The sequence below is a fragment of the Streptomyces sp. NPDC093097 genome, from assembly GCF_044754325.1.
In the GTDB taxonomy this organism is placed as follows: domain Bacteria; phylum Actinomycetota; class Actinomycetes; order Streptomycetales; family Streptomycetaceae; genus Streptomyces.
The window spans coordinates 225295-340637 of the sequence record NZ_JBIVOW010000002.1 but is presented as its reverse complement, the minus strand read 5'-3'; the positions used below and the strand labels follow the sequence as shown (position 1 = coordinate 340637).

General features: G+C 73.4%; 90 protein-coding genes and 1 riboswitch (1 of these 91 running past the window's edge). Of the genes, 39 read left to right on the top strand and 51 right to left on the bottom strand.

Annotation, left to right across the window (positions count from 1 at the left end):
* Positions 1–80: 80 nt before the first annotated feature.
* The 3 genes from ACIQE0_RS04435 to ACIQE0_RS04425 all read right to left on the bottom strand — a co-directional run bounded on the left by ACIQE0_RS04435 (position 81) and on the right by ACIQE0_RS04425 (position 3300).
* Positions 81–1697, bottom strand: a complete 1617-nt coding sequence (locus ACIQE0_RS04435) for a transporter (RefSeq protein WP_366339800.1) — start codon at positions 1695–1697, stop codon at positions 81–83.
* Complete coding sequence (locus tag ACIQE0_RS04430) at positions 1694–2533, bottom strand: ABC transporter ATP-binding protein (protein ID WP_402329003.1); 840 nt, start codon at positions 2531–2533, stop codon at positions 1694–1696. The genes ACIQE0_RS04435 and ACIQE0_RS04430 overlap by 4 nt, the downstream gene beginning before the upstream one ends.
* 95 nt (positions 2534–2628) lie before the next feature.
* The gene (locus tag ACIQE0_RS04425; protein WP_366339802.1) at positions 2629–3300 is read right to left on the bottom strand and encodes a bifunctional DNA primase/polymerase; all 672 of its coding nucleotides are present in this window, start codon (positions 3298–3300) and stop codon (positions 2629–2631) included.
* 471 nt (positions 3301–3771) lie between these two features.
* On the opposite strand from ACIQE0_RS04425, the gene ACIQE0_RS04420 reads away from it, so the two are divergent.
* Both ACIQE0_RS04420 and ACIQE0_RS04415 read left to right on the top strand, forming a co-directional pair.
* Positions 3772–5166, top strand: coding sequence for a transcriptional regulator (locus ACIQE0_RS04420; protein ID WP_366339804.1), 1395 nt, complete (start codon positions 3772–3774; stop codon positions 5164–5166).
* Between the two features lie 259 nt (positions 5167–5425).
* Positions 5426–7054: a hypothetical protein gene (locus ACIQE0_RS04415; RefSeq protein ID WP_402329001.1), complete on the top strand. Its 1629-nt coding sequence runs from the start codon at positions 5426–5428 to the stop codon at positions 7052–7054.
* Between the two features lie 36 nt (positions 7055–7090).
* Here the strand turns inward: ACIQE0_RS04415 and ACIQE0_RS04410 are convergent, their stop codons facing one another.
* Entirely contained in the window at positions 7091–8476 is a 1386-nt protein-coding gene (locus ACIQE0_RS04410; RefSeq protein ID WP_402328999.1) for an ABC transporter substrate-binding protein, read from the bottom strand.
* A 171-nt stretch (positions 8477–8647) separates the two neighbouring features.
* Here ACIQE0_RS04410 and ACIQE0_RS04405 point away from each other — a divergent pair, with 171 nt between their 5' ends.
* A complete protein-coding gene (locus ACIQE0_RS04405; protein WP_402329246.1) occupies positions 8648–9106 on the top strand; it encodes a hypothetical protein in 459 nt (152 codons plus the stop codon).
* Positions 9107–9164: 58 nt separating this feature from the next.
* Complete coding sequence (gene purU, locus ACIQE0_RS04400; protein WP_366339810.1) at positions 9165–10046, top strand: formyltetrahydrofolate deformylase; 882 nt, start codon at positions 9165–9167, stop codon at positions 10044–10046.
* A 114-nt stretch (positions 10047–10160) separates the two neighbouring features.
* Here the strand turns inward: purU and ACIQE0_RS04395 are convergent, their stop codons facing one another.
* Positions 10161–11513, bottom strand: coding sequence for a zf-HC2 domain-containing protein (locus ACIQE0_RS04395; protein WP_402328997.1), 1353 nt, complete (start codon positions 11511–11513; stop codon positions 10161–10163).
* Positions 11510–12157, bottom strand: coding sequence for a sigma-70 family RNA polymerase sigma factor (locus tag ACIQE0_RS04390; protein WP_366339814.1), 648 nt, complete (start codon positions 12155–12157; stop codon positions 11510–11512). The genes ACIQE0_RS04395 and ACIQE0_RS04390 overlap by 4 nt, the downstream gene beginning before the upstream one ends.
* Positions 12158–12758: 601 nt before the next feature.
* Between ACIQE0_RS04390 and ACIQE0_RS04385 the strand changes: the two genes are divergently transcribed.
* On the top strand, positions 12759–13133 hold the full coding sequence (locus tag ACIQE0_RS04385; protein ID WP_384105001.1) for an STAS domain-containing protein: 375 nt from the start codon (positions 12759–12761) through the stop codon (positions 13131–13133).
* A gap of 206 nt (positions 13134–13339) precedes the next feature.
* Here ACIQE0_RS04385 and ACIQE0_RS04380 read toward each other — a convergent pair whose 3' ends face one another.
* The 5 genes from ACIQE0_RS04380 to ACIQE0_RS04360 all read right to left on the bottom strand — a co-directional run bounded on the left by ACIQE0_RS04380 (position 13340) and on the right by ACIQE0_RS04360 (position 18662).
* Entirely contained in the window at positions 13340–14488 is a 1149-nt protein-coding gene (locus tag ACIQE0_RS04380) for a sensor histidine kinase (RefSeq protein WP_402328995.1), read from the bottom strand.
* Positions 14489–14637: 149 nt separating this feature from the next.
* Entirely contained in the window at positions 14638–15300 is a 663-nt protein-coding gene (locus ACIQE0_RS04375; RefSeq protein ID WP_366339820.1) for a response regulator transcription factor, read from the bottom strand.
* 308 nt (positions 15301–15608) lie between these two features.
* A complete protein-coding gene (locus ACIQE0_RS04370; RefSeq protein ID WP_402328993.1) occupies positions 15609–16181 on the bottom strand; it encodes a hypothetical protein in 573 nt (190 codons plus the stop codon).
* Positions 16182–16354: 173 nt separating this feature from the next.
* Positions 16355–17572 carry a helix-turn-helix domain-containing protein gene (locus ACIQE0_RS04365; protein WP_402328991.1) on the bottom strand — a complete coding sequence of 406 codons (1218 nt, stop codon included), beginning with the start codon at positions 17570–17572 and terminating at the stop codon, positions 16355–16357.
* 61 nt (positions 17573–17633) lie between these two features.
* The gene (locus tag ACIQE0_RS04360; RefSeq protein WP_402328989.1) at positions 17634–18662 is read right to left on the bottom strand and encodes a hypothetical protein; all 1029 of its coding nucleotides are present in this window, start codon (positions 18660–18662) and stop codon (positions 17634–17636) included.
* 382 nt (positions 18663–19044) lie between these two features.
* Between ACIQE0_RS04360 and ACIQE0_RS04355 the strand changes: the two genes are divergently transcribed.
* Both ACIQE0_RS04355 and ACIQE0_RS04350 read left to right on the top strand, forming a co-directional pair.
* A complete protein-coding gene (locus ACIQE0_RS04355; protein WP_402328987.1) occupies positions 19045–20730 on the top strand; it encodes a succinic semialdehyde dehydrogenase in 1686 nt (561 codons plus the stop codon).
* A gap of 187 nt (positions 20731–20917) precedes the next feature.
* Positions 20918–22669, top strand: coding sequence for a GMC oxidoreductase (locus ACIQE0_RS04350; protein WP_402329244.1), 1752 nt, complete (start codon positions 20918–20920; stop codon positions 22667–22669).
* Between the two features lie 245 nt (positions 22670–22914).
* Here ACIQE0_RS04350 and ACIQE0_RS04345 read toward each other — a convergent pair whose 3' ends face one another.
* Positions 22915–23985 (bottom strand): LPXTG cell wall anchor domain-containing protein, encoded by a 1071-nt coding sequence (locus tag ACIQE0_RS04345; RefSeq protein WP_402328985.1) that lies wholly within the window; start codon positions 23983–23985, stop codon positions 22915–22917.
* A gap of 934 nt (positions 23986–24919) precedes the next feature.
* Positions 24920–25243, bottom strand: a complete 324-nt coding sequence (locus ACIQE0_RS04340; RefSeq protein ID WP_402328983.1) for a chorismate mutase — start codon at positions 25241–25243, stop codon at positions 24920–24922.
* Positions 25244–25504: 261 nt separating this feature from the next.
* Between ACIQE0_RS04340 and guaA the strand changes: the two genes are divergently transcribed.
* Entirely contained in the window at positions 25505–27091 is a 1587-nt protein-coding gene (gene guaA, locus ACIQE0_RS04335) for a glutamine-hydrolyzing GMP synthase (RefSeq protein ID WP_366338276.1), read from the top strand.
* Positions 27092–27240: 149 nt separating this feature from the next.
* Positions 27241–28050, top strand: a complete 810-nt coding sequence (locus tag ACIQE0_RS04330; RefSeq protein ID WP_402328981.1) for a class II aldolase/adducin family protein — start codon at positions 27241–27243, stop codon at positions 28048–28050.
* Positions 28051–28186: 136 nt separating this feature from the next.
* Here the strand turns inward: ACIQE0_RS04330 and ACIQE0_RS04325 are convergent, their stop codons facing one another.
* Entirely contained in the window at positions 28187–28945 is a 759-nt protein-coding gene (locus ACIQE0_RS04325) for a hypothetical protein (protein WP_402328979.1), read from the bottom strand.
* 9 nt (positions 28946–28954) lie between these two features.
* Positions 28955–29653 carry a hypothetical protein gene (locus ACIQE0_RS04320; RefSeq protein WP_402328977.1) on the bottom strand — a complete coding sequence of 233 codons (699 nt, stop codon included), beginning with the start codon at positions 29651–29653 and terminating at the stop codon, positions 28955–28957.
* Positions 29654–29934: 281 nt separating this feature from the next.
* On the opposite strand from ACIQE0_RS04320, the gene ACIQE0_RS04315 reads away from it, so the two are divergent.
* Together ACIQE0_RS04315 and ACIQE0_RS04310 are read left to right on the top strand one after the other, a co-directional pair.
* On the top strand, positions 29935–31212 hold the full coding sequence (locus ACIQE0_RS04315) for a hypothetical protein (protein WP_402329242.1): 1278 nt from the start codon (positions 29935–29937) through the stop codon (positions 31210–31212).
* Between the two features lie 255 nt (positions 31213–31467).
* Entirely contained in the window at positions 31468–32001 is a 534-nt protein-coding gene (locus ACIQE0_RS04310) for a DoxX family protein (protein WP_366338269.1), read from the top strand.
* A 99-nt stretch (positions 32002–32100) separates the two neighbouring features.
* Here the strand turns inward: ACIQE0_RS04310 and ACIQE0_RS04305 are convergent, their stop codons facing one another.
* On the bottom strand, positions 32101–32325 hold the full coding sequence (locus tag ACIQE0_RS04305) for a hypothetical protein (RefSeq protein WP_366338267.1): 225 nt from the start codon (positions 32323–32325) through the stop codon (positions 32101–32103).
* On the bottom strand, positions 32322–33737 hold the full coding sequence (locus ACIQE0_RS04300; protein WP_402328974.1) for a PspC domain-containing protein: 1416 nt from the start codon (positions 33735–33737) through the stop codon (positions 32322–32324). Before ACIQE0_RS04300 ends, ACIQE0_RS04305 begins: the two co-directional genes overlap by 4 nt.
* A gap of 381 nt (positions 33738–34118) precedes the next feature.
* Here ACIQE0_RS04300 and ACIQE0_RS04295 point away from each other — a divergent pair, with 381 nt between their 5' ends.
* The 4 genes from ACIQE0_RS04295 (at position 34119) to ACIQE0_RS04280 (ending at position 39417) form a co-directional block, all read left to right on the top strand.
* Entirely contained in the window at positions 34119–35882 is a 1764-nt protein-coding gene (locus ACIQE0_RS04295; RefSeq protein ID WP_402329240.1) for a serine/threonine-protein kinase, read from the top strand.
* A 90-nt stretch (positions 35883–35972) separates the two neighbouring features.
* Positions 35973–37301 carry a PspC domain-containing protein gene (locus tag ACIQE0_RS04290; RefSeq protein WP_366338261.1) on the top strand — a complete coding sequence of 443 codons (1329 nt, stop codon included), beginning with the start codon at positions 35973–35975 and terminating at the stop codon, positions 37299–37301.
* A 68-nt stretch (positions 37302–37369) separates the two neighbouring features.
* The gene (locus ACIQE0_RS04285; RefSeq protein WP_366338259.1) at positions 37370–38080 is read left to right on the top strand and encodes a response regulator transcription factor; all 711 of its coding nucleotides are present in this window, start codon (positions 37370–37372) and stop codon (positions 38078–38080) included.
* Positions 38081–38292: 212 nt separating this feature from the next.
* Entirely contained in the window at positions 38293–39417 is a 1125-nt protein-coding gene (locus tag ACIQE0_RS04280) for an alpha/beta hydrolase-fold protein (RefSeq protein ID WP_366338257.1), read from the top strand.
* 323 nt (positions 39418–39740) lie between these two features.
* Here the strand turns inward: ACIQE0_RS04280 and ACIQE0_RS04275 are convergent, their stop codons facing one another.
* Positions 39741–40364: a C40 family peptidase gene (locus ACIQE0_RS04275; RefSeq protein ID WP_402328971.1), complete on the bottom strand. Its 624-nt coding sequence runs from the start codon at positions 40362–40364 to the stop codon at positions 39741–39743.
* Between the two features lie 262 nt (positions 40365–40626).
* Between ACIQE0_RS04275 and ACIQE0_RS04270 the strand changes: the two genes are divergently transcribed.
* Entirely contained in the window at positions 40627–40980 is a 354-nt protein-coding gene (locus ACIQE0_RS04270; protein WP_366338255.1) for a hypothetical protein, read from the top strand.
* 166 nt (positions 40981–41146) lie between these two features.
* Here ACIQE0_RS04270 and ACIQE0_RS04265 read toward each other — a convergent pair whose 3' ends face one another.
* Positions 41147–42304, bottom strand: a complete 1158-nt coding sequence (locus tag ACIQE0_RS04265; protein ID WP_366338253.1) for an NlpC/P60 family protein — start codon at positions 42302–42304, stop codon at positions 41147–41149.
* 7 nt (positions 42305–42311) lie between these two features.
* Positions 42312–42484: riboswitch (cyclic di-AMP (ydaO/yuaA leader) on the bottom strand.
* Between the two features lie 245 nt (positions 42485–42729).
* On the opposite strand from ACIQE0_RS04265, the gene pcrA reads away from it, so the two are divergent.
* Positions 42730–45258, top strand: coding sequence for a DNA helicase PcrA (gene pcrA / locus ACIQE0_RS04260; protein WP_366338251.1), 2529 nt, complete (start codon positions 42730–42732; stop codon positions 45256–45258).
* 80 nt (positions 45259–45338) lie between these two features.
* On the opposite strand, the gene ACIQE0_RS04255 is transcribed toward pcrA, so the two are convergent.
* Together ACIQE0_RS04255 and ACIQE0_RS04250 are read right to left on the bottom strand one after the other, a co-directional pair.
* On the bottom strand, positions 45339–46991 hold the full coding sequence (locus ACIQE0_RS04255; RefSeq protein ID WP_402328968.1) for a peptidoglycan DD-metalloendopeptidase family protein: 1653 nt from the start codon (positions 46989–46991) through the stop codon (positions 45339–45341).
* A 220-nt stretch (positions 46992–47211) separates the two neighbouring features.
* Entirely contained in the window at positions 47212–48018 is an 807-nt protein-coding gene (locus ACIQE0_RS04250) for an esterase/lipase family protein (RefSeq protein ID WP_402328966.1), read from the bottom strand.
* Positions 48019–48427: 409 nt separating this feature from the next.
* Between ACIQE0_RS04250 and ACIQE0_RS04245 the strand changes: the two genes are divergently transcribed.
* On the top strand, positions 48428–48838 hold the full coding sequence (locus ACIQE0_RS04245) for a cobalamin B12-binding domain-containing protein (protein WP_402329238.1): 411 nt from the start codon (positions 48428–48430) through the stop codon (positions 48836–48838).
* 92 nt (positions 48839–48930) lie between these two features.
* On the opposite strand, the gene ACIQE0_RS04240 is transcribed toward ACIQE0_RS04245, so the two are convergent.
* Both ACIQE0_RS04240 and ACIQE0_RS04235 read right to left on the bottom strand, forming a co-directional pair.
* Positions 48931–50586: a DUF5691 domain-containing protein gene (locus tag ACIQE0_RS04240; RefSeq protein ID WP_402328964.1), complete on the bottom strand. Its 1656-nt coding sequence runs from the start codon at positions 50584–50586 to the stop codon at positions 48931–48933.
* Positions 50587–50767: 181 nt separating this feature from the next.
* Complete coding sequence (locus ACIQE0_RS04235; protein ID WP_402328962.1) at positions 50768–52273, bottom strand: SWIM zinc finger family protein; 1506 nt, start codon at positions 52271–52273, stop codon at positions 50768–50770.
* Between the two features lie 225 nt (positions 52274–52498).
* On the opposite strand from ACIQE0_RS04235, the gene ACIQE0_RS04230 reads away from it, so the two are divergent.
* The 5 genes from ACIQE0_RS04230 (at position 52499) to ACIQE0_RS04210 (ending at position 59087) form a co-directional block, all read left to right on the top strand.
* Entirely contained in the window at positions 52499–53650 is a 1152-nt protein-coding gene (locus ACIQE0_RS04230) for an AAA family ATPase (protein ID WP_402328960.1), read from the top strand.
* Complete coding sequence (locus ACIQE0_RS04225) at positions 53647–56235, top strand: DUF5682 family protein (protein ID WP_402328958.1); 2589 nt, start codon at positions 53647–53649, stop codon at positions 56233–56235. The genes ACIQE0_RS04230 and ACIQE0_RS04225 overlap by 4 nt, the downstream gene beginning before the upstream one ends.
* Complete coding sequence (locus tag ACIQE0_RS04220; RefSeq protein WP_402328956.1) at positions 56232–57422, top strand: VWA domain-containing protein; 1191 nt, start codon at positions 56232–56234, stop codon at positions 57420–57422. The genes ACIQE0_RS04225 and ACIQE0_RS04220 overlap by 4 nt, the downstream gene beginning before the upstream one ends.
* A 70-nt stretch (positions 57423–57492) precedes the next feature.
* Positions 57493–57786: a hypothetical protein gene (locus ACIQE0_RS04215; RefSeq protein WP_402328954.1), complete on the top strand. Its 294-nt coding sequence runs from the start codon at positions 57493–57495 to the stop codon at positions 57784–57786.
* A 554-nt stretch (positions 57787–58340) separates the two neighbouring features.
* Positions 58341–59087 carry a GntR family transcriptional regulator gene (locus ACIQE0_RS04210; RefSeq protein ID WP_402328952.1) on the top strand — a complete coding sequence of 249 codons (747 nt, stop codon included), beginning with the start codon at positions 58341–58343 and terminating at the stop codon, positions 59085–59087.
* 357 nt (positions 59088–59444) lie between these two features.
* Here ACIQE0_RS04210 and ACIQE0_RS04205 read toward each other — a convergent pair whose 3' ends face one another.
* Positions 59445–59684 (bottom strand): hypothetical protein, encoded by a 240-nt coding sequence (locus ACIQE0_RS04205; RefSeq protein WP_402328950.1) that lies wholly within the window; start codon positions 59682–59684, stop codon positions 59445–59447.
* 674 nt (positions 59685–60358) lie between these two features.
* On the opposite strand from ACIQE0_RS04205, the gene ACIQE0_RS04200 reads away from it, so the two are divergent.
* A complete protein-coding gene (locus ACIQE0_RS04200; RefSeq protein WP_402328948.1) occupies positions 60359–61330 on the top strand; it encodes a helix-turn-helix domain-containing protein in 972 nt (323 codons plus the stop codon).
* Entirely contained in the window at positions 61327–61554 is a 228-nt protein-coding gene (locus tag ACIQE0_RS04195) for a DUF397 domain-containing protein (RefSeq protein WP_402328946.1), read from the top strand. The genes ACIQE0_RS04200 and ACIQE0_RS04195 overlap by 4 nt, the downstream gene beginning before the upstream one ends.
* A 121-nt stretch (positions 61555–61675) precedes the next feature.
* On the opposite strand, the gene ACIQE0_RS04190 is transcribed toward ACIQE0_RS04195, so the two are convergent.
* The 20 genes from ACIQE0_RS04190 to ACIQE0_RS04095 all read right to left on the bottom strand — a co-directional run bounded on the left by ACIQE0_RS04190 (position 61676) and on the right by ACIQE0_RS04095 (position 92361).
* The gene (locus ACIQE0_RS04190; protein WP_402328944.1) at positions 61676–62758 is read right to left on the bottom strand and encodes a peptidoglycan-binding protein; all 1083 of its coding nucleotides are present in this window, start codon (positions 62756–62758) and stop codon (positions 61676–61678) included.
* Complete coding sequence (locus tag ACIQE0_RS04185; RefSeq protein ID WP_402328942.1) at positions 62758–64386, bottom strand: DUF6519 domain-containing protein; 1629 nt, start codon at positions 64384–64386, stop codon at positions 62758–62760. Before ACIQE0_RS04185 ends, ACIQE0_RS04190 begins: the two co-directional genes overlap by 1 nt.
* Before the next feature lie 102 nt (positions 64387–64488).
* Positions 64489–66702, bottom strand: coding sequence for a hypothetical protein (locus ACIQE0_RS04180; RefSeq protein ID WP_402328940.1), 2214 nt, complete (start codon positions 66700–66702; stop codon positions 64489–64491).
* Positions 66699–70565, bottom strand: coding sequence for a putative baseplate assembly protein (locus ACIQE0_RS04175; protein ID WP_402328938.1), 3867 nt, complete (start codon positions 70563–70565; stop codon positions 66699–66701). Before ACIQE0_RS04175 ends, ACIQE0_RS04180 begins: the two co-directional genes overlap by 4 nt.
* Complete coding sequence (locus tag ACIQE0_RS04170; RefSeq protein WP_402328936.1) at positions 70562–73756, bottom strand: putative baseplate assembly protein; 3195 nt, start codon at positions 73754–73756, stop codon at positions 70562–70564. The genes ACIQE0_RS04175 and ACIQE0_RS04170 overlap by 4 nt, the downstream gene beginning before the upstream one ends.
* Before the next feature lie 11 nt (positions 73757–73767).
* The gene (locus tag ACIQE0_RS04165; protein ID WP_366340147.1) at positions 73768–74160 is read right to left on the bottom strand and encodes a GPW/gp25 family protein; all 393 of its coding nucleotides are present in this window, start codon (positions 74158–74160) and stop codon (positions 73768–73770) included.
* Positions 74157–74534 (bottom strand): hypothetical protein, encoded by a 378-nt coding sequence (locus ACIQE0_RS04160; protein ID WP_366340145.1) that lies wholly within the window; start codon positions 74532–74534, stop codon positions 74157–74159. The genes ACIQE0_RS04165 and ACIQE0_RS04160 overlap by 4 nt, the downstream gene beginning before the upstream one ends.
* 23 nt (positions 74535–74557) lie before the next feature.
* Positions 74558–75082, bottom strand: coding sequence for a phage baseplate assembly protein V (locus tag ACIQE0_RS04155; protein WP_366340143.1), 525 nt, complete (start codon positions 75080–75082; stop codon positions 74558–74560).
* Positions 75083–75183: 101 nt separating this feature from the next.
* The gene (locus ACIQE0_RS04150) at positions 75184–76275 is read right to left on the bottom strand and encodes a hypothetical protein (protein ID WP_366340151.1); all 1092 of its coding nucleotides are present in this window, start codon (positions 76273–76275) and stop codon (positions 75184–75186) included.
* Positions 76276–76321: 46 nt separating this feature from the next.
* The gene (locus ACIQE0_RS04145; protein ID WP_402328933.1) at positions 76322–76705 is read right to left on the bottom strand and encodes a hypothetical protein; all 384 of its coding nucleotides are present in this window, start codon (positions 76703–76705) and stop codon (positions 76322–76324) included.
* Positions 76706–76709: 4 nt separating this feature from the next.
* On the bottom strand, positions 76710–77381 hold the full coding sequence (locus tag ACIQE0_RS04140; protein WP_366340139.1) for a hypothetical protein: 672 nt from the start codon (positions 77379–77381) through the stop codon (positions 76710–76712).
* Entirely contained in the window at positions 77378–77974 is a 597-nt protein-coding gene (locus tag ACIQE0_RS04135; protein ID WP_402328931.1) for a HEAT repeat domain-containing protein, read from the bottom strand. The genes ACIQE0_RS04140 and ACIQE0_RS04135 overlap by 4 nt, the downstream gene beginning before the upstream one ends.
* Before the next feature lie 23 nt (positions 77975–77997).
* A complete protein-coding gene (locus ACIQE0_RS04130) occupies positions 77998–84795 on the bottom strand; it encodes a DUF4157 domain-containing protein (RefSeq protein WP_402328929.1) in 6798 nt (2265 codons plus the stop codon).
* Entirely contained in the window at positions 84792–85178 is a 387-nt protein-coding gene (locus ACIQE0_RS04125; RefSeq protein WP_402328927.1) for a hypothetical protein, read from the bottom strand. The genes ACIQE0_RS04130 and ACIQE0_RS04125 overlap by 4 nt, the downstream gene beginning before the upstream one ends.
* Complete coding sequence (locus ACIQE0_RS04120) at positions 85169–87250, bottom strand: ATP-binding protein (RefSeq protein ID WP_402328925.1); 2082 nt, start codon at positions 87248–87250, stop codon at positions 85169–85171. Before ACIQE0_RS04120 ends, ACIQE0_RS04125 begins: the two co-directional genes overlap by 10 nt.
* A 33-nt stretch (positions 87251–87283) precedes the next feature.
* Entirely contained in the window at positions 87284–88231 is a 948-nt protein-coding gene (locus ACIQE0_RS04115; RefSeq protein WP_402328923.1) for a DUF4255 domain-containing protein, read from the bottom strand.
* On the bottom strand, positions 88228–89055 hold the full coding sequence (locus ACIQE0_RS04110; protein WP_402328922.1) for a hypothetical protein: 828 nt from the start codon (positions 89053–89055) through the stop codon (positions 88228–88230). Before ACIQE0_RS04110 ends, ACIQE0_RS04115 begins: the two co-directional genes overlap by 4 nt.
* Positions 89048–89806, bottom strand: coding sequence for a hypothetical protein (locus tag ACIQE0_RS04105; protein ID WP_402328921.1), 759 nt, complete (start codon positions 89804–89806; stop codon positions 89048–89050). The genes ACIQE0_RS04110 and ACIQE0_RS04105 overlap by 8 nt, the downstream gene beginning before the upstream one ends.
* Positions 89807–89838: 32 nt before the next feature.
* A complete protein-coding gene (locus ACIQE0_RS04100) occupies positions 89839–90363 on the bottom strand; it encodes a phage tail protein (protein ID WP_030279463.1) in 525 nt (174 codons plus the stop codon).
* Positions 90364–90462: 99 nt separating this feature from the next.
* Positions 90463–92361 (bottom strand): phage tail sheath family protein, encoded by a 1899-nt coding sequence (locus tag ACIQE0_RS04095; protein WP_402328919.1) that lies wholly within the window; start codon positions 92359–92361, stop codon positions 90463–90465.
* Between the two features lie 772 nt (positions 92362–93133).
* On the opposite strand from ACIQE0_RS04095, the gene sucC reads away from it, so the two are divergent.
* Positions 93134–94312, top strand: a complete 1179-nt coding sequence (sucC, locus tag ACIQE0_RS04090) for an ADP-forming succinate--CoA ligase subunit beta (RefSeq protein ID WP_366337179.1) — start codon at positions 93134–93136, stop codon at positions 94310–94312.
* A 21-nt stretch (positions 94313–94333) separates the two neighbouring features.
* Positions 94334–95218, top strand: a complete 885-nt coding sequence (gene sucD, locus ACIQE0_RS04085) for a succinate--CoA ligase subunit alpha (protein WP_402328916.1) — start codon at positions 94334–94336, stop codon at positions 95216–95218.
* Between the two features lie 103 nt (positions 95219–95321).
* On the opposite strand, the gene ACIQE0_RS04080 is transcribed toward sucD, so the two are convergent.
* Entirely contained in the window at positions 95322–96251 is a 930-nt protein-coding gene (locus ACIQE0_RS04080; protein WP_402328914.1) for a hypothetical protein, read from the bottom strand.
* A 98-nt stretch (positions 96252–96349) separates the two neighbouring features.
* Here ACIQE0_RS04080 and ACIQE0_RS04075 point away from each other — a divergent pair, with 98 nt between their 5' ends.
* Positions 96350–97720 carry a DUF6350 family protein gene (locus ACIQE0_RS04075; RefSeq protein WP_402328913.1) on the top strand — a complete coding sequence of 457 codons (1371 nt, stop codon included), beginning with the start codon at positions 96350–96352 and terminating at the stop codon, positions 97718–97720.
* A 162-nt stretch (positions 97721–97882) separates the two neighbouring features.
* On the opposite strand, the gene ACIQE0_RS04070 is transcribed toward ACIQE0_RS04075, so the two are convergent.
* A complete protein-coding gene (locus ACIQE0_RS04070; protein WP_402329236.1) occupies positions 97883–98776 on the bottom strand; it encodes a hypothetical protein in 894 nt (297 codons plus the stop codon).
* 268 nt (positions 98777–99044) lie between these two features.
* On the opposite strand from ACIQE0_RS04070, the gene purN reads away from it, so the two are divergent.
* Positions 99045–99689 (top strand): phosphoribosylglycinamide formyltransferase, encoded by a 645-nt coding sequence (purN, locus tag ACIQE0_RS04065; RefSeq protein ID WP_366337187.1) that lies wholly within the window; start codon positions 99045–99047, stop codon positions 99687–99689.
* Positions 99686–101257 carry a bifunctional phosphoribosylaminoimidazolecarboxamide formyltransferase/IMP cyclohydrolase gene (gene purH / locus ACIQE0_RS04060; RefSeq protein WP_366337189.1) on the top strand — a complete coding sequence of 524 codons (1572 nt, stop codon included), beginning with the start codon at positions 99686–99688 and terminating at the stop codon, positions 101255–101257. Before purN ends, purH begins: the two co-directional genes overlap by 4 nt.
* A 92-nt stretch (positions 101258–101349) precedes the next feature.
* Here purH and ACIQE0_RS04055 read toward each other — a convergent pair whose 3' ends face one another.
* Together ACIQE0_RS04055 and ACIQE0_RS04050 are read right to left on the bottom strand one after the other, a co-directional pair.
* Positions 101350–101925 carry a hypothetical protein gene (locus ACIQE0_RS04055; RefSeq protein WP_402328910.1) on the bottom strand — a complete coding sequence of 192 codons (576 nt, stop codon included), beginning with the start codon at positions 101923–101925 and terminating at the stop codon, positions 101350–101352.
* A 118-nt stretch (positions 101926–102043) separates the two neighbouring features.
* Positions 102044–102829 carry an RDD family protein gene (locus ACIQE0_RS04050; protein WP_402328908.1) on the bottom strand — a complete coding sequence of 262 codons (786 nt, stop codon included), beginning with the start codon at positions 102827–102829 and terminating at the stop codon, positions 102044–102046.
* 246 nt (positions 102830–103075) lie between these two features.
* Between ACIQE0_RS04050 and ACIQE0_RS04045 the strand changes: the two genes are divergently transcribed.
* The 7 genes from ACIQE0_RS04045 to ACIQE0_RS04015 all read left to right on the top strand — a co-directional run bounded on the left by ACIQE0_RS04045 (position 103076) and on the right by ACIQE0_RS04015 (position 110675).
* Positions 103076–103939 (top strand): bifunctional methylenetetrahydrofolate dehydrogenase/methenyltetrahydrofolate cyclohydrolase, encoded by an 864-nt coding sequence (locus ACIQE0_RS04045; protein WP_402328906.1) that lies wholly within the window; start codon positions 103076–103078, stop codon positions 103937–103939.
* Positions 103940–104134: 195 nt separating this feature from the next.
* Complete coding sequence (locus ACIQE0_RS04040) at positions 104135–104563, top strand: DUF3017 domain-containing protein (RefSeq protein ID WP_366337197.1); 429 nt, start codon at positions 104135–104137, stop codon at positions 104561–104563.
* Positions 104564–104690: 127 nt separating this feature from the next.
* Entirely contained in the window at positions 104691–105911 is a 1221-nt protein-coding gene (locus ACIQE0_RS04035; RefSeq protein ID WP_402328904.1) for an NADP-dependent isocitrate dehydrogenase, read from the top strand.
* Between the two features lie 409 nt (positions 105912–106320).
* Complete coding sequence (locus tag ACIQE0_RS04030) at positions 106321–107310, top strand: malate dehydrogenase (RefSeq protein ID WP_402328902.1); 990 nt, start codon at positions 106321–106323, stop codon at positions 107308–107310.
* 241 nt (positions 107311–107551) lie between these two features.
* On the top strand, positions 107552–109372 hold the full coding sequence (locus ACIQE0_RS04025) for a hypothetical protein (protein ID WP_402328900.1): 1821 nt from the start codon (positions 107552–107554) through the stop codon (positions 109370–109372).
* A gap of 1 nt (position 109373) precedes the next feature.
* A complete protein-coding gene (locus ACIQE0_RS04020) occupies positions 109374–109757 on the top strand; it encodes a hypothetical protein (protein ID WP_402328898.1) in 384 nt (127 codons plus the stop codon).
* A 6-nt stretch (positions 109758–109763) separates the two neighbouring features.
* Entirely contained in the window at positions 109764–110675 is a 912-nt protein-coding gene (locus ACIQE0_RS04015) for a hypothetical protein (RefSeq protein ID WP_402328896.1), read from the top strand.
* 40 nt (positions 110676–110715) lie between these two features.
* Here the strand turns inward: ACIQE0_RS04015 and ACIQE0_RS04010 are convergent, their stop codons facing one another.
* The 3 genes from ACIQE0_RS04010 to ACIQE0_RS04000 form a co-directional block, all read right to left on the bottom strand.
* Positions 110716–110925 (bottom strand): DUF5988 family protein, encoded by a 210-nt coding sequence (locus ACIQE0_RS04010; protein ID WP_366337209.1) that lies wholly within the window; start codon positions 110923–110925, stop codon positions 110716–110718.
* A gap of 58 nt (positions 110926–110983) precedes the next feature.
* On the bottom strand, positions 110984–111577 hold the full coding sequence (locus ACIQE0_RS04005) for a Uma2 family endonuclease (protein ID WP_366337211.1): 594 nt from the start codon (positions 111575–111577) through the stop codon (positions 110984–110986).
* Positions 111578–111677: 100 nt separating this feature from the next.
* Positions 111678–112457 carry a hypothetical protein gene (locus ACIQE0_RS04000; RefSeq protein ID WP_402328893.1) on the bottom strand — a complete coding sequence of 260 codons (780 nt, stop codon included), beginning with the start codon at positions 112455–112457 and terminating at the stop codon, positions 111678–111680.
* Between the two features lie 334 nt (positions 112458–112791).
* Between ACIQE0_RS04000 and ACIQE0_RS03995 the strand changes: the two genes are divergently transcribed.
* A complete protein-coding gene (locus tag ACIQE0_RS03995) occupies positions 112792–114267 on the top strand; it encodes an aldehyde dehydrogenase family protein (RefSeq protein WP_402329234.1) in 1476 nt (491 codons plus the stop codon).
* An 80-nt stretch (positions 114268–114347) separates the two neighbouring features.
* On the top strand, positions 114348–115343 hold the 5' portion of the coding sequence (locus ACIQE0_RS03990; protein WP_402328891.1) for a GMC family oxidoreductase. The gene runs 546 nt beyond the window's last position; only the first 996 of its 1542 coding nucleotides appear in the window; it begins with the start codon at positions 114348–114350; its stop codon lies off the right edge, out of view.

The window sequence follows — 115343 nt, the reverse complement described above, 5'->3', positions numbered from 1 at the left end:
ACGGGGCCCAATCAGGCCCATCACAGAAGTACCCGTTATGAGCTTCGGGCACCCGACACCGTGGGAGGCCCGTCGGGACACTACTTGCTGACGGCCGCCAAAATCTCCGGCAGTCGCGCCGCCAACCGGGGCGCCGCCACCCGCAGGCCCAGCGCCGCGATGCCCACGCCGTACGCCGCGCCGACCGGTACCAGCAGCCACAACAGGTGCTCCAGGCCCGCCATATGGAGCCAGAAGGTGAGCCCCACCAGGGGCGAGGTCAGCACCGCGGCCGTCAGGAAGCCGGCGAACAGGCTGATCCAGGCGATACCGGCCTGGCCGGGGGCCACGCTGCGGTTGCCCTCGGACGGGATGGAATAGGGGAAGAGGGAGGAGGCCAACGCTCCGGTGGCGACCAGCGCGCCCAGGAGGCCCAGCGAGAGGCCGTAGACCTGGACGAAGGACGACCAGGGGCCGACGAGGGCGGCGGTGCCGACGACGACCAGCGTGACGAACGGGACGGCGATCAGCGCCAGGCTCAACGCACGGGCCCGCAGCTCCTCGTAGGCGTCCCGGGGCGAGGAGATCGTCGAGGCCACCATCCAGAACGCCGAGGTGTCCTGCCCGAACTGGTTGTACATCTGCATGCCGAGCAGGGCGGACGCCGAGAAGGAGGTGTAGAGGCTGCCGTTGCCCTGGACGGTGGTGACGATCGGTAGCAGCAGGCCGATGCCCAGCGCCATCGCCCAGGCCATCTTCGACTTCGGGTCGCGCCAGGCATAGCGCAGCGTGCGCAGCATGACCGTGCCCGTGCGCCCGCCGGGGAGCAGCCGGGCGAGCCCCCGCTCCTCGCCGCCGGTCCGGCGCGCGCTGTCCTTCTCCACGGCCTGGAGGGTGGAGGAGTCCGGCGCGGTCATCAGGGTCGTCAGGGTCCGCTGCCACCACCACAGGAGCAGCGCCAGGGCCAGCACCGTCAGCCCGAGGCCGACCGCCGCGCGCCCGTAGGAGCCGTGGCCGGCGTCGTCCACGGCGGCCAGCGCGGAGGCCGGCGGCACCCAGCGCAGCACCCCGCCCAGCGGCTCCAGGACGGACAGGCCGTCGGGGCGGCCCAGGCGCTGGGCCGCGACGTTGACGACCTGGGCGCCGAGGGCGACGAACAGGCCGCCCAGCACGGCGAGATCGCGGCCCCGGCGGCTGGTCAGCAGCCGCACCGAGGCGGTGGCGACGGCCCGCGCCAGGGCGACGCACACCAGCACCACCAGGACGACGGCCAGGACGCCGACGAGGGCGGCGCCGGTGCCGTGCGCGACCGCGATGACGGTGCCGGTCACCAGGGCGAGCGTGGTCAACGGGCCGATGCCCACCAGTGACGTCACCAGCAGCGCGCCGACCAGCGGGCGCGGCCGCAGCGGCAGCATCACCAGGCGGGTCGGGTCGAGGGTCTCGTCGCCCGTGGGGAAGAACAGCGGCATCACCGCCCAGCCCAGGGCGAGGAGCCCGGCGAGGATGACGGTGAGGCTCCCGGCGTGCGGATTGCCGCGCAGCGCCACCAGGCCGAGCACCGTCACGGCGGCGAAGAGCAGTCCGGCCAGGGCCGAGAGGACGTAGGCCACGGTGCGCCCGGTCGACTGGCGCAGGCCGTTGCGCAGCAGCGTCAGCTTCAGCCGGACGAAGACCGGGACCAGTGAGGAGGGGGAGGCGGTGGTTTCGGTGCTCATCGGGCGCCGCCGCCCAGCCAGTCGAGGTTCTGCCCGGCGTGGCGGTCGCCCGCGCCGACCAGTTCGAGGAACGCGTCCTGGAGCGAGGGGGCGTCGCCGCGCACCGTGGCCAGCGGGCCCTGTGCGCGGATCCGGCCGGCGGCCATCACCGCGACCCAGTCGCAGAGCGACTCGACCAGCTCCATCACGTGGCTGGAGAAGATGACCGTCGCCCCGGAGGAGGTGTAGCGCTCCAGGACGCCGCGGATGGTCTGCGCCGACACCGGGTCGACGCCCTCGAACGGCTCGTCCAGGAAGAGGATTTCCGGGTTGTGCAGCAGGGCCGCGGCCAGGCCGATCTTCTTGCGCATGCCCGTGGAGTAGTCCACGACGAGCTTGTGCTGCGCGCCGGAGAGGTCGAGCACGTCCAGCAGCTGGCCGGCCCGCTTGTCCACCTCGGCGCCCGGGAGGCCGCGCAACCTGCCTATGTAGGCGAGGAGTTCGCGCCCGGAGAGCCGCTCGAAGAGGCGCAGCCCCTCGGGCAGCACGCCGATCCGGGACTTGACCGCCACCGGGTCCCGCCACACGTCGTGGCCGCCGATCTCGACCAGGCCGGAGTCGGGCCGCAGCAGGCCGGTCACCATGGAGAGCGTGGTGGTCTTGCCGGCGCCGTTGGGGCCGACCAGGCCGATGAAGTGGCCCGCGGGCAGCGTCAGATCGATGCCGTGGACCGCGGTCTGCTCACCGAACCGCTTCCACAGTCCCTCGATGCGGACCGCGGGCGGACCGGCCTCGGTGCCGTCCGGGGTCGCGGCCGACCCGTGCTCGTCTTGCCTCATGTCCGGTTCGCTGGCCATGGCCTGCCCTTCGACGTCCCCGCAGGGGCCGGAACATGACCCCCGTCGGCTCCCCACGATACGGGCAGGCGCTGACAAACCCCCTCGGACCCGGGTCAGCGGGCGCGAAGCGCCACCGCGTCACGTGCGCAGGCGTACGCCAGCGGCTTGATCAACTCCTCCGCGTCCGGCAGCCAGCGGTTGCTCACGGTGGGGCGGCGCGCCCACTGCACCGCGCCGTGCGGCCCCACCCGGGTCGGCGGTGCGGCGATGTACTCGCCCTCGCCGCGGCAGACCAGGTCGAGGGCGGCCGGCGTCCAGCCGAGGTCGCGGATCAGGTCCGGGACCTTCGCGGCGGCGCCGGGGAGGACGAGGAAGAGCATCCGGCGGTCGGGGCTGCGGATCACCGGGCCGAGCGTCACGCCCAGCCGCTCCATACGGGCCAGCGCCAGACAGCCCGTCATCTCGGGGACGTCGAGCGCCTCGAACGTCCGGCCCGTCGGGAGCAGGATCGAGGCCCGCGGCTGCGTGCTCCACATCCGGCGCACGGCGGTGGCGCTGCCGGTGGCCAGGGAGGCCCAGCCGGGTGCGGTCGGATGGGCGCCAGGCGAGGGGCAGTTGGCGGTGTCGCACGAGCAGCGCGAGCGATCACCGTCGTGCTCCAGCCATGCGCCGGGGAACACCTCCCAGTGGCGTTCCTCTGCGTAACGCACCGCGGTATCGGTGAGTTGCTCTCCGCGCTGTGTGGGTATCTGCGGGACTCCTGTGACTGCGATGGTCTCTTCCACGCAGGGGACAACTCCCCGTGTCACCAAGGGTTACGGCCGAATGGGTGACTGGCCCGGCGCACCGTTCCCGCACGTGGGGCGCATGGAAGCACCAGTGGGGGCGCGTGTGCGGATGGGGCCCGCGAAGCGGGTAGCCACGTGCGTGACGGGCGGAGAGGCCGCCCGGCGGACGGCCGCGGAGCACCAGGGGAGCCCTGCACCGCGGCGCCGCGACCGGTGCACGGACACCGCGCACTACCCCTCCTCGTGGATCAGCCCTTCGCAGCGCGGACTTCGGGTGCCGCGCTTCGTACGACGACGCACGGGCCTCGCGCATATCGCACGCATCCCGGGCATCTGCTGCGAAGCACGCCCCCTGGTTCGTATCGCGCATATCCTGGATATCTCGGATATCCGGGATATGTACGGGGAATTGATCGCGGGGACGGCGTTCGCCGGTGAACGCGCAGCAGCAGTACAGGGGGTAACACCATGGCCGCCAGGCCACTCGTCGCGCGCCAGCCCAATGAACGGCTGCAAGCGCTGATCCAGGAAGCCGCGTGTTCCAACGCGGGGTTGGCCCGCCGCGTCAACATGTGCGGCGCGGAACACGGTCTCGACCTGCGCTACGACAAGACCTCCGTGGCCCGTTGGCTGCGCGGCCAGCAGCCGCGCGGCCGCGCGCCCGCCATCATCGCCGAGTCGCTCGGCCGCAAACTGGGCCGCACGGTCACCATCGACGAGATCGGGATGGCCGACGGGAAGAACCTCGCGTCCGGGGTGGGCCTGCAGTTCTCGCCGACCGTCCTCGGGGCCATCGAGCAGGTCTGCGAGCTGTGGCGCAGCGACGTCGGACGGCGGGACTTCCTCAGCGGGTCCACGGTCGCCGCCTCCGCGCTGGTCGAGCCCAGCCGGGACTGGCTGATCACCGGCGCGGACAGCCAGGTGTCCCGCAACGCCGGGGCCAGAGTGGGGATTTCGGATGTCGCCGCCGTACGGGCGATGACCTCGGCGCTCAGCGAACTGGACCACCGCTTCGGCTCCGGGCACGTCCGCCCCGTCGTCGTGCACTACCTCAACAGCGTCGTCTCCGGGCTGCTGGCGGGGTCCTACCGCGAGGCGGTGGGGCGGGAACTCTTCGCCGCCGTCGCGCGACTGACCGAACTGGGCGGCTACATGGCCGTCGACACCGGGCAACCAGGGCTGGCGCAGCGCTACTACATCCAGGCGCTCCGCCTGGCGCAGGCGGCCGGCGACCGCGGCTACGGCGGTTACGTCCTCGCCGCCAGCATGAGCCATCTGGCCGCCTCCCTGGGCAATCCGCGGGAGATCGCCCAGCTCGCGCGGGCCGCCCAGGAGGGCGCGCGGGGGCAGGTCACGCCCCGGGTGGAGGCGATGTTCTTCGCCGCGGAGGCGCGCGGGCACGCCCTGTTGGGCGACGCCCGGGCCTTCCAGGGGGTGGCGGGCCGGGCGGTCTCCGCGATGGAGCGCGCCGAGGCGGTCACCGACGCCGGGGACGACCCGGTGTGGATCAGCCACTTCGACCCGGCCTATCTGGCCGACGAACTGGCCCACTGCCACCGGGACTTGGGGCAGCCGGCCCCGGCGGCGCAGCGCGCCCAGGAGGCGCTCGACGGGCATCCGGTGGGCCGGGCGCGGCGCCGCGCCATCGGGCTGGTGCTGCTGGCCGGCGCCCAGGTGCAGCAGCGGGAGATCGAGCTGGCCTGCCATACGGGGACCCAGGCGATCGAGTTGCTCAGCGGGCTGCGCTCGGACCGCGGCGCGGAATATCTGGAGGACTTCCGGCATCGTCTGGAGCCGTATCAGGACGAACCTGTCGTAAGGGAATTCGCCGCCCGGATGGAGCTGCGCGCCGTCGCGGCGTGAGGAATGCCTCAGACGCGGGCCGTGGAAGCCGGGCGAGGGGGCCCGGAGGAGGGGGGAAGAGCGCACCGGCCGAAGGGCGTTCGGCCGTGTGCTGCCGGGGCGGGCCGGGTTTTCCGGCCCGCCCGCCGTGCGGTCGGCGGTCCCGGCGGCGCTCCCGGCCGGTGCGCGCGGCGGTGACCAGGACGCATGGTCGAACGTCGCTGCGAACCGGTAGCGTGCAGCCGACGGTTCCGTAGGTTGCACGATGGTAGGAGTCCCGGTGACGCAGAGCGGACAGGGCAACGACCCGCAGAATTCTGCGGCCGGCCCGGCCAGGGAGGGCATAGTCATGCCCGGCGGCGGCGACACATGGGCGCCCGACCAGCAGGCCGCACCGCCCGCCGGGCAGCCGTGGGGCCAGCCCTGGGGGCCCGGTCAGCAGCCGGCCGGTCAGCAGCCCGGAGCGGCGCCCATCGAGCCGCAGCCGTACGGCCAGGGCCCGGTGCAGGGCTACCAGGCCGCACCGCAGCAGCCCGTTGCGCCGCAGCAGCCCCACCCGTCGTACGGCCAGGGCTTCCCGGCGCCCCAGATGCCGCCGCAGGCCCCGGCGCCCCAGGCGGGCCCGCCGGCCGCCGCCCCGCAGCCGCCCGCGCCCGGCGACCACGCCACCACCGTCCTCCCGCCCCTCGGCGGCCGGCCGAACCAGCCCGCGCCCGGCGGCTTCCCGCCCCAGCAGCAGGTCGGCCCCACCGGCGAACTGGTCCGCGCGACCCCGCAGACCGGCGCCCCGCTGCCGCCCGCGGCGGGCGACCACGCCACCACGGTCCTGCCCCCCCTCTCCGCCGGTGCCGCCCCGCTGCCGCCCGAGGCGGCCCCCCGGCACCAGGACGCGGCCACCCAGATGCTGCGGCCCATCAAGGCGCACCAGGCGCCGCCGGCGGCCCAGCCGATGCCCGGCGCCGACGAGGCCACCCAGCTGATCCCGCCGGTCCCCGGCGGCGGTGCCCCCGGGGCGCCCACCCCGCCGCCCGGAGCGCCGTTCGGCGCCCAGCCTGGCGCGCCCGGCGACCGGCCGACCCCCTCCGAGTTCGACGGCCTGTTCCGGGACGCCCCGGCCGAGTTCACCGCGCAACTGCCGCGCTTCGACGACGCCGGCCACCCGCCGTACGGCCAACAGGCCGGCCCCGGCGGCCCGTTCGCCCCCGGTGGCGGCCACGACCGGCGCACCGCCCACGAGGACGGCGGCAGCCGGCTCCGCAAGCTGCCGCCCGCCGTGATCGTCGGCGCCATCGTGGTGGCGCTGGCCGGTGTCGGCCTCGGTGTCGGCTGGGCGCTCAGCGGCGGCAGCAGCAGCGACAGCGACAGCAGCGCCGACACCTCCCAGAAGCAGCAGGAGCAGGGCGCCAGCAAGGCCAGTGCGCCCCAGGGCGACCAGCCCAAGCCGGCCGAGGACCCGGCCGCGCAGCAGGCCAAGGCGCTGGACGCACTCCTCGCCGACAGCAACAACAGCCGCGCCGCGGTCGTCGGCGCCGTACAGAACATCAAGGGCTGCAACAACCTCGACGGTGCCGCGGGCGATCTGCGGTCCGCCGCCGGCCAGCGCAACGACCTGGTCAAGCGGCTCCAGCAGCTCACCGTGGACAAGATCCCCAACAACGCCCAGCTGACCGCCGCGCTCACCACCGCCTGGCAGTCCTCGGCCGCCGCCGACAACCACTACGCGGCCTGGGCCGACAAGGTCGGCGGCAAGGGCGGCTGCAAGCATGGCCACGCCAAGGGCGGCAAGGAGGCCGCCGACGGGAACGCGGCCAGCGGCGCGGCCACCAAGGCCAAGCAGGAGGCGGCGGGCCTGTGGAACCCGATCGCGCAGAAGTACGGCCTCCAGGCCCACCAGCCGGAACAGCTGTGAGCCGGGCCCGTCCGACGCTCCGGCGTCGGACGGGCGTCAGCCGTCGTCGGCGGGCCGCCGCTCCAGCGTCCTGCCGACGTCGACGAACCCCTGCTGGGCGGCGACCAGTTCGCCGTTCCGGACGACCTGGTACGTCACGTCCGCGTTGACGATCCGCGGGAGGTCCGCGACGGCCAGCATGTCGTCGCTGCGCCAGCGCAGCTTCGGCGTCAGACCGCCGGTGTCGACGGCCTGCTCACCGCGGTCCAGGGCGGTCTGGAGGGCGTGCGCGGTGATGTCCGAGACGCCCGCTTCGGACAGCTGCCGGATCACCGCGCTCAGCACGGTGTAGGCGATCCAGGTCGTCTGGACGCCCTGGTCGGCCGGGTCGAGCCGGTCGTCGTCGAACGCCTCCTGGGTGATCACCCGGCGCATCGGTCCCCAGCGCGGATCGCCCGGTACCGGGTACCAGCCGGTGACGTCCGCGCCCTCCAACGGGCCGGAGGCGCCGCCGCTGCGGTTGACCATCGACTGGTCGACGCTGCCCAGGACGGACCCGACCTGCACCCTGGGGCGGGACTCCTGGAGGCGCCGGAAGGAGTCGAAGAAGGTGTCGGTGTGGTCGCCGAGCGACGCGGCCACACAGGAGCCGGGGGCGACGCCGCCGGCCTTCGCCGTCCCGTAGACGGCCGGTTCCGCGCCCGCCGCCTTCAGGGCGGCGGCCACCTGGTCCGTGTAGTCGGTGCCGGCCTCGGGCGCCCTGATGTCCACCGCCCGGCTCCCATTCCCCCCGGTACGGGCGCCGGCTCCACCGGAGCGGCCGTCGCCGTGCCCGCTGCTGAGGCCGGCGTTGAGCAGCCCCGGCATCTGGTCGCCCTGGATGGTGTCCGGGCGGACCAGCGCCACCCGCCGGCAGTCGCCCGCCAACTGGCGGCCGTTGCCGGCCAGGAGGGCGGCCTGCCCGCCGTTGACGGGGTAGGACAGCGGGCTGGCGAACTCCTCGGCGGAGGCGCCGTATCCGCCGATGTACGGGATGCCGGCCACTTCGAGCGGCGACATGAACGAGCGCCCCCACTGGCTGTACGAGCCGACGACGGCCACCGCCCCGGCGTCCACCGCGCGCTGGGCGCACTGCGTGGCCTGGGCCGAGTCGTTGCGCTCGTTGCAGGTGAGGACCTTCAAGGGGTGGCCGGCGACGCCGCCGCGGGAGTTGACCCAGCGGGCGTACGCCTGCGCCATGGCCGGCATCCCGGGCATGTTGGTGGTCTTCGTGCCCTCGGGCGCCCAGGTCATGACCGTGACCGGCGCCTTCTCCCCGGAAGCCGCCCCGGGGAGGGAGCCGCAGCCGGCCAGCAGCGACGCGATGACCGCCGTGCACGCCGCCGCGGCCGTCGCGGAGGTGCGGGGAAGGGGGCGGGGGGAGGAGCGTCGCCGTCCGGTCATGGCCCCGCAGCCTTCCGCTCCGGCCGGAACGGGTGAGTGACAGGGGCACAACGGACGGTGACGCGGTGGTGAACACCGGGGGGCCGATCGAGACCAATCGGGAGGAACGTACGATCCCATGCTGTGCAAGGTTCGGAGAAGTCTTCCCGTCGCGGCCGCCGCTCGACCACCATGGGCGGTATGCCGCTCTCCGACATGCCGTGGTGGCGCTGGCGCAGCAACGTGCGCTCCGCGCTGCACATGCTCTCCGACCCCGTCTTTCAGCAGCACACCTGGCTGGCCGGCCTCCCCGGCTACGGAGACGTGACCGACGCCGTCTACCGGCTCGTCGAGGACACCTGGCTCGACAACTGGTCCGCCGAGAAGTACATCGGCACGATCTTCCGCGACGCCCAGGAGGCGCAGCTGGTCGACGCCGCCGTCCTCCGGGTGCTGCGCCTCATGCACCAGGTGGGCGCGGACGCCCCGGTCGCCGCGTACATGGAGCACCCCGGCTGGCCGGAGGCCGTACGGGCCGCCCGCGAGGCGCACGTCCACCTGGCCGCCGCGGACGGCGAGGACCCCGACACCGCCCCGCACTCGCTCGCCGCGCTGGCCGCCATGACCGGCGCGCTCCAGACCCCGGCCTGACCGGTGTCCAGTGCGCCCCGGTCTGACCTGCCCGCCGGGTGTGCGACCCTATGAGGTCATGAGCGAGTCGCAGCCCACCCAGCCCGGTCAGAACGACCAGTACATCCTCACCCTCTCCTGTCCGGACAAAAAGGGCATCGTGCATGCGGTGTCCAGCTATCTGTTCATGACCGGCTGCAACATCGAGGACAGCCAGCAGTTCGGCGACCGGGACACCGGGCTGTTCTTCATGCGCGTCCACTTCACCGCGGAGGCGTCGGTCGACGTCGAGAAGCTGCGGGCCAGCTTCGCGGCGGTGGGCGACTCCTTCGGCATGGACTGGCAGATCCACCGCGCCGACTCGAAGATGCGCGTGGTGCTGATGGTGTCCAAGTTCGGGCACTGCCTGAACGACCTGCTCTTCCGCTCCCGGATCGGCGCCCTGCCGATCGAGATCGCGGCCGTGGTCTCCAACCACACCGAGTTCGCCGAGCTGGTCGGCTCCTACGGCATCCCCTTCCGGCACATCCCGGTCACCAAGGACACCAAGGCCGAGGCCGAGGCCCAGCTGCTGGAACTGGTGGAGAAGGAGCGCGTCGAGCTGGTGGTGCTCGCCCGCTACATGCAGGTCCTCTCCGACGACCTCTGCCGGGCCCTGGCCGGCCGCATCATCAACATCCACCACTCCTTCCTCCCCAGCTTCAAGGGCGCCCGGCCCTACCACCAGGCGCACGCCCGCGGGGTGAAGCTGATCGGCGCCACCGCGCACTACGTGACCGCCGACCTCGACGAGGGCCCGATCATCGAGCAGGAGGTCGAGCGGGTCGGCCACGAGGTCAGGCCGGACCAGCTCGTGGCGCTCGGCCGCGACGTGGAGTGCCAGGCGCTGGCCCGCGCCGTGAAGTGGCACAGCGAGCGCCGGGTGCTGCTCAACGGGACCCGGACGGTGGTCTTCGCCTGACGGCCTGACGGCCTGACGGCCTGACGGCCTGACGCGGGCGGTGCGGCCGGAGCGCCGCCGCCCGCGCACCGGCCGTGGCGTGCGGCACCACGGCCGGCCCGGCGGCCGCCCGCCTCAGAGGCGGGAGAGCGCCGCCGCCGCGAACAGCACCTCGCGGATCGCCTCGCGCTCGCCCTGCTGACCCGCCGCGGTCTCCTCCGGCGAGATGTGCCCGGCGGCCAGCTGGCAGAACTCGTCGCTGTCCAGGGCGATTTGGGCGACGACGCCCTCCGGCGAGCCGGCCGCCCCGGGGGAGTCCAGGGCTATGTACCAGTCCCCGCCGCCGTTGCCCTCGACCTCCAGATGGAGCGAGCGGCCCGGGGCGCCCGCGGCGACCAGCTGCTGCGGCGGTGCGGCCAGCCCGGCCTGCCGCCGCTGGGCGAGCGTGGTCGGCAGCAGCCGCGCCGCGAGGTCGACGAGCAGATGGAGGTGGCCGGCGGCCGGTGGCTTGTACGGGTAGTCCACGGCCTCGGCGATGTCCCCGGCGTGCACCCAGGTCTCGAAGGCGCGGTCCAGGAACGCGTCGCGCAGCGAGAGGTCGAACTTGCCGTAGGGGACGGGGAGTTCGGCGGACCCGCCGCCGGCGAACGAGACCGTTCTGACCAGTGCCCGGCTCTGTTCCCGCCACGGGTCGTGCGGCGCCCGCGGCTCGTGCTGCTCGCCCTGGGCGCGCCAGTACGCCTCGGTGCGCCGGCGCGGTCCCGGCTGCTCCGGGGCGTCGGTGCCCAGCGGGTCGGGCAGCCCGAGGGCCGTCGCGACCATGCCGTCCACCGCCATCAGGTGTCCGATCACCCCGCCGACGGTGCTCCCGCGCTCCACCGGCTCCCGGCCGTCGAACCAGCGCAGCCGCACCGGCGCCCGCCACTCCGCCTCGCCCATGTCGCGCAGCAGCGCGTCCAGCTTGGCGGCCTCCGCGTCGAACGGCGTGGCCCACTGCGGTACGGGGATGCGCGCCGGCCGGCGGCCCAGGCAGCCCTCCAACACCCGCGACCGGAGCAGCGGGTCGAGGTCGAGGCTGTCCGCGGGGTGCAGCAGCGCCACCGCGTCGCGCAGGCGCAGGGCCTCCTGCGCGCAGGCGGCGCAGTCCGTCAGATGCTCCTCGACGGCGGCCGTCTCCTCCGGGGAGCAGGCGGACAGCGCCCAGGCACCCAGCAGCGACTTGAGCACCTTGTGGGACGGGGCGGTCGGGGGTGGGTGGCGCGGGCCGGTCTCGTCGCCGGTCACGGGGTCGTCATCGCTCTCGCACTCCGCAGGGACGTCGTGGGACGGGGCGCGGTCCGGGAAGCGGCCGGGCACCGCATGGGGGACGGGCGGGAGGCCCGGCAGCGGACCGTGGTCCTCCGCGGCGGGGCGCGGCGCCGGTATCCGGGGCCGCTCACCGGGGCCCCCGGGACGCCCGCGGCCGTCCCACTCGTCCGGGCCCCTCACAGCGGCCGCCCGTGGCCCGGGCCGGGCGGTGCGGAGTGCGGCGGGCGCGGGGCGTGCGGCCCCCGGGCGGCGCGGCGCATCGGGACCGCCGGCAGCGCCTGGTGGTTGTGGGCGGTGGACAGCAGTTGGAGGCCCAGGCGGAGCCGGCGCCGGGCCTCGTCCTCGGTGACGCCGAGGTCGGCGGCGGTCTGGCGGTAGTCCCGGCGCTGGAAGTACGCCAGCTCCAGGGCCTCGCGCAGCGGGGTGGGCATGGACGTGACGATGTAGTCGGCGCGGGCGGCGGTGGACGCCTCGTGGATCCTCCGCTCCAGCTCGGCGGGCTCGGGGGCGTCCTCGCCGAGGTCGCGGGCCGAGGCGGACTCGGTCTGGCGCAGCCGCTGGACGGCCTGGTGGCGGGTGATTCCGGCCACCCAGGAGCGCAGCGAACCCTGCTTGGGGTCATAGGAGTCGGGGTGCTCCCAGATGTAGCCGAACACCTCGCGGGTGATGCGGTCGGCGGCGTCCTCGTCGTCCAGGACGCGGTGGGCCAGGCTGTGCACCAGCGAGGCGAAGCGGTCGTAGAGCTCGCCGAGCGCGGCCGCCTCGCCGCGGGCGAGCCGCTGCTGCATCCGCCTGTCCCAGCGCGGTGGTGCGTCGTGTGCCATGGGAACCCCCATCCCTGCCCGTCGCGGCCGGGCTCACACCCCGGCCGGCGCTGTCGCCGGGCCCTCTGCCGTGCTCTCAGCCTCCACGGGGGCCCCGTGCTTCGCCGGGCCCCGCGCCGTCACTCCCGCCCACTCTCGTACCCGTACTCACCCCTCCGCTCACGAATCGCGGGCCGTCACCCGATCCGGCGGTCCGCCGTGCCGGGCGCTTTACCTGCGCCCGCCGCGGCGGTTGCCGTGCTCACGAATGTAGTGGGCGGGTCCGACACCGCATGCGCCTTTGCGGCAAAGCCGCTCGCGGGAGCGTTGCGGATGGTAAGGGCGTGACGGCGTGGGGGCGGATCCGGTGGTGCTTCCCGACCGAAGGGGAACGTTGCCGGCCGTTCGTGCCCGTATCGACCCATGCGTTATGCGGGTGTGACCGGTTGCGGGCGAAAACACGCCGTCCTGTGGGCATAGCCTTAGGAAGGTACAGCCTGCCGCGCCACGGAATCGCAAGCGTTTCAGGGGAGAGAGGCCGGGCAGTCGAGCCGGGAAGGGTGGGTTCCGGATGGCAGCCGGCGCACAACCGGTCCGAAAGCGAGCGAAAGGCTTCGAGCGCGTGTCGTTGAAGGTGGTAGAGGACGAAAAGGGCCCATGGGCGGTGCTCCAGGTCTCCGGCGAGATGGACCTGGTCACGTCGCCGGCGGTGCGGCAGCACGTGCACGACGCGGTGGCCGAAGGCCGGCGCTCGCTCGTGCTCGATCTCTCGGAGGTCCGGTTCTGCGACTCCAGCGGCGTCGGCGTGCTGATCGCCGCCCGCCGCCTGATGCGCTCCTGCCAGGGGCGGCTGCGGCTGATCCTGCCCGCCCAGGGCGCCGTCGACGGCTCCCACGTCAACCGCGTCCTGGCCGCCCTCGGCGTCCGCCGGCTCTTCGCGGTCTACCCGGACCTGTCCACTGCGGTGGACGAGGCGGCGGCGCCGCTGTCGGCCTGAGCCGCCCGGCCGGCTCGATCCGTTCGCCGGCCTGATCCGTTCGCCGGTCCGATCTGATCCACCGGTCCGGTCCGGTCCGCCTGAGCCGCTCGGCCGGTCCGGAACGCTCGGCCGCCGAGGACCCGGCCCGACCACCGCTCCCCGCGCCCGACGGGCCCCGCCCTGCTCCAACGGGCCCCGCCCCGCCCCCGGTTGCCGTCCTCCGGCTACCCCGCCGCCCCGTACGGGAACTCCGCCCGTACGACGAAGCCGCCCTCGGCCGTGGGGCGGGCCTCCAGCGCCCCGCCGAGGCTCTGCGCGCGTTCGCGGAGCCCCACCAGTCCGTGCCCGCCGCCCGGGAGCGCGGGGACCGGAACCGCCGCGTCCGGGGGCCCGTTGAGGATCTCCACCCGCAGCCCTTCCCGCCCGTGCGCCGCCGCCCCCGCGGCGCCCGGCGCCGCCAGCTCCACCGCGTCGACCCGGACCCGCACCCGCGCCCCCGGGGCGTGCTTGCGGATGTTGGTGAGCGCCTCCTGGACGGTGCGGAAGGCGGCCCGCTCGACCGTCCTGGCGCCCTGCGGACGGCTCGCTTCGGCCGCAGCCCCCGGCCCCTCGTACGTCACGTCCAGCGCGCTCCTCTCGATCAGCCGCGGCAGCTCGTCGAGGTCCGGCTGCGGCGCCGGCCCGCCCGCCTCCCGGGCGTCGCCGCCGGCCGCCCGCAGCACGCCGACCATATGCCGCAGCTCCTCCAGCGTGCGGACGGACAGTTCGCGGATCGTCCGGGCCCCGCCCCGCGCCGCCTCGTCCTCCGCGCCGACCTGGAGGGCGCCGGCCTGAAGGCTGATCAGGCTGACCTGGTGGGCCACCACATCGTGCATCTCGCGGGCCAGTCGGGCCCGTTCGGTGGCCTTCACCCGCTCCGCCAGCAGCCGGTCCTCGCGGCGCAGGCTGAGGGTCAGGTCCGCGACCCGGGAGGCGAGTTCGCGGCGGGTGCGGACCAGCAGGCCGAGCGCGATCGGGGCCGCGGAGGTGACGCAGGCGTCGATCAGGACCAGGGTGTTCTCCCGGTACGCGGTCGGCTCGAAGTCGGAGATCGGGTACGGCAGGAAGTGCGCGGCGACCAGCAGCAGCGCGCAGCCGCCCAGCCGGACCCGGCTCGGCCGGAGCGCGGCCAGGGTGTAGAGGGCGATCATCGGCGCGAACCAGATGTAGCCGATGTAGAGCCCCGGCAGGGTCACCAGGAACACCAGCAGCGGCCAGCGGCGCCGCAACAGCAGCGCGGCCGCCGCGACCACCGAGACGCCCAGCTCCAGGACCATCTCCAGGCCGTTGACGAGCAGCGCGTCGGCGATCGCCAGCAGTACCGGGACCAGCACCGGCCCGAACCGTCGCAACCGCCCGCCCGGCGGCCCGCCGACGAGCCGGCGGACGGGCCCGGCCGTCCGCCCCTCCCCGGGTATCGGTCCCTCCCCGGCCGTCCGCCCCTGTCCGGATATCCGACCCTCCCCACGGGCCCGGCCGGATCTCACCACGTACCCCGCGGGACCCCGGCGACCAGACCCGCGCGGTCGGCGACGATCGCCGCCTGCACGCGGTTGACACCGCCCAATTTGGCCAGCAGCGCCCGCACATGGTCCTTGACCGTGCTGGGCGCAAGGCCCATCCGCTCCGCGATCTGGGCATTGCCCAGGCCCCCGCCCAGCAGCGCCAGCACCTGCGACTCACGCGGCGTCAGCCCGCTCACCGCCCGGGTCGCGGCCGCCTGGTCCTCGGCGGTCAGATAGCCGCCGATCACCGCCGGGGTCACCCCGGGGTCCAGCACGCTGCCGCCCGCCGCCAACGTGCGTACCGCCCGCACCAGTTGCTCCGGGTCGGAGTCCTTGAGCAGGAAGCCCGCCGCGCCCTGGCGCAGCGCCGCGGTCAGGTACTCCTGGGCGTCGAAGGTGGTGAGCATCGCCACGGCCGGCGGCTCCGGGGCGGCGCGCAGTCCGCGCAGCACGGTCAGCCCGTCCACGTCCGGCATCCGGATGTCGAGCAGGACGACCTCGGCCGCGCAGCTCAGCACGGTCTCCACGGCCTCGGCGCCGCCGCAGTCCGCGACCATCTCGATGTCCGGGGCGGTCCCCAGGATCATCCGCAGTCCAGACCTGACGAGCCGCTCGTCGTCCACCACAGCGACACGGATCACCGGCCGCCCCTTTCTCCTACACACCCGTCCAAGCCCCGGAGCCGCCCCGCACTGCGCGACCCCGACCCCGCCCCGGGTCCCCCTTCGGAGGGCCCTCACCCCCGCCGACCGGCGGGGGTGATCGCCCGACCTGCGGACGATGACGCGGGGCACGACCCGCGGGCAGAGTGGTTCTCATGCTGCACCACTGAAGAGGCCACAAGCCCGGTACGCGTTGCAGCTCACACCGACGACCGCCGCGACCCCCACACGCGACGGACGTCCTCGGCGCGCGGGGGCGGGCCCGGGGAGGACCTTCCCCAACCCGGTCACGACGAGTCTCCGAGGGCTTGTTGTCCCCCGTCCCCGCCGCCGTCCTCGGACGCAACGGACCCCACCGACCCTGCTGGGCCTCCCGAGCCTACCGACCCCGCCGACCGTTCCGGTCCCGGCGAGCCTTCCGTCTCGTCCGCCGCGTCCACCTCGTCCGGTTCGTGTGCCTCGTGCACCTCATCTGCTTCGTCCGGATCGTGTGACCCGTCCGCGTCCGTGACGTCCTCCATTCCCTCCCTCCCCTCCGTTTCCTCCGAACGCCGGTACTCCGCCAGCCGTTCGCCCCGGCTCTCCGCGATCCGTACGGCGTCCCGAAGGGCGAGGAGCAGCTGTGCCGCCAGGAAGCGCAACTGCCCGGCGTCGGCCTTCGGGTCGTCGACGAGCGGTTCGGCGTGGTCCAGCAGCCCGGCGCTCATGGAGAGTTGCAGCACCTCGATCCGGTCCGCGTAGCGGGAGACCGGGCCGTCCTCGGCGTCGTCGGTGAGCAGATAGCAGGGCTGATCGTCGGAGCCGGCCCAGGGGAGCAGCCGGGCAACGGTACGGGCGGATCGGGCAGAGGGGTGCGGCACGGCAGCCTGCTTTCTCCAGGGGGCCCGGGGCGGTGTGCGGCCCGGGGGCCGTCGTCGTCGACGGGCCTGCCACGCTAGGTGGGCCCGGTCGGCCCGGACAGCGACGCCCTGTGCCACTTCGCGCCCGGGGTGGGACGCGGTGTCCCACCCGTCACCCCTGCGGGCACCAGGCGCTACGCGTCGAGGTCGAGGCGGTCGGCGAGTTCCGTCAGCGGGGAGGTCCGGCGCCTTTCCCGGCCGCGGAGTTCGGACACCAGGCGCAGGCTGGTGGAGTGGTAGCGCATCCATTCCGGGGCGATGCGTTCGGCGGTGAGCAGGGCCGCCACCGCCCCGTCGGGCCGGTCGAGGTCGGCGAAGGCCAGGGCGCGGTCGACATGGAACCGCGCACGCCAGGTGGGCGGCAGCGCCCGCAGTTCCGGCACGGTGCGTGCGGTGCGCAGGGCTTCCGCGCTGTCCTCCATCTCCACCAGGAAGTTGACCTTCGCCACCCCCACGTTGGTGGGGCCGAACGGCGTCGCGTAGTCGAGGCGGTCCGTGCCGAGCCCGGCCGCCGCCGCGCTCGCCAGGGCGAGCAGGTCGCGGACGGCGTCCCGGCGTTCGGCGCGGACGGCCGCGGTCGCCGCGCGGAGCAGCAGGATGCCCCACAGCGCCAGTTCGACCGGCGGGGAGCGGAAGCCGGGCTCGATGCGCTCGGCCGCCCTGAGCGCGACGCGTTCGGCGTCCGCCAGCCGTCCCTGCTTGGTGAGGACCCAGGCGAGGGTGGAGAAACCCACGGTTTCCAGGTGCGGATCGTCCCCCTTGGCCGCCGCCGTCCGCGCCCGTTCGAGCGCGGTGAACGCGGCGTCCTCCTTGCCCAGCGCGGCCAGTGTCGTCGCGGCGACCTGGTACGCCTCGGCCAGTACGGAGTGGGCCGCGGCCGCCCGGTGCCCGGTGGAGGCGTGCGCCACCGCCTTGGCGTCCCTGATCAACTGCGGCAGCAGTGCGCCGATTTCGGCCATCCGGCCTTCCCGGCGGATGCGCTCGGTCGAGCGGAGCGCGGTCTGAAGTGCCGCGAGGTCCGGCGGGTCCTCCGGGTCCGGATCGTCCCCCAGCAGTTCGGAGACGGGGGCGACGGCCTGGCGCAGCGCCAGGACGGACGGCTGCTCACCGTCACCGCGGATCTCGAAGGTCGTGGGCTTGCCGACGAGCGCGGACGGTTCCACATCCAGCGCCGCGGCAAGGGAGTTGAGCGTGCTCAGCCGGGCGGTCCGACGCACGCCCTGCTCCAGTTTGCGCACGATGTCGACGGACAGGCCGGCCCGTTCGGCGAGCCCTTCCTGGGTCAGCCTGCGCCGGGCGCGCAGCCGGGCGATGCGGTCCCCGATGCCGGGCTCCTCGTGGAACAACTCCATGGCCACTCCCGCGAGACGGACGTGACGACCACGCTACGCCGGTGTCCCCGGGGGCGCCGCCTCATGGCGCGGAGTCGCCGGCCGGGTCCGCCACCGGCGCTTCCCCCCGCCCCCTCGCCAACACCACCACCGACGTCATCGCCGCCAAGTCGTAGGCCACCGTGGCCATGTAGAGCGCGCCCTCGGGGGTTTCGAAGGACTGGTTGAAGAAGTCGGTGACGGTCAGCCAGACCACCGTGCGGACGGTGAGGTAGAGCTCGACCGCGGAGAAGACCAGGAGGGCGCCGCGGACGTCGCGGCGGGCGCGGCAGGCCAGCGCGCCGAGGACGAAGAAGCTCAGCATCGAGCTGAGGGTGGTGAACTCGGCGGAGGTGGCCAGGTTGAGGGTGCCCAGGACCGAGCCGTCCACCGCGCTGCGGAGGTAGCGGACGGCGCCCGTCCCGGAGTCCGTCACGTTGCGCGCGGTCCAGGCGAGGCGGGCCAGGCCCATGAGGAGGAAGAGGACGCCGCAGATGCGCGAGAGGCGGCGTTCCCGGGCGCCGGGGGAGGGGGCCGGGAGGGGCGGGGCGCCGTCGGCGGACCGGGCCCGGCGGCCGGTCTCCGCCGCCGGGAGCATCTTGGCCAGTACCGCCACCGCGACCACCAGGCCCAGCGTCCGGGTGGCCAGCGCCCAGCCGCCGAGCGGGTCGGTGGCGTACTGGTCGCGGTAGGCGGCGTCGCAGAGGCCGACCGCCTCCCGCAGGGAGACGGCCAGCAGGAAGAAGCCGCAGAACAGGGCGGCGCTGCGGGCCGACCGGCGGTGGGCGACGACGAGGGCCGCGGTCGCCAGGAAGGCCGCGGCCAGGGCCCACTCGTAGGGGCCGACCAACTGGGAGGCGGGGGAGGCGCCGGGGTTGAACAGCCCCTCGACGAAGTCCCATAGGGAACCGTCCCCTTGGACGATCCCGTACACCGTCCAGGCGGTGAGCGCGGCACCGTAGAGGGCCAGGAAGAACGCGGTGGAGCCGTACGCGGCGTGGTGCCGGGGAGCGGCGCGGATCCGGTCCCCGCCCGGACGGACGTCCAGTGCGTCGCCGTCCCGCATCACCATGGCCGATCCCCGTTCCGCTGCCGCCCGTTGCCGTCCCGGCGCCGCCATCGCTGCCGCCGCCTCACTGTGTCAAGGACGGGCGGAGGGGCGGGGGAGGTTCCGCTCCGTGTGTCGCGAGTTGATCAAGGGGCGGGGGCGGCGCGGGCCTGCTCAACCGTACGCCGCCGGCGGTGGCCGCGCGCCACGCCGCGGGACCGGGCCCGCGCGCCTCCCGGAGGGCGGTGAACCGTGCGCGGACGAGCCGTCCGCGGCGTGAGCAACGGCACAACGCCCCAGACCAGCGCCGTTGTGGCCAGCGAACACTGGCGTCATGGTGTGCACTGCGTGAAAACCTGTTACCTGCGGGTACACAAAGCCGGTCCGGGGGAATACGCTCGCCCGCATGACGGACTCGCAGGACACCGGATCGACCACCGCCGACGAGCTTCTCCAGGGCGCCCCGGCGTCGGTGGCGGCTCCGGCCGCCACCGCCCCCTCCCGGGGTGAGGGCAACCCGGTCGCCCTCGCCGCACCCGGCACCCGCACCGCCGCGGACGTGGTCCCCCCGGAGGTGGCCGCCCGGCTCACCCGGGGTGTGGTCGGCAGCAAAAGCACCGCCAACCACACCCCGTTCACCGGCGAGAAGCTGGCGGACCTGCCCGAGTCCACCCCCGAGGACGTCGCCACCGCCTTCGAGCGGGCCCGGGCCGCGCAGGAGCGCTGGGCGAAGGTCCCGGTCCGGCAGCGCGCCGCGGTCCTGCTCCGCTTCCACGACCTGGTGCTGCGCCGCCAGGCCGAGGTGCTGGACCTGATCCAGCTGGAGACCGGCAAGGCCCGGCTGCACGCCCATGAGGAGATCCAGGCGGTCGCCGTCGCCGCCCGGCACTACGGCCGCAAGGCCCCCGCCTACCTCCGCCCCAAGCGCCACACCGGTGTCGTGCCGACCCTGACCAAGGTCACCGAACTCCGCCAGCCGCGCGGTGTGGTGGGGCAGATCGCCCCCTGGAACTACCCCTTCGAGCTGACCGTCGGCGACGCCCTGCCGGCCTTCGTCGCGGGCAACGCCGTGGTGATGAAGCCCGACACGGAGACCGCGCTGACCGCCCTGTGGGCCCGTGAGCAGCTGATCGAGGCCGGGCTCCCGGAGGACGTCTGGCAGGTGGTGATCGGCGAGGGCCCGGTCGTCGGCCCGGAGGTCGTCAGGCACGCCGACTACGTCTCGTTCACCGGCTCGACCCGCACCGGCCGCGAGGTCGCCCAGGGCGCCGCCGCCCGCCTGGTCGGCGTCTCCCTCGAACTCGGCGGCAAGAACGCGATGTTGGTGCTGGCCGACGCCGACGTGGAGAAGGCCGCCGCCGGCGCCGTCCGCGGCTGCTTCTCCTCCGCCGGCCAGCTGTGCATCTCCATCGAGCGGCTCTACGTCCACGAGTCGATCGCGGACGCGTTCGTCGAGCGGTTCGTCGCCCGCACCAAGGCGATGCGGCTGGGCACCGCCCTGGCCTACGGCGCCGACATGGGCTCGCTGGTCGGCCCGCGCCAGCTGGAGGCCGTCACCCGGCACGTCGACGAGGCGGTGGCCAAGGGTGCCCGGGTGCTCGCCGGCGGCCGCCCCCGCCCCGACATCGGCCCGCTCTTCTACGAGCCGACCATCCTGGACGGCGTCGAGGCGCCGATGGCCGTCTGCGCCGAGGAGACCTTCGGCCCGGTCGTCGCGCTCTACCGCTTCCGCGACGAGGACGAGGCGGTCGCCCGTGCCAACGCCACGCCGTACGGCCTGAATTCCAGCGTCTGGACCAGGGACGGCCGGCGCGGCCGGGCGGTCGCGGCCCGGCTGCGCACCGGCACCGTCAACGTCAACGAGGCGTACGCGGCCGGCTACGGCAGCGTGCAGTCCCCGATGGGCGGGATGGGCGACTCGGGCCTGGGCCGCCGGCACGGCTCCGAGGGCATCTTGAAGTACACCGAGGCGCAGACCGTCGCCCATCAGCGGCTGATGCCGATGGGCCCGGCCTTCGGGATGGACGACGAGAAGTACGCGGCGTTCATGACCCGCAGCCTGCGCGCGATGAAGGCGTTCCGCCTGCGCTGACCGCAGCCGGCGGCGGGTCCGCCCGCCGCCGCACCCCGGCCCCGACCACGAGGGAGAGCCCGTGCCCCAGGAGAACTCTGCCCAAAAACCGGGCGGCGAGGACGCGTCCGGCGGCTCCGGCCACTCCGGCCACTCCGGCGACTCCGGCGACTCCGGCCAGTCCGGCCACTCCGGTTACGACTACGACGTGCTCGTCGTCGGCTCCGGCTTCGGCGGCGCGGTCTCCGCGCTCCGCCTGACCGAGAAGGGCTACCGCGTCGGCGTCCTCGAAGCCGGCCGCCGGTTCACCCGCGCGACCCTGCCCAAGAACTCCTGGGACCTCAAGAACTACCTGTGGGCCCCGGCGCTCGGCCTCTACGGCATCCAGCGCATCCATCTGCTGGGCAAGGTGATGGTGCTGGCCGGCGCCGGGGTCGGCGGCGGTTCGCTGAACTACGCCAACACCCTCTACGTCCCGCCGAAGGCGTTCTTCGACGACCCCCAGTGGCGCGGCATCACCGACTGGCAGCGGGAGTTGGCGCCGTACTACGACCAGGCCCGGCGGATGCTCGGGGTGCGGCTCAACCCGACGATGACCCCCTCCGACGTCCACCTCAAGGCGACCGCGCAGGCCATGGGGGTGGGCGATTCCTTCCACATGGCGCCGGTCGGGGTGTTCTTCGGGGACGGCGAGGACGCCGACGGTGCGACGCGGGCGACGCCCGGCGCGGAGGTCCCCGATCCGTACTTCGGCGGCGCGGGCCCGTCCCGGCGGGCGTGCACCGAATGCGGCGAGTGCATGACCGGCTGCCGGCACGGCGCCAAGAACACCCTGAACGAGAACTACCTCCATCTCGCCGAGCGGGCCGGCGCGGTGATCCACCCGATGACCTCGGTCGTCGCCGTCACCGAGGACTCCCGCGGCGGCTTCGCGGTCAAGACGCTGCCGACCGACAACAAGAAGAAGGGCGCGGGCAGGACGTTCACCGCCCGGCGGGTGGTGCTCGCCGCCGGCACCTACGGCACCCAGACGCTGCTGCACCGCATGAAGGACAGCCGGCTGCTGCCGTACCTCTCCGACCGCCTGGGCACACTGACCCGCACCAACTCCGAGGCGCTGGTGGGCGCCCAGACCACCGACCGGCGCTACCGGAGGCAACACGGCGCCGCCCGGGCCGACTTCACCAAGGGCGTCGCGATCACCTCGTCGATCCACCCCGACGAGAACACCCACATCGAGCCGGTCCGCTACGGCAAGGGCTCCAACTCCATGGGCAGCCTGACGGTCCTCCAGGTCCCGTACCGGCCGGCCGGGCGGGTCCTGGGCTGGGCCGGCAACATGGTCCGCCACCCGGTGCTGGCGCTCCGCTCGCTCTCCAACCGCCGCTGGTCCGAGCGCTCCATCATCGGCCTGGTGATGCAGTCGCTGGACAACTCCCTGACCACGTACCGCAAACCGGACGGCCCGGGGAAGGGGCTGCTCACCGCCCGGCAGGGCCACGGCGCCCCCAACCCCGACCAGATCCCCGAGGCCACCGAGGCCGCCACCCTGCTCGCCCGGGAGATCAACGGCTTCCCGGGCAGCAACATCGGCGAGCTGATGGGCACCCCGCTGACCGCGCACTTCCTCGGCGGCTGCCCGATCGGCACGGACGCCGACCACGGCGTCATCGACCCCTACCACCGCCTCTACGGTCACCCGGGCATCTCCGTCGTCGACGGCTCCGCGGTCTCCGCCAACCTCGGCGTCAACCCGTCCCTGACCATCACCGCCCAGGCCGAGCGCGCCATGTCGCTGTGGCCCAACAAGGGCGAGGCGGACCCGCGGCCGGCCCCCGGGCGGCCGTACGAGCAGGTGGCGCCGGTCGAGCCGGTCCGCCCGGCCGTGCCCCGCTCGGCGTTCGGGGCGCTCGACCTGCCGTTCCTGGCGGTCCCCCCGGTCCCGCCGAAGAAGGACTGAGGGACCGGCCGAGCGGAGGGCCGCGCCTACGGGCGCGTCTTCAAACTGGCGTCTGCCGTGCGGCGCCTGGCACGCGCCCTCGCCGCGTTGTCGGGCTGCCCCGATACGCCCGGTATCGGGGCAGCCCTCCGCCTTGCGATCGCACGCACCAGACGCCGCACGGCCCGGCCTCCGGCCGAACACCGCCAGCTTGAAGACACGCCCTACGGGCGCGACCCTCCGCGGCGTGCCAGGGGCGTACCGCGTTACGCGGCCGCGCCGCCGTCCGCCTTGCGCCGCCGGACGGTGAAGACCGCCCCGGCGCCGAGGACCACCGCAAGGCCGCCCACCAGGCCGATGGTCGGCAGCGCGGAGGAGGAACCGGTCGCGGCGAGGTTGCCGGTCACCGGCAGCTTCGTCAGGCCCTCCGCGGGCTTGCCGGTGCCGACCGGCTTCGAACCGCCCTGCGGGCCGGGCCGGTTGCCGGGCTTGCCCGGCTTCGCCGGCGGCACCTCGCCCGGCGTGCTGCCGGCGGCCAGCACGGTGAAGTCGTACCACCGCTCCTCGGACGAGCCGCAGGACCCGTCCTGGTTGTAGTAGTCGCCCGCGATCAGCGCGAACCCGTCGCCGTGCGCGGCGCTCCGGTCGGCGCGGATGCGCATCGTCAACTCGGCGGTCTGGTGCGCGTCCAGCTCGAACCAGCCGAAGTACTCGCCGTCGGCCCATTCCCCGAAGGCGGTCCAGGCGCCGGTGTCGGGGTCCTGGTACTCAAGGTGCAGCTGGGACGTGGGGCGGTCGCCGCCCGCCAGCGGCACCGCGAGGACGAACGGGTAGACCTCGTCCAGCTTCGCGCCGGTGGTGTTGGTCAGCTTGACCGAGAAGCGCGACCAGCCGGCGCCGGCGACCAGCTTCGAGGGCAGGCCGGCGACGTCGACCTTGAGGGACGCGTCGTCCAGGGTGCACTCGGCATCGTCCGAGGGGGACGCCGACGGGGTCGTCGAGGGGGCCGTCGACGGAGCGCCGGACGGGGACGAGGTGGGGCGCGCGGACGGCTCGGCGGTGGGACCGGGCGTGGCGGTGGCGGCCGGCGCGGTCGGGGTGGCGCCGGGCTGCGGGGCCGCGTCGTCCGGCGCGTCCGTGCCGTCGGTGGTGGGGGCCGCGGTCGGCGCCTCGGGGGCGTCGCCCGGCTCCTGGTCGGGCGCTGCCTGCGTCGGCTCGGCGCTCACGGCGGACCCGGTGTCGGGGTCGGCCGCGTACGCGGCGGGGGCGGCCACGAGGGCGGCGGGGGCGAGGACCGCCGTCGCGGCGACGGCGGTCAGGGCACGGCGAAGCTTCATCCGAAGACCTCAGTCAGGGTCCTGTGTGCCACGAGGGGGCACAGGGTGGGGCGGGCCGTCGCGGTGGGGGCGCGGCACGGCCGTGCGTTGTCAGGTACGTGACTGGCCGTGGCCGAAAAAGGTTGTCTACTCAACTGAAAGGGGTGCCGTGATCCCTCTCACACTTCTCACAGCAGCCTCACAGGCACCACACAGAAACGGCCGGCGGACCCAAGGCGAAGGGCCCCGCGACTTCCTCCGCGAGGGGGGATGCGGAGGTCGCGGGGCCCTTGGCGATCGGTGCCGGCGTCAGGGCAGCGCCGGCACCGACGGGCGGCGCTGGGGGGAGCGCCGCTGGCTCATCGGGTTGGTGCGGTGGTGCGGAGCGGTGCGAGAAGTGCTGCGGGGTGGTGCGCGAGATCCGCTCGGCGCCTGGTGTGGACCAATGGCGTGTGCGGCAAAGGTCCGTACCGGAAGCGGTCCGCGGTTCGTCAAGCATCGTCCAGGACGCGCCTCACCTGGCGCAACCGTTTCGACTGGATGCGGTCGGTCCCGGGCGTCCCCAGGACCGACCACCCCATCGGTGTGACCGGGCTGCTGTCCCCTGCTGACCGGTCACGGACCGGAGTGAGGTCCCACGACGCGGGCCGCTGCCAGCGGCCGACGTCTCATCGCTCCGGCTGTCCGCCCGAGGGGCGGCGTCTACGCGTAGTCCTGCAGGCCGCGCCTGGCTGGCGTGGCACCGGGAACAACGACCCCTCTCCGGACCCGGTCACGCGCCGTACGGGTGAGTCGGCAACCGAACGCAGATCCAGCCGGGCTCCCACGGGAACCCCCTCCGCACCGGCCGCGCGACCGATCAGATCCGGCCTCGGAACCGGCCTCGGAACCGGCCTCGGAACCGGCCTCGGAACCGGCCTCCGAACCGGGCTCGGACTCGGTCGCGGAACCGCCGTCAGACCCGGCCCCGGGACAGCTCCAGCAAGGTCATCGCCAGCGCCGTGCCCGGCCGGCCGAGCTGGTTGCGGTAGTGGGCCAGCACCTCCATCTCGCGGGAGAGGTTCACCCGCCGCCCGCCGGAGGTGATCCGCTCGCGCTGGATCACCGCCGAGACGGCCATCCGCTCCTGGACGAGCCCGATGATCCGCCCGTCGAGGTCGTCGATCCGGCGCCGTGCGTCCCGGATCACACCGGCCGCCTCCGGGGTGTGCGCGCCGGTCTCCGGGGCGGCGGGGGCGGTGGGTGCCGTCGTCCGCGCGGTATCGCTGCTCGTGCTCATGTCGGTGCCTCCTGGGGTGTGGCCCGAGGGGCCCTGGGGAACGGCACGGTCCCGGACAGACACAGGCGCCCCGGACCGTTGTCGGCCCGGGGCGCCTGGGGAAGTCTGCGATCAGTTGATCAAGCAGCGCGACCATGGCAGCCGGACGGGCCGGTGCCATAGGTAAAGACGAAGGTCAGCTGCTGGAACATGCTGCCCAGTATGAGCCCGGTAGAATCGAAAGTCCAACCCCCAGCTCCACACCGCCGGAAGGCCGCCGAAGTGCCATCAGCGCCCCCTGCCGCCGCACCGGACGTCGTCCTCGTTGTCGACTTCGGCGCGCAGTACGCCCAGCTCATCGCCCGTCGGGTCCGCGAGGCCCGGGTCTACAGCGAGATCGTGCCGTCCACCATGCCGGTGGCCGAGATGCTCGCCAAGAACCCCAAGGCGATCATCCTCTCCGGCGGTCCGTCGTCGGTCTATGCCGAGGAGGCCCCCAGCCTCGACCGTTCGCTGTTCGAAGCCGGTGTCCCGGTCTTCGGCATGTGCTACGGCTTCCAGCTCATGGCGACCACCCTCGGTGGCACGGTCGACAACACCGGCGCCCGTGAATACGGCGGCACCGCCCTGACCGTCAGCAAGCCCGGTTCGACCCTCTTCGAGGGCACCCCGGCCGAGCAGTCGGTGTGGATGTCGCACGGCGACGCCTGCTCCGCCGCTCCCGAGGGCTTCACGGTCACCGCGTCCACCGACATGGTCCCGGTCGCCGCCTTCGAGAACGACGAGAAGAAGCTCTACGGCGTCCAGTACCACCCGGAGGTCATGCACTCCACGCACGGCCAGCAGGTCCTGGAGCACTTCCTCTACCGCGGTGCCGGCATCGAGCCGAACTGGACGACCACCTCCGTCGTCGAGGAGCAGGTCGCCGCCATCCGCGAGCAGGTCGGCAGCAAGCGGGCGATCTGCGGGCTGTCCGGCGGCGTGGACTCCGCGGTGGCCGCCGCCCTCGTGCAGAAGGCCATCGGCGACCAGCTGACCTGTGTCTACGTCGACCACGGTCTGATGCGCAAGGGCGAGACCGAGCAGGTCGAGAAGGACTTCGTGGCCGCCACCGGCGTCCAGCTCCGGGTCGTCGACGCCAGCGAGCGGTTCCTGAACGCGCTCAAGGGCGTCTCCGAGCCCGAGCAGAAGCGGAAGATCATCGGCCGCGAGTTCATCCGGGTCTTCGAGCAGGCCCAGGCCGAGCTGATCGCCGAGGCCGGCGCCGAGGGCGAGGAAGTGGCCTTCCTGGTCCAGGGCACGCTCTACCCGGACATCGTCGAGTCCGGCGGCGGCACCGGCACCGCGAACATCAAGTCGCACCACAACGTCGGCGGCCTGCCCGAGGACATCGAGTTCGAGCTTGTCGAGCCGCTGCGGAAGCTGTTCAAGGACGAGGTCCGGATGGTCGGCACCGAGCTGGGCCTGCCGGACGCCATCGTCCAGCGCCAGCCGTTCCCCGGCCCGGGCCTGGGCATCCGCATCGTCGGCGAGGTCACCCGGGAGCGGCTGGACCTGCTGCGCGAGGCCGACGCCATCGCCCGCGAGGAGCTGACCGCGGCCGGTCTGGACCGCGAGATCTGGCAGTGCCCGGTGGTCCTGCTCGCCGACGTCCGCTCGGTCGGCGTCCAGGGCGACGGCCGCACCTACGGCCACCCCATCGTGCTCCGCCCGGTCTCCTCCGAGGACGCCATGACCGCGGACTGGACGCGCATGCCGTACGACGTCCTGGCCCGCATCTCCACGCGGATCACCAACGAGGTCGCGGACGTCAACCGCGTCGTCCTCGACTGCACCAGCAAGCCGCCGGGCACCATCGAGTGGGAGTGACCTCCCGCTGACGCCCGACGACGAACGCCGTCGCCCCTTCCGCGGGCGGCGGCGTTCGCCGTGTCCGGCGGGCCGCGGCGCGGTTCGTGGCGGCAGGGGCCTGGCCTCCGGCGGGAGCGGCGGGTAGCTTCCGCCGGAGCGCCGCGGCCGTGCGCGCCAGAAGGAGGACCGCGATGTCCGAGCCGACCCCGATACCCGTCGAGCAGCTGCGCTTCGCGATGCCGCCGACGCACCACGGCGTCGAGGAGGAGCGGCGCCACCGCAAGGAGCGCCTGGTGGCGGCGTTGCGGCTGTTCGGACGGTACGGGTTCGACGAGGGCGTCTCGGGCCAGTTCACCGTGCGGGACCCGGAGTTCGCCGACTGCTTCTGGACCAACCCCTTCGGGGTCGCGTTCGCGCTGCTGACCGTGAGCGACCTGATCCTGGTCAACGGCGACGGGCGGGTCGTCCAAGGCCACCACCACGTCAACCAGGCGGCGTTCGCCCTGCACGCCCGGATCCACCGGGCCCGCCCGGATGTCGTCGCCGCCGCCCACAGCCATTCCCCCTACGGCCGCGCGCTCTCCGCCCTGGGGGAACTGCTCGACCCGATCACCCAGGACGTCTGCGCGTTCTACGAGGACCACGCCCTCTACGACGCCGCCACGGGCGTGGTGGTGGACGAGGAGGAGGCGCGCCGGATCGCCGCCGCGCTCGGCCCGCGCAAGGCCGTGATCCTGCGCAACCACGGGCTGTTGACGGTCGGCGACTCGGTGGACGCGGCGGCCTGGTGGTTCCTCACCATGGAGCGCTCCTGCCAGGTGCAGCTCTCGGCGAAGGCGGCCGGCACGCCGGTGCCGATCGCCCACCAGGACGCGGTGCGCCTCCGGGAGCAGCTGGGCAGCGACCTGGTCGCGTGGATCAACTACCAGCCGCTGTACCAGCAGATCGCGCGCAGCGAGCCGGAGATGTTCGACTAGGGCGGGCCAGGCGCCAGTGTGAAGTCACGCCCAGGGCCGGCCGGCTGCACGGGGCGGGGAAGGCGCCCACGCGGCCGTGCGGGGCCTGTGGGCGCCGTCCGGGACGCGCGGGCCCGCCGGGTGCGCGGGAGGCCCGCTACGTCTGCGGGAACAGCTTCAGGAACGGGTCGACGGCGGCCGCCAGCCCGCGGCTGAACGGCGCGTCGAAGTCCCAGACCAGGAAGAGCAGGAAGGCGATCAGCGCGCTGAACACGCCGGCCATCAGCAACTCCCGCCCCGAGCGCCTGATCTGGAGCGTGAACATCACCCCGATCGAGATCACGCCCCCGACGATCAGTCCGAACCACACCACCCCGGGGAGCGTGGAGTCCGCCGCGTCCGAACGGGCCATCCGGGCGTTGTCCACGGCCGCCACCTGGTCGACGAGCGGCTGGTAGGACTCCCGCTCGTAGTCGTCCCGCGGGTGGTAGCCGAGGACGTCGGCGCGGACCTTCGCCAGCAGGGCGCCGCCCCGTTCGGTGAGTTCGCCGCGCTCGGCCATCACCGGCCACTCCTTGTGGACGACGTAGCCGACATAGGAGTCGACGTCCGTGCGGACGGTGTCCCGTACGGGCGCGGGCCAGGCCCCGGCCCGTTCGCTGACCTCGTGCAGCGCCTGCGCCTCGGCCCGCACGGTGTCCTCGGCGTTGCTCCTGGCCTCCCAGACACCGGCGATGGCCAGGCCCAGCACGATGGCGTAGACCACGCCCACCATCATCGTCAGGTACTCGATCACGTCCGGGGTCTCGGACGGGTCGTCGTCCGCGCCGATCCGGCGCTCCTTGAGGACGGTGATGGTCAGGACGACGCCGCAGACCGCGGCCATGGCGATGGTCAGCACCAGCCATTGCGACATGGAGATCTCCTACGAGGAACCGCGCCCGGTGGAACGGGACGAGGGGCGCGAACGGGGACGGAGGGCGACCCCGGCCAGCACGGCCGGGGTGGTGATCAGCAGCGTCCTGGTCACCACGGAGCGCCCGTGGTGCGGCCGGTGGGGGGCCGGCGGCGCATAGCCGTGCGGACGCGCCGGGCGGGTGGCCGCCGGGTGGGGAACTGCCGGGCGGGGCGCGGCCGATGGGGCGGGCGGCGGAGCCGGGGCCCTGAGGGTGTGGCGGACGGGCGGCGGGGCCGGGGGCGTGGGCCGGGGCGCCGGGGGATGGGTCGGGGTGGGCCGCGAGGGGGGCCGTGGCGTCGCGGTCCGGGTGGGCTGCGGCGGGGCCGGCGTGGGCGCGGGCCGGTGCGTGGGCCGGGTGCAGGGGATGTGCCAGCCCGGCGGCACGGGGAACTCGGTGGGCAGGTGGACGGGGGGAGCGGTGCCGGCATAGGCGCAGTTGTCGCCGGAGGGCCGCTGGAGCGGGCCGGTGCGGGCGGCGGCCGGTGGGGACGTGGCCAGGGCCAGCGCGGCGGTGAGCGTGGAGGCCGCGGCCAGGGTCAGTGCCGCGGCGCGGGCCAGGGCGGCGAACGGGGGCCGGCCCGTAGCCCGGCCGCCGCGCTGGGCGGGGGAGCGGCGGCGCGGGCCGGTACCGGCCTCGTTCCGGGGGGACGTGGGTATCTGGCGCACGGCGGGAAGCCTGCGCAGCGCCCGGGCCGGTCAGCCGCCCACCGACCACGATTCGCCCGAACGGGGGAGACGGCGGGGAATGCGCGTCCGGGCGCCGCCCCGGACGCCGCAGCGCCGTGCGCACAGGTGAGCGTCAACCCGCCGGTGCCGAACGAGTCTGCCCTGACCAGGACGATTACCGTGCGGGCCGGTGGTCTGCGGCACAATTCCCGTTCAGGAAAGAGCAGTTGATACGAGTGGCGGCGGGCGGTACGGACGTGTCGGTGGAGGCGGCGAGCACAGTGGCCGGAAGGGGCGAGCCGGGAGGCGGCGGAAAGCCCGGCGAGGGCGGAGGGTGCCGGTGCGGACAGTGTCCGCACGGGGCCCGCGAGGGGCGCCGGCAGGCGGTCGCCGCGTTCGTCGCGCTGCGCGAGGAGTTCGCCGCCGGGCGCGGGGTGCCGGCCGGACTGGCGCACTCCGCGGGCGCCGCCCGGCAGTGGGTGTCGGACGAACTGACGCTGTCGGCCCGGCAGTTGGCGGAGCGCAGGGCCGCCGAGGGGGCCGTCTGGCCGACGGCGGCCCGTCGGCGCACCGTGGTGGCGGTGTGGTCCATGGTGCTGGCGCTGCTCCTGGGGCAGGCGCTGACCGCCGTCGGCTCCGGGTGGACGACGGGCCGCACGGCCACGCTGGCCGCGGCCGCCGTCCTGGCGCTCGGCGTGACCGCGGCGACCTGGCTCCACCGCGAACAGGGCGGCGCACTGGCCCCGTTGATCGGTGAGGACCGCCGGCTGTCCACCTCCCGGACGGTGGCCGCGGCCTGGGTGGCGGCGGTGCTCTACGCCGTCCTGACGCTGGCCGTCCACCTGGCGCTGGCCCCCGCCCCGGATGCCCGGCGGCGCCTGCTCGCCGGGCTCGGACTGGTCTCCTCGGGCGGGCTGCTGACCATACTGGCCATCGGCTCCGCGGTGGCGGTGCTGGCCTACGGGATGACCGCCGGGCGGATCCGCGCCGGCCGGGTGCAGAAGGTGCCGGCGGACCGGCCGCGGGTCGCCGACCTGCTGGCGGACGACGGGGGCCGCGGCAACCTCACCGACGCGCAGTATGTGCTGGTCAACGCGGCCGTGCTGGCCTTCACGCTGGTGCGGGTGGCCGGCGAACCGGCCCGACTGCCGGTGATCCCCTGGGTGTTGGTGGTGCTGGCGGGGTTCTCCGCGATGACGTACCTGGCGGGCAAGGCCGTCGCCGGGGGCCGGCCGGTCATCCTCTCCGTCGTGCGCGCCAGGGAGCTGGGCGACCTCGCCGCCCCGATCCGCACCGGCGACGACATCGAGATCCGCGGCACCGGCTTCGTCCCGCCCGGAGCGGACACCCCGGACCGGCTGGCCCGTACGGTCGTGCGGATCGGCGGGGTGCATGTGCCCGTTCCGCTGGTGCCGGTGCCCGGGGGGTTCGCCAACCCGACGGACGGGGTGCTGACCGTGCCGGTGCCGGTCGATGTGGAGCCGGGGCCGGTGGAGGTCCGGGTGATCACGGCGGCCGGGGCGGAGACCCGGGCGTACCGCATCGAGGTGCAGGACTGAGCGGGGCGCGGGGCCGTCGTGGGCTCAGGCGTGAACGCGGCCCGAGGCGGGGGCGGGTGAGTGCCCGTACGCCCCGCCCGAATCGCCTTTGCGCAGCGGCGCGTTGACGGGTGGCCGGCCGTGGGTGCGTCCGTGCGGGCGGTGTGGTGTCCGGCGCGGGAGGGAATCTCGCGCGACCGTGCCCAGGCGTCTCGCCAAGCCGTGCGGGCACCGGCACAATCGTCTGCTCCCGGTGGTAACGGAGAGGCGGACGTCATGGCTCATGCACATCGCACACGCCCTGTCGACGTGGGTGATGCGCGGCCCGGCGGACTCCGGGGCGGGCTGGCGCGGCACGCGCTGCTCCCGCTGCGGCTCTTCCTGGGCGCCACCTTCCTCTACGCGGGGGTCCAGAAGCTGACGGACCGGACGTTCCTGGCCGACGGGGGGCATGGTTCGCTGGGCGAACTGCTGCGGCAGGTCCATGACTCCGCGGCGCTGCCGCAGCTGGTGGGGCTGGCCCAGCACAGCCCGGTGACCTTCGGCTATGCGGTCGCCGGCGGCGAGGTGCTGGTCGGCGTCGGGACGCTCGTCGGGCTGCTGGGGCGGCTGGCGGCCTTCGGCGGCGCGCTGATCTCGCTGACGCTCTGGCTCACCGTGAGTTGGCCGGCCGCCCCCTACTACTACGGCAACGATCTCGCGTATCTGATCGCCTGGACCCCGCTGGTGCTGGCCGGAGCGCCGCGCTTCTCGCTGGACGCGGCGCTGGTCAACCGCCGCAGCCGGCACGGGGCGCAGCTCTACGGCTGAGGCCGGCTGCCCTGCCGGCCCCGGCCGTTGCCCGTCCGGACGTCGGACGGAGGCAGGGGCCTGGGACGGGAGGGCAGGGCCGACTGCCCCGACGGCCCATCATGACGGCTGCTGGGGCGGGGCGTCCCGCTGGTGGTGGCGTCGGACGGTGGCCCAGACGGCGGTGGTGATCCCGGCGATCAGCAGTCCGGCGGGGATGGCGAGGAACAGCCATGCGCCGGGGGCGTGCCAGCGGCCGAGGGCGTCGAGGCCGTAGCCGACGCCGACGGTGAGGGCGGCGGCGCCGGTGATCAGCCGGCCCGGTTCGAAGGGGTGGCGCTTCACTTGGGGGCTCCCTGGGGGGTCTGGGCCGGGGACGGGGTGGCCGGGGGGACCGGGAGGGCGCGCTCGACGGCGAGCTGGCCGATGCCGACCTTGAGGTCCAACTCCAGTGCGCCGTGCGGCCGCTCGCCCTTCTTGAGGCCCTCGGCGGGCAGGGTGACGGTCCGCTGGCGGTGCCCCGCGATGATCTCCACGTCGTTGGGCGCGTCGCCCGGCAGCTGTATGTCACCCATGCGGAGCGTGAGGTGGAGGATGGCGGGGGTGCCCTGCGGCAGTGTCACCCGGAGCCGGCCGGCGCCGACCTCCGCGCTGCTGCGGACCGCGGTGCCCGGCTTCAGCGGGAGTTGGGAGAGATCCAGCCGGGCCTCACCGGAGCCGACGCTGTAGTGCGGCTGGACGGCGGTGACGGCGGCCGGGGTCCAGGTGCGGTGCTGCCAGCGGGCGGTGAGGGTGTGGGGCAGCGCCGTCGAGCCGGCCAGCAGCGCCGCCGTCAGCACCATCATGAAGACCGTGCCGCCGCCCGTGCGCCCCAGCCAGGCGCTCAGCGCCAGGCCCAGCCCGAAGACGGCCAGCGCACAGGCCAGGCCCACCTGGAGGGACGGGGCCAGCGCGGCGGTGTGCCGGGACATGGCGACGGCGGCGCCGGCGCCGGCCAGCAGGGCCAGCAGGAACGTCCGGCCGCCTATGCCCCGGCCGCGGACGGGCCGGGGCGGGACGGTGGGGCGCACGGCGGACGCGGGGCCGGGGGGCGGGCCGCCGCGGGTGTCCTTGTCGTCGGGCACCCCGTGGGTGAAGTCGTAGGTGATCTCAAGCCCGGTGTCCTCCGGGCCCCAGAGGTAACCCCGGCGCAGCAGCGCCTCCGTGCGCGGATCCCGCCACCAGGAAGGGGAGTGGGGAGCGGGGGGCGCGGTCGCCTCGGGCGGGGCGTCGGCGACCGCCTGGGCCGTGGCGGCGTCCACCGGCCCCGGGCCGCCGGCCTGCGTGCGCCCGTGCTGCCGGGACCAGTAGGCGGCGCCGGCCACGGCCAGCGTCAGCATGATCGCGAAGGACATCATGCTGCCCTTGTCGAGCGAGGACAGGAACAGCGCACAACCAGCCAGCGCGCACAGCAGGGCCGTCAGCGACGAGCCCTCGACACGGCCGGAGAGCAGCCGGCGGCCCTCGTTCTCCTCCTCGCCGTCGACGGGGACGAGCAGCCAGGCGAAGCCGTAGAAGATCAGGCCGAGGCCGCCGATGGACAGCACGGCGAGCACGATCCGGAAGATCACCGGGTCGACGTCCCACTGCCGGCCCAGGCCGCCGCACACGCCCGCGACGACCTTGTGGCGTCGGCTGCGGCGCAGCGGGGCGCGCGTCGGGGTGGGGCCGGCGGGGTCGGAGGCCGCCGGCTCCGCGGCGGTGGGTGCTTCGTTCATGGAGCCATGGTGACAAGGGCGGTGGGCGGAGCGGTATCGGTGAGAACCCTGGCCGATCCCTGAGATCTCCCGAAGCGACCCTGAGACACCCCTGAGACGCCCCGGGCTGCGGTGGTCGACAAGATGCGCCTTCGGGCACCCGATGGTGCACCGAGTCTGCGAAGAGCGGCCGCGGACGGGCCCCGCGCCGAGGTCCGGGCAGGAAAAAGACACGTCGCAGCGGTGGCCGGAGGTCTTTTCCGTCCTGCACAAGACTATCGTTGCGCCCTGAATACGTACGGGTTTCCGGAGGGGCGTGCGGTGGCGGAGGCGGCGTCAGTGGACGAGGGGCGACTGGTCGCCGGGCGATATCGCCTGGTCGAGCGGATAGGCCAAGGCGGTATGGGCACCGTCTGGCGGGCCCGGGACGAGCTGCTCGGGCGTCAGGTCGCGGTCAAGCGCCTGCATGTCTCGCCTCAGATCGACGCGGACGAACTCGCCACCCGCCATGAGCGCACCACCCGGGAGGCGCAGGCCGCGGCGCGGATCAACCACCCCAACGTGGTCGGTGTGCACGACGTCGTGGACGACGACGGGCAGCCCTGCATCGTCATGGAGTACGTCCCCTCCGCGACGCTCGGCGACGCCATCAAGGAGGCGGCCGGGTCCGGGACTTACCTCTCGCCCCGGGAGACCGCGCGGATCGGCCGCGGCATGATCGCCGCGCTGCGGGCCGCGCACTCCGCCGGTGTGCTGCACCGCGACGTCAAACCGGGCAACGTCCTGCTCGGTGAGGACGGCCGGGTGGTCCTCACCGACTTCGGGATCGCCGTCGCCACCGGCACCTCCACCCTCACCAAGACCGGCGAACTCGTCGGCTCCATCGACTACCTGGCGCCCGAGCGGGTCAAGGGCGGGACGCCGGGGCCGGCGTCGGACCTGTGGGCGCTGGGGGCGACGCTCTATCAGGCGGTCGAGGGGAAGCCCCCGTTCCGTAAGAACACCGCGGTCGAGACGGCGTACTCGATCGCCGTCGACCCGCTGGAACCGCCGCGCAACGCCGGTCAGTTGACCGCCCTGATCGAGGCGCTGCTCGCCAAGGAGCCGACCGAGCGGCCCACCGCCGCGGTCGTCGAGGAGGCCCTGCGGGCCGCCGAGGCCGAGGCGGACACGGCCCTGATGGGCTGGCCCACGCTGGCCCTGGGGACGGTGAGCCGCGGCCAACGCGCCGAGGGCGAGCCGGCCGAGGCACCCACCGCGCCGGTGTCGGACACCGGCGCCCCGACCACCAGCACCGGCAGCACCACCGGAGGACGGGCGGACACCGGCCCGACCACGGGGACCCCCGTCGGGGCCGGCGGCCCTATGGGGACGGCGGCCGGTGCGGCCGCGCACCTCCCCGTCGCCGCGGCCCCCGAGGGCGAGGTGACCGGCCCGGTGGTCGTACCGGGCGACGAGGTGCCCGGGAGGCCCGGACCGGACCGTCCCGATGTGCCGGGCGGCGGCCCGGGGCCCCGCAAGCGGCGGGGCCGGGCCGTGGTCTGGAGCATCGTGGGGGTCCTGCTCGCCGGGGGCGGCGCGGGCGCGGCCTGGTACGTCAACGAGTACGCGAACGACGGCGGTTCGACCGGCCAGGCGGGCGACAACGCCCCCACCCTCCCGGACAAGACCTCCCCGTCCCCCACCCCCAGCATCGGACCGCCGCCGCCCCTGCCCGCGGGCTACCGCCGGGTCACGGAGCAGAGCGTCGGCGCCTCCTTCCCGGTGCCGTCCGGCTGGAAGCGGAAAGTAGAGGACGGCGGCCGGCAGATCATCTACTCCTCCGACGCCGAGCTGGCGCAGCTGACCGTCAGCGGTCTGGACTTCTCCTCGGCGGACCAGGTGCAGCACTTCACGAGCATCGAGTCCGACGTCAAGGCCCAGTACCCCGTCTATCAGCGGCTCCGGCTCCAGGACACCATCTACCAGGGCGACCCGGCCGCCATCTGGGAGTTCACCTTCCAGGGCAAGGCCCGCCAGTACCGCGGCATCGACCTCGGCTTCGGCCGCGAGGGCGGCAGGGAGTACGCCATCTACGTCTCCGCGCCGTCGGCGAACTGGGGGAAGTTCGAGCAGGTCTTCTCGAACGTGAAGGACGGGTTCCGCAAGACCGGGGAAGCGGGCTGAGCGACCCGCAGGGGACCCCGGGCAAGCTCAGGGACCGCTCAGGGTCGACCCTGATGCCACCGGCCCGGCCGGCGTGTGACGATCTGAGGCATGACCACAGCGCCACCCCGCGCCGAGACGATCTACGCCCCGGCGCCGGACCCCGACGAACCGCCCGTGCGCAAGCTCTACCGCAGCGCCGAGGGGCGGCTGCTCGGTGGCGTCGCGCGCGGTCTCGCGGGGCACCTCGGACTCCCGGTCTCCTGGGTGCGGATCGTCTTCGTCGCGCTCTTCATGGCCGAGGGCATGGGCGCCCTGCTCTACGCCGCGTTCTGGTTCCTGGTGCCCCTGGGCGTGGGCGGCGTCGAGACCCGGCAGTCCGCGCCGGGTGAGGGGCGGCGGCTGCTGGGCCGCAGGCCCGACAGGAGCCAACTCCTCGCCCTGGTCGCCCTCCTGGCGGGCGCCTCGATCGTGGCCTCCCGCTTCCAGCCGGGCCGGGCCAACGTCTACATCTGGCCGGTGCTGCTGATCGGCGCCGGCGTCGCCCTGGTCTGGCGTCAGGCGGACAACTCCCGCCGCGCCCAGTGGCTGGAGCTCGGCCGCCGCAAGGGCCTGCTGCCGGTGGTGCGCGGCGCCGCCGGGGTGCTGCTGGTCGGCGTCGGGGTCACCGGCATCGTCGTGCTCCAGGGCTCGGTGCAGAATCTCGGCTCGGTGCTCCAGGCCGCGCTCGCCGTCGTCGTCGGCATCGCCCTGCTCGCCGGCCCCTACCTCGTCCGGATCACGCAGGACCTCTCCGAGGAGCGGCTGATGCGCATCCGCGCCCAGGAGCGCGCCGAGGTCGCCGCGCACGTCCACGACTCCGTCCTGCACACCCTCACGTTGATCCAGCGCAACGCCGACGACCCCCGGGAGGTGGCGCGGCTGGCCCGCGCCCAGGAACGCGAACTGCGCGCCTGGCTCTACAAGCCCGAGGGCCGCGGCAAGGACGAGGCCGAGGAGCCGGCGACGCTGGCGGAGGCGGTGCGGGCGGCCGCCGCCGAGGTCGAGGACCACCACGGCGTCCCCATCGAGGTCGTGGTGGTCGGCGACTGCCCGTTGGACGAGGCGCTCGGCGCACAGATGCAGGCCGCGCGCGAAGCGATGGTCAACGCCGCCAAGTACGGTGGCGACGGCGGCGCGGTGCAGGTGTTCGCCGAGGTGGAGGGCCGCACGGTCTTCGTCTCGGTGCGGGACCACGGCCCCGGGTTCGATCTGGACGCGGTCCCCGCGGACCGGATGGGGGTACGGGAGTCCATCATCGGCCGTATGGAGCGCAAGGGCGGCACCGCCCGGCTGCGCTCCGCCCCCGACGGCGGGACGGTCGTCGAGCTGGAGATGGAGCGCGCCAAGGAGCGCGAGGGCGCCGAGCGCCGCACGGACGGGGAGGGGGCGCCGGAATGAGCACGGCGGCACCGCACGCCGGGTCGGGGGATCATGACGGGGCAGACAGCGAAGGACGGACGGACGAGATGAGCAGCGACGGCGCACAGCAGGGCGAGGCCGGCGGCGAGGGCCAGGACCGCACCGTACGGGTCGTGCTGGTCGACGACCACCGGATGTTCCGGACGGGCGTCCAGGCCGAGATCGGCCGGACCGAGCACACCCGGGTCGAGGTGGTCGGCGAGGCCGCCGACGTCGACCAGGCGATCACGGTCATCACCGCCACCCGCCCCGAGGTCGTCCTCCTGGACGTGCACCTCCCCGGGGGCGGCGGCGTCGAAGTGCTGCGCCGCAGCGCCGGGATGATGGCCGACCCCGAGCGGCCGGTGCGGTTCCTGGCCCTCTCGGTCTCCGACGCGGCCGAGGACGTCATCGGGGTCATCCGCGGCGGCGCCCGCGGCTATGTCACCAAGACGATCACGGGAACGGACCTGGTCGACGCGATCTTCCGGGTCTCCGACGGCGACGCGGTCTTCTCGCCCCGTCTGGCCGGCTTCGTCCTGGACGCCTTCGCCTCGACGGACGCCCCGCCGGTGGACGAGGACATGGACCGCCTCACCCAGCGGGAGCGCGAGGTGCTCCGGCTGATCGCCCGCGGGTACGCGTACAAGGAGATAGCCAAGCAGCTGTTCATCTCCGTGAAGACGGTTGAGTCACATGTCTCGGCCGTACTGCGCAAGCTCCAGCTCTCCAACCGCCATGAGCTGACCCGCTGGGCGGCCGCACGGCGCCTGGTCTGACCTGCGGTTTCATCGAGGAGTGGAGGCGCGGGGGCGGACGATCGGGATCCGTCCCCGCGGCGGCGGGCTCGGCCGGGGCGCGCAAAGAAGGGCTCAAGGCGCGCAACGGGATCGCGCGGATCGCCATCTAAGGGCGCGGAGAGGCTCGCTGCCCGTAGGCGGGGCCGGAACCACGCCCACGCCCTACGCGCATTCCTGGAAACGAGATCCCGATGAGTCTGACGGGTACGCCTTTCTTCCTCTTCTCGATCCTGCTGTTGATCGTCGCCCTCGTGCTGCCCCTCGCCCTGTGGGGCCGGGTGGCCGGGCCGCCGCTGATACGCGGCCTGGCGCGGCTGGTGATGCTGGTGTTCGCCCAGGTCACCGCGATAACGGTGGTCTTCGTGATGGTCAACAACGCCAACAACCTCTACGACAGCTGGGGCGATCTGCTCGGCACCGGCAACCACATCGACGCGGCCCGCAACCTCGGGCCGGACGGTCTGGGCGGCAAGAACCTCAAGGACGAGCCCAAGGTGCACCAGCAGTTCCGGCCGGCGGACGATCCGGTGATGGGCCCGGGCGTCCAGATGACCGACCTCAAGGGCCAGATATCCGGCGTCAACGGCGAGGTGTACGTCTGGCTGCCGCCGCAGTACAACGACCCCGCCTACCAGGACAAGAAGTTCCCGGTGGTCGAGCTGCTGCCCGGCTACCCCGGGTCCGCCAAGTCCTGGTTCGGGTCGCTGAAGGCCAACGAGCAGCTCGGGTCGCTGATGCAGAGCGGCGCGGTCAAGCCGTTCATCCTGGTGGCGCCGCGGACCAACGTCCTGCCCAACGCCGACACCGGGTGCGTCAACCTCCCCGGCAAGGTCAACGCCGACAGCTGGCTGACGGTCGACGTCCGCCAGATGGTGATCGACAACTTCCGGGCCGGCGACCGGCCGGACTCCTGGGCGCTGGCCGGCTACTCGGCGGGTGCCCACTGCGCGACCAAGCTGGCGCTGGCCCACCCGGACCGCTACCGCGCCGCGGTCGGCATGTCCGGCTACAACGACCCGGCCCTGGAGCGCGATTCGCTCGCCGGCAAGGACCCCAAGCTCCGCGTCGAGACCAACCCGCTGCACATCCTGAAGGCCGCCAACGAGGCCGGGAAGCCGCCCCGTACCGCGCTGTACATCTCCGGTGCCAGCGGCGACGGCTACCAGGCCGGCATCGGCCTCAAGCAGCTCGCGAAGCAGCCGACGACGGTGACCGTCCAGCAGATCTCGGCGGGCGCCGGCGGGCACACGGTGCCGGTCTGGAAGCACCAGATCCCGGAGGTCTTCCGGTGGTTCGGGCTGTACCTGCGCGCGTAGGGCCGGTCCGAGGCGCCGCCGCGGTCGGCGGAATTCACCGTTCGGGTGGTTCCCCGGGGGAGTTGCCGGAACGGGGCACACCGCGGCGCCGGGGCGCGTTGTGCGGATGACAGGGGGCCTACGCGACATACGGGGGTGGTCGGGATGCGGGCCGACGGCGGCGGTGGCGGGGAGCGACCGTTCGGCGACGGGCGGGTCGGACGTGGTCGGCGAGATGCCCGGCTTCTGGCCCAACCGGCGCTGATATGGGGGCGGTTGGGTGGTAGCGGACGGTTGGGCGTATCGGCATCGGCGCCGGTGCCGGTGTCGGCGTCGGTAGCACCCTAGGCCGGGCGGGCCGCTCCCGCGAAGGGCATCCGGTCGAGCGGGGCGGTCTGGACGGGCTCGCCCGGGTGGGGCGCGTGGATCATCTCGCCGCCGCCGACGTAGAGGCCGACATGGCTGATGCCGGGGTAGAAGAACACCAGGTCGCCGGGGGTGAGTTGGGGCCAGTCGATGCGGGTGCCGCAGCTGATCTGGGCGTAGGTCGTCCGGGGCAGGGCGACGCCGCCGGCTTTCCAGGCGGCCAGCATCAGCCCCGAGCAGTCGTACGCGGTCGGGCCGGTCGCGCCCCAGGCGTAGGGCCTGCCGAGCGCGCCGCGGGCGTAGGCCACGGCCCGGGCGGCGCGGTCGCCCAGCGGGCGCGGGGCCACGACGGGCTCCGCGGGGCGTTCCCCGGCGGTCGCGGGGCGGCTGTCGAGCCGGCGGACGCTGCCGAGCCGGCGGGCCCAGCCGGCCACCGCGGTCGCCTGGTGGCCGCCCGAGCGCTCCAGCACCATGGCGCCGTCCAGGCAGCGCTGCGGGTCCGCGGCGAGCAGCAGCCCGGCGCGGGGGCCGCGGCCGGTGCGGGCGCGGGCCGACGGCGGGGCGAGCGGGGGCCGCTCTGCGGTGGTGTGGTGCGACGCCATGGCGGCCGTCACTTCCTTCCTGCGGGGCGAAGGCGACCGGGGCGGGGGTGCCGGCCCGGTCGGGTGTGCAGGAGGAAGTTAGGCCCGCGGTCACGGTGCCGAACCCCCTTGCCCGGCATTGCCCGTATCCGACCGCTCGCGATGCGCGGATGACCGGCCCGGCGGCCGGAGGAGGGCCGGGAGCGGCGGGCCCTGACCGAAGCGGGCATCGCGGGCGCCCTGCCGGAAAGGGCGTGCTATAGGGCGGATACGATCCAGCACTATGGACGTAGTAATCAATGCCGTCGTCGCTCTGCACATCATCGGTATCGCCTCCCTCCTGGGCGGTTTCCTGACCCAGATGAAGGCGATGAGCGCGGGCACCGCCCGCTTCGTGCCGGCCATGCTGCACGGCGCGCTGACGATGCTGGTCACCGGCATCGCGCTGGTCGGTCTGAACGAGATGCAGGGGGCCTCGCTCAACAACATCAAGATCGGCATCAAGATGACCGTCCTGGTGGTGATCCTGGCGCTGGTCTACGTCAAGCGGGACGAGGAGACGCTCGCCAAGCCGCTCTTCGGCGCGGTCGGCGGCCTCACCATGCTCAACATCTTCATCGCGGTGCTCTGGACCTGAGCCCGCCCGGCGGCCCGGCCCCGCCCGGCAAGCGGCGGCCCCGGGCCCCGCACCGCCGTGACGCAACGGCACACCGCGCGGTCATCCCGCTCCGTACTCCGGAGACGGCGGATGACCGCGCGGTGGCGTGTGGGGGGTGGGTCCGCGGGCGCGGGGCACGCGCAGGCTAGGCGGGCCGGACGCTCCCGTAGATCGGCATGTAGTAGATCGACTCGATCCGGACGTTGGCGCCCGGGTGCGGGGCGTGGATCATCTTGCCGTCGCCGATGTACATCCCGACGTGGCTGATGTCGTTGTAGAAGAACACCAGGTCACCGGGCTGGAGATCGGCGGTGGCGACCCGGGTGCCGGTCTTGACCTGGTCCCAGGTCGTGCGCGGCAGGTCGACCCCGGCCGCCTTCCACGCGGCCTGCGTCAGGCCCGAGCAGTCGTAGGAGCTGGGCCCGGTGGCGCCCCAGACGTACGGCTTGCCCATCTGGGCGCGGACGAACGCGAGCGCCTTCTGGGCCTTGGTGCTGTACGAGCCGCCGTCCGAGGAACCGCCGCCGGAGGAGGTGCCGCCGCCGGACGACGTGCCGCCGCCGGGGGTGGTCTGGCCGGAGCCGTCGGTGGGCTGCTGCCGCCGCTTCTCGGCCTCCTCCCGGGCCTTGCGCTCGGCCTCGGCCTGCTTCTGGCGCTCCAGCTCGGCCAGCCGCGCCTTCTCCTGCGCGGTCAGCCGGGACAGCAGCTGCCGGGCCTGCGCCAGCTTGCCCTGGACCTCCCGCTTGTTGTCCTTCAGGGACGTCTGCGACTGCTGGAGGTCCTCCAGGCTGCGGGTGGCCTCGACGCGCTGGCGGGTGGCCGTGGCGGCCTGCTTCTGGTAGTCGCTGACCGCCTGCTTCTGCTGCCCGCTCAGGCGCTCCATCAGGTGGTTGCGGTCGGCGAACTGCTGCGGGTCCTTGGCCAGCATCAGCTGGGCGGTCGGGTTGATCCCGCCGCTCTGGTACTGCGCCGAGGCGAACGTGCCCAGCCGGCGCCGGGACTCGTTCATCTTCTCCGCGCGCCGGGCCGCCTCGTCGAGCAGGCGGTTCACGGTGCGCTGCTGGCCGGCCGCCTTCTCCTTGGCGGCGTTGTACTTCTGGGTGGAGACCTCCGCCTGCTGGTACAGGTCGTCGACCTTCTGCTTGACCTCTTCGATGCTCTGCTGCGGCGCCTTGGGGGCGGCGTTCGCGGTCTGCGACAGCAGGGTGACCGAGGCCAGCGCGGCGGTGGTGAGCCCGGTCGCGGTACGGCGACCGGCGGGCGTGGCGAGTATGGGGGTGCGCGGCTTGCGATGGGACGCCAAGGCCGGCGACTCCTTCCGTGGACCGCCTACCGGGTTAGCTGTCGGGTTCGGGCGGTCTGCTGACGGAAGGCTTGCCCTACGGCCGGTGCGTCCGCCTGGCGACGGTCACCCCGGTCGATTCACCCCAGTTGTGCTCTTGGGTCCCCGGCTCCGGATGCCTGGGGGCAGCGCCGGACTCGGCGGGGGCGGCCCGTGCGAACGCTCTCGTCCGCTGGGACGGCGGGCTGCCCGAGCGAGACCGTAGCCAACTCGTGTGGCTCCTGTGAAGGCGAGTGTTCGATATGCCCGAAACCTTTTCGTGACCTGGACCTGCGCGGCCCCTCGGCCCCGCCCGGCGGCGTACTGCATGCTCCGGCCGGGGCGGGAGCGGACAATCCGTCACTCCGGGTCCGGTTGTCAGTGCGGCGGCCTAGACTCGGTGGGCGATGAGCAGCCTCTTTGACGACAGCTTCCTGGCGGATCTCGGCCCCCCGGACGAGGAGCCCCCGCCGCCGCCCGAGGACGAGCACGGCCCGGTCCCGGAGGAGATGCCCGCCGACCTCTTCGGCGGGGAGTTCGACGCGCCCGCGCCCAGGGAGCCGTACTACCGCGACGGCGCCGCCCGCCCGGCCCTCGACCCGGCGGCCCTCCTGGAGGGGCTCAACGACCAGCAGAAGGCCGCCGTGGTGCACAGCAGCGGCCCGCTGCTGATCGTCGCCGGCGCCGGCTCCGGCAAGACCCGGGTGCTCACCCACCGCATCGCCCACCTCCTCGCCGAGCGGCACGTCCACCCCGGCCAGATCCTCGCGATCACCTTCACCAACAAGGCCGCGGGTGAGATGAAGGAGCGCGTCGAGCAGCTGGTCGGCCCGCGGGCCGGCGCCATGTGGGTCTCCACCTTCCACAGCGCCTGCGTGCGGATCCTGCGCCGCGAGTCCAAGAAGCTCGGCTTCACCTCGTCCTTCTCGATCTACGACGCGGCCGACTCCAAGCGCCTGATGGCCCTGGTCTGCCGCGATCTGGACCTGGACCCCAAGCGCTTCCCGCCCAAGTCCTTCAGCGCGAAGATCTCCAACCTCAAGAACGAGCTCATCGACGAGGAGACCTTCGCCGGGACGGCGGCCGACGGCTTCGAGAAGACCCTGGCCCAGGCGTACGCGATGTACCAGGCGCGGCTGCGCGAGGCCAACGCCCTGGACTTCGACGACATCATCATGACGACGGTCCATCTGCTCCAGGCGTTCCCGGACGTCGCCGAGCACTACCGCCGCCGCTTCCGCCACGTCCTCGTCGACGAGTACCAGGACACCAACCACGCCCAGTACACCCTCGTGCGCGAACTGGTCGGCCCCGGCAGCCAGGAGACGCCCGCCGCCGAGCTGTGCGTGGTCGGTGACGCCGACCAGTCCATCTACGCCTTCCGCGGCGCCACGATCCGCAACATCCTCCAGTTCGAGGAGGACTACCCGGACGCCACCACGATCCTGCTGGAGCAGAACTACCGCTCCTCGCAGACGATCCTCTCCGCCGCCAACGCCGTCATCGAGCGCAACGAGAACCGCCGCCCCAAGAACCTCTGGACGGACGCCGGCGCCGGCGCCCGGATCACCGGCTACGTCGCCGACACCGAGCACGACGAGGCCCAGTTCGTCGCCGACGAGATCGACCGGCTCACCGACGCCGGCGACGCCAAGGCCGGCGACGTCGCGGTCTTCTACCGCACCAACGCCCAGTCCCGCGTCTTCGAAGAGATCTTCATCCGGGTCGGGCTGCCCTACAAGGTCGTCGGCGGCGTGCGCTTCTACGAGCGCAAGGAGGTCCGCGACATCCTGGCCTACCTCCGGGTGCTCGCCAACCCCGAGGACGCCGTCCCGCTGCGCCGGATCCTCAACGTCCCCAAGCGCGGCATCGGCGACCGGGCCGAGGCGATGATCGAGGCGCTGGCCTCACGCGAGAAGATCACCTTCCCGCAGGCGCTGCGCCGGGTCGACGAGGCGTACGGCATGGCCGCCCGCTCCGCCAACGCCGTCAAGCGCTTCAACGCCCTGATGGAGGAGCTGCGCACCATCGTGGAGTCCGGGGCCGGCCCCGCCACGATCCTGGAGGCCGTCCTGGAGCGCACCGGCTATCTCGCCGAACTCCAGTCGTCCACCGACCCGCAGGACGAGACCCGCGTCGAGAACCTCCAGGAACTCGCCTCCGTGGCCCTGGAGTTCGAGCAGGACCGCGGCGAGGCCGAGGCGCCGGAGGGCGCCGCCCCGGGCCCCGGGTCGCTCGCCGAGTTCCTGGAGCAGGTCGCGCTGGTCGCCGACTCCGACCAGATCCCGGACGCACCTACTGAATCTGCCGCTGACGCGGCGGGCTCGGAGGGCACCGGCGTCATCACGCTGATGACCCTGCACACCGCCAAGGGCCTGGAGTTCCCGGTCGTCTTCCTGAGCGGCATGGAGGACGGCGTCTTCCCGCACATGCGGGCGCTCGGCCAGACCAAGGAGCTGGAGGAGGAGCGCCGGCTCGCCTACGTCGGCATCACCCGCGCCCGCGAGCGGCTCTACATCACCCGCGCCACGATGCGCAGCGCCTGGGGCCAGCCTTCCTACAACCCGCCCTCGCGCTTCCTGGAGGAGATCCCGGACGCGTACGTGGACTGGCGGCGCACCGGCCCGGCGACGCCGTCCGCGTCCATGGGCGGGCTGTCGTCGGGCGGTTCCTCGGGCGGCTTCGGCGGGGGCGGCATCGGCGCCTCGCTCTCCTCGACGCGCGCCAAGGGGCCGAGCGGTTTCGCGACCCGGCGGACCAAGGACCGTCCGGTGGTCTCGCTGGCCGTCGGCGACCGCGTCACCCACGACAGCTTCGGGCTCGGCACCGTCGTCACGGTCAAGGGCAGCGGGGACAACGCCGAGGCGACCATCGACTTCGGCGGTGAGAAGCCCAAGCGGCTGCTGCTGCGGTACGCGCCGGTGGAGAAGCTCTAGGAGACGGGACGAGGGGCCTGCCGCGGTGTGCGGCAGGCCCCTCGGCGCTTTGCTGGTGCGGGAGTTCGCCTACGGGAGGGTCAGTTCGGGTTGAGGCCGTGGGCGCGCAGCCACGGGAGCGGATCGATCGCCGCGCCGCCGCCCGGCCGCACCTCGAAGTGCAGATGCGGGCCGGTGGAGTTGCCGGAGCTGCCGGAGTAGGCGATGGTGTCGCCGGCCTTGACCGAACCGGAGCGGATCTTGGTGCTGGTGAGGTGGCAGTACCAGGTCTCGGTGCCGTCGGGCGCCGTCAGGATCGCCATGTTGCCGTAGGCGGAGTTCCACTGGGTGCGGATGGTGCCGTCGGTGGCCGCCATGACGGAGGTGCCGTAGTCGACCGGGAAGTCGATGCCGGTGTGCACCGACATCCAGTTCACCCCGGCCTGGCCGAAGGTGGCGCTCAGCCCGTGCTGGGCGACCGGCAGGACGAACTTGGGGCGCAGCGCCTCCTTGCGGGCCGCCTCCTCCTGCTTGCGCTTGCGCTCCTGGGCCTGCCGCTCCCTGAGGTCCAGCCGCTCCTGGGTGCGGCTGGCCCGGTCGCGGAAGTCCTGGGCGCTGGCGCTGAGTCCGGCGAGCTGGTTGTCCAGCTTCTTGTTGGCCGCCGTCGTCGTCCGCTTCGCCGCGCCGGCGTCCGGTGCGGCCTGGGTCGTCGCCCCTTCCTTGGCGTCCCCGCCGAAGTGGCCGACCGAGGCCGCGGCCGCCGCGCAGACGCCCATCGCGGCCACCGAGGGCACCGCGACGGTCAGCAGCGCCGAGCGCTTGGCCTGGCGGCGCCGGCTGCGGCCGCCACGGCCCACCTCGTCCGCCGCGGGACCACGCCGGCCGGCGGCGGGGGCTTCGGGGACGGCGGTGACGGGCATCGCCTGGGTCATCGCCTCGGCGATCGCCGGCTCGTCGGGGGCGGTGTCGGCGGCGTCCGTGTCGTGCCCGTCCTCGGCCTCGGGGGCGAACGCCGTGAGCGGCTGGTCCCACACGACGGTGTCGTCGGCGGGCGGGCGCGCCTGGGCCGGGATGCCGGGCGCCGGGTCGTGCGCGCGGCCGTCGAGGTCGGCGTAGTCCGCGGTCGACCAGACCGCGGTGGCCTCGTAGCCGGCCGGCTCCTGGACGGCGGTGGCGGTGGCCGCGAACGAGGCGGTGTCGTAGGCCGTGGAGCCGTAGTCGTAGCCGGCGTCGCCGTGGGCGCCGGTGCCGTATCCGGAATCGGTGTAACTGCCGGTGGCGTAAGGGTCGGTGGCGTAGGGGGCGGTGGCGTAGGAGTCGGTGCGGGCGTCGGCGCTGCCGTAGTGGCCGGCGCCGTACACCGTGCCGTCGAAGCCCCCGCCCGGGTGGCCCCCGCCGTCGTAGCCGCCCGTGCCGTAGGCGGTGCCGCCGTCGGCGTGCCCGTAGGAGGTGGTGTCGTAGCCGGTGCCGTACGGGGCGGTGGCGTCGGTGGCGTAGCCGGGGGCGTCGTAACCGGCGTGCGGGTACGGGTCGTAGGCGGTGCTGCCGTAGGCGGCGTCGTACCCGGTGGTGGGGTAACCGGCGGTGGCGTAAGGGTCGGTGAGGTGCCCGCCCGCGGCGTAGGCGCCCTGGCCGTAGCCACCGGGGTGCGAACCGAAGAGGGGGTCACCGTCGCCGTATGCCGACTGCGCATGGGCGGCATCGGAAGAGGGGGCGGTCGGAAACTGAGCCCCGGATAGGTGACGGTCGTCCACCAACTTCTCTTTCGCCTCGGCTGCAGGAGAATTAGCGGCGACTGTACCCGGCGGCCCGCGACGGCGACAATCTTCCTGGGGTTTCGGGCTCGGCGGGGCAGGGCATTTGCCGCCGACCGCGGTGGATATGCACATTCTTGGCGGCCTGTTCGACGCGCGTTCGGCACCGCGGCCGGGAGGCGGTGCGGGGCGGTCGGGCCGGCGCCGGGGCGGCGGCCGATCAGGCCACCGCGGTGACGTCCCGGTCGGCCCGGGCCGCGTGCGCGGCGGTCAGCGCCTCCCGAATCCCGGCCGCGACGGCCGCGTTGACCGGCAGCGCGAGATGCCCGACACCGTCGACCCGGACGTTCTCCGCCCGCAGGTCCGGGTGGGCGATCCGGGCGGTCCGGGCCGGCACCATCACCTGGTCCGCGGTGCTCCAGAACGCCACGAAGCGCGTCCGGCAGTGCGGCGCCGGAAGCGCCAACTCCGCGATCACCTCGGAATCCGGGCGCATCTGCCGGACGAGCGGATGCGCCGACATCAGGGGCGCGACGCGGGTGCCGGAGTGCGGGGTGCCGAGCGTGACCACCGTGCGGACGCGGGCGTCGCCGCCGCGCCGCTGTACGTAGTAGCGGGCGATCAGACCGCCGAGGCTGTGGCCGACGACGTCCACCCGGTGGTGCCCGGTCCGGGCGCAGAGCTCCTCCACATGACGGCCCAGCAGTTCGGCGGCCCAGCGCAGATCGCCGGTCAGCGGCGGGTAGTTGACCGCCTCGACCTGGTGCCAGCCGTGGCGGAGCAGGGAGCGGCGCAGCAGGACGAAGACCGAGCGGTTGTCGATGAAGCCGTGGAGCAGCAGGACCGGTGGGCGGGCGCGGCCCTCGGTGGGCAGCGGCGCCGGGGAACCGGCCGCGGCGGGCGCGGGCGCGGGGCGCTCCTGGGCGATCCCCGTGGGATAGAGGAGGAGATGGGCGGCGAGCACCGCCACGTCCACGACCGTGGCGCGGAGCGGAGGGATCGCGCGGAGAACGGGCAGGGCCCCCATGGCCGACCTCCCAAGCGGCCTGCGGCAGGCGGCGATGGCCCGTGCATGCCCTGAGGGGAAACCGTGCGGCGACGGCGGTGCGGCGTGCCCCGTACGCCGGCCCGGCTGCGGCTCCCCGGGCGCCCGGCCCGCGCGTCACGTCGCCGGCCGTCCCGGGCGGCGGTGCGAGGCACGGAACGCGACGCGTCACGAATATGTCCCGTGTGTGATTTCCCCCTCGCTGGATGTCACGAAACGGCGGGGTACGGGATGCTGTAGATAACGTTCGTTCACGCTCGTGGCCGCCGGTTCGCGGTGGCGCGACCGAATGTCGGCTCGGCGGCACCGCCCTGGCAGTGCCGCGCATGGCTTGGAGGCAGTGATGAGTGTGGCGCGGCAAGACGGGGCGCAGGCGGAGGGCCAGGGCGCGGTGGGCCGGTCGGGGCCGATCCGGGTCGTCGTCGCCAAGCCGGGGCTCGACGGGCACGACCGGGGCGCCAAGGTCATCGCCCGGGCGCTGCGGGACGCCGGCATGGAAGTGATCTACACCGGGCTGCACCAGACGCCGGAGCAGATCGTCGACACCGCGATCCAGGAGGACGCCGACGCGATCGGGCTGTCCATCCTCTCCGGTGCGCACAACACCCTCTTCGCGAAGGTGCTCGCCCTGCTGGCGGAGCGGGACGCGGCGGACATCAAGGTCTTCGGCGGCGGCATCATCCCGGAGGCGGACATCGCTCCCCTCAAGGAGCAGGGCGTCGCGGAGATCTTCACGCCGGGCGCGACCACCGCCGCGATCGTGGAGTGGGTCACCGCGAACGTCCGACCGCTGGCCGTCTGAGCCGCCCGCGGCCGGGCCCGTCTGTGGGGGCGGGGCCGGCCGCCGGCGGAACGGCGCCGCCGCCCTCCGGGGGCGGCGGGCGCCCCCGCCGGTCATGACGGCTCCCCGGAGAGCTCCGCGCGCATCGCGGCGCGCAGCCGGAGCGTGCCGACCAGCCGCTGGAACGCCTCGGCCCAGTAGCCGCCGGAGCCCGGCGAGGCGCCCTCGGGCTCGTCCGCGACCGCCGTGAGCATCTCCAACCGGTCGGCCGCCGCCGGGTCCAGGCAGCGCTCGGCCAGCCCCATCACCCCGCTGAAGCTCCACGGATAGCTGCCCGCGTCCCGGGCGATGTCCAGTGCGTCGACCACCGCCCGGCCCAGCGGCTCGGACCACGGGAGTGCGCAGACGCCCAGCATCCGGAAGGCGTCCGCGAGCCCGTGGACGGCGATGAACTCGGCGGCCCACCGGGCCCGTTCGTCCGCCGGGAGGACGGTCAGCAGCTTCGTCAGATCCCGGGAGGAGCCGGCCGGGGCCATCTCGGTGGCGGCCTGCCCGGGATCACCGGGCGCGCCCAGCAGCGCCCGTGCCCAGTCGGCGTGCCGCTGGCGCACCGCGGCCCGGCACCAGGCGTCGTGCAGCTCCGTTTGCCAGTCGCCGGCCACCGGGAGCGCGACGATCTCCTGTGGGGTGCGGCCGCCGAGGTGGGCGGTCCAGCGGTCCAGCGGGGCCGCCTCCACCAACTGGGCCAGCCACCAGGCCCGTTCACCGCGCCCGGAGGGCGGCTTGGGGGCGACGCCGTCCCGCTGCATGCCGGCGTCGCAGGCACGCGGCGGGTCGACGGCGAGAGATTCGGCGGCGGCCGGGGCCCCGGGGGCGGGGCCGGCCGGGCGGACGCAGGCCAGGCTGCGCTCGGCCATCCGGGCCGCGAGCGCGGAGGCGGGGAGCGCGGAGAGGAGTTCCGCCGCGGTGGCGCGGACGGTGCGGCTGCGGTCGGACAGCGCCTGCTCCAGGAAGGGCTCGTCGGCCGGGGTGAGGGTCTCGCCCAGGGAGTCCAGGAACATCAGGCGGTCCTCGGCGCGCTCGGTCGCCCAGGTGGTGGCGAGCAGCTCCCGGCCGGCCCCCGGATCGCGGCGGCGCACCGCGGTCAGCAGTGCCACCCGCTCCGCGAACAGCCCCTCCTCCCAGAGCCGTTGAACCGCCTCGGGGGCGTCGGGGCCCGGCAGGCGCAGCGCGCCGCCGATGCCGCGGAGCGCGAACTTCCAGTTGTCGTTGAGGCGCGCCAGCCACAGGCCGCGGGGGCCCGCCAGGGCGAGCGCGGCGGGCCGCAGGTCCGTCCGGGCCCGGGCCACGTCCAGCAGTGCGGGCAGCAGCGCCTCGGGGGCGCGGTAGCCGCGCCCGTCGGCGGCCGCCAGCCACTGGGGCAGCAGTTCGGTGAGGTCGGGGTCCGTACCGCGCCGGCTGCCGGAGCCGCCGCGGTCGGCGAGCAGCAGCGCCAGCCGGCGGCGGGCGGCCGGCGGCAGCGGCGGGCGCGGGTCGTCGGGGGCCGGGGCGGGCCGTTCGCCGGCCGGGGCGGGGCGCAGTGCGGCGCGCCGCCGCACGGTGCTCACCGCCGCCGCGTCCAGCAGCGCGGCCGCGGCGCTCTGGCCGGCCCGTACGGCCACCGGCGGGGTCCGGCGCTCCGTCCCCAGGAGCGCGGCGCTCAGCAGATCGGGCCAGGGGGCGGGGGTGGTGGCGGTCGTGGCGGGTGGGGTGGGTGGTGTGGTGGACATGTCCTGCCTCCGGGGGAGGGTGGTGGTGCCCGGATGCGGTCTCGCGCGGGGCGGGCCGCGGACGGGCGGGACGTCTGGCGGCTGGTCGCTGGGGCGGTGGGTGGGGGCATCGGGCCGAAGGGGCGCGCGACGGTGGGACGGGAACGCCGGACCGGCGCGCCGACGGGCCGCGGGCGGCCGATCAGACGGACAGCGGCACCGGGGTCGGGTCCCAGACCGTCAGGGGCAGGAAGCCGCGGTGGCCGCATTCGCCGAAGACCGTGAGCGGGCCGCCGCCCGATATGGCCGCCAGCTGCCACAGGGCCGTGCGGCCCAGGCAGCGCGGGTCCAGGGGCAGTGCGGACTCGCCGTCGACGTCGGCCAGTTGCCAGCCGGCGCCGTCCCGGGCCGGCAGCGGGACGACGTCGGTGAGGACCACCGGCCAGGCGTCCAGCCAGGGGTCGTCGCGCAGCGCGTGCCCGTACGCGGCCAGGGCGGCCTCGATGCCGCAGCCGGACGGGACCGGGCCCGGGACGGCGGGGGAGTGCCGTTCCCCGAGGGCGACGCGCAGCGGCCGGGCGCCCGGATAGTAGGCCAGCTCGGCGTCGAGCAGCAGACCGGGCGGCAGGGACACGTCCAACGGGCGGTGGGAGCCGCCGAAGGAGAGGTGCAGTGCCATCCGGCCGGTCCGCTCGCCGCGGAGGAAGATCCGGCGGCTGGTCAACGGGCCCTCCTCGCCGTCCTGTTGGGCGAGGACGAGCCAGCGGTCCCGGATCGTCACCGCGTCCGGATCGGCCAGTACGTCCGCGGCGTCCGTGGTCAGCCCCACGCGGGAGCGGACCGTCGCCGCGAGCGGGGCCGGCAGCCGCTCCGCCCCCAGGAAACCCTGATCGAGGAGGTGCAGCAGGGCGCACTCCGCCAGCAGGCGGGACGGCCAGTCCGGGCCGGACGACGCGATGGAACCCAACTCCCGGGCGCGTGCGGCGAGTCCGGGAGCCTGCGCGTCGATCATCCGGGCGGCGGTCTCGTCCCAGGAATCCCGGCCGCTGCCGGTGCCGTCCCCGGACGCGGTGCTCCCGCCGGCGCCGGCGGCCGTCGTGAGGCCGGAGCGCAGCAGATCCTCCAGCCGCCGCTCCAACTCGGTGGCGCCGGCGGCGATCCGCTGCCGGCGGCGCTCCGCCCGCCGCCGGGCCGCCTCCGGATCCGCCGGCGCACGGGACGGGGCGCCGGGCCCCGCGCCGCCCTCCGGCCGCTCGGACCGCCGGCGGCGGGCCGCCAGCCACTCGGCGACCCAGGGCGGCGGCTCCCCGTGCGCGGCCGTGTCGTCGGCCGCCCGATCGCCGGCCTCGCCGTCGGAAGCGGAGCCGGGAGCGGCGTCGGATGCGGGGGCGGATGCGGGGTCGGGCGGGGAGCCGGACGCGCCGTCGGCTGCGGCGCCCGCCCAGCGCAGCAGCAGTCCCAGCGCGTGCTTGCACGGCACCTTCCGGCTCGGGCAACTGCACGTGTATCCCGCGCCGTTGAGGTCCACCGCCGTCCGGTACGGCGTGCTGCCGCTACCCTCGCACGCCCCCCACACCGCGCCCCCGCCCGCGCCGGCCCCCGACCACCTGCCGGACGCGGCGAGCCGTCCGCCCGCCGCGCGCGATGCCTCGTCAGGTGCCAGCGCGAGCACCTGGTCCGTCGTCCAGCGTTCCCCGTGCGCACTCATGTCCGACCCCCTGCGGATGTCCGTCGACCGCCGTCGACCTCCTGCGGATGTGCCGTCTCCGACGCTACGACCGACCACTGACAACGCCCCTCCCTCATCGTGAACTTGGCAGGTCAGGAGGGGTTTTCGGGGGATTGTCAGTGGGCTGGTGCAGGCTTGGGAAAGCAAGCGGCCGGCGGGCTTCGCGCCGGGTGCCGGCCGCACATCGTGCGACGAGGGGGAAGCATGTCCGAGAACGGCATCACGGCGGCGGGCCAGGCGCGCGACGCGACGGGGGAGACGGTGCGGACGCCCGCCGGGGAAGCGCTGCGACCGCACGCCGAAGTCGCCTTCGCAAAGGAGCTGTCGGCGCTCGCGGCGGCCGACGACCGGCCCCGGCCGGAGCGCTGGCGGCTCTCGCCGTGGGCGGTCGCGACGTATCTGCTCGGCGGCGCGCTCGCCGACGGCACGGTCATCACACCCAAGTACGTCGGCCCGCGGCGGATCATCGAGGTCGCGGTCACCACCCTCGCCACGGACCGCGCGCTGCTGCTGCTCGGCGTGCCGGGCACCGCCAAGACCTGGGTCTCGGAGCATCTGGCGGCGGCGGTCAGCGGCGACTCCACTTTGCTGGTGCAGGGCACCGCCGGCACCCCTGAGGAGGCGATCCGCTACGGCTGGAACTACGCCGAGCTGCTCGCCCACGGGCCCAGCCGGGACGCCCTGGTGCCCAGCCCCGTGATGCGGGCGATGGCGCAGGGCATGACCGCACGCGTCGAGGAACTGACCCGGATCCCCGCCGACGTCCAGGACACCCTCATCACGATCCTGTCGGAGAAGACCCTGCCGATACCGGAGTTGGGGCAGGAGGTGCAGGCCGTCCGCGGCTTCAACCTGATCGCCACCGCCAACGACCGCGACCGCGGCGTCAACGACCTCTCCAGCGCGCTGCGCCGCCGCTTCAACACCGTCGTGCTGCCGCTGCCCGCCTCCCCGGACGACGAGGTGGACATCGTCACGCGACGGGTCGAGCAGATCGGCCGCACGCTGCGCCTCCCGCCCGCCCCCGAGGGGATGGAGGAGATCCGCCGCGTGGTGACGGTCTTCCGCGAGCTGCGCGATGGCGTCACGGCCGACGGCCGCACCAAGCTCAAGTCCCCGTCCGGGACGCTCTCCACGGCCGAGGCCATCTCCGTGGTCACCAACGGGCTGGCGCTGGCCACCCACTTCGGGGACGGCGTGCTGCGCCCCGGGGACGTGGCCGCCGGCCTCCTGGGCGCGGTGGTCCGCGATCCGGCCGCGGACCGCGTCGTCTGGCAGGAGTACCTGGAGACCGTGGTGCGCGAGCGCGACGGCTGGAAGGACTTCTACCGCGCCTGCCGGGAGGTGGGCGCATGACCGGCGGGAGCGGGGACGGGCCGGTGCTGCTCGGGGTGCGGCACCACGGCCCGGGATCGGCGCGGGCGGTGCGGGCCGCGTTGGAGCAGTGCGCGCCCCGCGCGGTGCTGATCGAGGGGCCGCCGGAGGCGGACGACCTGGTGCCGCTGGCCGCCCGGGCGGAGATGCGGCCGCCGGTCGCGCTGCTCGCGCACGCGGTGGACGACCCCGGGCGGGCGGCGTTCTGGCCGCTGGCCGCCTTCTCCCCGGAGTGGGTGGCGCTGCGCTGGGCCCTGGAGCACGACGTCCCGGTGCGCTTCATCGACCTCCCGGCGGCCCATGCGCTGGCCCTGGGGGACGAGGAGGACGAGGCGGAAGAGGAAGCTGGGACGGACGCGGAGACCGCGTCGGGGGGCCCGGAGGCCGAGACGCTGCGGGTGGACCCCCTCCGGGTGCTCGCCGAGGCCGCCGGGCACGACGACCCCGAGCGCTGGTGGGAGGACGTGGTCGAGCACCGCGGGGCACACCGGCCGGGGGCGGACGCGCTGGCGCCGTTCGCCGCGCTCACCGAGGCCATGACCGAGCTGCGCGTCGCGTACGGCGACGGCGGCCATCGTCGCGACGCGGTGCGGGAGGCCCATATGCGGCTCCGACTGCGGGCCGCGCGGCGGGAGTTCGGGGACCCCGTCGCCGTGGTGTGCGGGGCCTGGCACGTCCCCGCACTGGCCCCGCGGCCCCGCTCGGGCGGGGGGCCCACGGTGACCGCGGACCGGCAGCTCCTCAAGGGCCTGCCGAAGGTGAAGACCGCGCTGACCTGGGTCCCGTGGACCCACCGGCGGCTGGCCCGGCGCAGCGGATACGGCGCCGGGATCGCCTCCCCCGGCTGGTACGGCCATCTCTTCGACGCCCCCGACCGCCCCGTGGAGCGCTGGCTGACCAAGGCCGCCCGGCTGCTCCGCGAGGAGGACTACGCCGTCTCGTCGGCCCATGTCATCGAGGCGGTGCGGCTGGCCGAGGGGCTCGCCACGGTCCGCGGCCGCCCGCTGGCCGGCCTCGCCGAACTGGACGACGCGGTCCGGGCGGTGATGGGCGACGGTTCCGACGCCCCCTCCGCCCTGATCCACGACCGGCTGGTGGTCGGCGACGTACTGGGCCAGGTGCCCGAGGACGCCCCGGCCGTCCCGCTCCAGCGGGACCTCGCCCGTTGCCGGCGCACCCTGCGGCTCAAGCCCGAAGCGGCCGAGCGGGAGCTGGAGTTGGACCTCCGCAAGGAGACCGACGCCGGCCGTAGCCGACTGCTGCACCGGCTGCGGCTGCTCGGCGTCCCCTGGGGGGAGCCCCTCCGCTCCCGGGGCAGCACCGGCACCTTCCGGGAGACCTGGCGGCTGCGCTGGGAGCCGGAGTTGTCGGTGCGGGTCGCGGAGGCCGGGGTGTGGGGCACCACGGTGCTCGGGGCCGCCACCGCCAAGGCCGCCGCGGACGCCCCGCAGGCCGCGGCCCTCGCCGAGGTCACCGCGCTCGCCGAGCGCTGCCTGCTCGCCGGACTGCCCGACGCCCTGCCGGTGGTGATGCGGGTGCTGGCGGACCGCGCCGCCCTCGACGCGGACGTCGGCCATCTCGCCCAGGCGCTGCCCGCCCTGGTCCGTTCGGTGCGCTACGGGGACGTCCGCGGCACCGACGCCGCGGTGCTCCGCGAGGTGGCCGCGGGCCTGGCCGGCCGGATCTTCGTCGGCCTGCCCCCGGCCTGCACGGGCCTGGACGCGGACGGAGCGGCGGACCTGCGCGGCCCTCTCGACGCCACCCACCAGGCCGTCGGCCTCCTCGGGCAGGAGGCGGCGCAGACGAGGGCGGAGACGACCGGGGCGATCGGGGCGATCGGGGCGACCGGGAGGAGCCCGGAGAACGGGGGACGGGGCCGGGCGGCCGGAGAGGCCCCGGCGCCGCTCCTCCGGGAGCGCTGGACCGCCGTGCTCCGGATACTCGCCGAACGGGACGCCGTCCCCGGGCTGATCCGCGGCCGGGCCACCCGGCTGCTGCTGGACGACGGGCGGTTGCCCGACGACGGCGCGGAGCAACTGATGGCGCTCGCCCTGTCGCCCGGCGCCCCGCCCGCCGATGCCGCGGGATGGATCGAGGGGTTCGTCGGCGGTCCGGACGGCGGTCTGCTGCTGGTCCATGACGAACGGCTGCTGACGCTGGTCGACGGCTGGCTGACGGGCGTGCCGGACACCGCGTTCGGCCACGTCCTGCCGCTGCTGCGGCGCACGTTCGCGGAGTACGAGTCGGGGGTCCGGCGCACGCTCGGCGAACTGGTCCGCCGCGGCCCGTCCCACGGGTCCGGCCATCAGGCGGCCAATCCGGTCCACGCGGCGGCGCCCGGCTACGGCCCCGGTCTGGACCGCGACCGCGCCGCCGCCGTCCTCCCCACCCTCCGGCTCCTGCTGGGCATACCCCAGCACGGCTACCAGGACGAGGGCGAGGGCGAGGGCGAGAACGAGCACGCGGCCGAGGGCAGGGACGGGGACGGGGACGGGCAGAGCGTCCGGGCCGGCCGGACGGATCAGGCGATGCGGCAGCCCAACGAGCTGATGGAGGCGGGGAGATGACCCTCACGACCGATCGGGAAGCGGAGCGGCTGCGCCGCTGGCGGCTGGTGCTCGGCGGGGCCGGCGCGGACGGCACCGGCTGCGCACTGCGCGGCCAGGACGCCGCGATGGACGGCGCGTTGGAGTCGCTCTACGGGCAGCGACCTCGACCCCGGCCGGGCCGCGGGACGCGCGACGGCGGCGGGGCGAGGGCAGCCGGGCTCGGCGCGTCGGCGCCCCAAGTGGCGCGCTGGCTGGGCGACATCAGGACGTACTTCCCGTCCTCCGTGGTGCAGGTGATGCAGCGGGACGCCATCGACCGCCTGGGGCTGTCCACCCTGCTGCTGGAGCCGGAGATGCTGGAGGCCGTCGAGGCCGATGTCCACCTGGTCGGCACCCTGCTCACGTTGAACAAGGTGATGCCCGAGACCACCAAGGAGACCGCCCGGGCGGTCGTCCGCAAGGTCGTCGGGCAGTTGGAGGAGCGGCTGACCACCCGCACCCGGGCCACGCTCACCGGGGCCCTGGACCGCGCCGCGCGGATCAGCCGGCCGCGGCACCGCGCCATCGACTGGGACCGCACCATCCGGGCCAACCTCAAGCACTACCTCCCCGAACACGGCACCGTCGTCCCCGAGCGGCTGATCGGATACGGGCGCGCCGCCCAGTCGGTGACGAAGGACGTGGTGCTCTGCATCGACCAGTCCGGTTCGATGGCCGCGTCCGTGGTCTACGCCTCGGTGTTCGGCGCGGTGCTGGCCTCGATGCGGGCGATCGACACCCGGCTGGTCGTCTTCGACACCGCCGTGGTCGACCTGACCGACCAGCTGGACGACCCGGTGGACGTGCTGTTCGGGACGCGACTGGGCGGCGGTACGGACATCAACCGGGCGCTGGCGTACTGCCAGTCGCGGATCCGCCGCCCCGCCGACACCGTCGTGGTCCTCATCAGCGACCTCTACGAGGGCGGCATCCGCGCGGAGATGCTCAAACGGGTCGCCGCGATGAAGGCGTCCGGGGTGCAGTTCGTGACCCTGCTCGCGCTCTCCGACGAGGGCGCGCCCGCCTACGACCGGGAGCACGCGGCGGCCCTGGCGGCCCTGGGAGCACCGGCGTTCGCCTGTACGCCGGACCGGTTCCCGGAGGTGATGGCGGCCGCACTGGAGAAGAGGCCGCTGCCCATACCGGACATGGCGGAGCAACGGTGACAGGAAGCCCGCGGGGACTTGCACGGCACCTGGCCGGTCATGCAAGGATCAGGGCATCGCTTGATCACCCGTGACGGGTGCGACACCGAGGCGGTATGCCCGGCTGTCCCCGTCCACATGGGACGCGGCGCCGTTCGCGCGCGGCCTGGTCACCGTCGTGGTGACGGACGGCAAGGCCACCGCGGCCGACGCCGTCGCCGACGCCAAGGCGCTGACCCCGGCCGTGCCGACGGTGCCGGCCGTGCCGACGGTGCCGGCCGTGCCGACGGTGCCGGCCGTGCCGATGGGGCCGGCCGAGCTGGCCGACCTGGCCAACGCCGCCAACGTTCCGGCGGCGCCCGCGCTTCCCGTGCGGGGGCGCTGAATCGTCCGGCCGACAGCACGGTGTGCACCGGTGGTCCGGTCGCGGCGGCGGCCGGCAGCCGGGGCGGCCGGGAGGCTGGATAAGGCGGTCGGGGTGATGTGGGGATCGCCTCGGCCCGCCTGAGGGAAACGCCGGGTGGTCCTCTGTGGGGGAGGGCCACCCGGCTTTTTCTCTCCGGGAGTTGAGGAGTCGGGGCGGCGGGACCCCGGATGCTCCGGGGCATCACCGACTGCCTCCTGGAGGGCGGCAAGACACGCGGAGAGGCCGTGCAGCATCTCCTCCGCCTCCTTCTCGGACAGCTCGTCCACCCACGCGGTACGCGCCTTGAAGTCCGCCTGGATGGCATCGAGTTGACGGCCCAGCTCCGGATAGCTGCGGTGTCGGGTCCATGCTTCCTCTACTTGCGCACGCCACCGCTCCCAGGCCCTCGCGCTCATGCACGCACCGCCTTGGGGTGAGGATGACGACGCATTTCGGGGTGTCCTCCTGGACCAGGGGGAGGCGTGTCCCAGTACATTGATTGGTGACCTAGGGCGCCCCGGACAGGAGTCGCTATGGCGGACACTCATCACCCGTACATGCAGGTTGCGGAGCGCATCCGACGCCGAATCCTGGATGGCGCTCTCAAGGAGGGCGAAAAGCTCCCTCCCGTACGGGAGTTGGCTCGACAGGAGGGGGTGTCCGTCGCCACTCTCGGTCGGTCTCTCGACCAACTCCAGGTGGAGGGGTACATCACCACGTCACGTAGGGGGACTTTCGTCGCCAACGCGCCGGAGATCGCGCCTTCGGGCTACGACCGCATCACTCGCGTCCTGCGCACCGGCTCGGTTCTTGCCGACGGCGAGACGGTGATCGTCACGCATGCGGAGTTGATCAGGCCGCCCCAGTACATCGCCGAGATCTTCGATCTCTCCGAGGGGGACCAAGTGGTCCGCCGTCAGTGGCATACGGGCAAGGGCCAGCAGCGCACCGGCCTCTTCGTGACCTGGTACCCCGCCCACTTCGCCGCTGCGGTCCCGGAACTGCTGTCCACTTCTGCCAAGTCGTCAGCAGGGCTGTTGCCGAAGATCCAGCGTGCCACGGGGCGTCGCGTCGTCGCGGGCCGCGACGACATTCACGGCCGGGACGCGGACGCACGGGAGGCCAATTTCCTTGGGCTGCAAACCGGTTCACCCATCCTGGCGGGAGCTCACCGACTCTGGGATGACCAGGGCGTCATCGAATACGGCGAATGGTGCCTCCCCTACCGGCTGACCGTCGGCTATGAATACAGCTTTGAAGCTGCGCCCGACGGCTCCTGAACTGGAGTCGCCGGGCGAGGCGCGGAACGGCCACCCGCCGTAACGCATTTGGGGCGCTGTTGGAGGGTGGCCGTCGAGTTCGGGCCGGCGGTCGGTGTGTCGCTTTCAGGGGTCGCCGGGCAAGCGGTGTCGAGTAGCCCCGCCCCGGTCTATGCCGGCGAAGAGCCCTTCCGCTCCGGACGCTTGGTCCGCGCGGCACGCAACAGCTCAAACGCTGTCAGCTCGTAAAAGACGTGCCCCGTATCCTCCACGTGCCGGAGACACCATTCCCGGGCCTTCTCGGGATGGGGAGTATCCATGCAGAACTCCCCGCCCTCCTGGCACTTCCCCACGCGCCTGAGCCCCAACTTCGCACGGTCACGGAGCGTCCACTCCCGGGGTATCACCGACTGCCTCCTGGAGGGCGGCAAGACATGCGGAGAGGCCGTGCAGCATCTCCTCCGCCTCCTTCTCGGACAGCTCGTCCACCCACGCGGTACGCGCCTTGAAGTCCGCCTGCATGGCATCGAGTTGACGGTCAAGGTCCGGATGGCTGCGGTGTCGGGTCCATGCTTCCTCTACTTGCGCACGCCACCGCTCCCAGGCCCTCGCGCTCATGCACGCACCGCCTTGGGGTGAGGATGACGACGCATTTCGACGTTGCAGTCAGTCACCTTCGACCAGTTCCCGGTGGCCCGCGCTCGTTCACGTTGCCGGGCCAGGGCCGCGCACACGTCGCACCCGGCAACGGGCCTGGGCTCACGCACCACGCCGGGGTCAGGCAGGTGAACCGGGTCGCTCATGCCGGTCATCAGAACCCCACCTGCACACCGTGAATCCGACGCGGACCGGCATCGATCCCGTGCACCGCCAGCCACAACGCCCGCCGTCGGCCACGCTGTTGCCGCCTTTCCGTCCGTTCCTCCCGAGTCAGGAGGAACGGACGGATCAGCGGCGCGTCGTCATCAAGCAGCCACTCCTCGGTGGGGACGCGGGGGAGTACGAGGGTGGGGGTGTCCTCCCGGACCACGGTGCGGGGTGCGTCGGCCGACCGGTGACGGCCATGGGCCGGCAGTAGCCGGCACAGCAGCGATTCGAAGATCGTTCGGATAGTGTGGAGCATGCTTTCAACCCTCCAGCGGTTGAGGCCACGCCCCCGGACCGTCGCCACGGTCGCGGGGGTCTTGTGCGTCTCGCTCCGGATGACTTCCAGAGGACAACCACCGTGTCCTGCTCGGCAGTTGGCCGCAATGGAATCTGCTGAGAATCAGCCCCAGAAGAAGTATTGGCACATGCCAAAGCATGCGCATGGCTTCTGCTGCGCGCACATCACGTGCCAGGCTGAACGCAAGGCAGACGACGGTGCGCACATGCGCCAGAATGGGGGGCACGTGGCAGCAAGACCGCAGCCAACCGCCAGGCGGATCGGGCTCGGGCATGAACTGCGGCAGCTACGCAAGGAAGCCGGACTCACCATCGCGGAGGCGGCGAGAGGCATGCACTTCGACGAGAGCACGCTTCAACGCGTTGAGACCGGCTGGAAGTCCTTCCGGCAGGCGGGGCACCTCCGGGAACTGCTGGAGCGCTACGGCATCACCGACGAAGAGCAGGTGAACCGGCTAGTCGCCCTCCAACGTGAGGCGTCGAGCCGTGAGTGGTGGACCGGCAAGGGAACCACCATGTTGTCGGGCATGCCTCGATTTCTCGGAGTCGAGTCCGCCGCCCGAGAGATCCGCATATTCCACCCGACCGTCATTCCGGGGCTTCTTCAAACTGAGGCGTACGCCCGAGCCGTCCATGAACTGCACAAGCCCATCGAGGAGATGACAACGCCGTTCATGGAGAACAGCGTGGAGCTTCGCATGCGGCGCAAGGAGGCTCTGACGCGTGACGATGACCCGCTGAAGGTATGGGCAGTCCTGTACGAACCAGCGCTGCGGTACGCCATCGGTGGCGCTGAAGTCATGCGGGACCAGTACGCCGCTCTCGCCGAACTTTCCTCCTTGGAGAACGTGACACTCCAGGTTCTCCCCCAGGTGGAGAGCAGCTACATCGCGCTTCATGACGTCAACATCATGATTCTTGGCGATGGCTTGCCCACCACAGTTCAGACCGACACCCCGTGGAGCACCGTCGCCGTCACGGACAAGCCGCGTGAGGTCGGACGCTTCTCCCGCATGTTCGATGCCATGTCGGCAGCGGCTCGATCGCCGCAGGAAACCGCCAAGTTCCTCCACCAACTATCGAGAGAGATCGCGCGATGAACACCCAACCTGCCAAGGTGTTGGCATCGGAACTGAAAGGCGCCGACTGGTTCAAGTCGTCCTACAGCAACGCCGGGGGCAACTGCGTTGAGGTGGCCAACGGCTTCGCCGGAGCCGTCCCCGTCCGTGACAGCAAAGACCCGCACGGGCCCGTGTTGGCCTTCTCGGTAAGCGACTGGTCATCGTTCGTCACTGCCGTTAAGGGCGGAGAGTTCAAGGGCTGAGACGACCCGCGACAAGCCAACGGCCACCCTTGTCCCGGAGGGTGGCCGTTGGCATGTGCCCCCGCCCATGGCTACCGAGAGCCACGGGCGGGTGCAGGAAGGGCGGGTTCGGCAGGGGTTCTTACTGCTCGACCTCCTGGGGTGGGGTGTTCGGTACGTGGAGGCGGTCCCAGGTGACGCGGCCCGGGATGCCGTCCGCGTCCTTGCCGTGGAAGCCGAGTTTGCGTTGCCAGGAGGCGTAGGACTTGCGGTGGGCCTCGTTCCAGTCCGGGCCGGGGCCGTGCCGGTAGTGGTCGCAGCCCTCGGCCACCAGGCGTTCGCCCATCGCCGCGATCGCCGGGCCGCGGGCGCCGGAGCGGAAGAACTCGCTGCCGGGGAAGGGCTCGTAGGGCGGATGCCGGGGCATGGGCGGGATCGACGCCGGCCCACCGTCACCGACCCCATCGGCGGTACCGGGAAGGCTTCCCAGGCTCGCGGGACCTCCGGGACCTCCGGGACCTCCGGGACCTCCGGGACCTCCGGGACCTCCGGGACCCACGGGACCCGCACCCCCGGCCCCCGGACCCTCGCCCCCGCCGACGCCCGCGCCCGCCGCCGTCGGGCCCTCCGGGGCGGTGGCCAGGCGGGTCTTGATCCGGTCGCGGAGGGTGTCCATCGCGAAGCCCTGCGGGTCGATCTTTCCCGGCTGCCACTCCTTGTGGCCGATCACCGACCGTTCGCCCCAGCCGTGTGCGCGGCAGATCGCCGCCGCGGCCTTCTCGATCGCCAGCAACTGGGCTTCGGGCCAGGGGTCCTGGCCGTCCCCGAGGTTGATGCACTCGAAGCCGTAGAAGTGGCGGTTGCCGTCGGTGTCGGCGAGGCGGTCCTTGGGGAGTTCCTCCTCCTCGATGACGGCCTGGAGGACGTCGCGGTCGCCGAGACCGGCATGGTTGGCGCGGCCGTTGCCGACGAGATGGACCTCACCGGCCTTGTCGATGACCCCGTGGCACAGCGGGCCGGGCAGGTCCGAGCGCCCGTCGTAGCAGAGGTTCACCGAGGCGTCGGTGCCCTCGGTGGCGGTGTGGTGGACGACCACCCCGTTCACCGGGCCCCAGCCGCCCTTGGTGTTGCGGTTGTGTCGGCGCCAGTCGCGGACCTCGTGGACGAGAAGGCCCTCCGCCCTTAGGGCGGCGAGGAGTTGGCTGCCGGTCAGGGGGGTGGCCATCAGTCCACCACCCCCGTCTCGTCGACCTGGGCCTCGGCCTCCGCCGTGGTCTGCGAGCGGGGCTGCGCCGACCCCGCGCCGGTCGACAGCGTGCCGATGCCGCCCGAGCCCTGGCCCTGCGACGGGTCCGCCGGGTCCGTCGCGGCCAGTGCCGCGTCGCCCGCCGCCGAGAGTGCGGTCGCCAGCGGACGGAACGCCAACCGCAGGTCGGGCACGGCCTGTTCGCCGTGCACCCAGGCCAGCGGCGCGTAGTGGACGGCGATGCCCAGGGGGTGCTGGAGCAGCGGGCGGCGCGCGGGGTCGGTGGGCCATTCGACGCCGCCGGTCGCGGTGCGGGCCGGGACCAGCCAGAAGTCGCCGGTGCGGTAGGTGCCGCCGGCCTCGAAGTACACCTCGACGCCGTCCTCCAGCGGCAGCCAGCCGCCCTCCTCGACCGGTACCGCGCCGTGCCGGAGCCGCCCGGCGCGCTCACCGCGGCGGACGGTGCGGTGGTGGCCGGGCTCCTGGTGGTCCCAGCGGCGCAGGAAGGGGTGGAGTTCCGGCCGCCGGCCCACGCCCGGCGCCGGCTCGTCGGAGAGCCGCACCCGGCGGCCGGGCAGGTCCACCTCCTCCACCCGCAGCAGCGGCGCCGCCTCGCCCCGGCTGCTGTAGGCGGTGTCGACGCACTCGACCCGGTCGCCGACCTGGAGGGAGAGCTTGTCGTCGCCGCCCAGGGAGGCGAGCTCCACCCAGGTGCCGTCGAGCGCGTCGACGGGGAAGGTGGCGGAGCCGTTCTCCCGGGACCACTTGAAGGTGGCGTCCTGGGCGGTGCCGCCCTCGTGGACCTCGATGCGGTAGAGCTGGTTCTCCGGGCCGCGGTAGCGGGCCTCGGGGGCGACCAGGCAGGGGTCGTCGTCGCCGTGGTCGGGGCGTTCGCTGCGGGCCGCCAGCCGGCAGGCCGGAGCGGCGGCCTTCTGCGCCCAGCCGTCGAAGGCGGCGCGGATGTCCTGGACCGGCGGGTTCTCGCCGTCCAGCTGGAGTTCGGAGGCGGGCAGCGGCAGCACCTGCCACACCACCTTGGTGCGGGCCGCGGTGTCCGGCAGCGCGGCGCCCAGCGCCACCTCGCGCAGCGCCGGGTCCTCGGCCGCGGTCACCAGCCGCTCCCACACCTTGAGGTAGACCAGGTAGGGGAACTGGGAGGGCAGCCGGTCGCCGGGGCGTTCGGGGTCGCGGAAGCCGTCGGGCTGGTTCCAGTAGGTCCAGTTCTGGTCGGCGGCGGGGCCGGCCGGGGCGTCCGCCTGCGCCGGGTCGGCCTCGCCCTCCCCGGCTGCGGGGGCCGTCGGCACCGGCGTGCCGGGCCGGGGGCGGGTGGCGTCGCACAGGATGCCGTCGACGTAGTAGCGGCCGCCGCCGATGACCAGGTCGTCCAACTCGTGCGGGCCGCCGCGCAGTTCGACATGGAAGCCGGTGGTGCCGTGCGGGCCGCCGTGCGGGCCGATCAGGTCGGCGGCCAGGGTACGGGCCTGGAAGAGTTGGATCGCGGTCTGCTCGTTGGCGTCGGCGTCCAGTTGGACCCGGCCCTGCTGCGCCACCACGGCGGAGTAGTGGCGCTCCGGCCGGTAGGTGATGCGGGAGAGGTCAGCGTGCATGGAAGGGGTCCCCCTCGTACGGAAGCTCTGACGGTCGGTGGTGGGCGTGCGCGCTCAATGGGCGGCTGGTGGGCGGGAGTTCGGGGTGCGGTGGGCGGCGGATCACGTCACGAACACGATCCCCGCGTCGGTGCCCGCCGGGGTGTACTCCGCGAGCCGGGCCCGCAGGCTGTCCGTACGCTGCGGGAGGTAGAGGTCGTGATACGCGCCGAGCTCGGCGCCGTCCTCCGCGCCGCGGGCGATCTCCTCGGGGCAGCCCGCCGCCAACTGCCCGTACCACGGCGTGCCGTAGCGCTCGCTGCGCAGCAGCGGCCGGACCGGGGCGGCCTCCCCGCTCCCGGCTCCCTCGGGCTGGCAGCGGTAGCGGCGCGGGGTGCGCGAGCCGGGCGGGACGTAGCTGAAGCGGACGCAGCCCACCCCGCGCCGGGCCACCCGCACCAGGCCGGTGAAGAGGCTGTTCTCGGCGATCCGCACCGCGTGGACGTGGATCTCGCCCAGGACCGTGGTGCGGTGCGCGGACAGCTCCGCGTGCGCATGCCGGCAGTCCGGCGCGGACAGCGCGGCGCGGTCGGTGCCGGTGGCGTCCAGGATGCTGTCGCGCAGATGGATCGGGAGCGGGTCGGTGCCGACCTCGTCGCCGATCACCTCGATGGTGCCCAGGATGCTGCGGTCGATCTCCACGCAGGCCGTGGTGCGGTCCAGGACCAGGCTCGGCTCCTCCGGGGAGGCGGGGTGGCACTCCGGCTCCAGCGACCAGCCGGGCACCAGGGTGCAGTGCCGCAGCACCAGGGAGCCCAGTGGACCGGTGACGTTCAGACCGCGGCCGGTCACCAGCAGCCCGTCCAGCACCATCCGCGGCCGCTCGCCGGTTGCGCACTCCGCCTCCACGGCCCGGATGTTGAGCGCGTCCGGCCGGTTGCTGTACCAGTCCAGCAGCCGGATCACCGGGCGGGTGCCCTCGGCGGCGCGCAGCTGGAGCCGGTCGCCCGGTTCCAGGTCGAAGTCCAACTGCTCCTGGTAGGCGCCGCTGTGGACGATCTCGATGATGCCGTCGGGTCCGCACCGGCCGGCCCGCCGGTCGTGCTGCCAGGCCGCGTAGGCGTCCGTGATCCGGTGGAACGGGGCGTGCGGGCCGACCCGGTAGACGGCGGCCTCCGGCGGGGTCGTCCTCCCCCAGCCGCCGGCCGGGGGGACCCCCGTCTCGCTGCGCTCGCGGACGTACTCCCCGCCGCCCAGGTCGTCCCCGAAGCCGTAGTGGTAGTCCACCCAGATGCCCTGCCGCGGCGCCGAGCGGGCCCCGAACGCGATCCGCCCCAGCTCCGGGTCGACGGCGATCTGGCCGCGCTTGGGCCGGTAGCGCCAGGCGCTGAGGTCGGCGACGACGATGTCGGCCAGGGGGACCGGGTGGTCCTCGTCGTCCCGTCGGACCACGAAGCTCTTGCCCGGCCCGTAGTAGTCCGCGAGCCGGTCGTGCAGCTGCCGGCGGGTGATCAGCGCCGGGACGTTGTCGACCGTGGCGATGTGGGTCGCCGACGGCTCCGGCTCCGGGCGGGTCACCAGCGGGGTGTCGTTGCCCAGGATCGAGAAGGTGTAGAGGTTGCGGGCCCGGTCGATGCAGTACGCCGGCGCCCGGGTCACCGAGTACGGCTTCAGCCGCCAGACGAACAGGCCGACCCCGGCGGGGGAGTAACCACCCTGGGAGCGGGCGGAGTTGGCGCGCCGTACGTCCACCGAGCGGGGGAGGGTGTCGAACGGGCCGCCGGCCAGGTCCAGCGCCGCGCCGTCGCGGACGTCCACCAGCCGGCCGCGCCCGCGCCGCACCGCGTCGGCGGCCTCGGTGGCCGCCCCGTAGAGCCGCACCGGCTGCTGGTGCGCCACCAGCCGGGAGAACTCCACCGCCCGCGCCGGCCAGCCCGCCACCCCCTCGGACAGCTCCTCCAGCAGCGCCAGGGTGCCCTTGCGCCGCCGGTTGCCGACCGTGGCGGCCACATCGCGGCGCGGCGCCAGCGCCTGCGCCAGCCGCCGCCGTGCGGAGTCCGGCAGCCCGCCGTCCCGCAGCCCGGTGGCCAGCACCCGCTCGTAGCCGGGCAGCGGACGGTAGCCCACCAGGTCGCCCAGGTAGGGCAGCACCCACTCGGCCGCGGTCTCCACGAACCAGTCGTCGTACTGCTGGGCGACGCCGTCCCGGACCCGGTCCACCTGCTCGGCGATCACCGCCAGCAGGGCCCGCAGCGGCTCGCCCTGCTCGGCGTCGCGCAGCCGGTGCCACTGCGGGAGCAGCTCCGCGAGCCCGTCCGGCTCCCTGTTGGTGGTCATCGGGTCTCCTCGTCAAGGATCAGCGTCTCCGCGACGTGTGGGGCGAACAGCGCGAGCTGGGCCGGCCGGACGCCGCGGAAGACGCAGACCGCGCGGCCCTTGGGCAGCGGGCGGGTGTCGGTGAGGTCGGGGTTGTGGCGCAGCAGTTCGGCCAGCGGGATGCCGTACTGGGCGGCGACGGAGGTCAGCGTCTGGCCGCCGCCCGCGGTGACCTCGTGGATCCGCTCGTCGAAACGGGCGGGCCGGGCCGGTACGGACGCCTGCGGCGGACCCGCCAACGTGCCGGTCAGCGCGGCCAGTTCGGCCGGGGTGACGGACGCCGGGACGCCGGTGAAGGCGTCCACGTCCACGTAGTCCACCCCGGGCACCGCCTGGGCGGCGGCCAGCACCTCCGACAGCCGGGCCGGCCGCCCCAGCTCCCGGCCGTCGTAGCCCAGCCGCGCCAGCAGCGCCGCCCGGACCCGCGGCTCGACCAGCGACCAGGCGTGATCCGGGGCGACCTTGATCTTCGCCGCGCACAGCAGCAGCACCGGCTCCCGGACGTCGACCCGTACGGGCAGCCGACCGTCCCCGTACTCCGCCAGCGAGGCCCGCAGCGCCCGCAGCACCTCGGCGTCCGGCGCGATGGGGATGTCGTCGACGCCGGCGACGGTCACGTGCAGCACCTGCCGCCGCCCGTCGAACACCTCGCGGGCCGCCGCCCGGCCGATGCCCGCCCGGGAGCGCGCGAAGTCCTCGTAGTCGGCCAGGGACACCAGCCGGTCCAGGGCGGAGACCGCCAGCGGGACGGTGCGCCGGGTCAGCGCCGGGCCGTCCGCGTCCGCGCCGCCGGTGGCCGGCTGCGGATTGGTGACGGCGGTGACGCCCAGCGGGCGGGTGACGGCCTGGGTGATCCGGTCCGCCGCGACGTTGGCGGACCGGCCGGTGCCGAAGCGGTAGCGCGCCCGCACGTTGTCGTGGCCGGTCGGCACCCGGGCGCCGTGCACCCCGTCCCCGAAGGTCACCGTCGTCCGCCCGTCCCCTGTAGTGCCGGTGACGTACACCCGCTCCTTGGGGCCGCGGCCGGCCAGGCTGTCCACCGGGTGCCAGCGCAGCCCGTCCACCCGGATCTCCAACTGCGGTACGGCGCCCAGGGGGTTGTCGGTCGGCCGCCAGGTCAGCGGGGACTGCCACAGTGCGAAGGTCTGGTGGGCGCGGGCGGCGTCACCGCTGCCGATCGCCTCGTCGCGGCTCTCGCCGTGCGACGCCGGGACCACGTTGCCCTGGACCCGGACCGTCTCCCGCCGGTAGCGGTGGGCGAGGTTCTGGGTGAGGGTGAGCACGGTGTGCACCCGGTCCCCGGGCAGCTCCGGGTCGAGGGTCTGCGCCACCTCCGCGATCACCGCGAGTTCGGTGCCGCGCACCCCGGTCACCCCGGGGATGTCGGTCCGCTCGCCCGAGACGATCAGCCGGCGGCCCGGCCGCAACCCGTCGTAGAGCTCGGCGAGTTCCAGCCGGTCGCCGTGCACGTCCTCGCCCACCGGCTCGTCCGCCTGCGCCAGTTCCTGGCCCGCGGCGTGCACGGTGGTGTCGCGGATCGCGTCGAGCGTCACATCGTGCTCGTCCAGCCAGGGGTCGGCCAGCGTCAGCAGGGTGCCGCGGCCGGTGATCCCGTACTGGGCGTGCACCGCGGTGCGGACCGCGGTGACCCGGGTGGTGACGAACGCCAGCTTCTTGTCGCCGGGGATGCCGTCCGGGCCGTCCGCGCCCTTGCGGGGCCGCTCGACGGCGACCCAGCTGCCGACCGTGATCCCGTCGTAGACCGCGTCCAGCGCGAGCGCATGCCGGTCGGCCGGCTCGGGGACCGTCGCGATCCCGATCTCCACGCCGGGCGGCTCGCCGCCGGCCGCCACCCGCACCCGCAGCTCGAAGCCGCCGTCCGTGACCTGCCGGTGCTCACCGGGTGCCAACTGCCAGGACTGCGCCGTCCCGCCGTCGACGGCCACATGGACCCCGCCGTCCTCCGCCGGACGGGAGACGAACAGCGTCCGCTCCGGCAGCCCGGCCAGCAGTCGCGCGCTCACCCCCGCCTCCTGGGCGTCCGCCGAGCGGCGGCCCAGCCAGCTCAGATCGTGCTCGGGGCTCGCCTGGGTGTGCAACTCGACGCGGCCCGGGCCCAGTGCGAAGCTGGTGTCGGCCGGCAGGTTCTCCGCCCGCTGCACCGAGTTCCCGGCCTCCACATGCTGCAACTCGGCCCGCACCAGGGCCTTCCCCGCGGTGTCGAACACCACCCGGACCGTGGTCAGCGCCGCCCCGGTCAGCGGCCAGTCCGCGGTCCTGATGACCCGGCCGTGGTCGTCCTGGACGGGCTTGAGCGGGGCCGTCGCACCGAACGGGGCGGCGGTGACCCGCATCGCCGACAGGGCCCGCAGCAGCGGCTGCGTGCCGGGCTTCGCGGCCCCGGCCGAGGCCGGGGCCGCGGCGCTCCGCCACGCCGGATAGAGGCCGTCGGCGATCCGCGGGTCCAGCGCGGAGAGCAGCCGCGCGACCAGGTCCGCGCCGGCGCCGAACGCCTGCCCGGGGGCGCCGGCCGCCTCCTGGGCCGCGGCCGGCGGACGCACGACCCTGGTGCGCAGCGCGGGCAGCACGGTGGCGAGCGCGGCGAGCGCCGCCGGCAGCGGGGGAGCGGCGGACGGGCCCTTCCCGGAGGTCGCGGCCGGAGCGCCGGGCGCCGGCGTTCCGGGCGCGGGCGCCTCGGCCGGCTCCCCGGCCAACTGGCCGGCCCGTCGCGCCAGTTCGCCGACGACCGCCTGCAACTCCTCGAACCACGCCACGACCTCCGGATACGCGGCCGCCACCGCCTGCGCCTCCGCCAGCCGCTCGTGCGGCCCGGCCAGCCGCGCCACGAACGCCTCCGGGGTGGCGAGCGCGTCCAGGTCCTTCCGCAGCGGCGCCAGCACCTGCGCGTCGAAGTCCGCGACGAAGCGGCTGACCGGCCGCGGATCGGGCGCCTGCGGCGAGGGCGGTACCGGATAGTCCGGATCGTCGGGGTCCACCGACAGCGGGGGCTCGGTGATCCACGCCCGCAGCTCGGCGATCAGCTCCGGCAGCGCCGCCGGCGCCGCCTGCGGCAGCCCCAGCCCGGTCACGTCCTCCGTGCGGTCCACCCGCACCGACGCCACCGGCAGCAGCACCCGCTGCGCACCGAAGTCGAACAGCAGCCGGTCCCCGACGGTCAGCCCGGTGGACGTCCCCGCGACCAGCAGCTCCGGGCGGGACGTCAGGTCCTCCGCGGTCAGCAGCGCGGGCCGCCGCTGCCGCACCGTGAGCGTGTTCCACGCCCAGCGCGCCGTGAGGTCCGCGTCGGTCTCGAAGGTCTGCGACTCCTCGTCGGACCCGGCCGGGACGCTGTGGCTGCGCGCCCCGCGCGGGATGAGAACCGGCAGGTCCCCGGCCCGCGGGTCGCGGTCCAGGGTGTAGGCGAGGTGGGTGTCGGCGGCGACCCCGGGCCGCGGCCGGTGCCCCACCAGCCGCCCCATGAGCGCCAGCGAACGGTGCTCGCCGGCGGTCCGCAGATACCCCTCGTCGGCGATCCGCTCACTGTGGAACGTCAGCAGGTCGCCGAGCACGGCCCAGGCGTCCAGCAGCCCGATGGACGGGTCGTCGGGGGTGCGGACGGTCAGCCCGCGCAGCGCCGGATAGGCCGGCGACGCCAGCCGGTCCAGCATCGCCGCCAGGAACGAACCGTGGTCCCCGACACGGTAGTTCAGGGCGGTGCGGCCCGGCGGGTTGTAGAGCGCGGGGTCGGCGCGCCGCTCGTCGTGGCCGCCGCCACCGCCCCCGTCGCAGCCGCAGCCGCAGCCCGTCGTCTCCTGCTCCGTCATCGCCCACCCCCGAACTCGATGACCAGCCGGCCGTTCTCCGGCCGGTCCGGGTCGTTGTCGCAGCGGGCGATCTCCAGCGGTCCCAGCCGCAACACCCCCGCCTCCCGTTCCCCTTGGTCCTCGTGGAACATCCGGCGCAGCCGGGTCACCACCACGCTCTGCACGCCCGGCACCGCCGCGGCCACCGCGACCAGCCGGCTCAGCCGGACCGGCTCCCCGAACGTCAGCGCGTCCGGATGGAAGAAGCCCAGCCGCCCGCCGGACAGTGCCCGGCCGCCCAGCACCCGGTACAACTCGGCCAGGATCTGCCCGTGTTGGTGCCCCGGCTCGGCGCACACCGTCAGCGCCACGTCCAGCGGCACCCACCGCGCCGGCCGCACCACCAGGTCGTGGCCGATCCTGCGGTAGCCCTCCAGCGCGTGCCCGACGGCGTCCAGCAGGGCCGGGGACGGCTCCTCGGTCCCGTACGCGTCCACGGCGACGTGCGTCTCCTGGACGCCGCCGGTCCACCGGATCTCCGCCGCCGCCCGCTGGACGCCCGGCAGCTCGCCGGCCAGCGCCGCGTAGTCCTGCGCGGTCACCGCCCGCAGCCGGGTCCGCCGCAGGTCCAGCGGCGCCAACTGCCGTACCTGCTCCAGCGGTTCGGGCTCCGTGCCGCCCACCGCGGGCAGCGGATTGCGGACCCCGGCCACCGGCAGGGGCTCGGCGGCCTCGGCCTCCTCCGGGTCGCGCCGCAGCACCAGATGGCCGATCGCCTCGGCGCCGACGTTGCCGGCGGTGCCGCCGCCGATCCGGTAGTGGACGGTGAGCCGGCTGCCGGGCGCCGGCCAGGCCCCGTGGTGCCCGTCGCCGAACCGCAGCGCCAGCCGCCCATCGTCCGCCAACTCCCCGACCAGATGCCGGTCGCGGGGCCCGCTGCCGAGCAGATCGCGGCGCGGCAGCCACGCGACGCGCTCCGCCCCGCCGTCCGGCCGTTCCTCCTGGAGGCGGAGTGCCGGCAGGGCCTCCCGCGGGTCCTGGAGGACGGCGGCGGCCGGACCGTGCAGCACCGGCTCGTCCGGATGCAGCCCGGCGGCGTACGGGGCACCCCAGGTGTGCGCGATCTCCCACGCGGTCCGCCCGTCCAGCACCGTCCCGGCCCGCGCCCGCGCCGTCAGCACCGCCAGCCGGCGCAGCCTGCCGTCCAGCAGCCGCGGACCGCGGTGCAGCAACTCCCGCAGCGCCCGCACCGGATGCCGGACCAGCTCCAGCGCCTCCAGCAGCTCAAGCCCGAACAGCACGGTCAGCTCGGCGACCTCCGCCTCGTCCAGCCCGTCCCGGTCCCGGGCGCTGCGCCACAGCGCGACCAGCCGCTCCCGCACCCGCTCCGGGATCGCCGCCAGGCGCTCCGCCTGCCCGGCCGCGACATCCCGCGGCTGCGGGAACGGCACCGCCTGGACGACCGGCGCGCGGCCCAGCACCGGGCGGAACCGCGGCGCGATCCCCGGATACACCGACTGCGCCAGCAGCGTCCGCACCGCCGCGGCCTGCGCGTACGCCGTCCCCGGCACCACCCGCTCGGCACGCAGCCCGGCCGACTCCAGCCCGATCCCGGCCCGCTCGGCGGCCTCCTCGCCGACCGCGGTGAACAGCTGCCGGACGTCGTCGGGCGTCAACTCGCGCCCGCCCTCGGCCCGGTCGATCAGCCCGTCCAGCAGCTGCGCGACCTCGTTGCCGCCGTGCCCGCCGTCCCGGCAGCCGAACGCCGGCGGCGCGCAGGACGGCAGGACCGCGGGCACCGGCGGCACGGTGAGGACCTCGGGGACGTGCCCCTCGCCCCCGTCCAGCGACCGCCCGTGGTCCACCAGCACCACGTTGCCGCGCGCCACGCTCACGTCCTCGACGGGCGCGCAGTCCCGCCCGCCGCGCGTGGACAGCCGCAGCGGGAACGCCAGCGCGTCCGCCGCGGCCCAGGTGACCTCCAGCACGGGCTGCCCGACCAGGTGGTCGACGGCCGGGGTGACGGACGTCAGCCGCACCACCTGCCGGTGCGTCGGGTCCTGGTCGCCGGGCGTCCCGGTCCGCGGCCCCCGCACCTCCTCGAAGAGCAGCAGATCGCCGGGGGCGAACGCCAACTCCCGCTGCCCGCCCTCCTCGTCGGCCCACCCGTCGGTGAGCGTGGCGGCGGTCGCCCCCTTCGGCAGCCCGCACACCTCCCCGCCCCAGGTCCACAGCCGGACCGCGTTGTGCCGGGGCAGCAGCACCAGCGGCGCGTCCCGCACCACCGGCTCGAACACCTCCAGCGACCCGCGCTCGGCCAGCACCGCCAGCTCCCGGTCCTCGATCACCGAGCCGAGCCGCGGCCGGTCCTGCGGCCCGTACGCGCGGTAGTCGACGGCGGCGAAGCGGAACGAGCCCGGCCGCAGCGTCAGCGGCGCCACCACCTCCACCGCCACGAACGCCCGCGCCGTGCACCCGTCGTGCATCGGGTAGTCGATCAGCCGCACATGCCGCCGCACCGACGTCCGCAGCCGCGCGCTGTCCAGATACGCCTCGGTCGCCACCGCGTCCTGCTGGTAGCCGATCTGGTCCGCGGTGTACGCGAGCAGTTCGACCAGCGTCGTGCCGAGGTCGGCGGGATTGCGCTCCAGCCACTCCGGGGCGGTCAGCCGCAGCCGGTCCAGGACGACCTGCCGGAGCGTGCCGTAGTCCCGGGCGGTGTAGTCGATGACGGGCGCGGCCGGCCGGAAGGCACCCGGCAGCCGCCCCGCTCCGGCGTCGTCGCCGTCCCCGTCCCCGGTCCCGTCGGCGCAGTCGAACGGCGTCGGGCAGTTCGGCCGGAACGAGAACTCCGCCGTGTAGTACCGCTGGTCGAAGCCGGGGAACGGCTCGGTGCCCGGCCGCCCGTACGGGTCGGTCTCCACCACCGACAGCCGGTAGGCGGAGAAGTCCCCGGCCCGGTCCAGCGTCACCACCAGCCGGTCGTCCAGCTCGGGGTCCTCCTCCCGCTCGACCGTGATCTCCAGCGCCTCGATGCCGGTGATCCGCCGCCCGCCGTCGATCCGCACGTGCTCCGGCCGCAGCCCGTGCGGCGCCTTGCCGAGGAAGGTGACGGTCAGCGTCCGCCCGTCCTCGGAGACCTCCACCGCGTCCACGCCGTTGCGCCGCGCCTGCCGGATCCGCTCCCGCCGGCTCACCCCGGCCGTCCGCATGCCGCCGCTCCTCACTGCGCCCCCCGCCCCTCGAACACCTCGTCGCGGCGGCCGGCGGTGGCGCGCACCACGTACCGGAGGTACACCCGCACCACGTTCTCCTCGCTCACCACGTCCAGCGACTCCACCTCGATCAGCTCGCCCAGCCAGCGCTGGAGCGCGGCCTGCACGGACAGTTCGAGCGCCGAGGCCAGCTCCGGGCTGTTCGGCGTGAAGACCAGGTCCAGCAGCCCGCACCCGAAGTCCGGCCGCATCACCCGCTCACCGGGGCTGGTGAACAGCAACTGCTCCACCAGATCCCGCACATGGGCGTCATAGCGCGCCTGCGCGGTGCGCCCCCGCCGGTCCACGCGGTACGGAAACGCCAGGTCCGTCCGCCGTACGTGCTGTGCTGCCGCTCTCACCGGCACGCCACCCCCTTCGACCCGCCCGGCCATCCCTGACCGGCCGACGCGATCACCGGCGGGCCCTGCGGCACCAGTCCGGCGCTGAAACACATCCCCGTCGTCGTCTCCAGCAGCACCGGCACCCCGTCGACGCACACCTGCCCGTCGCCGCCGCCGTCCGGCATGAACCGCACGCCGGTACAGGGCAGCGGACGTCCCGCCACCACATGCGTGCACCCGCTGACGGTGAACGGGTCCATGGCGGTCGCCACCGCCGCTCCGTCGATCCGCACCGCCTCGGCTCCGCCGCCCCCGGCCGGGACCGGCACCACCAGCCCCCCGTGCGGACACCCCATGACGACCCCGCCATGGAGGACGTTTCCGCATCCCATCTGCCCCGCCTCCCCCGCTCCCGTCAGTGCTTCCGCGGCACGGTCAACCGGCCGTCGTTCAGGTCGACCTGCTCCCCGACCATGGAGATCGACGCCCCGTGCCCGTTGTCGATGTGGACCCCCGTGGCGTCGATCCGCACATACGCGCCTCCCGGTGCCTCCAGCAGAATCCCCTCGGTCGGCACGTCCGACATCACGATCTTGTGTTTCCCGGGCGTCTGGATCACCACCGGACGGGAAATCGCCGGATCCTTCTGCGCGTCCTCCGGCAGCTCCTCCCGCCGCCCGTACCAACACCCCACCCACACCGGGAAACTGGGGTCGCCCTGCTCGAACTCCACCCACACACCGGCCCCGACCGACGGCACCACCACCTGTCCGGCCTGCGGACCCGTGAACGGGAAGCACGGCAGGGCCCAGGTCGACACCTCATCGCCCAGCACGTCCGGGACCTGGACCCTCAACCGCCCGACTCCCATCGGGTCGTCGTTCGCCGCCACCCGGCCCCGGAATTTGCCGAGGAAGCGGTTGTTCGGTGCAGCAGCCATGCGTGGCTTCTCTCCTTACGGTTCCCCTGTGCGGGGGACGGGCGACGGCCGGCCGGCATTCAGGTCCCGATGTGCTTTAGGGCCGACCGGAGTGGGTGTGCCTATGGGCGGACGGTGCCGCTGCGGGCGATCAGCCCCTCCCTCGACAACGTGAAGTTCTGCAGATACGAACCGAGCCGCAGATTGTGCGTGACGGTCTTGACGTAGTAGTCGCCGTCATAGGTGACGCCGGCGCCCCGCACCCCCACCAACTCCCGTGGCCGGAGCACATATCCGTGCCGCGTCACATCCAGCGACCCCGACCCCGAAATGGCGTCCGCACTGGTGGCGGCCCGCCCCAGCGCCTCCGCCCTCGCCAGCCCCTCGTCCATCTTCGCCGTCCCGCTCAGCGTCTTCCGCTTGAGCGCCGGCGATCCCCGCAGGCCCAACGGCGGCCGCAGCGGGCTGATATCGGGCTGCGCCAACAACGGCGCCTGCCGCGTCACCGGGTCCTGCACCCGCGCCTGCGGCTCCTCCCGCGCCGTCCCGTCGTACGCGAACGTCAACTGGTCCACCGTCGAATTCGCATCCATATTCACGTTCAGCGCGTGCTGCCGCTGGCCCAGCCGCTGCTCCGGCCCCCAGAACGCCGTGGACCGCCCCGGTACGGGCCCGGGCTCCAGATAGAAGGTGTATCCATTGGCCCGCGCCAGCTCGTTCACATACTGAAGATCCGTCCCCGTCTGGTAATCGACCCGCACCTGCTCCCGCGGCGGCTGCGGAATCTGCTCCCGAATGATCCGCGCGTCGATCCCGTAGTCGGCGTACTTCCCCAGAATCCGCTCAACGCGCTGCGAGGGCGCGAGATTTGGATACCGGTCCGTCCGCTCCTCCAGATCCATCAGCAGCGTCAGGTCTTCTCCGGTGACGGTGAGGGTGCTCTGCCCGGGGTGATTACTGCTCCCCACCTCCTGCCGCACGATCACCCCGTCCAGCAGGACCACCGGCGTGCCTTTGACGGCCACGGTGAGGACGACCCGCGTCTTCGGATCGAAGAACCCCTCCGGCAGCAACCGCTCGACGAGCGCGCCCTTCTTCGTCAGATCGAACGCCAGCTGAAACCCGCTCCGTTCCCCCGCCGTACTGGTGATCTGCGCCGACAGCAGCGCCTCCATCACCTCCTGGGGGACCAGCCGCGCCAACTTCGGCCCCATGTACAGCGAGATGTGAATGGGCCCCCGCCCGACCGGCTCATCCCCCTCAGCCACGCCCCACCCCCGGCCCGCCGAGCCCGCCACCGAACCCGCCCGGCAGCGGCACGGCGATCTCCACCCCGGGCTCGGCGGTCAACTCCCGCGGCTCCAGCACCGGATTGGCGTCCGCGATCCGCCACCACTGCCCCGGCTCCCCGAAATACCGCTGCCCCAGCTGATCCACCCGCTCACCGCTGCCGACGACATGCGGCACGACCTCGTCGTCCGCCTCCGCCAGCGACGGCAGCAACCGCCGCTTGGCATACCGCACTTCGGTCCCATCGGGCAGCACATGCACCCCGATACCGATCCCCGCATACCGGCTGCTCCGCGGATACGGATGCGCCCCGGGCACATCGTCCAACGCACTCTCATACGGCTCGATGCCCATGCCTTTAGATCCCCCTCCCCAGCCCCAACTGCGTCAACGTCCCGCCCCGCGCCCGCCGCGCCAACTGCTCCTTCTGCGCCAGATGCGCGAGATACAGCGCGGCCCCGGGATGCCCGGCCGGCAGATCGCTCACCGTCAGCACCTTCATCCCGATACTCAACGAGGCCCGTATCGGATTGAGATTCACATCGAACGCCGACTCATTGACCGACAACTCCGTGAGCCGCACCGGCATCACGCGCTTGCTCCCCCACGTGAACAGCGTCAACGGCATCTCGATGGGACTGATCTCCAGCGTCCCCTTCTTGGTCAGCTTCGACGCCGCCAACAACTGCGCGGTGGTCGGCTGCACCAACATCTCCAACACCGCGAGCTCGGGATGAATCCCCTCCGGCGCCGCGACATCCAGCTGATCCGTCGCATCGATCTCCGCCGTGAACTTCCACGTCTCCTGCGCCGGCCCCTTCAGCCGCAACGCCTCGTTCCGATCCCCTCCACTCCCACCTCCACCGCCCCCGCTGTCCCCTTCCCCACCCGCCGCCTGCGGCGCCACCTGCCGCTCCAACGTGTCCGGATTGAACTGCAACACGATGATCCGCTGCGGGATATTGAGATCGGGATCGACGACCACGATCCCGGAACGAATGGGCTTGGGGATGTCGGCGTAGCGGGTCATTTGGCAGCCCCCGCGCTTGAGAAGGCGGTGACGACACTCGCGGCACGAGAGCGGATCCACTCCTCGGGATCGCTCTGAGCGAGTTCGCGAACGGCCGGGACGAACTCCTGATAGCCGGTGTATGTGATGGCCCATAGCGCGGCGAGCCGGATACGCGGGTCCGTGTCCCCAAGCGAACTCTGGATTCGCGTGAAACAGCCTTGGTGCAAAAGTGGAGGCGCGGCCAGCCCGATCCTCAGGGTCAGCTTGCCGCGTTCGATGGGGTCGGACTCGCCATCAAAACGCTGCCCGAGTTCTTCCACCGTCCAGGGAGTCAACTCCTCGTGGGCCCGCGTGGCGAACGGCGTCACGCTCTCCTCGTCCGGTCCCGCCAGGGTGATGTAACCGATCCCGGAGACCGCATCCACGACGTAGTGCAAGGAGAGCCCGGACGGGGACTGCCAGACCATCTGGCCATCGGTGCCGTCGGCCTGGCTCCGTTTCGTCTCGTGCACGAAGGGCCAGCCGAGAGCGTTGGCGAAAGCGTCCACAGTGTTCCAGTGCGTGTCTGGGTGGAGCACATAGCGGGAGGTCCGGTAGTTCGGTTCGATCATGCGATTACTCCTGGAAGGTTAGGTCAGCGGCGTTTGGTCGCGCCGTACATTTCGCGCACGGAGTCTTCGATCTCGTTGAATATCATTTCCTTGATGATTCGCTCACGGTCCTCGGTTCCTGTCAGGTTCTTTGCCTTGACCGACGCTTCGACCTTATTCTCGATACCGAATTCCTTCATCCAGGCGGATACGGATTGCACATGTCGATTCGCCAAGCGGTTGGCGTTGTTGAGCGGGGCTCGTTCCCTGTTTCGACGTCGTCGGGCATCGTCCGCACTCTCCCCGTTCAGCTGATGCTGAATAGCGGCCCGATCGGCGGCCAGGGAGCGTTGTCCCGCTACGTCCTCATTGAGGAGCTCGCCGGCTCGTTCGGACCCCTTGAATGCTGCCGGTATATCCAGGAATGTGCGAGTGAGGCGCGCGGGGGATGCGCCGTTCTGCTGCGCTCTCCTCAGCCGTTGTACGACGAGGGCATTGGTAATGAGGGCCATCGGGTCGCGGTCGACCTCCTGATTCCCGACGATCCATGCGGTTTTGAGCAGGTTGACACGCTGGACTTTCTTCAGACTGCTGGACTGCGGTTTCGCTCGGAAGTGATTATCGAGATACTCCGTGGCCTCCAGCCAATTTCCCTGCGCTGTGAACTCATCGGGAATGCCCAGTATCCTATGCTTCTCGCCGGTCTCCTTGTCTTTCTTGTTGGCCGACTTGTAGGCGTGCGCTGACTGCTCTTCTCGTGCGATCCCCTCGCCGGTGACGATCTTGTTTGCCGCCTTGGGACCGGTTTGCTGCCTCCTGACCGCGGGTGGCGTATAGGTGCTGGAGGCTGTCTGCTGACCCTCGTCGAAAACATTCAGAACTTCTTGTTCCTGAGGGCCCAAGGGGGTGGCGTTTCGCGTGATGCGGGAAACGGCGGGGGGTGATGTGGGTGCATTCACGGTGTGCTGCGGGACGACACCTGGCTGCTTGGGGGAAAGTACCACGTTTCCGCTGCTTGCCACCATATTTGGATCTTTTTCGAGTTTTGTGGCCAGTTGCTGCAGGAACTCAAGGAGTTCGCGGCGGGGGATGGTGATTCCCAGTGCCTTGAGTACCTGCTCCTTCGGGTTGAGAGTGGCCTCGATCCCGAATTTTTCTCCGCTGTCGGCGTTGAGTGAAGTGAGCCGATACCAGGCGCGCATCGCTGCGAGAATGGAGCGCAGTGCCGGTCGGGGAAGCCCTCGGGAAAGGGCGCTTTGCAGTCGAGGCTTCAGTCGCGCGACAATCTTTAGGAGTCGCGACTCCTTCGACTCCTTCGAGTTCTCCTTCTTCTTGTGCTCCTCGCGATGCCGCTTCTTCTGTTCCGTACGATGCTTCCGGTGGTCGCGGAAGTTTTCCCGCTTCTTCTTGAAGAAATCGCGGGCCTTCTTGGCGCTGGTCTTCAGGGCCTTGCCCAGTTTGGACTTGCGGAGCTTCTTGCCGAGGGACTTACCGGCGTTACGGACCTTCTTGAGGGCGGACTTGACCTTACCCTTGATTTTTTTGACGGCGCGGCCCAGGGGAGATGTGGGTTTGCGGGGTTTGGTGCGCTTGGGGGCCTCGGTCTCCTTCTTTTTTTTGGGAGTCTCCTGCTTGTGCTCGGGCTCCTTTTCTTCGTGCTTGGGCTTGGCAGCGGCGTCCTTGCCGTTGTCCGGGTGCTTCTTCGGGCCCTCGGTGTCGCGTTCGCGTTTGGCGGCGTCTTCCTCGCGGCGGCGGTCGCGTTCCTTGTTGGGGGTGCGGCTGTTGGGGCGGTCGTGGGAGGTGGCGGGGCCCTTGGAGCCGGGGTGGGTGGTGGGGTGGTGTTCGGTGGAGGCGCCCGGGCGGGAGGGGACCTTGGGGCCCCTCGGTTTTGTGGGGCCAGTGGGTTTGCGGAGGGCCTGGGTGGCCTTGCGGACGGCGCCGCGGGCACGGTTGACGGCGTTGCCGGCGGCCTTGCGGGCGCCCTTGCCGGTCTTCTTCAGGCCCTTCATGATCTTTTGGGCGATGCCCTTGAGGCGGTTGCCGACGCCCTTGGCCGCGCGGCCCAGGCGGGCGAGGAGGAGGTTGGTGATGAGTTCCAGGAGGGCGACTACGCCGGCGGCGACGGCTACGGCGAAGAGGCAGGCGGCCGGGCCGGACTTCACCGCTTTGAGGAAGGCGAAGAACTTGCCGAAGGCGGAGAGGACAGCGCTGATCGACTGCCAGGCGGCCATCAGGCCCTGAACGATGGTGAGGATCGCGCCGGCCGCCGGGATGATCATCGAGACGACCTTCTCGATGACGAGCTGGGCGATCATCATCGGAAGGGCGGCGATCACCGCTTCCCAGGCCATCTTGCCGATCTGCTTCAAGGACATACAGCCCTTGATCAGGACGTTGATGACGGCCTTGCCGAGACCGAGGATGCCCTCGACCTTGGTGTCGAACCACTGCTTGACCGCGGTCTTGATCGCGCCCCAGAGGTGTTCCTGGATACCGGTCTTCGCGGCGCTGCCGGCCTTCGAGAGCCAGCCGCCGGGGTCCGGGGCGATGTCCGCGACGAGGGCGGCGAACTGGCCGAGGGCCTGGATCGCGGCCTCGGCGAACTTGAGGGCGCCGACGATGGCGTCACGGAAGATCTTGATGGCGGCCTTGAGGCCCGCTTCCAGGACGTTCAGGAGGGCGTTGAGGCCGGCGGCGAGCGCGTCGAGAAGAGTGTTGACGGCCTTCTTGAGGCCGTCGGCGAGCTTGTTGACCGTGGCGATGGCCTTGTCGCGCAGGTCGTTGATGGCCTTGCGGAATTTGTCGCGGAGCTCGGGGAACGCGGCCAGCAGGACGTCGCCGATGGCGATGAGCGCGTCGGCCACCGCGTTGATGGCCTTGATGGCGAAGTCGCGGACCGCGTCGATCGCCTTGTTCGCCCAGTCCTTGAAGGTGTCGATGACGCTGTTGATGGCCTTGCGGGCCTCATCGAAGATCTTGGTGACGGCGTCGAGGAGATCCTTGAAGAAGTCGGCGACGGCGTGGACGATCTTGCCGAAGAGGCTGTCGGATCCCTTCTTCTTCTCTTCCTTCTTCTTCTTCTTGGCGTCCTTGTCCGCCTGGTCGGCCTTGCTGTTGATGTCCTTGTTGTCGTTGTTCTTTCGTCCCTCGACCTCCTTGTCCTTGGTGTCGCGTTCCTTGGTTATCTTGTCGTTGCCGTCCTTGTGCTCCTTCTCGGTGTCCTTGTCGGCCTGCTGGATCTTCTTGTCCTGCTCGTCGCGCCAGTTCTGACGCTCCGTCCTGGCCTGCTCGGCCGCTAGGCCGCGCTGCGCCGTCTGCTGCTCGGTGTTGCGCGCGACCTCGTTGTCGATCTGCTGCTGCTTCTCCTGCTTGGCCTTCTGCTCGCCCTGCTGCTGTTCCTTCTCTTTGGCAGCCACCTGGGTGCCGGCCTGGCCGGTAGCGCTCTTGATCTCGCCGCCGCGCTCCTGCTTGGCCACCGCCCCGGCGCCCGGTTTCGGCGCACTGCCGACCGCCGCGCCTCCACCGCCCCCGGCGCCGGCCCGGCCGCCCTGCGCCTTCCCCTGGAGCTCCTCCTTGGGCGCATCGGGGTAGATCTTGTCCTCGCCCAGTGACTTGGACGCGTCCGCCCGTCCGGTGTCCTGGATCTTGCCTTGCTTCTCCTTGAGCTTCGCCGCCTGCTTGTCCGTGCGCTGCGGGTCGCTTTCCCCCTCCAGCTTGATCTGGGGGGCCGGGCCGACGGTCTTGTTGTGCAGTTCGGGGTCGGTGGTGGGGACCTGGTCGGCCGCCGCGGCCACGTTCTGGGCGTCCTTCTCCGTCAGCTTGCCGTCCTTCGAGGGCGGAACCTGCGGCGTCGGGATGTTGTCGGTCGGTTTGGCTCCCGCGGCCTTCTCACTGCCCTTGGCACGCTGCTTCTCGCCCTGGTCCTCCGGGCCGAGCTTCTCCAGCTGCCCCGTCACGGGGGTCTCCGGAGCCTCCTCTTCCGGCTTCCTGTGCAGGGTCTGCGGCGCCCCCGAAGGGCGTTCACGCTTGGGCGGATTGGCGTCGAGCCGCCGCTGCTCGTCGCCCACCTTCTTGTCCGCCGCACCGTCCAGCCCCGGCAGTGCCTCCTGCGCCTGGTCGGGGGCGAGCTGGCCGACGGTGTTCAACGCCGACTGGGGATCCTGCGCCGAGACGTCCGGCGGTTTCTCCTTCTTCTCCTCGGTGGCCTTCTCACCGCCGCCCCCGCCGCAGCCGCCGCCCTCGTCCTTTTCGGCGGCCGGGGCCGGCGGGGCACACCCTCCGCCGTCCTTCTCCAACGACGCGTCCGGCTGCGCCTTCGCCCCCTCGGGTGCCGGAGCGCCCATCTTCCCGGGGCTGTCGGCCTGTTGGGCCGCCGGGCCGACCGCGGCCTGGGCGACGGAGGGCGCGCCTCCGGGACCGGCGGCGGCCGACGGCGCGTTGGCAGGCTCGGTCCCGCCCACCGCCCCGCCGGGTGCCGCACCCGGTCCCGACTCCTTCGGCACCGCGCTCTTCGCGGCTGGTGCGTCCCGTTCCGCCTGCACGGGCTCGGCACCGCGGCGCGCAGCGGGGGAGGGACGCCGGTCCTCAGCCGGCGTACGGTCGGTGTGCGCACCGGCCGGTGGGGACGAAGAGGGGGCCGATGACGCGGAGGAGCCCGCGCCCGCACTCGCTGCACCGTCCGACGGGACCCCGGCCGGCTTCCCGGCCGCCGCGCCCTCCGGCTGCCCCTGCGCCTCCCGTTTCTCCTCCTGGGCGTCCTGCTCCTTCTTCTCCGTCTGCTCGTCCTGAGCCTCCTTGGCATCCGGCGCCTCCTCGCCGGTGCCGCCCTCCGCGTCACGGTCCGCGTCCTTGCCGTCGGCGTCCTGCTTGGCCTGGCGGGCGCCGTCCTCGTCCTTGCCCTGGGCCTGGTCTGGATCCCGCTTCTCCTCGGCCTCCGGCTCCTGGGCCTGCCGGTCCTCGGCCTCCGGGTCCGGGCCGACTTCTTGCTCGACCGGCATCGAGGGCTGGAGGTCCTTCTCGGTACGGTCCCCGGCCTCGGTGGCCGGTCCGTGCTCCGGCTGCGGCGCCTCGCCCTCGACCGGTCCCAGCTCCGCACCCGGGGGCTTGGTCTCGGCCTCCGGCTCGTCCTCGTGCTCCTCGTCGTCAGCCGCGTTCTCGCGCTCCTGCTGGACCTGTTCGGCCTCGGTGGGCGGGGGAGTGGGGAACGTCGGCAGCGCGGCATCGGGGTGCTCGGCGGTCGGTACGGAGGAGACGTCCAGGTCGGCGCCCGGGAGGAAGTCCTCCGGCTTCAGCTCCGCCTCACCAGGGCCCGTACCGCCCTTGGCCCCGGCACCGGCGTCCCCGCTCACGCCGATGTCCTTCTCGGCACCCGCCTCCAGCCCGAGGGGCGCTTCCTCCTCGCGCGGCGGGCCGTCCTCCTCGTCCTGCTCGTTCAACCCGTGCTGGGACAGTGCGCTCTCCGGCTGGTCGGCCCGCTCATCGACCTTCTCGGGGCGGACCGGTCCGGGCTGTTCCCGCTTCTTCTCCAGCTCCTCCTGCTTCGAGCCGTCCGCGGGCTTCTTCGCGTCGTCGTTGCGCTTGCGTTTGTCGGCGCCGGGCCGGTTCGCCTGCTCCGGGTCGGCCTCCTCGCGTTCCCGCTGGGCCTTTCGCTCCTCGTTGGTGCGCTCGGCGCCGTCCTTGGACCGGTCGGCCTTGGCGGCGTCGGCCTGATCGGCCTCCTGGCGCTCCTGGCCCTGCTGGTCCTCGGCCTGCTGTTGCTCCTGCTTGGCGTCCGCGCCCTCGACGACGCGTTCGTCCTCGTGCGCCTTGCGGTCGCCGGCCTCCTGCTGCTCCGCCGTCGCGTCGCGCTGCGCCCGGCTCTGCTCCTTGTCTTGCTTGTCCGCCCGCCCCTTGGCGTCCTTCTTCTCCTCGTCGGCGTCCTCGGCCCGCTGCTTCTCCGCCTGCGTGGCGCCCTGGGCGTGCTGCTCCTGGGCCGTCCGCTCGTCGTGCACCAGCTCGACGGCGTCGGGCACCGGTTCGGGCGTCGGCGACGGCTGGAAACCGATCGGCGATACCTCGGATTCCGCCGCCAGGTCCAGCAGCCGGTCGAAGTCGGAGCTGAGCAGCCGCACCTCCAGTCGGTCCAGCACGGATTCCTGCAACTCCGGTGCCATCCGGGCGAGTTCGAGACGCACTCGCCCTGACCGGTCCTCCGGATCCCCCCGCAGCGACCGGAGCACCCCGCTCGCCAGGCGGTCCACCAGCGTTGCCGGGTCGAGGAGTTCCTGGCGGCGGCGGTCGGCGTCGAGGGTGGCGTAGCGGAGCCAGCCGGGGGTGGCGTGGCCGGGCTCGACCCCGGGGGTCGTGTCGTCCTCGCGGGTGGCGCCGAGCATCGCGGCGCGGACGGACTCCTGGGCCGCGGACTCCGCCTCCCGTTCGACCGCCTCCTGGGGGAGGCTGACGGCGCCGAGGTCGCGGCCGGCCCGCAGGGCGCCCAGGCCGTGCGGGTTCTGGACGGTGTGCAGGAGCTCGTGGGCGAGCAGGCGCCTGCCGTCGGCGGTGCCCGGGCGGTAGGTGCCCTCGCGGAAGAAGACGTCCTGGCCGACGGCGAACGCGTCGGCGCCCATCAGCTCGGCGAGCTGCCCCGCGTCGCGGCCGGTGTGCAGGCGGACCTGGCTGAAGTCGTGGCCGAGCTGTTCCTCCAGCTCGCGGCGGACGCTCAGGTCGAGGGGCTGGCCGGCGCCGCTGACGATGTTCTTGGGCTCGGGGGCGGACGACCTGGCGGAGCGCTCCTTGCGCTTGCGGCGCTGTTCGTCGCGGGCGGACCGGGCGTTCTGGGACGCGGACCGGGTCGCGTTGCTCATCGTGCCTCCCCCCGTCCCGCCAGGCCCGCGTGCACCGCGCGGGCCAGCGCCTCGCCCAGCCGTACGGGGTGGGTGGTGGCGGGCAGCGGCGGCAGGCCGGTGAGCCCGTCGAGGGTGAGGCCCGAGGCGTCCGAGGAGCCCGAGGCGCCTGCCGCCAGGGGGACGCCGCGTTCCCGTACCAGGCGGGTCAACTCGGCCTGGAACGCGGCCGATACGCGCACCGGGTCGACGGCGCGGGCGTCGAAACCGTCCAGGACCAGTTCGCCGATGTCGATGCGGAACGTGCCCGTGGGGGTGGCAGGGGAGGAGGGCGGTGCGGGCGTGGCGGGGTGCGGGGCGGTGGCCCGCACCGCCGCGTGGCCGACCTCGTGTGTCAGACCCATCCGTGGACCTCCGACGGTGTCAGAGAGCGTTCCAGCTTCAGGTACTCGGTGCGGGCCGCGGCCAGCATGTGCCGCATCTGGAGGCGGTCGCCCTCCTCCGCCGCGAGGAAGGCGCCGGAGAGCGCGATGTTGCGGATCGAGCCGCCGGCGACGGTGAGTTGGGCCAACAGGGACGGGTCGATGCCCTTGGTCGGCGCCTGGGCGGGCAGCACCCGGCGCCAGATCTCGGCCCGTTCCCGTTCGGTGGGGAAGGGGAAGTCGACGACGAAGCGGATGCGGCGCAGGAAGGCCGAGTCCAGGGCCTTCTTCATGTTGGTGGTGAGGACGGCCAGGCCGCGGTACGCCTCCATGCGCATCAGCAGATAGCTGACCTCCAGGTTGGCGTAGCGGTCGTGGCTGTCCTTGACCTCGCTGCGCTTGCCGAACAGCGCGTCCGCCTCGTCGAAGAGGAGCAGCGCCCCGCCGCGTTCGGCGGCGTCGAAGACCCGGCTGAGATTTTTCTCGGTCTCGCCGATGTACTTGCTGACGACCTGGGAGAGGTCGATCAGGAAGAGGTCCAGGCCCAGTTCCTTGGCCAGCACCTCGGCGGCCAGCGTCTTGCCGGTGCCGGAGCCGCCGGCGAAGAGGGCGGTGACGCCGAGGCCGTTGCGCAGCGCCTTCGCGAACCCCCAGTCCTGGTAGACGGTGGCGCGCTGCCGTACGTGCGCGACGACCTCCTGGAGGATGCGCAACTGGCGGTCGGCGAGGACCAGGTCGTCCCAGCCGGCCCGCGGTTCGATGCGGCGGCCCAGCTCGTCCAGGCCCATCCGGGCCTCGGTGAGGCCGGCCCGCCAGGCCAGTTCGGCGGCGCCGGTGCCGCCTGCGGCCGGCAGATCGCGCCGTACGGAGGCGGCGGCGGACCGGACGACATGCGGCGGGAGCTGGAACTGCGCGACGAGGGAGGTGAGCTGGCGCTCCGTGATCTCCGGAATGCCGGTGAACGCGTCCGTCCACAGGCCCAGTTGCTCCTCGTCGGAGAGTTTGGGGACGGTGACGCGTTCGCCGCGCGGATGGCCGGTCCGCCGCGGGTCCGGACCGGCGACGACCAGCGGGACCGCGGCGCCCGCGATGAAGGCGTCCACCGCGGCGTGCTGCTCGCGGTCCAACTCGCCGACCTCGACCAGCAGCGCGGCCGGCAGCAGGATCGCCTCCCGCTGCCAGAGCCGGGACAGCCGGTCCCGTTCGGCGGGGTCGGTGGGGACGTCCTCGGCGGCCATCGCGTACAGGCCGAGCCCGCTGCGGCGGGCCGCGGCCGCCGCGATGTCGGCGCGGCTGCGCAGCTCGCCGCCGACCAGCTCGACGCGCAACGGGGCATCGGGGCCGGCCCCCGCCCAGCCCGCCGCCACCCGGCCGGCGGCCGTCTCGTACGCGGGCGGCAGGGTCGCCGGCGGGACGGTGCGGCGCAGTCGGCCGTGCAGCCGGGCGTCCAGGTACGGCGCGCCGGCGAGGAAGTGCAGGATGCGTTCGTCCAGGCGCAGCCGGCTGGTGGTCAGCCGGGTCTCGTCCTCCAGCTCGACCAGCCGCCAGCGGCGTAACGGGGCGACCGGGGTCAGCGCGCTCCAGTGGGGTGCGCCGAGCGCCGCCAGGGCGAGCGCGAAGGTGGGGTGGGCGCGCGCCGGATCGCCGCAGGCGGCGGCGCAGCGGGCGCCGGTGGTCGGGTCCAGCTCGGCGGCCGCGGTGAGCAGGACGATCTCCCGCTCGAAGGGGGTGAGGCCGAAGCAGTCGGTGAGGGCGTCGAGGGCGTGCGGGGAGGGCGCGCTCGCGACGGGAGGGTGGCCGGTGCCGGCGCGCGGGCCGTCGTCGTCCGCCGCCCCGCGTGCGCCTTCGCCCTCGTGCCCGCCGCCGTCCTCGCCGCCGCCCGACGGGCCGTCCCCGTTCCCGTTCCCGTCCTCGTCGCCGTCGCCGTCCTTACGGGTGCGCGCGGCGTGTGCGTCCAGGCGGGCCAGCACGGCGCGGACGGCGGCGCCCAGCGCCGCGCCCTCCGCCTCGTCGTCGTCCGCCGCCCCGGGACCCGTCCCGCCGTTGCCCGCCATGTCCTTCTCCGCCCCCGTCCCCCGCACCGCGCCTCAGCTCTCCGCGCCGTCGTCGGTACGACGCGCGCCGGCGGTGCGGTGCGTGTCGGGAGCGCGGTCCGCGTCCGCCGCGTCGCCGCCGGTCGCCTTGCGGGTCCGGGCGCGCGGGCGGCCACCCGAGCGCCCGCCGCTCGAACTCCCCTGTCCTGCCGGGGACTTGCGTGTCGCCGGCCGCCCGCCCGCCGCCTTCTTCGCGGTCTTCTTGACGACTTCCCCGGCCGCCCCCGAATCCGCCGCCCCCGAATCCGCAGAGCCGGAATCCACCACCCCGGAAGCCCCCCGCCCGCCCCTCTCCGACGGCGCCTCCGGCGACACTTCCAACGGCACCTCCGGAGGCACCTCCGGCACCACCGTCACCTCCGGCCGCCGTACCGGGCGGGCCGGTGCCGGCTTCTGGTGGCCGTCCAGCAGTACCAACGACGCCTGGTAGGCCACCGACAGGGAGTACGGCGTGTTGTTGAGCATCCCCCAGAGCTTGGAGGTCTCGTCCACGTCCATCTGGGTCGGCGTGAAGCGGACGTGCTGCAAGGACTCGGCCAGATCGCTCCCGGCCAGATAGGGGCGTTCGGCCGCCTCCTCGATCAACTCCCGTGGCAGCACCGGGATCTCGTGCAGCGTCCGCACCACGCTGCCGATCAGCCGCTGGCCGACCAGCTCCTGCTCCTCCCCGTACCCGCTGATCAGGAAGTGCAGGTCGATCGCCGCGGCGGGGCGCTTGAGCAGCGTGCCGTCGGAGGCGCGGGTCACCAGGTCGCTGTTGCGCATCGAGGGGTTGTGGGAGACCTGGTAGAGGAAGACGGTGATGGTCGGGTCGGTCGGGGGATCGGTCGGCGGTTTGCGGGTCTCCACCGAGACGGCCATGTCGATCTCGGGGTGCAGATTGTGCTCGATCAGCAGCGCGAGGGCCTGGGTGACCGTCGCTGGGGCGAGTGCGTTGCTCATGTGGACCGTCCCCCTGAAGTCCGTTGCTGGGAAGCCAGATAGTCCGCGAGGCTCACCGCGGGCGCGCGCCGCTCGGGGCGCGGTGGACGGCCGCCGGCCGCGGGCCGTTCGGTGCCGGCCGCGCTGACCTCCAGCCGGCCGATCTGTACGTGCACCACCCGCTCGGCGGGCCCGCGCGCACCGCGCCGGCCGGCCGCGGCCGCGGTGCGGGACGGCGCGGGACGGCGCGGCGCCGCCGCCGCGTCGGCGCGCGCCCGCAGTGCGCCGGACGGCGAGGGACCGGCCGCCTCCGCGTCCCACGGCGACGCCTCCCGGCCCCCTGCCGGCCCTTCCGTACCGGTCGCCGTCGACCGCCCCCGCGGCCGTACGCCCTCGCCGGCGGTCCGGGGCCCGGGCGCGGCCGTGGCCGCGGGACGGAGCAGGGGGGCCGGTGCCGGCCGTGGGACGAGGGGCTCGCGGGCGGCCTCCGGGGCCGCCTCGGTGCGGATCACCGTCTCCCGTTCGTGCCACGTGCGCAGCTCCGTCCGGTGCTCGGTGCGCGGCGGTCGACCGGCGTGCGGGGCCGGGGCGGGCCGTCGCGACGCCCGCGGGGACGACAGCCCGTCGTCGTCCGCGTCGCCGACGGCCGGTCCGCGCAGCGCCTCCACCCGCTCGAACGGGCCGGGCAGCCGCGGCCGGACGAGCGCCCGCCCCGGCCCGTCGGCACCCTCGGGCGGGCCGAGGGGATCGGCGGGCGGGGCCGGCGCCGCGGGGGCGTACCGGGCCAGCAGCCGGCCGAGGTAGTCGCCGGACGCGGCGGGCGTCCGCTCGGGCATCTCAGGCATCCGCGCACAGCTCCAGGTAGTAGCGGCGCCGCAGCGGGCTGAGCGCCAGGATCTCGGGCTCGCTCCAGCCGTAGGCCGAGGCGAGCAGATGGACGTCGAGGAGCAGGTCCCGGGCCCAGGCGTCCAGTTCGGTCCACAGGTACGCGGCGATGTCCAGCTCCGCCGGGGTGGGCGCGCCGCACTCCGGGCAGGCGACGTCCAGCGTCAACTCCGCGCCGGGGTCGGCCTCTTCGGCGGCCTCGGCGAAGCGCTTGAGCACCGTTTCGGGCAGGTGGGCGAGGTCCTCGGCGGTGGCCTCCCGGCCGGCCCGGCGGGCGGCCAGGACGCAGCGGGTGGCGAGCAGGTGCCGGGCGTGGGCCTCGTCCGGCGGGTGGGCGGCGGCCACCGCGGCCAGGTCGGCGGCGCCGGGCAGCCGGAACCGCAGGCTCCACTCGCCCTCCGCCACCGGCAGCCCGCCCTCCGGCGGTCCGGGACGGGCGGCCGCCAACTCCCCGGCGTCCAGCTCGAATTCCAACGCCGCGCCGCACCCCGCCGCCGCGCAGTCGAGCGTGACCTCCATCCGGTCGCCGAACAGCGCCCGGCGCAGCGCGAAGAGGTCGGCCGCCCGCTCCCCGAGCGGCGCCGACAGCAGGGCGTCGGGGGCCGCTCCCGGACGGGCCGCCCGATGCAGCAGCAGGGCCCGGCCGGCGGCCCGTTCGGCCAGCCCGGCCTCCCAGGTGGCCAGCAGTTCCGCCGGCCCGGTGAGCGCCATCGGCTACCTCGCCACCACCTCCTCGCCGCCGCTCAGGCCGGGTGGGTGAACGAGGGCTCCTGCGGTTCGGGGACCTCGTAGTCGCGCTCCCAGCCCTCGCATTCGAGCTTCAGGCTCTGGATGGCCACCGCGTTGGCGTTGGCGTCCATCTCGCCCAGGACCTGGTACTCGCTCGGCCAGGACCGGTAGATCTTGTGCGAGACGGCGACCTGGCCGGCCTCGTTGAGGACCTGGATGACGATGTCCTTGCGGAAGTCGGCCAGTGAGACCTCCGAGCCCAGGCCCGCGCCGACCTGCCAGACCTTGTTGGCCCAGCGGTCGAACTCCGGGTCGTGGGTGACCCCGCGCTCCAGGGTGATGCCCTCGAACTCCGAGCGGCCCGGGGACTTGCGCGGGGAGCTGGGGTCGCCGCCGTTGCGGTGCTTGACGACCTCGGTGGTGCGCTTGAGCGGACTGATCTTGCTGACCCCCGCGACCGTACGACCGTCCCACAGGACCAGGAACTTGAAGTTCTTGTACGGGTCGAAGCGATGGGCGTTGATCTTGAACTCAGCCATCGGATTCCTTCACGTCGGATTCCTGCACGTCGTTCTGCGCGTCGGCCCATGGGGCGCGCCGGCCCGGAGGGTCCGGCCGCCGCGCCCGGTGCCCGCGCCCTAGAGGTCGAACTGGCCGGCCAGCTGCTGGATCTTGACGATCACGAACTCGGCCGGCTTGACGGGCGCGATGCCGACCACGACGTTCACGATCCCGTTCTCGATGTCCGCCTCGGTCGTGGTGTCCTTGTCGCACTGGACGAAGTACGCCTGCCGCGGGGTGCCGCCCTTGAAGGCGCCCTTCTCGAAGAGGGAGTGCAGGAACGCCGAGGCGTTGAGCCGGATCTGCTGCCACAGCTGCTCGTTGTTGGGCTCGAAGACCACCCACTGCAGGCCGCGCAGCAGGCTCTCCTCGACGTGCAGGGCCAGCCGCCGTACCGGGACGTACTTCCACTCGCTGTCCAGGGCGTCCGCGCCCTCCAGCGTGCGGGCGCCCCAGACCAGCGGGCCGACCATCGGGAAGGTCCGCAGGCAGTTGATGCCGAGCGGGTTGAGCAGGCCGTTCTCGCGGTCGGTGAGCTTGACGGTCAGCCCGTGCACACCGGCCAGCCGCGCCTCGGTGCCCGCCGGCGCCTTCCACACCCCGCGCTCGCCGTCCGTACGGGCGATCACGCCGGCCAGTGCGCCGGACGGCGGGAAGGACCGCAGCCGGCCGGTGAGCGGGTCGGTGAGCTGGAGGTGCGGGAAGTACAGGGCGGCGTGGTTGCCGCGCACCGCGTCGAACGCGCCGATCCCGGCCCGGGCGGCGTCCACGCTGCCCCAGGCCGCGGGCGCGTCGACGAGCAGGAACATCCGCCGCTCCTGGCACAGCCGTTGGGCCGCCGAGACCACCGTGGCCATGTCGTCGGTGGATTCATACGACGCCAGCTCGGGCAGTGCGAGCAGATTGACGTCGGGCAGGTCGCGCAGCGCCTGGAGGCCGCTCTTGCGGGCCTCGCTGCCGATCAGGTCGCGGGGGCCCGGCGGGTCGCCGTCCGCGCCGCCGCACAGGGCGAAGACCGGCGGGTTGACCGAGGCCTCCAGGCCGAGGTCGTTGGCGCACTCGCCGACGAAGCGGACCACGTCGCAGGGGTCGGTGGAGCCGGCCACGACCTGGACGCGGCGCCCGAAGGAGGTCACCCGGGTGCCGGCGAAGGCGTGCTTGCCGGGGGCGTCCGGCAGCGACCGCAGCTTGTGCTCCAGCAGCAGCGCCAGCTCGGTGACGTCGCATGGCGGCTCGCCGTCGCAGTCCGGGTCGTAGAGCGTGAACTCCCGCTCCACCTCGCCGATCTTCACCGTCAAGTCGACGGTCAGATCGGGAAGTTGGTGGTGGAACGGCTTGGAGACCGTGCCGGACGGGTCCGGGCGGCCCTCGCCCACCGCGACCACCCGGATCAGCGCCGAGCCGGAGTTGACGGCCGTCTCCACGAACCGGCCGCTGCCGGGGTCCATGGACAGACCGGTGAAGGACTCCCGGGCCGCGCCGTGCGCGTCGAGGACCTGGAGGTTGAAGGTCTCCTCCGGATCAGAGGGGCGGCGCGAAGCGCCTCCTGCCGGGGTGGTGGTCGGGCGACGGGCGGGCGTGTCGTGGTCGATCGCCACCCGCAGGCCGTCGCCCCAGAGGCCGGGCTCCTTGGCGTGCACCTCCAGGACCGGGCACCGGCTGCGGCCCTCGGTGGACTCCAGGGTGACGTGGGCCGCCTCGCCGGTGCCGGCCTTGGCGACCCGGACGATCACCGCGTCGGCGCCGCCGTTGCCGAAGAACTGGTGGACGGCGTAGGAGACCGGGCTGCGGGAGGTCAGGCCGCCGAAGCGGCGCTCGAAATCGGCGAAGCTGGTGATCCGGACGGGCTCATTGAGCGGACCGCGCCGGGTGTGGCCGACGAAGGCGGTCACGGACGTCGTCACGGTGGTGATGCTGCGGATGCTGCTGGGAAGCTCTTCGACATAAACGCCGGGATAGGTCGTATGTGTCGGCATTCCCCCTCCAATCCCTTCAGGCACCGAGTGTGAGGACACCAAGAAATCGAGAAAGGGGGAGGGACGGCGGGTGTGGAAGAACCCACGACCGCACCCCGCGGCGATCGTGGTCGTGCATCCCCCCACTACCCATCAAGTTCCCCCGTCTGCATCCGGTGCGAGGCGACCCGTGATCCGTGGTCCGACCTGCACGGGACCAGGCCCGAAGCGCGCACTGCGGGCCTGTGACTCCTGATGCGAAAGTGCTCAACGCAGTCTGTTTCAAAGGGAGTTGGCGGTCAAGGAGCTTTCTGGTCACCGCTTGCGAAGGTCCTGTGCGGGCGCGTTGCACTTCCTGCTCCAACGGCTTCCCGCTTCCCCGCAACCGGAACCGCGACGGTCGGGTCCGGTCGGGCTCGCCGTCGCATCCGGACCCGGCGCCCGAACGGCGCACGGCAACGGAGTGCACGGCGGATGACGGCTGTGCGCCCCGCGCGCCCGCACGTCCCTGCGAAATATCTGCGACGGCCGGATGTGCCCCTGCGGAAAAGGGGGCCGCGGGCCGACGTGGCCAAAAGATCTGTGACCGTAATCACCGCCGGAGTGTGATCTGCGATTTAGGGACGCCTGTCCACCGGAGATACCCTGCGAGACGGACATGCCGCGTATCCGGACACCGTGTGTACGCCTCCCCAGTGACAGCGCCGTCACGTTGCCCTTCGCGGCACGCCCATCGCAGACGAACGAACCGCGATCACTACGGCGATTCTGAGAAGACAAGGGACGGACGCGCGTGGACCTGTTCGAGTACCAGGCGAGGGACCTCTTCGCCAAGCACGGTGTACCGGTGCTGGCCGGTGAAGTCATCGACACGCCTGAGGCGGCGCGCGCGGCGACTGAGCGCCTTGGCGGCAAGTCCGTCATCAAGGCGCAGGTGAAGGTCGGCGGCCGCGGCAAGGCCGGCGGCGTGAAGCTGGCCGCCACCCCGGACGAGGCCGTCGCCCGTGCGACGGACATCCTCGGCATGGACATCAAGGGCCACACGGTCCACAAGGTGATGATCGCCGAGACGGCTCCGGAGATCGCCGAGGAGTACTACGTCTCCTACCTCCTGGACCGCACCAACCGCACCTTCCTGGCCATGGCCTCGGTCGCGGGCGGCATGGACATCGAGGAGGTCGCCGCGACGACCCCCGAGAAGCTCGCCAAGGTCCCGGTCGACGCCAACGAGGGCGTCTCCATCGAGAAGGCCCGCGAGATCGTCGCCCTGGCGCAGTTCCCGGCCGAGGTCGCCGAGAAGGTCGCCGAGGTGCTGGTCACCCTGTGGCAGACCTTCATCAAGGAGGACGCCCTCCTGGTCGAGGTCAACCCGCTGGCCAAGGTCGCCTCCGGTGACGTCATCGCCCTCGACGGCAAGGTCTCCCTGGACGCCAACGCCGAGTTCCGCCAGCCGGAGCACGAGGCCCTGGAGGACAAGGCCGCGGCCAACCCGCTGGAGGCCGCCGCCAAGGCCAAGGGCCTGAACTACGTCAAGCTCGACGGCCAGGTCGGCATCATCGGCAACGGCGCGGGTCTGGTCATGAGCACCCTGGACGTCGTCGCCTACGCCGGTGAGAACCACGGTGGCGTCAAGCCCGCCAACTTCCTCGACATCGGCGGCGGCGCCTCCGCCGAGGTCATGGCGAACGGCCTGGAGATCATCCTGGGCGACCCGGACGTGAAGTCCGTGTTCGTCAACGTCTTCGGTGGCATCACCGCGTGCGACGAGGTCGCCAACGGCATCGTGCAGGCCCTGGAGCTCCTCAAGTCCAAGGGCGAGAACGTCTCCAAGCCGCTGGTCGTCCGCCTCGACGGCAACAACGCCGAGCTGGGTCGCAAGATCCTCTCGGACGCCAACCACCCGCTGGTGCAGCGCGTGGACACGATGGACGGTGCGGCCGACAAGGCCGCCGAGCTGGCCGCGGCCAAGTAAGGGACGAGGACTCCAACAACCATGGCTATCTTCCTCACCAAGGACAGCAAGGTCATCGTCCAGGGGATGACCGGCGCCACCGGCATGAAGCACACCAAGCTCATGCTCGGTGACGGCACCAACATCGTCGGTGGCGTCAACCCGCGCAAGGCCGGCACCAGCGTCGACATCGACGGCACCGAGGTCCCGGTCTTCGGCTCCGTCAAGGAGGCGATGGAGAAGACGGGCGCCGACGTCTCCGTCCTCTTCGTCCCGCCGGCCTTCGCCAAGGCCGCCGTCGTCGAGGCCATCGACGCCGAGATCCCGCTGGCCGTCGTCATCACCGAGGGCATCGCGGTGCACGACTCCGCCGCCTTCTGGGCGTACGCCAAGGCCAAGGGCAACAAGACCCGGATCATCGGCCCGAACTGCCCCGGCCTGATCACCCCCGGCCAGTCCAACGCCGGCATCATCCCGGGCGACATCACCAAGCCCGGCCGCATCGGCCTGGTGTCGAAGTCCGGCACGCTGACCTACCAGATGATGTACGAGCTGCGGGACATCGGCTTCTCGTCGGCCGTCGGCATCGGTGGCGACCCGGTCATCGGCACCACCCACATCGACGCCCTGGAGGCGTTCGAGGCCGACCCCGAGACCGACCTGATCGTGATGATCGGTGAGATCGGCGGCGACGCCGAGGAGCGGGCGGCCGACTTCATCAAGGAGAACGTCACCAAGCCGGTCGTCGGCTACGTGGCGGGCTTCACCGCGCCCGAGGGCAAGACGATGGGCCACGCCGGCGCCATCGTGTCCGGCTCGTCCGGCACCGCCCAGGCGAAGAAGGAGGCCCTGGAGGCCGCGGGCGTGAAGGTCGGCAAGACCCCGTCCGAGACCGCGCTGCTGGCCCGCGAGATCCTGGGCGGCTGAGTCCGACCGGACCTCGTCCGGTAGCGGTACCGCATGACGGCCGTGGGCCCGTACCCCCTCTCCGGGGTGCGGGCCCACGGCCGTTCGCGCGCGGCGGCGGGGCTCACCGGACGTCGGGGGTGAGCCGGGCGCCGCGCGGCAGCGCCCGGCGCGCGCCCGGCCGGTGCCGCGCGCGGATGCGGACCTGGTGGCCGGCCGCCGGCACCGCCGGGCCGGCCGACGGCGCGGACGGCGCCGCCACCACCGGCCGGGGCGGCGGACGGTGGCCGTCCGGCGCGCCGAGCGACACCGCCAGCGCCGTCGCCGCCAGCAGCCCGGTGGCCCCGAACCCGGCGCGGGTGGTCAGCCGGGCCCGCCGCTCGGCGCCGGCCCGGACCTCCCGCGCGGCCGGCGGCGCCACCGGGCGGGACGCCGCCAGCGCGGCCAGCCGGGCGTGCAGCACCGCGCCCTGCCGGTCCGGCGGCAGCTCCCGCAGGCCCAGCTCCGGCAGCTGCTCGGCCAGGCGCCCCCGGGCGTGCGTCAGCCGCCCGGTCGCCGCCGGCGTACTGGCCTCCACCTCCACCGCGGTCGCGTGCAGCCCCAGCCCGACCCCGTCGTGCAGCAGCAGCGCCCGGCGGTACGGGGCGGGCAGCGCCAGCACGGCCGCCAGCAGCGCACGGTCCTGCGGCCGGGCCGAGGGCGGCGCGGGCGCATGGGGCCGCGGCCGCTCGGCGGGCTGCAGCCGGGGGAACAGCGCCCGCCACGGCGCCAGCGCGTAGTCGTACGCGGCCGCCCGCACCCACCCCGGCGGATCGGGGTCCGCCGCCACCTCCGGCCAGCGCTGCCAGGCCGCGTGGAAGGCCCGTTCGACGGCCCGCCGGGCGAGCCGGGCCCGCCCGGTGAGCAGTACCGCCTGCTGGATCAGCGGCCCGGCGTGCGCCTCGCACAGCGCGTCGAAGTCCGCCGTCGGGCAGTCAAGTGCGGTGGGATCAGGGGTTGTTGACGGTGCGTCGGGAATCGGAAGGTCGGACGGTCGCCGGTCGTGCTCGCTCATACCGGAAGTCTTCAAACGCCGGGCGGTCAGGCGCACGCGACACGGCGGGCGCATGCCCGTTACGTGGTGGAAAGGGGTGTTATTGGCAGCATGGCGCCGTGAGCCAATTGATCGAACGCGGCACCACGTTGTCCTCGCAGGGCCGGACCGCCGCGCAGCGCTCCACCGCGATCGGCACCGCCGTCCTCGGCGGGGTGACCGCCGCCGGACTCGGCCTCGGCGCGCTCACGGTCGTCGTCCTGCTGCTCTGGATCGCCTCCCCGTACCCGGACAGCGGCCCCTCCCGCGCGCTGCACCTGGCCGCCGGACTCTGGTTCATGGCGCACGGCGGGGGCCTGGTCCGCGAGGCGGCCGGCGGCCCGGCCCCCGTCGGCCTGGCCCCGCTGCTGCTCGCCGCGCTCCCGCTCTGGCTGCTGCACCGCGCCGCCCGCGACACCCTGGCCGCCGACGACGACCCCGCGGCACCGGCCTCGGAGGTCGCCCCGCGCACCCTGCTCGGCGCCCTCCTGGGCGGCTACCTCCTCGTCGCCGCCGGCGCGCTGCTCTACGCCTCCGCCGGCCGGTTCACCGCCGCCCCGCTGTCCGCCCTGCTCGCCGTCCCGGGCACCGCGGCGGCCACCCTCGCCGCCACCGCCCGGCACGCCCTCGGACCGGACGCCGCCGCGCTGCTGCCGGCCCGCGTCCGGCGCGTCCTTCGCGCACTGCCGGCCGCGCTGCGCGCCGCGTTCACCGGCCCCCGCCTCGCCACCGCCCTCAAGGCGGCGGCCGCCGCCACCCTCGCCCTGCTCGCCTCCGGCGCGGTGCTCACCCTGCTCGGACTGGCCCTGCACACCGGGCGGCTCGGCGCCGACCTGGGCCGGCTCGCCCCCGACTGGGCCGGCCGCTGCACGGTGCTGCTGCTCTGCCTCGCCCTGCTCCCCAACGCGGCCGTCTGGGGCGCCGCCTACGGCCTGGGGCCCGGCTTCACCGTCGGCGCGGGCAGCGTGGTGGGGCCGCTGGGCAGCACGCCGCGCCCCCCGCTGCCGCACTTCCCGCTGCTCGACGGCCTGCCGGAACCGGCGCCGGGAACCTGGGCGACGGGCGCGGTGGCGCTGCTGGTGCCGGTGAGCGCGGTGCTGCTGCTGGCCCGGTACGCGGCAGGGGACGGCCACCGCTCATGGCGGCGGACCGCCGGGGTGGCGGCGGTGGCGGCGGGCCTGTGCGGGGCGGCGATGACGGTGCTCGCCGCGCTGGCCGGCGGTGCGCTGGGCCGGGGCGCGCTCGCCGGGTTCGGCCCCCTGTGGTGGCTCACCGGCCTGGCGGCGGCGGGCTGGACGGCGCTGGCCGGGGTGCCCGCCGCGCTGGCGCTGCGCGCCTGGCGGCGGCACACCGAACGGCGGGTGGTGCGGGGGCGGGCACCCGGCCGCCGCGCGCTGCCCGGCCTCCCGTTCCGCCGCGGCCGGACCGACCGCCGCGGGACCGCCGGCTGACGGCGCGCTACGGACGCTTCGGCCGACGGCGCGCCCCAGGGGCCACTGGTTGGCGGCGCGCGCCACGCCTCACCGGCTGACGGCGCGCGCTCCGGACCACCGGCCCGCGGCCCCCGCCGTCCGGCGCGGCCTGTGCCCCCGTTCCCGTCCGCCGCTTCCCGGCTACGGCTGCTGCTGGCTGAGCAGCGGGCGCAGCTCCGGCGGGAGGAGCTTCTCGCAGGACTTGCTCGCCGCCTGGGTCAGCGCGTCGTTCACGCAGGTGAAGTAGTCGCGGTAGACGACCTGGACGGTGAAGGTCGCGGCCACCATCATCAGCGCCAGCGAGGCCGCCACCAGACCGCCGATCGCGGCGGTGGTCTGCGGCCGGACGTTCGGGCCCGGGGCGGTGCCCGGCCGGCTCGGCGCGGCCGGCGCGGTGCCGGCGGCCGGGCTCCCCTCGGGGGCCTCACCGGCCGGCCGCTTCGCTGCGGGCTTGCCGCGCAGCGCGCTGATGCCCCAGTACAGGGCGAGCGAGCCGAGCAGCAGCGAGACCTCCGGCAGGCTGAAGAGCACGAAGAAGAACGCCCACATCCCGGCCAGGAGCGCATAGCGCGCCCGCCGCTGCAAGGGGTCGGTGGGGTCCCAGCGCAGCCCGCCGGGGCCGCCGCCCGGTCCGCCGGACCCGCCCTGGCCGCCGCCGGGGCCGCCCTGGCCGCCGCCGCGGCCCGGCCGGGTGCCGAACCCGCCGCCCTGCCGGCCCGGTTGACGGCTGCTCCACTGGCTGCCCCAGGCCGGCGGCTGGTCCTGCGGACGCTGCTCCTCGCCGTCCTCGCCGTCCTCGTCGCCCTGCGCCTGCCCGAGGGCGGCGCGGCGCGGACGCCACTGTTGGTCGGGGGCGCCGGCCGGCGGCGGCGCGAACGGGTTGTCGTCCCGGCCGCCGGACGGCGAATCCGGGGCGGACGGCGACGTGCGCTCGCGCGGCAGGAGGACCACTCCGGGGGCGGTGGCGGGCTGGGGGAGCCACCCGGCGGTGGCTGGGGGAGGGAGGAGAGCCGCGCGGCGGCGTCGGTCCGGCATCTGGAGTGAGTCTTCCCCTTGTCGTGGGCGTCCGTCCGGCAGGTCGGCCGGGCGGACGGTCTCCATGAACTGCATGCGTTCTCCCGCCCGACGCTACCTGGCGTGCTCGCCCCCGTCCCGCGGGGGCCGCACGGTGTGCCGGTATCGTTGCTGACGGTCGGCGCCTTCGTAGGGTTCCCCGGATTCCCGAAACCCCTCGCTTTGTACGACCGCACAAAACTGCATGCAGCACCCCAGACCCGCAAGACCTGGCGAGAAAGACCGCATCGTGGCCCCCTCCTCCCTTCCCGCCCGCTCCGCCCCGGCCCGGATCGTGGTGCTCGTCTCCGGTTCGGGCACCAACCTCCAGGCGCTCCTGGACGCCATCGCCGAGCAGGGCACCGCCGCGTACGGCGCCGAGATCGTGGCCGTCGGCGCCGACCGCACCGGGATCGCCGGCCTGGAGCGCGCCGAGCGGGCCGGGCTGCCGACGTTCGTCTGCCGGGTCAAGGACCACCCGGACCGCGCCGCCTGGGACGCGGCGCTCACCGAGGCGACCGCCGCGCACGCCCCCGACCTGGTGGTCTCGGCCGGCTTCATGAAGATCCTCGGCAAGGAGTTCCTGGCGCGCTTCGGCGGCCGGACGCTCAACACCCACCCGGCGCTGCTGCCCAGCTTTCCCGGTGCCCACGGCGTCCGCGACGCGCTCGCGTACGGGGCGAAGGTCACCGGCTGCACCGTCCACTTCGTCGACGACGGCGTCGACACCGGCCCGATCATCGCCCAGGGCGTGGTCGAGGTCCGGGAGGAGGACGACGAATCCGCGCTGCATGAGCGCATCAAGGAAGTCGAGCGCACGCTGCTCGTCGAAGTCGTGGGGCGTCTGGCCCGGCACGGCTACCGCATAGAGGGACGAAAGGTACGTATCTCGTGACCGTCACCGAAGGTACGCAGCGGCCCATCCGCCGCGCGCTGGTCAGCGTCTATGACAAGTCCGGGCTGGAGGAGCTGGCCCAGGGGCTGCACGCGGCCGGCGTCCAGCTCGTCTCGACCGGGTCGACGGCCGGGAAGATCGCCGCCGCCGGGGTGCCGGTCACCAAGGTCGAGGAGCTCACCGGCTTCCCCGAGTGCCTCGACGGCCGGGTCAAGACCCTGCACCCCAAGGTCCACGCCGGCATCCTCGCCGACCTGCGCCTCGCGGACCACCAGCAGCAGCTGGCCGACCTCGGCGTCGAGCCGTTCGACCTGGTGGTCGTGAACCTCTACCCGTTCCGGGAGACCGTCGCCTCCGGCGCCACCCCCGACGAGTGCGTCGAGCAGATCGACATCGGCGGCCCCTCGATGGTCCGCGCCGCCGCCAAGAACCACCCCTCGGTCGCGGTGGTCACCAGCCCCGAGCGCTACGCCGACGTGCTGGCCGCGGTCGACGGCGGCGGCTTCGACCTGGCCGCCCGCAAGCGGTTGGCCGCCGAGGCGTTCCAGCACACCGCCGCCTACGACGTCGCCGTCGCCTCCTGGATGACCGACGTCTACGCGCCGGAGGAGGACGGGGCCGCGCTGCCCGAGTTCCTCGGCGAGACCTGGGAGCGCCGCAGCACCCTGCGCTACGGGGAGAACCCGCACCAGGCCGCGGCCCTCTACGTCGACGGCCGGCCGGGCGGTATCGCCAACGCCGAGCAGCTGCACGGCAAGGAGATGTCCTTCAACAACTACGTGGACACCGAGGCCGCCCGCCGCGCCGCCTACGACCACGACCAGCCCTGCGTGGCGATCATCAAGCACGCCAACCCCTGCGGCATCGCGATCGGCGCGGACGTCGCCGAGGCGCACCGCAAGGCGCACGCCTGCGACCCGCTGTCCGCGTTCGGCGGCGTGATCGCGGTCAACCGCCCGGTGACCGTCGCGCTCGCCGAGCAGGTCGCGGAGATCTTCACCGAGGTCATCGCCGCCCCCGCCTACGAGGACGGCGCGGTCGAGATCCTCGCCCGCAAGAAGAACATCCGAGTCCTGAAGGTCGAGGGCACCCCGCACCAGCCCGGTGACCTCAAGCTGCTCTCGGGCGGCGCGGTGCTCCAGCAGACCGACGTCTTCCAGGCCGAGGGCGACGACCCGGCCACCTGGACGCTGGCCACCGGAGAGGCGCTGTCCGCGCAGGAGTTGACCGAGCTGGCCTTCGCCTGGAAGGCGTGCCGCGCGGTGAAGTCCAACGCGATCCTGCTCGCCAAGGACGGCGCCTCGGTGGGCGTCGGCATGGGCCAGGTCAACCGCGTCGACTCCTGCAAGCTCGCCGTGGAGCGGGCCGGCGAGGAGCGGGCGCGCGGCTCCTACGCGGCGTCGGACGCCTTCTTCCCGTTCCCCGACGGCCCGGAGATCCTGATCGCGGCCGGCGTCAAGGCGATCGTCCAGCCCGGCGGTTCGATCCGCGACGAACTCGTCGTCGAGGCCGCGAAGAAGGCCGGCGTGACGATGTACCTCACCGGCACCCGGCACTTCTTCCACTGAGGTCCGGCCGGCCCCTTCCGCAAGGGGCCGGACAGCGCGGAGGGCCGCACCCCTTGCCCGGGGTGCGGCCCTCCGCCGTGCGTGTCCGCGCGTCAGTAACGCGGCCGGTTGAACCAGGCGTTGCCGTCGTCCTTGGAGACGAAGATCAGCACCAGGACGCCCAGCACGGTGTGCACCAGGCCGAACGGGAAGGTGCCCAGGCTCAGCATGATGCCGAGGACGCAGGCGATGATGGTGGCGATGCGTACGCCCTTGCCGCCGTTGGCGAACTGGGCGGCCAGCGTGATCGCGGCCACGGTGAACGCCACGATGACCACGATCACCGCGATCAGCAGGCCCTTGCCGACGTTGAACGCCGCCATGTCCGAGGTGTAGGTCGAGGTCGACGCCTCGTGTGACGCCTTGGTGATGCCGCCCAGGCCCATCACCGCCAGGACGAGGCCGATGAGGTTCAAAGCGGCGAGCACGAACAGCATCACCCGGGCCGCCTTCACACCGCCCGGCATCACCTGCGGGTACGGCGCCTGCTGCATCGGGGGCATCGCGCCGCCCTGGTACGCGCCGTACGGGGCCATCGGCTGCTGTGGCTGCGGGGGCTGCTGGGGATAGCCGTAACCGGGCTGCTGGCCCTGCGGCGGGCCGTAGGGGTTGGGATGGGGATAACTCACGAGCGGTGCCCTTCAGGCGACTTGAAGCGGTGTCAGCGAGTGCCACGAAGGCCCCCGGTCGCGCTTGCGAGGGGGCCTTCGTGGGCTGCTGCGGAGGTCCGTACGGTCCGGAACGGCCTTAGTTGGCCTTCACGACCACGGTACCGACGATCTTGTCCGCGAAGGTCTGGCTCTTCTCGTCCCACAGCGGCCACAGCCACCCGAGCCAGCAGAGCAGGCTGTTGAGGTAGCGGCAGAGGTAGCGCACGAACGTCATGCCGAAGCCCATGGGCTGGCCGGTGGTCTCCTTGACGACCCGGATGCCCAGCATCTTCTTGCCCGGGGTCTGGCCCGTGGCGCCTTCCTTGGCGACGAGGAAGAACCATCCGCCCAGGATGATCAGCCAGGCGAGGCCCATGACGATGATGGCGCCGACCGGCGTGGCGCTCGACGAGGCGGTGTCGTAGGCGTTGCTGACGCACTGGTAGTCGCCGGGCGGGCAGCTGTTGGCGGCCGAGCTCGCCGAGCTGACCGAGCTGCTGGCGGAGCCGGCGGCCATGACGATGCCGATGATGTACAGGATGACCGGCACGACACCGATGATCAGGCCGTCGATCAGGAGGGCCCCGAGGCGAGCGCCCCAGCTCGCGTAACCCGTCGGCATCCCCGGCATGCCCGGCATCCCCGGCTGGCCGTACGGGCTCGCCGGCTGCTGCGCGTAGCCGTAGCCCGGCTGACCACCCTGCGGCGGGACCTGGCCCTGCTGCGGGTAGCCGTACTGCGGCTGGCCCTGCGGGGCGCCCTGCTGGGGGTAGCCGTAGCCCGGCTGGCCGCCCTGCGGCGGGACCGGGGGCTGCTGACCGTAGGGGCCCTGCGGGGCCTGCGGCGGCTGCCCGTAGGGGTTGTTCGGGTCACCGAAGCTCATGGTGCTGCTTTCCTCCGTTGGTGAATCACTGGGGCGACGCGGCGCGACTCGGAGGAAATACAGGTTGTTTCACGGCCCGCCCCCGACGATGCCTGCGGCACTGCGCCGTCAATCCTTCTAGGTGAGGATTCTCTCTGTCCAGTCACGGCAGTCAGCCTTTGTCCAACTGCAATGATCATTTCCGGACAACTGCCGCCCGCGTGCCCTGATTGGAACACGGGTGCCTCCATCCGGGAGGATGGGGGTATGACTGCCCAGATTCTGGATGGCAAGGCCACCGCCGCCGCGATCAAGTCCGAGCTCACCGCCCGCGTGCAGGCGCTGAAGGCCGAGGGTGTCACCCCGGGCCTGGGCACCCTGCTGGTCGGCGACGACCCCGGCAGCCGCTGGTACGTAGGCGGCAAGCACCGGGACTGCGCCGAGGTCGGCATCGCGTCCATCCAGCGCGAACTGCCCGACACCGCCACCCAGGAGGAGATCGAGGCCGTCGTCCGGGAGCTCAACGAGAACCCCGACTGCACCGGCTACATCGTCCAACTCCCGCTCCCCAAGGGCATCGACGCCAACCGCGTCCTGGAGCTGATGGACCCGGCCAAGGACGCCGACGGACTGCACCCGATGAGCCTGGGCCGCCTGGTCCTCGGCGTCGAGGGCCCGCTGCCCTGCACCCCGTACGGCATCGTCCAGCTGCTGCGCCGGCACGAGGTCGAGATCAACGGCGCGCATGTGGTGGTCGTCGGCCGCGGCATCACCATCGGCCGCCCGATGCCGCTGGTGCTCACCCGCAAGTCCGAGAACGCCACGGTCACCCAGTGCCACACCGGCACCCGCGACCTGTCCGCGCACCTGAAGCAGGCCGACATCATCGTCGCCGCGGCCGGTGTGCCGCACATCATCAAGCCCGAGGACGTCAAGCCCGGCGCGGCCGTCCTGGACGTCGGCGTCAGCCGCGACGAGAACGGCAAGATCGTCGGCGATGTGCACCCCGGTGTCGCCGAGGTGGCCGGCTGGGTCGCCCCCAACCCGGGCGGCGTCGGCCCGATGACCCGCGCCCAGCTGCTGGTCAACGTCGTCGAGGCGGCGGAGCGCGCGGCCGGCATCCGCGGCTAGGGCGCGTGCCGGGCGTCGCACGGCAGGCGCCGGTTCGACGACGCGACCCAAGACCGGCGCGGACGTGCGAGCCTGGAGAAGGGCCGCCGTCCGCGGCGCCGCACCCGCGGACCACACCTCCGCGACACCGCTGACGACCTCGGTCCCGGACACCCTGGGACCGACCTGGACACCGGAAGGGGCTGACCGCCAGACATGGCTGCCGAAGCGCACTCGGAGGGCGCGTCCGAGCCGCAGCGCACCTCGCGCCGCTTTCCGCAGCTGACCCGCGACACCGCCCGTCCCGAGGGCGGCGGCCGGGCGGCCTCCGGCGACCATCCGGCGCCGGCCCGGCAGTGGCCGCTGCTGACCGTGCTGGGCGGGGTCGCCCTCGGCCTGCTGCTGGTCGCGCTGGACGCGTTCCGGATCGGCTCGATCGTGATCGGGCTGTCCCTGCTGGGCGGCGCGGCGCTGCGCTGGGCGCTGCCGTCGGTGGGGATGCTGGCCGTCCGGTCCCGCTTCACCGACCTGATCACCTACGGCGGGCTCGGCTTCGTGATCGTGATCCTGGCGATGATGGTGCAGCCCAAGCCCTGGATCCACATCCCGTTCCTGGACGACATCGTCCACTTCACGGTCCGGTAGAGCCCGGCTCGGAAAGCGTCCGGCGGCGCTGCGGCACACCCCGTGCCGTAGCGCCGCACGCCTGTGTGACGCGGGTAACTTGGCGACGTCCGGGGGGTGCCCCAACCGCGAGAGGGACGTCCATCTCATGGCCAAGATCAAGGTTGCCCGCCCCGTCGTCGAGATCGACGGCGACGAGATGACCCGCATCATCTGGTCGTCCATCAGGGACCGGCTGATCCTCCCGTACCTCGACGTCGAGTTGAAGTACTTCGACCTCGGCATCGAGCACCGGGACGCCACCAGTGACCAGGTGACCGTGGACGCCGCGCACGCCGTCCAGGAGTACGGCGTCGGAGTGAAGTGCGCCACCATCACCCCGGACGAGGCCCGGGTCGAGGAGTTCGGCCTCAAGGCGATGTACCGGTCCCCGAACGGCACCATCCGCGACATCCTCGGCGGCGTGATCTTCCGTGAGCCCCTCATCATGGAGAACGTGCCCCGGCTGGTGCCCGGCTGGACCCGGCCCATCGTCGTCGGCCGCCACGCCTTCGGCGACCAGTACCGCGCCACCGACCTCAAGATCCCCGGCCCCGGCACCCTCACCCTGACCTTCGCCCCGGCCGACGGCGGCGAGCCGTCCGAGGTGGAGGTGCACGACTTCCCCGGTCCCGGCGTGGCGCTGGCGATGTACAACCACGACGACTCCGTCCGCGACTTCGCGCGGGCGTCGTTCCGGTACGGGCTGGACCGCAACTACCCGGTCTACCTGTCCACGAAGAACACGATCCTGAAGAAGTACGACGGCCGCTTCAAGGACCTCTTCCAGGAGGTCTTCGACAGCGAGTTCCGGACCGAGTTCGAGGCCCGCGGCCTGACCTACGAGCACCGGCTGATCGACGACATGGTGGCCGCGGTCCTGAAGTCCTCCGGCGGCTACGTCTGGGCCTGCAAGAACTACGACGGCGACGTCCAGTCCGACATCGTCGCCCAGGGGTTCGGCTCGCTCGGCCTGATGACGTCGGTGCTGATGACCCCCGACGGCCGGACCGTCGAGGCCGAGGCGGCCCACGGCACGGTCACCCGCCACTACCGGCAGCACCAGCAGGGCAAGGCCACCTCCACCAACCCCATCGCCTCGGTCTTCGCCTGGACCCGCGGCCTGGCGCACCGCGGCGCGCTCGACGGCACCCCCGAGGTGACCGGCTTCGCCCACACCCTGGAGCGGGTCTGCGTGGAGACCGTCGAGGGCGGCCAGATGACCAAGGACCTGGCGCTGCTCATCGGGCCGGCGCAGCCCTGGCTCACCACCGACCAGTTCCTGGAGGCGCTGGACGCCGGGCTCCAGAAGGCGATGGCGCCCGCCTGAGCCGGGGGAGGGCCCCGGGGCGGGCCCGTATCTGGCCGGGATTCGCCGTCCCCGGCGGGACGCGGGGGATTGCCCCGGAGGATCGCGGGCATGCGACCCACAACCCCCCCACGGGTGTGGCACAACCGTCGGCCGCCCGCGCTACCCCTCCGAGAACGGGCGGCCGTCGCCGCCGACCGGACCGCCCCGCCGGACGCCGCGGGCGGCCGCCGAGGTGGTCCGGTCGGGTCCGTCGGTGACGCCCGGTGAGGTGTCCCACACCGGCCCGTCGTCTGGGCCGGGCAGGGGTCCGATAGCCTGGCGGCCGGGTCTCTCGATACCAAGAGACCTCGATAGATGGGCAGGGACACCCACCGCCACCCAAGGTGGTCCAGGGGCTTGCCCCCGGAATACCGCGCAGGAGATCGCCATGACCCGCACTCCCGTCAACGTCACCGTCACCGGCGCCGCCGGTCAGATCGGTTACGCCCTTCTCTTCCGTATCGCCTCCGGCCAGCTGCTCGGCGCGGACGTGCCGGTGAAGCTGCGCCTCCTGGAGATCCCGCAGGGCCTCAAGGCCGCCGAGGGCACCGCGATGGAGTTGGACGACTGCGCCTTCCCGCTGCTCCGGGGCATCGAGATCACCGACGACCCGAACGTCGGCTTCGACGGTGCCAACGTCGCGCTGCTCGTCGGCGCCCGCCCCCGCACCAAGGGCATGGAGCGCGGCGACCTGCTGGAGGCCAACGGCGGCATCTTCAAGCCGCAGGGCAAGGCCATCAACGACCACGCCGCGGACGACATCAAGGTCCTGGTCGTCGGCAACCCGGCCAACACCAACGCGCTGATCGCCCAGGCCGCCGCCCCGGACGTCCCGCGTGAGCGCTTCACCGCGATGACCCGCCTGGACCACAACCGCGCGCTGACCCAGCTCGCGCAGAAGACCGGCGCCCCGGTCTCCGAGATCCACCGCCTGACCATCTGGGGCAACCACTCGGCCACCCAGTACCCGGACATCTTCCACGCCACCGTCGCCGGCAAGAACGCCGCCGAGGTCGTGAACGACGAGGCGTGGCTGGCCGACACCTTCATCCCGACCGTCGCCAAGCGCGGTGCGGCGATCATCGAGGCCCGTGGCGCGTCCTCCGCCGCCTCGGCCGCCAACGCCGCCATCGACCACGTCCACACCTGGGTCAACGGCACCGCCGACGGCAACTGGACCTCCATGGGCATCCCCTCGGACGGCTCCTACGGCGTCCCGGTGGGCCTGATCTCCTCCTTCCCCGTCACCACCAAGGACGGCAAGTACGAGATCGTCCAGGGCCTGGAGATCAACGAGTTCTCCCGTGCGCGCATCGACGCCTCCGTCAAGGAGCTGTCGGAGGAGCGCGAGGCGGTCCGCGCGCTCGGCCTCATCTGAGCCACCGCGCCGGCGTCCGCCGCAGCATCCACCGAGCCCGTACGGCCCAACGGCCGTACGGGCTCGGTGCGTTGACGCCTCCTCGGCGGTCGTTATCGCGCTGACAGCGCGACCCCCGCTCCCCTATGCTGCGGTCTCTCACTCGTTCGCGGGAATGTCGGCCGTCGGTGGAACTGGGCCGCCGCCAGGGCGCGTTGGGGATGATGCGCGATGCAGCGCACGGCAGCTACGGGGGAGGCCGATGAGTAGTAACGAGGTGCCCGCACAACCAGGAGGACCGGACGGTCCACCGCGACTGCGCAAGGAGCCGGCGGCCGGTCCGCCGCCCCACCCGCTGTCCGGCATCCCGCCCGGTGCCAGCGAGACCACCCGGCTGCTGTGCGCCGGGACCTACCTCGACGACGCCTTCCGCGACGCCGTCATCGACGAGCTCTACGTCCACGAGGAGCGGTTCGCCGCGCCCTCCCTGGGCATCGACGCGGCCCGGGTGCTGGCCCACGCGCTGCGCGCCCGCCGGTTCGAGCTGGGCTGGGCCGCGCTGATCCTGTTCGTCTGGATCGTGGCCATCCCGCTCTCCCACTGGCTGGCGGCGGGGTACGCGGTGCCCGTCGTCGCGATGGGCCTGGGCCGCTTCGTCCGCCGGGCCCCGGTGCCCGCGTGGATCGCCCGGGGCCTGTCCTTCCTCTTCCGCTGGTACGGCCGGCTCCTGCTGACCGTGTTCGTGCTGGTGCTGGTGACCGCCGCGTTCGGCGGGGACTCCGGTGGAGACTGGGCGAGTTGGCTGCCGACCGCTCTGCTGCCCGGCTCCCCGGACTCCGGTTTCGCCGGCGGCGGGTCCTCCGGCGGCTACGCGGGCCTGGGCGCCGGCTCGTCCGACGTGTCCGGCGGTGGCGGCTCGGCCGTCTTCGCGGTCTGGGTGGCACTGGTGCTGCCGGTGCTGATCGCCGTGCTGGTCGCCCTCCAGCGGGGCCAGTTCGCCCGCGCGCTCGCCCGCGAACTGTCCCCGCGGCGCTTCCCCGACGTGATGGCCGACCCCGCCGAGCGGTCCGAGGGCCTCCGCTTCCAGCGGCTGCGGCAGCGCGTCCGCACCGAGCAGCACGGACCACTGGTGGTCTACCGCGCCGCCGACCCGTTCTGCGGCGCCGGCGAGCCGTTCAAACCATGGTCGCTGTCGGTGGAGTTGGTCCCCGTGGAGGACGGGCCGACCGCCCCGCTCGACAACGGCGCGATCCTGGCCCGCATCGTCCCGCTGGTCGAGGCGCTGCGCACCCCGTCGGGCAGCGCGCCGAAGGCGTCGGCGGTCCGCGACCGCCTGCGCGGCCTGGAGATCGACGAGTGCGTCTTCCTGCCCGCCGACGGCCTGCCGACCCGCGCCGACGCACCGTACGACGCCGCGGCGTTCGAGGAGCACCGGGCCGCGGCGGTGGAGGAGGGCGGTGAGACCCGCCGGCACTTCCTGCGCATCCGGGTCGGTGGGTGGAACGAAGGCGTGGTCACCACCGTCTTCGTCCGGGTCCACACCCAGGGCGGCATGCTGATGCTGGAGGTCGCGCCGCATGTGCTGTGGCCGCTGCGCCGGCTCTTCCAGGACGCCGACCGGATCGCCCACCACCACCGCCACCACGACCACTTCGGCCGGGCGGTCTGGGCGCTGACCCACACCCCGCGCTCCGCCGCCGACGCGGTCCTGACCCTGCTGCGCGGACTGCGCTCCACCTGGCGGCTGCTGACCGGAGGGCACCGTGCCGCCCTCCCCGAGGGCCCGGCCCTCGCCGTCCGCGAACTGGGCACGGACGGCGAGGCCTCGCTCTTCCAGGACATGGACGTCGCCCGCTATCTGCGGACGGTCCAGGCGCGGGTGGCGGCCGGCGTCACCACCGCGCTGCGCGACGCCGGCTATCGGACCGAGGAGTTCGAGCAGCGGGTCGTGCACGTCGCCGACGGCGGGGTCTACGTCGAGTCCGCCCAGGGCGCCGTCGGCATCGGCGACCACAACACCATCACCAACAACGGGGGCCTCACGTCCCCGAGCGACTCCGCACCCCAGAAGGGAAGGTCCTGACGTGGCACCGTCCGACGCATCCGGCAAGGGCATCCACATCGGCAGCGTCCAGGGAGCCTTCGCCATCGGCGACCACAACACCGTCACGCACACCGGCAGCAACGTCCAGGGCGCCGCGCCCGCCGTCGACCCGGCCCAGGAGGCCCTCCTCCAGGCCGTCCACGCCCTCCGCGAAGACCTCGGCCGGGCCGTCGAGACCCCCGAGGTCCGGGCGCTGACCGCCGAACTCGCCGACACCGAGGGGGAGATCACCGGATCCGGTGCCGCGGCCCCCGGCCGGCTGGCCCGGCTGCGCACCGCGCTGAGCGACGCCGGTGCCGTGGTGAGCCTCCTGTCGTCCGGCGCCGCGGCCGTCCAGGCGGTCGGCGCCCTGCTGGGAGGCTGACCGACCGTGCCCCAAGGCTCCGGAGCGCACTGGAACCCCGACACCCAGTCCTGGGAGACCGGCCCGCCGCGTCCCGCCCGCCCGTACACCGGCCCGATGCCGCCCCGCCCGGCCGCGCCCCCGCCCCCGTCGCAGCCCCCGACCGCCGCGCCCGAGGACGCGCCGGAGCACTGGTACACGGTGGGGGACGGCGTCGGGCAGGGCGACGTGGTGGGAGGCGCCTTCTCGGGAGACGGCGCCACGGGGGCGCCCGCCCCGGCGGAGGTCTCCGGCCGCCGGCGGCGGGCGCTGATCGCCGCCGCGGTGGTCGCCGTCCTCGCGGCCGGCGCCGGCGGCGCCTACGCCCTATGGGGCCGCGGCCCCGCCGCGCCACCCGCCGCGCACCCGGCGGTCTCGACGAGCACCGCCCCGACGTACCCGACCGAGCCCGGCTCTGTCCCGCCCACCACTGACGCCTCCCCCTCGGCCACGTCGGTCCCCAGCGGCTACCACCTCGCCCACGACGAGAAGGGCTTCAGCCTCGCCGTCCCCGACGGCTGGCAGCGCGACGTGCGCGCCACCGGGGTCTTCTACACCTCGCCGGACTCCCGCAGCCTGCTCCAGATCTTCCAGATCACCGAGCCCGACCTGACCCCCCAACAGGCCCTGGAACAGGCCTCGAAGAGCCTGGCAGGCAATCCCGGTTACCAGGAGCTGGGCATCGAGCCCCGCCAGGGACCTCCCGGCCCCACCGGCGTCCAGCTGACCTACGCCTACGACAGCAAGAAGCTGGGGGCCCGGGTGCAGGTCGTCGACTGCGCCTTCGGCGTCCCCGACGGCCGGCAGTTCGCGATCCTCGCCCTGGGCCCGGAGTCCGACTGGCCGCGGCAGCAGGAGACCGAGCGGATCGCCCTGGACTCGTTCGCCCCCACCTCGTAGCGCCGCGGCCCGCTCACGCCGGGCCGCGCCGCCGGCCGCCCTAGCCCGGCAGTTCGGTCCGCTCCCACCACTCGTACACCGGCAGTCGGCCGTCGGCGGTGTCCCACTGCCGGTCGGTCGACCGGAAGTGCTCGTAGCCACCGCGGTAGGGGACCTTCAGATCGCCCGTGCCGGGTTCCACCTCGACGATCCGCTCGGTGATCCCTTCGGGCCCGCCCTGGAGTACTGCCTTGGGTGCCTTGCTCGCCATGGCGGCAGTGTCTCGCGCACCGCCCGAGGGGCCCGGAACGGCTCGCCGGGCACCTGCGTCAGTCCCGGGGGAAATCCTCGGTCGGGATCGTCAAGCCGAGGACCGTGTCGGTGAGGTCGATGGGTTCGCCGTAGGCGAGGGTGAGGTCGCGCTTGTACTCGCCGTCCTGAGGGTGGGTGAAGACGCGGCAACGGCTGAGGTAGGGGTCGGCGATGACATAGACGGGGACTTCGGCGGCGGCGTAGGCCGCCTTCTTGGGGCCGTAGTCATTCGCGGCGGTCCCTTTGGAGATGACCTCCGCCACGAACTCGACGTCCTGGTAGTGCCAGCGGCCGTTCTCCTTCTCGGCCTTGTCGGAGAGCTTGGCGATATCCGCGCAGAAGCCGTTGCTTTCACCGGGGAAGTCGATCCGCACATCTGACAACACCCGTACTTTGCGGCCGAAGTGGTCTTCGAGCGCCCACAGGAATGCGCGAATGGTCTGCCAATGGACATCACGCTGCGGCGTCATGAAGACGTTCCCCTCGACGATCTCAACCTTGTATCCCTCGGGGACGGGCATCCGCTCCAGTCGGTCGAACAGCTGGTCCAACGTCAGCTCACCGGGCTCGGCCATCTCGATCCTGTCGGTCCGCTCAAGGCTGATGGTCATCGTGCCGCTCCTCCCCGCTCCGCCGCGGGCTGCGGGGGAGCCGCACGGTTCAACGATACGTATGTACGACCGTCACGGGGGGCGCATCGCAGCGCGGGTGTCAGGTGCTGTGCGTGGCGCCGTTCAGGACGGAGATGTCGGCCGTTTTGGCGGGGTCGGGGGTGTGCGAGGGGACCGGCCGGTCGTAGTTGCTGAGCAGCACGGTGCCGGTTTCGTGGTCGACCTCGGTGGTGAGCTGCATCGGGTAGTGGGTGCCGTCGATCGCGACGTAGACGGTCTGGGTGGCGCCCTTGGCCTTCTTGACGATGGGCAGGACGCGGACGCCCTCGTGGGTGGTGGGGTGGCCCTTGCTGAGGGTGACGGAGGGGGACGACGGGGACTGCGGGGCGGGGGACTGCGGGGCCACCGACTTCTGGAAGGCGGTGAGGTCGCAGGCGGTGGCCAGGCTCTTGAGGAAGCTGTCCTGGGTGGTGCCGTGGAGGTAGCGGTCCTGGTAGGTGCGGGCCGCGTCGGCGCCCTGGTCGCCGGGCAGCTGGCTCTTCCAGAAGGCGGCGTCGGGCTTCAGCCAGACGTCCTTGCCGCGTTTGATCAGGTCCACCCGGCCGAGCGGGCCCTTGCTGATGTTGCCGGCGCAGTTCCCGTCCCGGTCGAGGGTGAGGTCGAGCTTGGTGGCGCTGGTGCTGGACTGGGTGCGCAGCCGTAGCGACCGCGCGCCGAGGAGGGCGTGCAGGGCGTCGTCGGAGATCTGCTGGGCGGACTTGTGGGCGAGGCCGCCCTCGCCGTCGGAGTCGCCGGTCGGGGCCGCGGCGCAGGCGGCGGCCACGGTCACGGCGGCTGCGCCGCAGGTCAAAGCGGTGAAGGTGCGGCGTTTGCGGGGCATCTCGGCACCTTTCGGTCCGGAGGCGCTCCCAAGGCACCGCGGTGGGCCGTCCGGAACGCCCTTGGGTGGGCATACGGCTATTTAGGGTACTTTCGGGTCTGTTCGGACGCATGTGGAGCGGTCGGGCGCCTTTGGGTGACTCGGGTCACTTTCGATGAATGTTCGGGCATAGGACCGAGGGTTTCGGTTAGGGGTCCCCGTTGCCGGTGGACCAGTGGTTGAACCCGTGGCGAAATCCGGGCAGCCGGGTCCGCCGGCAGCGCACACCGAGAACGGAAGGCAGAAGGACGTCGTGTCGGCAACCGAGACAAGCGAGACCATTCACGTAGCTGGCGTGTGGCGGGCGGCCGCCTCCGGCGCCACGCGGGAGGTCCTGGACCCCGCTGACGCGACGACCCTCCAGGTGGTCGCCGAGGGGGGCGCCGAGGACGTCGACGAGGCCGTCGCGGCGGCCAAGGCGGCCTTCGCCGGCGGCACCGGGGAGTGGCCCCGCACGGCCGTGGCCGAGCGGGCCGCGCTGCTGCGCCGGGTCGCCGATCTGCTCCAGCGCGACCGCGAGCAGATCGCCCTGATCGAGAGCCGGGACACCGGCAAGACCCTGGAGGAGGGCCGGGTCGACGTCGACTGCGTGACCGACGCCTTCCGGTACTTCGCCGACCAGGTCGTGGGCGAGAGCGGCGGCCGGGTCGTGGACGCCGGCTCCGCGGACATCCACAGCATCGTGGTGCACGAGCCGGTCGGCGTCTGCGCGCTGATCACCCCGTGGAACTACCCGCTGCTCCAGGCCAGTTGGAAGATCGCGCCGGCGCTGGCGGCCGGCAACACCTTCGTCATCAAGCCGAGCGAGGTCACCCCGCTCTCGACGGTGTACCTGATCCGGCTGCTGGTCGAGGCGGGTCTGCCGGCCGGCGTCGCCAACATCGTCACCGGCGCCGGCCTCCCGGTCGGCCAGCGGCTGGCCGACCACCCGGACGTGGACCTGTTCTCCTTCACCGGTGGCCTGGTCAGCGGGACGAAGGCGGGCGCGGCGGCGGTCGCCGGCGCCAAGAAGATCGCGCTGGAGCTGGGCGGCAAGAACCCCAACGTGGTGTTCGCCGACGCCTGCGCGACCGACGAGGGCTTCGACACCGCCGTCGACCAGGCACTGAACGCGGCGTTCATCCACAGCGGGCAGGTCTGCTCGGCCGGCGCCCGGCTGATCATCGAGGACTCGGTGCGGGACCGCTTCGTCGCCGAACTCGCCCGCCGGGCCGAGAAGATCAAGCTCGGCCGGGGGACCGAGGAGGGCGTGGAGTGCGGCCCCCTCGTCTCCCAGCAGCAGCTGGACAAGGTCGAGACGTACGTCGCCTCGGCGCTGGCCGAGGGCGCGAAGCTGCGCTGCGGCGGCGCCCGCCCGGAGCCCAGCGACGTCCGGCCGGCCGGCGGCTACTTCTACCGACCCACCGTGCTGGACGGCTGCCACCGCGAGATGACGGTCGTCCGCGAGGAGACCTTCGGGCCGATCCTCACCGTCGAGACCTTCACCACCGAGGACGAGGCCGTCGCGCTCGCCAACGACACCGAGTACGGGCTGGCCGGCGCGGTCTTCTCGGCCGACACCGCCCGCGCCCGCCGAATCGCCGCGCGCCTGCGGCACGGCACCGTGTGGATCAACGACTTCCACCCCTACCTGCCGCAGGCGGAGTGGGGCGGCTTCGGAAAGTCCGGCATCGGACGCGAGCTCGGCCCGACCGGACTCGACGAGTACCGGGAGAGCAAGCACATCTACGAGAACCTGCGCCCCGAGCCGGTCCGCTGGTTCGCCGGCTGACCCGTACTCCCCAGGCACCCCGCCCCGGCCGCTCAACCCCCCGGGCGCCGCGCGCACTTCGCAGCAAAGGAGCACCCCCCATGCCCGTGTACGACTACGTCATCGTCGGCGGTGGCACCGCCGGTTCGGTCATCGCCTCCCGCCTGGTGGAGGACCCGAACACGACCGTCGCCGTGATCGAGGGCGGCCCCTCGGACATCGACCGCGAGGACGTGCTGACGCTGCGCAAGTGGCTCGGTCTGCTCGGCGGCGAGCTGGACTACGAGTACACGACGACCGAGCAGCCCCGGGGCAACTCGCACATCCTGCACAGCCGCGCCAAGGTCCTCGGCGGCTGCTCGTCGCACAACACCCTGATCTCCTTCAAGCCGCTGCCGTCCGACTGGGACGAGTGGGCGGAGGCCGGCGCCACCGGCTGGGGCGCTAAGGAGATGGACCCCTACTTCGGCAAGCTGCGCAACAACATCGTGCGGGTGGCCAAGAAGGACCAGAACCAGATCGCGACGGACTGGATCGAGGCCACCAAGTCGGCCCTCGGCGTCCCGGAGGTCGTCGGCTTCAACGACCGGCCCTTCGACGAGGGCGTCGGCTTCTTCGACCTCTCCTACCACCCGGAGAACAACAAGCGCTCCTCCGCCTCCGTCGCCTACCTCCACCCGCACATGGAGGCCGGCGACCGGCCCAACCTCACGCTGATGCTGGAGACCTGGGCGACGAAGCTGGAGCTCGACGGCACCCGCGCCAAGGGCGTCCACGTCCGCACCAAGGACGGCGAGGAGGTCTACGTCGAGGCCGCCCGCGAGGTGCTGGTGTGCGCCGGCGCGGTGGACACCCCGCGGCTGCTGATGCACTCCGGCATCGGGCCGAAGAAGGACCTGGAAGCGCTGGGCATGGAGTGCGTGCTCGACCTGCCGGGCGTCGGTGAGAACCTGATCGACCACCCCGAGTCGGTCATCGTCTGGGAGACCAACGGGCCGCTGCCCGACAACTCCGCGATGGACTCGGACGCCGGTCTGTTCATCAAGCGGGACCCGGAGCACAAGGGCCCGGACCTGATGTTCCACTTCTACCAGATC

Excerpts from the sequence above, each read along its gene's own strand:
- ACIQE0_RS04125 (WP_402328927.1), bottom strand. The coding sequence starts at position 85,178 with ATGGGTCTGACACACGAGGTCGGCCACGCGGCGGTGCGGGCCACCGCC.
- ACIQE0_RS04410 (WP_402328999.1), bottom strand. The coding sequence starts at position 8,476 with ATGACCGGACGGCGACGCTCCTCCCCCCGCCCCCTTCCCCGCACCTCC.
- ACIQE0_RS04005 (WP_366337211.1), bottom strand. The coding sequence starts at position 111,577 with ATGACCATCAGCCTTGAGCGGACCGACAGGATCGAGATGGCCGAGCCC.
- ACIQE0_RS04155 (WP_366340143.1), bottom strand. The coding sequence starts at position 75,082 with ATGGCTGCTGCACCGAACAACCGCTTCCTCGGCAAATTCCGGGGCCGG.
- ACIQE0_RS04100 (WP_030279463.1), bottom strand. The coding sequence starts at position 90,363 with ATGGCTGAGTTCAAGATCAACGCCCATCGCTTCGACCCGTACAAGAAC.
- ACIQE0_RS04225 (WP_402328958.1), top strand. The coding sequence starts at position 53,647 with ATGACCGGCGGGAGCGGGGACGGGCCGGTGCTGCTCGGGGTGCGGCAC.
- ACIQE0_RS04105 (WP_402328921.1), bottom strand. The coding sequence starts at position 89,806 with ATGGCGCTCACCGGGCCGGCGGAACTGCTGGCCACCTGGGAGGCCGGG.
- ACIQE0_RS04115 (WP_402328923.1), bottom strand. The coding sequence starts at position 88,231 with ATGAGCAACGCACTCGCCCCAGCGACGGTCACCCAGGCCCTCGCGCTG.
- ACIQE0_RS04070 (WP_402329236.1), bottom strand. The coding sequence starts at position 98,776 with ATGCCGGACCGACGCCGCCGCGCGGCTCTCCTCCCTCCCCCAGCCACC.
- ACIQE0_RS04270 (WP_366338255.1), top strand. The coding sequence starts at position 40,627 with ATGGACGTAGTAATCAATGCCGTCGTCGCTCTGCACATCATCGGTATC.
- ACIQE0_RS04035 (WP_402328904.1), top strand. The coding sequence starts at position 104,691 with ATGGCCAAGATCAAGGTTGCCCGCCCCGTCGTCGAGATCGACGGCGAC.
- ACIQE0_RS04285 (WP_366338259.1), top strand. The coding sequence starts at position 37,370 with ATGAGCAGCGACGGCGCACAGCAGGGCGAGGCCGGCGGCGAGGGCCAG.
- ACIQE0_RS04290 (WP_366338261.1), top strand. The coding sequence starts at position 35,973 with ATGACCACAGCGCCACCCCGCGCCGAGACGATCTACGCCCCGGCGCCG.
- ACIQE0_RS04010 (WP_366337209.1), bottom strand. The coding sequence starts at position 110,925 with ATGGCGAGCAAGGCACCCAAGGCAGTACTCCAGGGCGGGCCCGAAGGG.
- ACIQE0_RS04210 (WP_402328952.1), top strand. The coding sequence starts at position 58,341 with ATGGCGGACACTCATCACCCGTACATGCAGGTTGCGGAGCGCATCCGA.
- ACIQE0_RS04360 (WP_402328989.1), bottom strand. The coding sequence starts at position 18,662 with ATGGTGATGCGGGACGGCGACGCACTGGACGTCCGTCCGGGCGGGGAC.
- ACIQE0_RS04240 (WP_402328964.1), bottom strand. The coding sequence starts at position 50,586 with ATGTCCACCACACCACCCACCCCACCCGCCACGACCGCCACCACCCCC.
- purU (WP_366339810.1), top strand. The coding sequence starts at position 9,165 with ATGAGCGAGTCGCAGCCCACCCAGCCCGGTCAGAACGACCAGTACATC.
- ACIQE0_RS04430 (WP_402329003.1), bottom strand. The coding sequence starts at position 2,533 with ATGGCCAGCGAACCGGACATGAGGCAAGACGAGCACGGGTCGGCCGCG.
- ACIQE0_RS04025 (WP_402328900.1), top strand. The coding sequence starts at position 107,552 with ATGAGTAGTAACGAGGTGCCCGCACAACCAGGAGGACCGGACGGTCCA.
- ACIQE0_RS04140 (WP_366340139.1), bottom strand. The coding sequence starts at position 77,381 with ATGACCCGCTACGCCGACATCCCCAAGCCCATTCGTTCCGGGATCGTG.
- ACIQE0_RS04250 (WP_402328966.1), bottom strand. The coding sequence starts at position 48,018 with ATGGGGGCCCTGCCCGTTCTCCGCGCGATCCCTCCGCTCCGCGCCACG.
- ACIQE0_RS04040 (WP_366337197.1), top strand. The coding sequence starts at position 104,135 with ATGGCTGCCGAAGCGCACTCGGAGGGCGCGTCCGAGCCGCAGCGCACC.
- ACIQE0_RS04390 (WP_366339814.1), bottom strand. The coding sequence starts at position 12,157 with ATGGCACACGACGCACCACCGCGCTGGGACAGGCGGATGCAGCAGCGG.
- ACIQE0_RS04355 (WP_402328987.1), top strand. The coding sequence starts at position 19,045 with ATGACGGACTCGCAGGACACCGGATCGACCACCGCCGACGAGCTTCTC.
- ACIQE0_RS04280 (WP_366338257.1), top strand. The coding sequence starts at position 38,293 with ATGAGTCTGACGGGTACGCCTTTCTTCCTCTTCTCGATCCTGCTGTTG.
- ACIQE0_RS04135 (WP_402328931.1), bottom strand. The coding sequence starts at position 77,974 with ATGATCGAACCGAACTACCGGACCTCCCGCTATGTGCTCCACCCAGAC.
- ACIQE0_RS04365 (WP_402328991.1), bottom strand. The coding sequence starts at position 17,572 with ATGGAGTTGTTCCACGAGGAGCCCGGCATCGGGGACCGCATCGCCCGG.
- ACIQE0_RS04175 (WP_402328938.1), bottom strand. The coding sequence starts at position 70,565 with ATGACGGAGCAGGAGACGACGGGCTGCGGCTGCGGCTGCGACGGGGGC.
- ACIQE0_RS04145 (WP_402328933.1), bottom strand. The coding sequence starts at position 76,705 with ATGGGCATCGAGCCGTATGAGAGTGCGTTGGACGATGTGCCCGGGGCG.
- ACIQE0_RS04000 (WP_402328893.1), bottom strand. The coding sequence starts at position 112,457 with ATGCCCCGCAAACGCCGCACCTTCACCGCTTTGACCTGCGGCGCAGCC.
- ACIQE0_RS04120 (WP_402328925.1), bottom strand. The coding sequence starts at position 87,250 with ATGGCGGGCAACGGCGGGACGGGTCCCGGGGCGGCGGACGACGACGAG.
- pcrA (WP_366338251.1), top strand. The coding sequence starts at position 42,730 with ATGAGCAGCCTCTTTGACGACAGCTTCCTGGCGGATCTCGGCCCCCCG.
- ACIQE0_RS04180 (WP_402328940.1), bottom strand. The coding sequence starts at position 66,702 with ATGACCACCAACAGGGAGCCGGACGGGCTCGCGGAGCTGCTCCCGCAG.
- ACIQE0_RS04405 (WP_402329246.1), top strand. The coding sequence starts at position 8,648 with ATGGGCGGTATGCCGCTCTCCGACATGCCGTGGTGGCGCTGGCGCAGC.
- ACIQE0_RS04110 (WP_402328922.1), bottom strand. The coding sequence starts at position 89,055 with ATGCCTGAGATGCCCGAGCGGACGCCCGCCGCGTCCGGCGACTACCTC.
- ACIQE0_RS04230 (WP_402328960.1), top strand. The coding sequence starts at position 52,499 with ATGTCCGAGAACGGCATCACGGCGGCGGGCCAGGCGCGCGACGCGACG.
- ACIQE0_RS04325 (WP_402328979.1), bottom strand. The coding sequence starts at position 28,945 with ATGTCGCAATGGCTGGTGCTGACCATCGCCATGGCCGCGGTCTGCGGC.
- ACIQE0_RS04235 (WP_402328962.1), bottom strand. The coding sequence starts at position 52,273 with ATGAGTGCGCACGGGGAACGCTGGACGACGGACCAGGTGCTCGCGCTG.
- ACIQE0_RS04275 (WP_402328971.1), bottom strand. The coding sequence starts at position 40,364 with ATGGCGTCGCACCACACCACCGCAGAGCGGCCCCCGCTCGCCCCGCCG.
- ACIQE0_RS04300 (WP_402328974.1), bottom strand. The coding sequence starts at position 33,737 with ATGAACGAAGCACCCACCGCCGCGGAGCCGGCGGCCTCCGACCCCGCC.
- ACIQE0_RS04170 (WP_402328936.1), bottom strand. The coding sequence starts at position 73,756 with ATGCGGACGGCCGGGGTGAGCCGGCGGGAGCGGATCCGGCAGGCGCGG.
- ACIQE0_RS04130 (WP_402328929.1), bottom strand. The coding sequence starts at position 84,795 with ATGAGCAACGCGACCCGGTCCGCGTCCCAGAACGCCCGGTCCGCCCGC.
- ACIQE0_RS04160 (WP_366340145.1), bottom strand. The coding sequence starts at position 74,534 with ATGGGATGCGGAAACGTCCTCCATGGCGGGGTCGTCATGGGGTGTCCG.
- ACIQE0_RS04205 (WP_402328950.1), bottom strand. The coding sequence starts at position 59,684 with ATGAGCGCGAGGGCCTGGGAGCGGTGGCGTGCGCAAGTAGAGGAAGCA.
- ACIQE0_RS04190 (WP_402328944.1), bottom strand. The coding sequence starts at position 62,758 with ATGGCCACCCCCCTGACCGGCAGCCAACTCCTCGCCGCCCTAAGGGCG.
- ACIQE0_RS04195 (WP_402328946.1), top strand. The coding sequence starts at position 61,327 with ATGAACACCCAACCTGCCAAGGTGTTGGCATCGGAACTGAAAGGCGCC.
- ACIQE0_RS04095 (WP_402328919.1), bottom strand. The coding sequence starts at position 92,361 with ATGCCGACACATACGACCTATCCCGGCGTTTATGTCGAAGAGCTTCCC.
- ACIQE0_RS04220 (WP_402328956.1), top strand. The coding sequence starts at position 56,232 with ATGACCCTCACGACCGATCGGGAAGCGGAGCGGCTGCGCCGCTGGCGG.
- ACIQE0_RS04200 (WP_402328948.1), top strand. The coding sequence starts at position 60,359 with ATGCCAAAGCATGCGCATGGCTTCTGCTGCGCGCACATCACGTGCCAG.
- ACIQE0_RS04340 (WP_402328983.1), bottom strand. The coding sequence starts at position 25,243 with ATGAGCACGAGCAGCGATACCGCGCGGACGACGGCACCCACCGCCCCC.
- ACIQE0_RS04185 (WP_402328942.1), bottom strand. The coding sequence starts at position 64,386 with ATGCACGCTGACCTCTCCCGCATCACCTACCGGCCGGAGCGCCACTAC.
- ACIQE0_RS04310 (WP_366338269.1), top strand. The coding sequence starts at position 31,468 with ATGGCTCATGCACATCGCACACGCCCTGTCGACGTGGGTGATGCGCGG.
- ACIQE0_RS04080 (WP_402328914.1), bottom strand. The coding sequence starts at position 96,251 with ATGAGCGAGCACGACCGGCGACCGTCCGACCTTCCGATTCCCGACGCA.
- sucD (WP_402328916.1), top strand. The coding sequence starts at position 94,334 with ATGGCTATCTTCCTCACCAAGGACAGCAAGGTCATCGTCCAGGGGATG.
- ACIQE0_RS04030 (WP_402328902.1), top strand. The coding sequence starts at position 106,321 with ATGACCCGCACTCCCGTCAACGTCACCGTCACCGGCGCCGCCGGTCAG.
- ACIQE0_RS04050 (WP_402328908.1), bottom strand. The coding sequence starts at position 102,829 with ATGAGCTTCGGTGACCCGAACAACCCCTACGGGCAGCCGCCGCAGGCC.
- ACIQE0_RS04295 (WP_402329240.1), top strand. The coding sequence starts at position 34,119 with ATGGGCACCGTCTGGCGGGCCCGGGACGAGCTGCTCGGGCGTCAGGTC.
- ACIQE0_RS04150 (WP_366340151.1), bottom strand. The coding sequence starts at position 76,275 with ATGGGGCCGAAGTTGGCGCGGCTGGTCCCCCAGGAGGTGATGGAGGCG.
- ACIQE0_RS04045 (WP_402328906.1), top strand. The coding sequence starts at position 103,076 with ATGACTGCCCAGATTCTGGATGGCAAGGCCACCGCCGCCGCGATCAAG.
- ACIQE0_RS04435 (WP_366339800.1), bottom strand. The coding sequence starts at position 1,697 with ATGAGCACCGAAACCACCGCCTCCCCCTCCTCACTGGTCCCGGTCTTC.
- ACIQE0_RS04345 (WP_402328985.1), bottom strand. The coding sequence starts at position 23,985 with ATGAAGCTTCGCCGTGCCCTGACCGCCGTCGCCGCGACGGCGGTCCTC.
- ACIQE0_RS04420 (WP_366339804.1), top strand. The coding sequence starts at position 3,772 with ATGGCCGCCAGGCCACTCGTCGCGCGCCAGCCCAATGAACGGCTGCAA.